Annotated in this window: 106 protein-coding genes and 3 rRNA genes (1 of these 109 only partly in view); 16 read left to right on the forward strand and 93 right to left on the reverse strand. The window is 67.2% G+C overall.

Going from position 1 to position 115343, the window contains the following annotated elements; genetic code table 11:
* Positions 1 to 41 precede the first annotated feature (41 nt).
* From FB464_RS07775 to infC, 42 genes are all read right to left on the reverse strand, one after another.
* Positions 42 to 521, reverse strand: a complete 480-nt coding sequence (locus FB464_RS07775) for an MOSC domain-containing protein (protein WP_342780667.1) — start codon at positions 519 to 521, stop codon at positions 42 to 44.
* A 126-nt stretch (positions 522 to 647) separates the two neighbouring features.
* On the reverse strand, positions 648 to 2186 hold the full coding sequence (der, locus tag FB464_RS07780; protein WP_116414365.1) for a ribosome biogenesis GTPase Der: 1539 nt from the start codon (positions 2184 to 2186) through the stop codon (positions 648 to 650).
* Positions 2164 to 2877: a (d)CMP kinase gene (gene cmk / locus FB464_RS07785; protein ID WP_116414364.1), complete on the reverse strand. Its 714-nt coding sequence runs from the start codon at positions 2875 to 2877 to the stop codon at positions 2164 to 2166. The genes der and cmk overlap by 23 nt, the downstream gene beginning before the upstream one ends.
* Positions 2874 to 3956 carry a prephenate dehydrogenase gene (locus FB464_RS07790; protein ID WP_116414363.1) on the reverse strand — a complete coding sequence of 361 codons (1083 nt, stop codon included), beginning with the start codon at positions 3954 to 3956 and terminating at the stop codon, positions 2874 to 2876. The genes cmk and FB464_RS07790 overlap by 4 nt, the downstream gene beginning before the upstream one ends.
* Positions 3949 to 4764, reverse strand: coding sequence for a pseudouridine synthase (locus FB464_RS07795; protein WP_116414362.1), 816 nt, complete (start codon positions 4762 to 4764; stop codon positions 3949 to 3951). The genes FB464_RS07790 and FB464_RS07795 overlap by 8 nt, the downstream gene beginning before the upstream one ends.
* Positions 4748 to 5401, reverse strand: coding sequence for an SMC-Scp complex subunit ScpB (scpB, locus tag FB464_RS07800; RefSeq protein ID WP_116414361.1), 654 nt, complete (start codon positions 5399 to 5401; stop codon positions 4748 to 4750). The genes FB464_RS07795 and scpB overlap by 17 nt, the downstream gene beginning before the upstream one ends.
* Positions 5391 to 6212: a segregation and condensation protein A gene (locus tag FB464_RS07805; RefSeq protein WP_116416526.1), complete on the reverse strand. Its 822-nt coding sequence runs from the start codon at positions 6210 to 6212 to the stop codon at positions 5391 to 5393. The genes scpB and FB464_RS07805 overlap by 11 nt, the downstream gene beginning before the upstream one ends.
* Before the next feature lie 7 nt (positions 6213 to 6219).
* On the reverse strand, positions 6220 to 7128 hold the full coding sequence (locus FB464_RS07810; RefSeq protein WP_116414360.1) for a ParA family protein: 909 nt from the start codon (positions 7126 to 7128) through the stop codon (positions 6220 to 6222).
* Positions 7129 to 7248: 120 nt separating this feature from the next.
* A complete protein-coding gene (xerD, locus tag FB464_RS07815) occupies positions 7249 to 8175 on the reverse strand; it encodes a site-specific tyrosine recombinase XerD (RefSeq protein WP_246092968.1) in 927 nt (308 codons plus the stop codon).
* Positions 8176 to 8193: 18 nt separating this feature from the next.
* Positions 8194 to 8841 (reverse strand): NUDIX domain-containing protein, encoded by a 648-nt coding sequence (locus FB464_RS07820; RefSeq protein ID WP_116414358.1) that lies wholly within the window; start codon positions 8839 to 8841, stop codon positions 8194 to 8196.
* A gap of 11 nt (positions 8842 to 8852) precedes the next feature.
* Positions 8853 to 10586, reverse strand: a complete 1734-nt coding sequence (locus FB464_RS07825; RefSeq protein WP_170152033.1) for a CTP synthase — start codon at positions 10584 to 10586, stop codon at positions 8853 to 8855.
* A 12-nt stretch (positions 10587 to 10598) separates the two neighbouring features.
* The gene (recN, locus tag FB464_RS07830) at positions 10599 to 12344 is read right to left on the reverse strand and encodes a DNA repair protein RecN (protein WP_246092969.1); all 1746 of its coding nucleotides are present in this window, start codon (positions 12342 to 12344) and stop codon (positions 10599 to 10601) included.
* The gene (locus FB464_RS07835; RefSeq protein WP_425472443.1) at positions 12337 to 13188 is read right to left on the reverse strand and encodes an NAD kinase; all 852 of its coding nucleotides are present in this window, start codon (positions 13186 to 13188) and stop codon (positions 12337 to 12339) included. The genes recN and FB464_RS07835 overlap by 8 nt, the downstream gene beginning before the upstream one ends.
* A gap of 62 nt (positions 13189 to 13250) precedes the next feature.
* Complete coding sequence (locus FB464_RS07840) at positions 13251 to 14072, reverse strand: TlyA family RNA methyltransferase (protein WP_116416523.1); 822 nt, start codon at positions 14070 to 14072, stop codon at positions 13251 to 13253.
* A 46-nt stretch (positions 14073 to 14118) separates the two neighbouring features.
* Positions 14119 to 14292, reverse strand: coding sequence for a hypothetical protein (locus FB464_RS19775; RefSeq protein ID WP_170151885.1), 174 nt, complete (start codon positions 14290 to 14292; stop codon positions 14119 to 14121).
* A gap of 21 nt (positions 14293 to 14313) precedes the next feature.
* Entirely contained in the window at positions 14314 to 15336 is a 1023-nt protein-coding gene (locus tag FB464_RS07845; protein ID WP_116414356.1) for an HAD-IIA family hydrolase, read from the reverse strand.
* Entirely contained in the window at positions 15308 to 16363 is a 1056-nt protein-coding gene (locus tag FB464_RS07850) for a tetratricopeptide repeat protein (protein ID WP_246092972.1), read from the reverse strand. Before FB464_RS07850 ends, FB464_RS07845 begins: the two co-directional genes overlap by 29 nt.
* Positions 16364 to 16473: 110 nt before the next feature.
* Positions 16474 to 16995: a hypothetical protein gene (locus tag FB464_RS07855; protein ID WP_116414355.1), complete on the reverse strand. Its 522-nt coding sequence runs from the start codon at positions 16993 to 16995 to the stop codon at positions 16474 to 16476.
* Positions 16996 to 17120: 125 nt separating this feature from the next.
* Complete coding sequence (locus FB464_RS07860) at positions 17121 to 17765, reverse strand: hypothetical protein (RefSeq protein ID WP_142206651.1); 645 nt, start codon at positions 17763 to 17765, stop codon at positions 17121 to 17123.
* A gap of 79 nt (positions 17766 to 17844) precedes the next feature.
* Positions 17845 to 17961 (reverse strand): 5S ribosomal RNA (rrf, locus tag FB464_RS07865).
* A 181-nt stretch (positions 17962 to 18142) separates the two neighbouring features.
* A 23S ribosomal RNA gene (locus tag FB464_RS07870) occupies positions 18143 to 21264 on the reverse strand.
* Between the two features lie 467 nt (positions 21265 to 21731).
* Positions 21732 to 23257 (reverse strand): 16S ribosomal RNA (locus FB464_RS07875).
* The 16S, 23S and 5S rRNA genes sit together here, the layout of an rRNA operon.
* Before the next feature lie 488 nt (positions 23258 to 23745).
* Positions 23746 to 25053 carry a tyrosine--tRNA ligase gene (gene tyrS, locus FB464_RS07880; protein WP_116414353.1) on the reverse strand — a complete coding sequence of 436 codons (1308 nt, stop codon included), beginning with the start codon at positions 25051 to 25053 and terminating at the stop codon, positions 23746 to 23748.
* An 81-nt stretch (positions 25054 to 25134) separates the two neighbouring features.
* Entirely contained in the window at positions 25135 to 25776 is a 642-nt protein-coding gene (locus FB464_RS07885; RefSeq protein WP_116414352.1) for a DNA-3-methyladenine glycosylase, read from the reverse strand.
* 50 nt (positions 25777 to 25826) lie between these two features.
* On the reverse strand, positions 25827 to 26057 hold the full coding sequence (locus FB464_RS07890) for a hypothetical protein (protein WP_116414351.1): 231 nt from the start codon (positions 26055 to 26057) through the stop codon (positions 25827 to 25829).
* Positions 26054 to 27550, reverse strand: coding sequence for an argininosuccinate lyase (argH, locus tag FB464_RS07895; RefSeq protein WP_246092973.1), 1497 nt, complete (start codon positions 27548 to 27550; stop codon positions 26054 to 26056). Before argH ends, FB464_RS07890 begins: the two co-directional genes overlap by 4 nt.
* Positions 27551 to 27554: 4 nt before the next feature.
* Positions 27555 to 28769, reverse strand: a complete 1215-nt coding sequence (locus tag FB464_RS07900) for an argininosuccinate synthase (RefSeq protein WP_116414350.1) — start codon at positions 28767 to 28769, stop codon at positions 27555 to 27557.
* A gap of 85 nt (positions 28770 to 28854) precedes the next feature.
* Complete coding sequence (argF, locus tag FB464_RS07905; RefSeq protein WP_116414349.1) at positions 28855 to 29778, reverse strand: ornithine carbamoyltransferase; 924 nt, start codon at positions 29776 to 29778, stop codon at positions 28855 to 28857.
* Entirely contained in the window at positions 29775 to 31106 is a 1332-nt protein-coding gene (locus FB464_RS07910; RefSeq protein WP_116414348.1) for an acetylornithine transaminase, read from the reverse strand. Before FB464_RS07910 ends, argF begins: the two co-directional genes overlap by 4 nt.
* Positions 31103 to 32077, reverse strand: a complete 975-nt coding sequence (gene argB / locus FB464_RS07915) for an acetylglutamate kinase (protein WP_116414347.1) — start codon at positions 32075 to 32077, stop codon at positions 31103 to 31105. The genes FB464_RS07910 and argB overlap by 4 nt, the downstream gene beginning before the upstream one ends.
* Complete coding sequence (gene argJ, locus FB464_RS07920; RefSeq protein ID WP_116414346.1) at positions 32077 to 33234, reverse strand: bifunctional glutamate N-acetyltransferase/amino-acid acetyltransferase ArgJ; 1158 nt, start codon at positions 33232 to 33234, stop codon at positions 32077 to 32079. Before argJ ends, argB begins: the two co-directional genes overlap by 1 nt.
* A 58-nt stretch (positions 33235 to 33292) precedes the next feature.
* Positions 33293 to 34339, reverse strand: coding sequence for an N-acetyl-gamma-glutamyl-phosphate reductase (argC, locus tag FB464_RS07925; RefSeq protein WP_116414345.1), 1047 nt, complete (start codon positions 34337 to 34339; stop codon positions 33293 to 33295).
* Positions 34340 to 34360: 21 nt separating this feature from the next.
* Entirely contained in the window at positions 34361 to 36901 is a 2541-nt protein-coding gene (gene pheT, locus FB464_RS07930; protein ID WP_116414344.1) for a phenylalanine--tRNA ligase subunit beta, read from the reverse strand.
* Positions 36902 to 36903: 2 nt separating this feature from the next.
* Positions 36904 to 37950 carry a phenylalanine--tRNA ligase subunit alpha gene (gene pheS / locus FB464_RS07935; RefSeq protein ID WP_116414343.1) on the reverse strand — a complete coding sequence of 349 codons (1047 nt, stop codon included), beginning with the start codon at positions 37948 to 37950 and terminating at the stop codon, positions 36904 to 36906.
* A 15-nt stretch (positions 37951 to 37965) separates the two neighbouring features.
* Complete coding sequence (locus tag FB464_RS07940) at positions 37966 to 38808, reverse strand: amino acid ABC transporter permease (protein WP_116414342.1); 843 nt, start codon at positions 38806 to 38808, stop codon at positions 37966 to 37968.
* Positions 38805 to 39449 (reverse strand): amino acid ABC transporter permease, encoded by a 645-nt coding sequence (locus FB464_RS07945; RefSeq protein WP_116414341.1) that lies wholly within the window; start codon positions 39447 to 39449, stop codon positions 38805 to 38807. The genes FB464_RS07940 and FB464_RS07945 overlap by 4 nt, the downstream gene beginning before the upstream one ends.
* A 30-nt stretch (positions 39450 to 39479) precedes the next feature.
* Positions 39480 to 40388 (reverse strand): glutamate ABC transporter substrate-binding protein, encoded by a 909-nt coding sequence (locus tag FB464_RS07950; protein ID WP_116414340.1) that lies wholly within the window; start codon positions 40386 to 40388, stop codon positions 39480 to 39482.
* 23 nt (positions 40389 to 40411) lie between these two features.
* On the reverse strand, positions 40412 to 41161 hold the full coding sequence (locus FB464_RS07955) for an amino acid ABC transporter ATP-binding protein (protein WP_116414339.1): 750 nt from the start codon (positions 41159 to 41161) through the stop codon (positions 40412 to 40414).
* 154 nt (positions 41162 to 41315) lie between these two features.
* Positions 41316 to 42116: a TrmH family RNA methyltransferase gene (locus FB464_RS07960; RefSeq protein ID WP_116414338.1), complete on the reverse strand. Its 801-nt coding sequence runs from the start codon at positions 42114 to 42116 to the stop codon at positions 41316 to 41318.
* A gap of 28 nt (positions 42117 to 42144) precedes the next feature.
* Positions 42145 to 42537: a 50S ribosomal protein L20 gene (gene rplT, locus FB464_RS07965; RefSeq protein ID WP_104243255.1), complete on the reverse strand. Its 393-nt coding sequence runs from the start codon at positions 42535 to 42537 to the stop codon at positions 42145 to 42147.
* 30 nt (positions 42538 to 42567) lie between these two features.
* The gene (rpmI, locus tag FB464_RS07970; protein WP_116414337.1) at positions 42568 to 42762 is read right to left on the reverse strand and encodes a 50S ribosomal protein L35; all 195 of its coding nucleotides are present in this window, start codon (positions 42760 to 42762) and stop codon (positions 42568 to 42570) included.
* A gap of 27 nt (positions 42763 to 42789) precedes the next feature.
* Positions 42790 to 43440, reverse strand: coding sequence for a translation initiation factor IF-3 (infC, locus tag FB464_RS07975; protein WP_116416521.1), 651 nt, complete (start codon positions 43438 to 43440; stop codon positions 42790 to 42792).
* A gap of 302 nt (positions 43441 to 43742) precedes the next feature.
* On the opposite strand from infC, the gene FB464_RS07980 reads away from it, so the two are divergent.
* Together FB464_RS07980 and FB464_RS07985 are read left to right on the forward strand one after the other, a co-directional pair.
* Positions 43743 to 44066 (forward strand): DUF1844 domain-containing protein, encoded by a 324-nt coding sequence (locus FB464_RS07980; RefSeq protein ID WP_116414336.1) that lies wholly within the window; start codon positions 43743 to 43745, stop codon positions 44064 to 44066.
* 5 nt (positions 44067 to 44071) lie between these two features.
* Positions 44072 to 45616: a cryptochrome/photolyase family protein gene (locus FB464_RS07985; RefSeq protein ID WP_246092974.1), complete on the forward strand. Its 1545-nt coding sequence runs from the start codon at positions 44072 to 44074 to the stop codon at positions 45614 to 45616.
* A 23-nt stretch (positions 45617 to 45639) separates the two neighbouring features.
* Here the strand turns inward: FB464_RS07985 and FB464_RS07990 are convergent, their stop codons facing one another.
* From FB464_RS07990 to FB464_RS08015, 6 genes are all read right to left on the reverse strand, one after another.
* Positions 45640 to 46452 (reverse strand): SseB family protein, encoded by an 813-nt coding sequence (locus tag FB464_RS07990; RefSeq protein ID WP_246092975.1) that lies wholly within the window; start codon positions 46450 to 46452, stop codon positions 45640 to 45642.
* Positions 46449 to 47189 carry a bifunctional 1-(5-phosphoribosyl)-5-((5-phosphoribosylamino)methylideneamino)imidazole-4-carboxamide isomerase/phosphoribosylanthranilate isomerase PriA gene (priA, locus tag FB464_RS07995; protein WP_116414335.1) on the reverse strand — a complete coding sequence of 247 codons (741 nt, stop codon included), beginning with the start codon at positions 47187 to 47189 and terminating at the stop codon, positions 46449 to 46451. Before priA ends, FB464_RS07990 begins: the two co-directional genes overlap by 4 nt.
* A 134-nt stretch (positions 47190 to 47323) precedes the next feature.
* Positions 47324 to 47956: an imidazole glycerol phosphate synthase subunit HisH gene (gene hisH, locus FB464_RS08000; RefSeq protein WP_116414334.1), complete on the reverse strand. Its 633-nt coding sequence runs from the start codon at positions 47954 to 47956 to the stop codon at positions 47324 to 47326.
* Positions 47953 to 48561: an imidazoleglycerol-phosphate dehydratase HisB gene (hisB, locus tag FB464_RS08005; protein ID WP_116414333.1), complete on the reverse strand. Its 609-nt coding sequence runs from the start codon at positions 48559 to 48561 to the stop codon at positions 47953 to 47955. Before hisB ends, hisH begins: the two co-directional genes overlap by 4 nt.
* A gap of 10 nt (positions 48562 to 48571) precedes the next feature.
* Positions 48572 to 49693, reverse strand: coding sequence for a histidinol-phosphate transaminase (locus tag FB464_RS08010; protein WP_116414332.1), 1122 nt, complete (start codon positions 49691 to 49693; stop codon positions 48572 to 48574).
* Between the two features lie 62 nt (positions 49694 to 49755).
* Positions 49756 to 50106: a LysM peptidoglycan-binding domain-containing protein gene (locus FB464_RS08015; protein ID WP_116414331.1), complete on the reverse strand. Its 351-nt coding sequence runs from the start codon at positions 50104 to 50106 to the stop codon at positions 49756 to 49758.
* Between the two features lie 323 nt (positions 50107 to 50429).
* Between FB464_RS08015 and lexA the strand changes: the two genes are divergently transcribed.
* The gene (lexA, locus tag FB464_RS08020) at positions 50430 to 51110 is read left to right on the forward strand and encodes a transcriptional repressor LexA (protein ID WP_116282541.1); all 681 of its coding nucleotides are present in this window, start codon (positions 50430 to 50432) and stop codon (positions 51108 to 51110) included.
* A 149-nt stretch (positions 51111 to 51259) separates the two neighbouring features.
* Here lexA and hflX read toward each other — a convergent pair whose 3' ends face one another.
* Positions 51260 to 52834: a GTPase HflX gene (gene hflX, locus FB464_RS08025; protein WP_116414330.1), complete on the reverse strand. Its 1575-nt coding sequence runs from the start codon at positions 52832 to 52834 to the stop codon at positions 51260 to 51262.
* A 46-nt stretch (positions 52835 to 52880) separates the two neighbouring features.
* Between hflX and FB464_RS08030 the strand changes: the two genes are divergently transcribed.
* A complete protein-coding gene (locus FB464_RS08030) occupies positions 52881 to 53492 on the forward strand; it encodes a class I SAM-dependent methyltransferase (protein ID WP_116414329.1) in 612 nt (203 codons plus the stop codon).
* A 25-nt stretch (positions 53493 to 53517) separates the two neighbouring features.
* On the opposite strand, the gene dapF is transcribed toward FB464_RS08030, so the two are convergent.
* The 24 genes from dapF to hrcA form a co-directional block, all read right to left on the reverse strand.
* The gene (gene dapF, locus FB464_RS08035) at positions 53518 to 54399 is read right to left on the reverse strand and encodes a diaminopimelate epimerase (protein ID WP_116414328.1); all 882 of its coding nucleotides are present in this window, start codon (positions 54397 to 54399) and stop codon (positions 53518 to 53520) included.
* Between the two features lie 40 nt (positions 54400 to 54439).
* Positions 54440 to 55372 (reverse strand): tRNA (adenosine(37)-N6)-dimethylallyltransferase MiaA, encoded by a 933-nt coding sequence (gene miaA, locus FB464_RS08040; RefSeq protein ID WP_116414327.1) that lies wholly within the window; start codon positions 55370 to 55372, stop codon positions 54440 to 54442.
* Positions 55373 to 55383: 11 nt separating this feature from the next.
* Entirely contained in the window at positions 55384 to 56988 is a 1605-nt protein-coding gene (miaB, locus tag FB464_RS08045; RefSeq protein WP_116414326.1) for a tRNA (N6-isopentenyl adenosine(37)-C2)-methylthiotransferase MiaB, read from the reverse strand.
* Positions 56989 to 57068: 80 nt separating this feature from the next.
* Entirely contained in the window at positions 57069 to 57752 is a 684-nt protein-coding gene (locus FB464_RS08050; protein WP_116414325.1) for a regulatory protein RecX, read from the reverse strand.
* Between the two features lie 80 nt (positions 57753 to 57832).
* On the reverse strand, positions 57833 to 58957 hold the full coding sequence (gene recA, locus FB464_RS08055) for a recombinase RecA (protein WP_116414324.1): 1125 nt from the start codon (positions 58955 to 58957) through the stop codon (positions 57833 to 57835).
* A gap of 316 nt (positions 58958 to 59273) precedes the next feature.
* The gene (locus FB464_RS08060) at positions 59274 to 59498 is read right to left on the reverse strand and encodes a DUF3046 domain-containing protein (protein ID WP_116414323.1); all 225 of its coding nucleotides are present in this window, start codon (positions 59496 to 59498) and stop codon (positions 59274 to 59276) included.
* A gap of 3 nt (positions 59499 to 59501) precedes the next feature.
* Complete coding sequence (locus FB464_RS08065; protein ID WP_116414322.1) at positions 59502 to 59810, reverse strand: helix-turn-helix domain-containing protein; 309 nt, start codon at positions 59808 to 59810, stop codon at positions 59502 to 59504.
* A 132-nt stretch (positions 59811 to 59942) separates the two neighbouring features.
* The gene (locus tag FB464_RS08070) at positions 59943 to 60473 is read right to left on the reverse strand and encodes a CinA family protein (protein WP_342780668.1); all 531 of its coding nucleotides are present in this window, start codon (positions 60471 to 60473) and stop codon (positions 59943 to 59945) included.
* Positions 60470 to 61090: a CDP-diacylglycerol--glycerol-3-phosphate 3-phosphatidyltransferase gene (gene pgsA, locus FB464_RS08075; protein WP_116414321.1), complete on the reverse strand. Its 621-nt coding sequence runs from the start codon at positions 61088 to 61090 to the stop codon at positions 60470 to 60472. Before pgsA ends, FB464_RS08070 begins: the two co-directional genes overlap by 4 nt.
* Positions 61091 to 61094: 4 nt before the next feature.
* Entirely contained in the window at positions 61095 to 64133 is a 3039-nt protein-coding gene (locus FB464_RS08080) for an FtsK/SpoIIIE family DNA translocase (RefSeq protein WP_116414320.1), read from the reverse strand.
* Positions 64134 to 64395: 262 nt separating this feature from the next.
* Positions 64396 to 64887, reverse strand: a complete 492-nt coding sequence (locus FB464_RS08085) for a hypothetical protein (RefSeq protein WP_142206652.1) — start codon at positions 64885 to 64887, stop codon at positions 64396 to 64398.
* Between the two features lie 427 nt (positions 64888 to 65314).
* Positions 65315 to 65824, reverse strand: a complete 510-nt coding sequence (locus FB464_RS08090) for a hypothetical protein (protein WP_116414318.1) — start codon at positions 65822 to 65824, stop codon at positions 65315 to 65317.
* Positions 65825 to 66140: 316 nt separating this feature from the next.
* Positions 66141 to 66620, reverse strand: coding sequence for a hypothetical protein (locus FB464_RS08095; RefSeq protein WP_116414316.1), 480 nt, complete (start codon positions 66618 to 66620; stop codon positions 66141 to 66143).
* A 247-nt stretch (positions 66621 to 66867) separates the two neighbouring features.
* Positions 66868 to 67428, reverse strand: a complete 561-nt coding sequence (locus tag FB464_RS08100; protein WP_116414315.1) for a hypothetical protein — start codon at positions 67426 to 67428, stop codon at positions 66868 to 66870.
* A gap of 182 nt (positions 67429 to 67610) precedes the next feature.
* A complete protein-coding gene (locus tag FB464_RS08105; RefSeq protein ID WP_116414314.1) occupies positions 67611 to 69287 on the reverse strand; it encodes a ribonuclease J in 1677 nt (558 codons plus the stop codon).
* 44 nt (positions 69288 to 69331) lie between these two features.
* On the reverse strand, positions 69332 to 70315 hold the full coding sequence (gene dapA, locus FB464_RS08110; RefSeq protein WP_116414313.1) for a 4-hydroxy-tetrahydrodipicolinate synthase: 984 nt from the start codon (positions 70313 to 70315) through the stop codon (positions 69332 to 69334).
* Between the two features lie 46 nt (positions 70316 to 70361).
* Entirely contained in the window at positions 70362 to 71276 is a 915-nt protein-coding gene (gene era / locus FB464_RS08115; RefSeq protein ID WP_116414312.1) for a GTPase Era, read from the reverse strand.
* Positions 71273 to 72583 carry a hemolysin family protein gene (locus tag FB464_RS08120; RefSeq protein ID WP_116414311.1) on the reverse strand — a complete coding sequence of 437 codons (1311 nt, stop codon included), beginning with the start codon at positions 72581 to 72583 and terminating at the stop codon, positions 71273 to 71275. Before FB464_RS08120 ends, era begins: the two co-directional genes overlap by 4 nt.
* Positions 72580 to 73047 carry an rRNA maturation RNase YbeY gene (gene ybeY / locus FB464_RS08125; protein WP_116414310.1) on the reverse strand — a complete coding sequence of 156 codons (468 nt, stop codon included), beginning with the start codon at positions 73045 to 73047 and terminating at the stop codon, positions 72580 to 72582. The genes FB464_RS08120 and ybeY overlap by 4 nt, the downstream gene beginning before the upstream one ends.
* Complete coding sequence (locus FB464_RS08130) at positions 73044 to 74006, reverse strand: PhoH family protein (RefSeq protein WP_246093172.1); 963 nt, start codon at positions 74004 to 74006, stop codon at positions 73044 to 73046. The genes ybeY and FB464_RS08130 overlap by 4 nt, the downstream gene beginning before the upstream one ends.
* Before the next feature lie 46 nt (positions 74007 to 74052).
* Positions 74053 to 74412, reverse strand: coding sequence for an HIT domain-containing protein (locus tag FB464_RS08135; RefSeq protein ID WP_116416517.1), 360 nt, complete (start codon positions 74410 to 74412; stop codon positions 74053 to 74055).
* Positions 74413 to 74536: 124 nt separating this feature from the next.
* Positions 74537 to 75286, reverse strand: a complete 750-nt coding sequence (locus FB464_RS08140) for a 16S rRNA (uracil(1498)-N(3))-methyltransferase (protein ID WP_116414308.1) — start codon at positions 75284 to 75286, stop codon at positions 74537 to 74539.
* 14 nt (positions 75287 to 75300) lie between these two features.
* The gene (gene dnaJ / locus FB464_RS08145; protein ID WP_116414307.1) at positions 75301 to 76419 is read right to left on the reverse strand and encodes a molecular chaperone DnaJ; all 1119 of its coding nucleotides are present in this window, start codon (positions 76417 to 76419) and stop codon (positions 75301 to 75303) included.
* 58 nt (positions 76420 to 76477) lie between these two features.
* Positions 76478 to 77500, reverse strand: a complete 1023-nt coding sequence (gene hrcA, locus FB464_RS08150; RefSeq protein WP_116414306.1) for a heat-inducible transcriptional repressor HrcA — start codon at positions 77498 to 77500, stop codon at positions 76478 to 76480.
* A gap of 171 nt (positions 77501 to 77671) precedes the next feature.
* On the opposite strand from hrcA, the gene FB464_RS08155 reads away from it, so the two are divergent.
* Both FB464_RS08155 and FB464_RS08160 read left to right on the forward strand, forming a co-directional pair.
* Positions 77672 to 78076, forward strand: a complete 405-nt coding sequence (locus tag FB464_RS08155) for a DUF4870 domain-containing protein (RefSeq protein WP_116414305.1) — start codon at positions 77672 to 77674, stop codon at positions 78074 to 78076.
* Between the two features lie 53 nt (positions 78077 to 78129).
* On the forward strand, positions 78130 to 78531 hold the full coding sequence (locus FB464_RS08160; protein ID WP_342780670.1) for a DUF4870 domain-containing protein: 402 nt from the start codon (positions 78130 to 78132) through the stop codon (positions 78529 to 78531).
* Positions 78532 to 78570: 39 nt separating this feature from the next.
* Here FB464_RS08160 and FB464_RS08165 read toward each other — a convergent pair whose 3' ends face one another.
* Genes FB464_RS08165 through lepA form a run of 3 tightly spaced genes read right to left on the reverse strand, consistent with a single transcriptional unit; the run spans position 78571 to position 82390 of the window.
* On the reverse strand, positions 78571 to 79851 hold the full coding sequence (locus tag FB464_RS08165; RefSeq protein WP_116414304.1) for a coproporphyrinogen-III oxidase family protein: 1281 nt from the start codon (positions 79849 to 79851) through the stop codon (positions 78571 to 78573).
* A 9-nt stretch (positions 79852 to 79860) separates the two neighbouring features.
* Positions 79861 to 80529 (reverse strand): DUF1990 domain-containing protein, encoded by a 669-nt coding sequence (locus FB464_RS08170; protein ID WP_116414303.1) that lies wholly within the window; start codon positions 80527 to 80529, stop codon positions 79861 to 79863.
* Between the two features lie 10 nt (positions 80530 to 80539).
* Positions 80540 to 82390 (reverse strand): translation elongation factor 4, encoded by a 1851-nt coding sequence (lepA, locus tag FB464_RS08175; protein WP_116414302.1) that lies wholly within the window; start codon positions 82388 to 82390, stop codon positions 80540 to 80542.
* A gap of 153 nt (positions 82391 to 82543) precedes the next feature.
* On the opposite strand from lepA, the gene FB464_RS08180 reads away from it, so the two are divergent.
* Entirely contained in the window at positions 82544 to 83455 is a 912-nt protein-coding gene (locus FB464_RS08180; RefSeq protein WP_116414301.1) for an NAD-dependent epimerase/dehydratase family protein, read from the forward strand.
* Here the strand turns inward: FB464_RS08180 and FB464_RS08185 are convergent.
* On the reverse strand, positions 83443 to 84606 hold the full coding sequence (locus tag FB464_RS08185) for a pyridoxal phosphate-dependent aminotransferase (protein WP_116414300.1): 1164 nt from the start codon (positions 84604 to 84606) through the stop codon (positions 83443 to 83445). The genes FB464_RS08180 and FB464_RS08185 overlap by 13 nt on opposite strands.
* 187 nt (positions 84607 to 84793) lie before the next feature.
* Between FB464_RS08185 and rpsT the strand changes: the two genes are divergently transcribed.
* Positions 84794 to 85057: a 30S ribosomal protein S20 gene (gene rpsT / locus FB464_RS08190; RefSeq protein ID WP_116414299.1), complete on the forward strand. Its 264-nt coding sequence runs from the start codon at positions 84794 to 84796 to the stop codon at positions 85055 to 85057.
* A gap of 160 nt (positions 85058 to 85217) precedes the next feature.
* On the opposite strand, the gene holA is transcribed toward rpsT, so the two are convergent.
* From holA to leuS, 4 genes are all read right to left on the reverse strand, one after another.
* Entirely contained in the window at positions 85218 to 86285 is a 1068-nt protein-coding gene (gene holA / locus FB464_RS08195) for a DNA polymerase III subunit delta (protein ID WP_116416516.1), read from the reverse strand.
* Positions 86286 to 86301: 16 nt separating this feature from the next.
* The gene (locus FB464_RS08200) at positions 86302 to 88974 is read right to left on the reverse strand and encodes a ComEC/Rec2 family competence protein (RefSeq protein WP_116414298.1); all 2673 of its coding nucleotides are present in this window, start codon (positions 88972 to 88974) and stop codon (positions 86302 to 86304) included.
* Complete coding sequence (locus tag FB464_RS08205) at positions 88971 to 89783, reverse strand: helix-hairpin-helix domain-containing protein (protein ID WP_246092976.1); 813 nt, start codon at positions 89781 to 89783, stop codon at positions 88971 to 88973. The genes FB464_RS08200 and FB464_RS08205 overlap by 4 nt, the downstream gene beginning before the upstream one ends.
* A 108-nt stretch (positions 89784 to 89891) precedes the next feature.
* Positions 89892 to 92507, reverse strand: a complete 2616-nt coding sequence (gene leuS / locus FB464_RS08210) for a leucine--tRNA ligase (protein WP_116416515.1) — start codon at positions 92505 to 92507, stop codon at positions 89892 to 89894.
* 153 nt (positions 92508 to 92660) lie between these two features.
* Between leuS and FB464_RS08215 the strand changes: the two genes are divergently transcribed.
* Positions 92661 to 93584: an aminotransferase class IV gene (locus tag FB464_RS08215; protein WP_116414296.1), complete on the forward strand. Its 924-nt coding sequence runs from the start codon at positions 92661 to 92663 to the stop codon at positions 93582 to 93584.
* A gap of 477 nt (positions 93585 to 94061) precedes the next feature.
* Here FB464_RS08215 and FB464_RS20195 read toward each other — a convergent pair whose 3' ends face one another.
* Genes FB464_RS20195 through FB464_RS08235 form a run of 4 tightly spaced genes read right to left on the reverse strand, consistent with a single transcriptional unit; the run spans position 94062 to position 100290 of the window.
* Entirely contained in the window at positions 94062 to 96044 is a 1983-nt protein-coding gene (locus FB464_RS20195; RefSeq protein ID WP_116414295.1) for an amino acid ABC transporter ATP-binding/permease protein, read from the reverse strand.
* Positions 96044 to 97807: a thiol reductant ABC exporter subunit CydD gene (gene cydD / locus FB464_RS08225; RefSeq protein ID WP_116414294.1), complete on the reverse strand. Its 1764-nt coding sequence runs from the start codon at positions 97805 to 97807 to the stop codon at positions 96044 to 96046. Before cydD ends, FB464_RS20195 begins: the two co-directional genes overlap by 1 nt.
* A complete protein-coding gene (gene cydB / locus FB464_RS08230) occupies positions 97804 to 98862 on the reverse strand; it encodes a cytochrome d ubiquinol oxidase subunit II (RefSeq protein ID WP_116414293.1) in 1059 nt (352 codons plus the stop codon). The genes cydD and cydB overlap by 4 nt, the downstream gene beginning before the upstream one ends.
* A 15-nt stretch (positions 98863 to 98877) precedes the next feature.
* Positions 98878 to 100290, reverse strand: a complete 1413-nt coding sequence (locus FB464_RS08235; RefSeq protein ID WP_116414292.1) for a cytochrome ubiquinol oxidase subunit I — start codon at positions 100288 to 100290, stop codon at positions 98878 to 98880.
* Positions 100291 to 100402: 112 nt separating this feature from the next.
* Here FB464_RS08235 and FB464_RS08240 point away from each other — a divergent pair, with 112 nt between their 5' ends.
* Together FB464_RS08240 and FB464_RS08245 are read left to right on the forward strand one after the other, a co-directional pair.
* Positions 100403 to 100822 (forward strand): BlaI/MecI/CopY family transcriptional regulator, encoded by a 420-nt coding sequence (locus tag FB464_RS08240; protein ID WP_116414291.1) that lies wholly within the window; start codon positions 100403 to 100405, stop codon positions 100820 to 100822.
* 25 nt (positions 100823 to 100847) lie between these two features.
* Positions 100848 to 101867, forward strand: a complete 1020-nt coding sequence (locus FB464_RS08245) for a M56 family metallopeptidase (protein ID WP_116414290.1) — start codon at positions 100848 to 100850, stop codon at positions 101865 to 101867.
* 83 nt (positions 101868 to 101950) lie between these two features.
* Here FB464_RS08245 and FB464_RS08250 read toward each other — a convergent pair whose 3' ends face one another.
* From FB464_RS08250 to FB464_RS08270, 5 genes are all read right to left on the reverse strand, one after another.
* Complete coding sequence (locus FB464_RS08250; protein ID WP_116414289.1) at positions 101951 to 102883, reverse strand: ABC transporter substrate-binding protein; 933 nt, start codon at positions 102881 to 102883, stop codon at positions 101951 to 101953.
* Position 102884: 1 nt separating this feature from the next.
* Positions 102885 to 103622, reverse strand: a complete 738-nt coding sequence (locus tag FB464_RS08255; RefSeq protein WP_116414288.1) for an ABC transporter permease — start codon at positions 103620 to 103622, stop codon at positions 102885 to 102887.
* Positions 103623 to 103626: 4 nt separating this feature from the next.
* The gene (locus FB464_RS08260) at positions 103627 to 104361 is read right to left on the reverse strand and encodes an ABC transporter permease (protein WP_116414287.1); all 735 of its coding nucleotides are present in this window, start codon (positions 104359 to 104361) and stop codon (positions 103627 to 103629) included.
* 61 nt (positions 104362 to 104422) lie between these two features.
* Positions 104423 to 105235 carry an ABC transporter ATP-binding protein gene (locus FB464_RS08265; RefSeq protein ID WP_116414286.1) on the reverse strand — a complete coding sequence of 271 codons (813 nt, stop codon included), beginning with the start codon at positions 105233 to 105235 and terminating at the stop codon, positions 104423 to 104425.
* Between the two features lie 158 nt (positions 105236 to 105393).
* Positions 105394 to 106050 carry a TetR family transcriptional regulator gene (locus FB464_RS08270; RefSeq protein WP_246092977.1) on the reverse strand — a complete coding sequence of 219 codons (657 nt, stop codon included), beginning with the start codon at positions 106048 to 106050 and terminating at the stop codon, positions 105394 to 105396.
* A gap of 242 nt (positions 106051 to 106292) precedes the next feature.
* Between FB464_RS08270 and FB464_RS08275 the strand changes: the two genes are divergently transcribed.
* A complete protein-coding gene (locus tag FB464_RS08275) occupies positions 106293 to 107309 on the forward strand; it encodes an App1 family protein phosphatidate phosphatase (RefSeq protein ID WP_425472444.1) in 1017 nt (338 codons plus the stop codon).
* Between the two features lie 15 nt (positions 107310 to 107324).
* Complete coding sequence (locus FB464_RS08280) at positions 107325 to 108407, forward strand: winged helix DNA-binding domain-containing protein (protein ID WP_211327342.1); 1083 nt, start codon at positions 107325 to 107327, stop codon at positions 108405 to 108407.
* A gap of 63 nt (positions 108408 to 108470) precedes the next feature.
* On the opposite strand, the gene FB464_RS08285 is transcribed toward FB464_RS08280, so the two are convergent.
* Entirely contained in the window at positions 108471 to 109025 is a 555-nt protein-coding gene (locus FB464_RS08285; RefSeq protein ID WP_116414285.1) for a YceI family protein, read from the reverse strand.
* A 131-nt stretch (positions 109026 to 109156) separates the two neighbouring features.
* On the opposite strand from FB464_RS08285, the gene FB464_RS08290 reads away from it, so the two are divergent.
* Both FB464_RS08290 and FB464_RS08295 read left to right on the forward strand, forming a co-directional pair.
* Positions 109157 to 109789: a mycothiol-dependent nitroreductase Rv2466c family protein gene (locus FB464_RS08290; protein WP_425472405.1), complete on the forward strand. Its 633-nt coding sequence runs from the start codon at positions 109157 to 109159 to the stop codon at positions 109787 to 109789.
* A 51-nt stretch (positions 109790 to 109840) separates the two neighbouring features.
* Positions 109841 to 111100: an aggregation-promoting factor C-terminal-like domain-containing protein gene (locus FB464_RS08295; RefSeq protein ID WP_246092979.1), complete on the forward strand. Its 1260-nt coding sequence runs from the start codon at positions 109841 to 109843 to the stop codon at positions 111098 to 111100.
* A 12-nt stretch (positions 111101 to 111112) separates the two neighbouring features.
* Here FB464_RS08295 and FB464_RS08300 read toward each other — a convergent pair whose 3' ends face one another.
* Positions 111113 to 111946 (reverse strand): polysaccharide deacetylase family protein, encoded by an 834-nt coding sequence (locus FB464_RS08300; RefSeq protein WP_116414284.1) that lies wholly within the window; start codon positions 111944 to 111946, stop codon positions 111113 to 111115.
* Between the two features lie 29 nt (positions 111947 to 111975).
* Here FB464_RS08300 and FB464_RS08305 point away from each other — a divergent pair, with 29 nt between their 5' ends.
* A complete protein-coding gene (locus tag FB464_RS08305; protein ID WP_116414283.1) occupies positions 111976 to 112872 on the forward strand; it encodes a UbiA family prenyltransferase in 897 nt (298 codons plus the stop codon).
* Positions 112873 to 112971: 99 nt separating this feature from the next.
* On the opposite strand, the gene FB464_RS08310 is transcribed toward FB464_RS08305, so the two are convergent.
* Positions 112972 to 115343: the 3' portion of a DEAD/DEAH box helicase gene (locus FB464_RS08310; RefSeq protein WP_116414282.1), read on the reverse strand. The gene runs 328 nt beyond the window's last position; the window shows 2372 of its 2700 coding nt (coding positions 329-2700); its start codon lies off the right edge, out of view — the gene reads right to left on this strand; it ends in the stop codon at positions 112972 to 112974.

Genomic DNA, 115343 nt, shown 5'->3' on the forward strand with positions numbered 1-115343 from the left:
TGGTCGGGGCATCCCCTGCCGCCGCCACGACCTCGATCACATCACCGGCCTCGATCGTGCCCGGCGTCACCACGGAGGTACGCGCCGGGTCGCCCGGCGGCGGTGAAGCGCTTCACCCAGCCCCGTTCATCCGCTCCCCCGACCCAGCGGGCGAAGGTCTGGCAGGGCGTCCGTGGCATGCTGACCTCGACGACGACCTTGGCACCGATTCGCCATCGGGAGCCGATCGGCGCGTTCGACACGTCGACTCCGGATACGCGGAGGTTCTCGCCGAACCAGCCTGGCGGCAGCGTCCGGCCGAGCTGCGATTCCCAGTACGCGGCATCGTCGGACGAGTACACGTAGAGCGCCTTGTCTTCGCCGCCGTGGTGCTTCCGATCGGCTTGCGCGTCAGCGTACAACCCGAGCGGACGCACCTTCACGGGCCCCCCGACCGGCCGCTTGTCGATAGCGGTCACGCCGACCGTGCCCGGATCCGCCCGCAACCCATGCACCACGCACGCCGCCACCAACACGCCCACAGAAGCCTCCCGAACTCTCCCGGCCACCCTACCAACCCCCAAACGCCAATCGAGTGGGCGGTTTGGGCCCCGAATCGTAGATTTTGGGGCCCAAACTGCCCACTCGATTGAGAGAGGGGGGGTGGGTCAGCGCTTGCGCTTCTCGCGCACCCGCATGTTGACGTTCACGGGGCTGCCCTCGAAGCCCCAGATCTCGCGAAGGCGACGGGTGATGTAGCGGCGGTAGCCAGGGTCGAGGAACCCGGTCGTGAAGAGCACGAAGGTCGGCGGGCGCGAAGACGCCTGGGTGCCGAACAGGATGCGCGGCTGCTTGCCGCCGCGAACGGGGTGAGGATGCTCGGCCGTGAGCTCGGCGAGGAACGCGTTGAACTTTCCGGTCGGAATCCGCGTGTCCCACGACTCGAGTGCCAGCTCCAAGGCCGGAACCAGCTTCTCCATGTGCCGCCCGGTCTTCGCCGAGATGTTCACGCGCGGCGCCCACGACACGTGTGCGAGATCCTGTTCGATCTCGCGTTCGAGGTATCGGCGGCGTTCGTCGTCGAGCAGGTCCCACTTGTTGAAGGCGAGCACCAGCGCGCGGCCCGATTCGAGCACGAGGTCGATGATGCGAACATCCTGCTCGCTCACCGGCTGCGACACATCGATCATGACGACGGCGACTTCGGCCTTCTCGAGGGCAGCCGAGGTGCGGAGCGACGCGTAGAAGTCGGCGCCCTGCTGCAGGTGAACCCGGCGACGGATGCCCGCGGTGTCGACGAAGCGCCAGATCTTGCCAGCGATCTCGACCTGCTCGTCGACGGGGTCGCGGGTGGTGCCCGCGAGTTCGTTCACAACGACCCGTTCCTCGCCTGCGGCGCGGTTCAGGAGAGACGACTTGCCGACGTTCGGACGGCCGAGGATGGCGACGCGGCGCGGCCCGCCGACCTCCTGCTTGGCGACGGCCGAGACCTCGGGCAGGACCTTCATGATCTGGTCGAGCAGGTCGGCGACGCCGCGGCCGTGGAGGGCCGAGACGGGGTACGGGTTGCCGAGGCCGAGCGACCAGAGGGAGGCCGCGTTCGGCTCCTGGCGCACGTCGTCGATCTTGTTCGCTGCGACGAAGACGGGGCGCTTGGTCTTCCGGAGCATGCGCACGACGTGCTCGTCTGTCGCGGTCGGCCCGACGTTGGCGTCGACGACGAAGAGCACGGCGTCGGCCAGGTCGATGGCGATCTCGGCCTGGGCGGCGACCGAGGCGTCGATTCCCCGGGCATCCGGTTCCCAGCCGCCGGTGTCGACGATGGTGAAGTGGCGCCCGGCCCACTCGGCCTTGTAGTTGACGCGGTCGCGCGTCACACCGGGGGTGTCTTCAACGACTGCCTCACGGCGACCGATGATGCGGTTGACGAGCGCCGACTTGCCGACGTTCGGGCGGCCGACGATCGCCAGCACGGGCAGGGCCGGCAGGTAGGTGATCGCGTCGGGGTCGTCGCTGGCGGCCTCGAGGATGGCGAGGTCGTCGTCGCCGAGGTCGTAGTCGGCGAGGCCGCTCCGCAGGGCATCCGCTCGCCGGGTGACGAGGTCTTCGTCGAGGTCGCTGAGGCGCTCGACGACCGCGCTCGAGACCTCGGGGTACTCGTCGTACTCGCCGTCGGTGTCTTTGTCAGCGCTGTGTATATTGACCATCTGAAGCCTTCGTTCGTGCAAGAGTGACAACTTCAACCACCGCTTGCACGGTCTGGCCGAAGTCGAGTTCGGTGGAGTCGACGGTGGTGACCCCGTCTGCGGCATTCATGAAGTCGACGACCCGGGAGTCGGCCCGGTCACGAGATCTCAGCTGTTCGCCGACAACGGCGGCCGTCGATCCGACAATTTCTGCTGAACGCCTCTTCATTCTAGCGTCTTCTGACGCCGTGAGCAGGATCCGGCTGGTCGCATCGGGTGCGACGACCGTTGTGATGTCCCGTCCCTCGACCACGATGCCGGGCCGCGGAGTCGAAGCGATGGTGCGCCGGAACAGCGCGGTGAGGTGTGAACGCACCTCGGGCAGCCGCGCCACCAGCCGCACCTCGCTCGTCACCCACGGCTCCCGGATGGCGATCGTCACGTCGTCGGGCCCGACCTTCACGAAGTAATGGTCGGGGTCGGTGCCGATGGCGAAGTCGAACTCGGGCAGCGAAGCCACGACGACCTCGGGGTTCTCGGCGTCGAGGCCGCGGTCGAGCAGCATCCACGCGAGCGCGCGATAGGCGGCCCCGGTGTCGAGGTACGCGAAGCCGAGTTCCCGCGCGGCGCCCTTGCTCACGCTCGACTTTCCGCTGCCGGCCGGCCCGTCGATCGCCACGACGATCTTCTCTGTCACGTCAGTCCCGTTCATCCTGCAATCCGCCAACCACGTTCGCCCAGCCACTCTGTCAGCCCGGCGAGCGCCTCCGGCAGCACCGCGATCTCCGCGAGCCCGATCTCGGCCCCCGGCGAGTGCTCCAGCCGGAGGTCTTCGAGGTTCACCCCGGCCGCACCGATGTCGGACACCAGTCGTGCGAGTTCACCCGGCCGGTCATCCACCATCACCACCAGCTGCGCATACCGGCGGTCCTGTCCGTGCTTGCCGGGGATCCGCGCCACCCCGACGTTGCCGCCGAGCAGTTCTTCAGCGAGCCTGCGCCGCGCTCCTACAGCCTCGGGCGCGTCGAGCGTCTCGATGACACGGTCGAGATCCGACCGGAACGACTTCAGGATGCCCACCACAGGCCCCGCGTTCGCCCCGAGGATCTGCACCCAGAGCCCCGGATCGCTCGCCGCAACCCGTGTCACATCGCGGAGCCCCTGCCCGGCGAGGTTCACCGCGACACCCGGAGCGTCGGTCAGCCGCCGGGCCATCAGCGTCGACACGACCTGCGGAACGTGCGACACCAGCGCCACACTCGCGTCGTGCGCTTCAGGGGTCATCTCGACGAGCGAAGCCCCGAGGTCGAGGATGAGGTCGTCGATGACCCCGCCCCGCTGGTACGAGATGCCGTCGTGCGCCGCGACGACCCAGGGCCGCCCGAGAAACAGGTCCGCGCGCCCCTGCAGCGGCCCGCCCCGCTCGCGCCCGGCCATCGGGTGGGTGCCGATGTAGCGCGACACGTCGGCTCCGGATGCCCGGAGTTCGTGCAGCACGCTGAGCTTCACACTCGCGACATCCGTCACGGTCGCGTGCGGGAAGGCCTCGAGTTCGGCAGCGACGACGTGCGCGGTGACATCGGGCGGAACGCAGACGACGATGAGGGTGGGGTGGTCATCCGGAGCCGCGGGGCGCCCCGCGCCATAGTCGACCGCGATGCTGATGTGGGTGGGCGAGGCGTCGGCCACGATCACGTCGACGCCGCGGGCGCGGAGGCCGAGCCCGATGCTGGTGCCGAGCAGGCCCGCACCGACGATCCGCACCGAGCCGGTCAGCCGGCTCTCAACCACGGTCGGCCGCGCCCTTCGAGCCGGCCGGGCCGGACGCGGCAGCGCCCTTCGCCTCGCGCGACAGCGTCAGCAGTGCCCCGAGCTCCTCGCGTGTGAGGTCGCGCAGCTCCCCCGCCTTCAGCGACCCGAGGTGCAGCGGGCCGAACTGCCGCCGCACGAGCTCGATCACCGGGTGGCCGACCTCTTCGAGCATCCGCCGGACGATGCGGTTGCGCCCCGAGTGCAGCGTCACTTCGACGAGGCTGGAGGAGTTCGACGAGTCGAGCAGGCGAGCCTTGTCGGCGACGATCGGGCCGTCGTCGAGGTCGACGCCCTTCGTCAGCTTCGCGATGGTCTGCGGCGCGACGCGCCCCTCGACCTGCGCGATGTACGTCTTCATGACCCCGAACGACGGGTGTGCGAGCACGTGTGCGAGTTCGCCGTCATTGGTCAGGATGAGCAGCCCGCTCGTCTCGGCGTCGAGCCGGCCCACATTGAAGAGCCGCTCCTCGTACTGCGAGGTGAAGCGGGAGAGGTCGGGCCGGCCGTGCTGGTCGGAGAGCGACGAGACGATGCCCACGGGCTTGTTCAGCAGCACGTAGCGCTTCGTCGTGTCGAGCTGGACGGCCGTGTTGTCGACGGCGACCTTGTCGGTGTCGGGATGGATCCGACGCCCGAGTTCCCGCACGACCTCGCCGTTCACCCGCACGCGACCGGCCGTGATGAGCTCCTCGGAGACCCGCCGCGATGCCACGCCGGCGGCGGCGAGCACCTTCTGCAGGCGAACACCGTCGGGAGCCGGGCGCTCGGATTCACTGGAACTGGTCATCGAAACCTTCCGCACCATCGGCGAGGAGTGGTGAGATCTTGGGGAGCTCGTCAAGCGTGTTGATGCCGAGCTGGGTCAGAAGCACGTCTGTCGTTCCATAGTAAATGGCGCCCGTCTCACCGTCGGTCGAGACCTCGGTGATGAGGCCGCGCCCGAGCAGCGTGCGCACGACCGAGTCGACGTTCACGGCGCGGATCGACGCGATCGCACTCCGCGTGATGGGCTGCTTGTAGGCGATCACCGAGAGCGTCTCGAGGGCCGCCTGGGAGAGTTTCGACGGGTTCTCGGTCACGACGAAGTCGCGAACGACCTGGTCGTACTCGCGCCGCACATAGAGCCGCCAACCGCCGGCGACCTCCCGCAATTCGAACCCGCGGCGGATGCCGCCGTTCGCCCCGTTGTAGTCGGCAACCAGCCGCTCGATGGTCTGCCTGACGGCGGCAACCGGCCGCGCGAGGGCTGTGGCGAGGGTCATCAGGCTCTGCGGCTCGTCGGCGACGGTCAGGATCGCTTCGAGCGCGCGTTCGAGGTCGAGTGGATGATCATCCGGAGCCTGCTCGGAAGGCACCGCGGGCACGGTGACGGCTTCGGGTACCTCGGCAGCGACGGCGTCGGCGGGCACGGTCTCAGTTGTCATAGTCGGCCCCCAGGTTGGAGAGGTTCTCCTCCGACCAGCTCTCGGCCGTCCAGCGGATGGTGAGTTCGCCGAGCGGCTCCAGCTGCTCGAACGCGATCGCGGCATGCCGGTAGAGCTCCAGCACAGCGAGGAACCGTGCCACGACGATCCCCTTCTCGAGGATTCCCTCGATCAGCCGCCGGAACGACACCGGCTCCCCCGACCGCAGCGCCGTCACGACGTGGGCCGCCTGCTCCCGGATGCTCACCAGCGGTGCGTGCAGGTGCTCGAGCCCCACCACCGGAACCTCGCGCGGCGTCAGCGCGAATACTGCGAGCGCCGCGAAGTCGTCGGGGCTCAGCGACCAGACGAGCTCAGGCGTCTGCTGCCGGAACCTCTCCTCCAACCGCACGACGCGAGCATGGCGCCGCCCCTCCTCGTCGAGGTGCGAGGCGAACCACTGCGACACCTGTTTGAAGGCCCGGTACTGCAGCAGCCTCGCGAACAGCAGGTCGCGGGCCTCGAGCAGGGCCACATCTTCGGCGTCGACGAGCTCACCCTGTGGCAGCAGCCCGACGATCTTCAGGTCGAGCAGGGTCGCCGCCACGACGAGGAACTCGGATGCCCGTTCGAGCTCCTCCTCGGAATCGAGGTTCCGCAGATAGCTCAGAAACTCGTCGGTGACCGCACTCAGGGCGATCTCGGTGATGTCGACCTCGTGCTTCGAGATCAGCGAGAGCAACAGGTCGAACGGCCCCTCGAAGTTCGCCAGACTGAGCGAGAACCCGGGAGCAGCGGGCGCGACATCTCGAGCCCCACCCTCAGCAACCAGTACGGCCCTAGGCGACCGCGCCACGGAAGACCAGTTCTCGGGCCAGCTGGCGGTAGGCGTTCGCCGCCGGGTGATCGGGGGCGAACTGGGTGATCGGGGTGCCGGAGACGCTCGCGTCGGGGAACTTGATGGTTCGCCCGATCACGGTCTCGAGCACCTCGGGCCCGAACGCGTCGACCACGCGCTGCATGACCTCACGTGAGTGCAGGGTGCGCGAGTCGTACATCGTGGCGAGGATGCCGTCGAGCTTGATGGCCGGGTTCAGCCGGTCTTTCACCTTCTCGATGGTCTCGACGAGCAGTGCGACGCCGCGGAGAGCGAAGAACTCGCATTCGAGAGGGATCAGCACGCCGTGGCTCGCGGTCAGCGCGTTCACGGTCAGCAGGCCGAGCGACGGCTGGCAGTCGATCAGGATGACGTCGTACTCGTCGCTGACCTTCCGCAGCACCCGCGCGAGGATCGTCTCGCGGGCGACCTCGCTGATGAGGTGTACCTCGGCGGCCGACAGGTCGATGTTCGCCGGGATGATGTCGAAGTTCGGCACACTGGTGTGCCTGATCACGTTGTGGGGGTCTTTCTCGGTGCCGAGCAGCAGGTCGTAGATCGTCAGGCTGTCGTGGGTGTCGACGCCGAGACCGGCCGAGAGCGCGCCCTGCGGGTCGAAGTCGATGGCGAGAACGCGCCGGCCGTCATCCGCCAGCGTGGCGCCGAGGTTCACGGTGGTCGTGGTCTTGCCGACGCCACCCTTCTGGTTGCAGAGCGAGATGATGCGGGCGGGCCCGTGGCTCTTCAAGGGGGCGGGCTGCGGGAAGACCCGCAGCGGCCGGCCTGTGGGGCCGAGAACGGGCGCCTCAAGGCCCGGAAGCTCAGACGCACCCTGTTTCTCGAGTGCACTGGCGTTCTTCTTGGCCGTCACAGGCGGTGCTCCTCACGTACCCCGACCTCTCCCAGGGCGGTGCCACGATTCTACTCGCGCGCACCGTCGCAACCTGCGAAGCGCGCCGTGCGCCGTGCCAGCTCCGCGGGAGACGAGCCGTCAGCGCGCCCGCGGATGCGCCGTCTGGTACATGTCCCGCAGCGTGTCGGCTGTCACCTGCGTGTATATCTGCGTCGTCGTCACCGACGCGTGCCCGAGCAGGTCCTGCACGACCCGCACATCCGCCCCGCCCGTGATCAGGTGCGTCGCGAACGAGTGGCGGAACGTGTGAGGCGAGATGTGCGTCTCGAGCCCCGCGCGCTTCGCCGCCGACTGGATGACCAGCCACGCCCCCTGGCGACTCAGCCGGTCCCCGCGGAGCCCGAGGAACAGTGCTGGGGTCGCCTTCCCGCGCGCGGAGAACAGCGGACGGACCCGCACCAGGTACGTATCGAGCGCTGCTCGCGCGAAACTCCCCACCGGCACGATCCGCTGCTTGCTGCCCTTGCCGACGACGCGCACGAAGTCGTCGTCGCTCCCCACATCGTCGACGTTCAGCGCCACGACTTCCGAGACCCGCGCACCCGTCGCGTAGAGCAGCTCCAGCAGGGCGCGGTCGCGGAGCGCGATCGGATCGTCGCCTCCCGTGGACTCCAGCAGCGTCGTCATCTGGGCCATCGTGATCGCTTTCGGCAGACGCATCCCGAGCTTCGGCGGCCTGACCTCCCGCGCAGCATCCGTCGCTGTCGTGCCCTCCTCGGCCAAGAACCGGTGCAGCCCCCGCACCGACGACACGATCCGGGCCACGGATGTCGCGGCCAGCGGTTTGGCCGTGACACCCGCCTCGGGCAGCGTCTCGAGCTGCCGCGTGAAAGCGCCGATCTGCGTCTCGCTGATCTCTTCAGGGCGCTGGATGCCCGCAGCCGCCAGCCACGCCGCATACCGTCCGAGGTCCCGCCGGTAGGCGGCGAGCGTGTTCGCGGAGAGCCCCCGCTCGATCGTCACGTGGCGGAGGTAGCCGTCGATCACCTCGTCGAGCGTGGCCACGGGCAGATCGTCCAGCCGTCAGGAGGCGTTCGGGTGCAGCCGGGACCACTCCGGCCACGGCGCATCGGCCGCGCCGAGCGAGGCCCAGCCGCGCGAACGGCTCGCCGCGAGCGCGAGCGACGCGATCACGAGGTTGGGATTCTGCAGCTCACGACGGAGCACGGCATCCACCACCTCGTCGAGGTCGACCCAGCGCACCTCGATGTCGGCCTCCTCGTCTTCCCGCTCGAACGCGTCGGCGGTCGGCCGCACGTCACGCGCCAGGTAGATGCGGATCAGTTCGTTGTTGCCGCCGGGCGTGGTCGCGTAGTCGGTGAGCACGTTCCAGCGGTCTGCCTCGAGGTCCGCCTCTTCGGCGAGCTCGCGCTTGGCCGCCGCTAGGAAGTCCTCGCCCGAGATGTCCAGGAGGCCGGCCGGGATCTCCCACTCGCGAGCACGGATCGGGTGCCGGTACTGCTTGATCAGCAGCAGGCGGTCGTTCTCGTCGAGGGCGACGATCGCGACGGCACCGGTGTGGTCGACGAACTCCCGGACGGTGTCGGCACCGTTGTAGACGAACGTCTCCCGCCGCACATCCCAGATCTTGCCGTCGAAGACGACCTCGCTCGAGGTGATCCGCTGGTCGTCGGGCTCATCGCGGAGCGGCGACGGGATGCTCTCGGTCACAACGGGCCTTCCTAGGCGTCGGTCGGGAACAGGCGGGTCGCCTCCTGGCGCTCGAGCGCGGCAGAGATGAGCCCGTCGAACAGCGGGTGCGCGCGGTTCGGGCGCGACCGGAGCTCCGGGTGCGCCTGGGTGCCCACATAGTACGGGTGTGCATCCTTCGGCAACTCGACGAACTCGACGAGGTGGTCGTCGGGCGAGGTGCCCGAGAACCAGAGACCGGCGTCGGCGATCTGGCCGCGGTAGTGGTTGTTTACCTCGTAGCGGTGGCGGTGGCGCTCTTCGATGGTCGGTGCGCTGTAGAGCGACTCGACGAGCGAGCCCGGGGCGAGCTTCGCCTCATAGAGACCGAGGCGCATGGTTCCGCCGAGGTCGCCGCCCGCAATGATGTCCACCTGCTCGGCCATCGTCGCGATCACCGGGAAGGGGGTCTCGGGATTGAACTCGCTCGACGACGCTTCACCCAGGCCGACGACGTTCCGCGCGTACTCGATGACCATGCACTGGAGGCCGAGGCAGAGGCCGAGTGTCGGAATGCCGTTCTCGCGGGCGAAACGCAGCGCACCGAGCTTGCCTTCGATGCCGCGAACCCCGAAACCGCCGGGCACGCAGATGCCGTCGAGGTCGCCGAGCTCCTTCGCCGCCTTCTCGGGCGTCTCGCACTCGTCGGAGGCGATCCACTTGAGGTTCACCTTGGTGCGGTGGGCGAAACCACCGGCCTTCAGCGCCTCGGTGACCGAGAGGTACGCGTCGGGCAGGTCGATGTACTTGCCGACCAGGCCGATCGTGACCTCGTGCTTCGGCTCGTGCACCGCCTCGAGCAGGCTCGACCATCCCGACCAGTCGACGTCGTTCGTCGTCAGGCCGAAGTGGTCGATGATGTAGGCGTCGAGCTTCTGGTCGTGCAGCATCGTCGGGATGTCGTAGATCGAGGGCACGTCGATCGCGTTCACGACCGCGTCTTCGTCGACGTCGCACATCAGCGCGATCTTGCGCTTGTTCGAGTCGGAGACGGGGCGGTCGCTCCGGAGCACCAGCGCGTCGGGCTGGATACCGATCGAGCGGAGAGCCGCGACGGAGTGCTGCGTGGGCTTGGTCTTCTGCTCGCCCGAGGCGTTCATGAAGGGCACCAGCGACACGTGCACGAAGAACACGTTGCTACGGCCGAGCTCGTGCCGCACCTGGCGCGCGGATTCGAGGAACGGCTGCGACTCGATGTCGCCGACGGTTCCACCGATCTCGGTGATGATCACGTCGGGCGCGTTCTCACCCTGCGCCTGCAGCCGCATCCGGCGCTTGATCTCGTCGGTGATGTGCGGAATGACCTGCACGGTGTCGCCGAGGTACTCACCCCGTCGCTCCTTGGCGATGACGGTCGAGTAGATCTGGCCGGTCGTCACGTTGGCGGCCTGGTTCAGGTTGATGTCGAGGAACCGCTCGTAGTGCCCGATGTCGAGGTCGGTCTCCGCGCCGTCGTCGGTCACGAAGACCTCGCCGTGCTGGAACGGGTTCATCGTTCCCGGGTCGACGTTCAGGTAGGGGTCGAGCTTCTGCATCACGACGTGGAGGCCACGCGCGGTGAGAAGGTTTCCGAGGCTGGCGGCGGTGAGCCCCTTACCCAGACTGGAGACGACACCACCGGTCACGAAAATGTGTTTCGTCAGTTTCGCCGGGCTTGTCACAGCTGGTACTGAAGCGTTCAACAGGGTGCCGTTTTGATCATCATCCACGGAGTTCCACTCTAACAGTACGGATGCCGGTCATCGGCCGTCGGCCGCCAGCTGGATCAGTTCGCGGGCGTGCGCGAGGCCGCTTTCGGAGTCCGGCAGCCCCGACAGCAGCCGCGCCATCTCTGCCACCCTGTGCTCGCCGGTCAGCTGTCGGACGCTCGACTCGGTGACCGCCCCGTCACTGTCCTTCACGACCGAGAGGTGGTTGGTGGCGAACGCGGCGACCTGCGCCAGATGGGTCACCACGATGACCTGCGATCCACGGGCCAGCTGGGCGAGTCGCCGGCCGATCTCGATCGCGGATGCTCCCCCGACGCCCGCGTCGACCTCGTCGAACACGAACGTGGGAACCGGATCCGTCGCCGCCAGCACCACCTCGATCGCGAGCATGATGCGGGAGAGCTCACCGCCCGACGCTCCCCGGCCGAGGGGCCTCGGTTCGGCTCCGGCATGGGACGCCAGCAGGAAGTGCACCGTGTCACGGCCGGTCGACGTGAGTTCGGTTCCCGGCAGAACCTCGACCACGAGCTGGGATCCGCCCATCGCGAGCGCAGCCAGTTCGTCGGACACGAGCGCGCTGAGACGACCCGCCGCCTCGGCACGCGCCTCGCTCACGTCGGCCGCGAGCGTCTCCGCGAGGCCCAAGGCGTCGGCGACGGCATCCGTGAGCTCCTCGATGCGGTCGGAGTCGTTGTCGAGCTCGATGAGCCGGGGGCCGGCGCCCTCGAAGAAGACGATCACGTCGTCGAGCGTCGGGCCGTACTTGCGGGCCAGCACCGACAGGGCGGCCCGGCGGTCCTGCACCTCGTCGAGCTCCGTTCCGCCGTCGGTGTCGAGTTCGGCGAGGTAGCTCGAGAGCTGCGTCGAGATCTCTGCGACGAGGAAGGATGCGCTGGCCAGCGATTCCACGATCGGCAGCAGCGCTGCGTCGTGCGCCTGCACCCGCTCGAGCTGCCGCAGCGCCGAATCGAGCAGTCCGACCGTGTCGGCGCGGCCGTCGAGTTCGTCGGAGGAGACCGCCTCCCGGGCGGATGCCGCCGCCAGCCGCAGGTCTTCGAGGTTGGTGAGCCGGCTCGCCCGTTCGGCGAGCGACTCCTCCTCGCCCGCGAGGGGCGCGAGGGCCTCGATCTCGGTGACCGCGATGCGGAGCGACTCGGCTTCGCGGATACGCACCTCCCGCTGGGTCACCAGCGTGTCGAGCTCCAGCCGCAGCGCCTGCCACGCGTGGAAGGCGTCTTCGTAGGCATCGAGCTGCTCCCGGAAAGGCCGCCCGGCGAACCGGTCTAGAGCGAGCCTCTGCTCGGTGGATGATCGGAGCCGCAGCTGGTCGGACTGACCGTGCACCACCACCAGGCTCTCGCCGAGCTCGCCCAGCACACCGACGGGGGCGCTCCGACCACCCACGATGGCGCGGCTGCGGCCCTCGCCGGAGACCGAACGGGAGAGGATCAGCTCGGCCAGGGTGCTGGAGTCGATCGCCTCAACCTCGCCACCAGCGTCGCGCACCCGGTCGGCAACGACACCCTCGGACGGAACCCGCCAGCGGCCCTCCACCCAGCTCTGCGCCCGGCCCACCCGCACCTGGCCGGCCACCGCGCGCTCGCCCATGAGCAGGCCGAGCGCCTGCACGACCATCGTCTTGCCCGCACCCGTCTCACCGGTCACGGCGGTGAACCCGGGGCCGAGCGGCAGCACGGCTTCGGCGATCACACCCAGGTCTCGGATGGTGATCTCGTCGATCACTCCCCCGGCAGGCTTCCCGCCGGTCTCACTCATGGCGCTCCACCGGCCCGCGCCAGCCCTCGACGGGCAGCGCGAACTTGCGCACCAACCGGTCGGAGAACGGCCCGTGGGTCAGACGCGCGAGGCGCACCGGCACGGCAGACTTCCGCGACTCTATGCGGGAACCGGGCGGCAGGTCGAAGCCGCGCCGCCCGTCGCACCAGAGCACGCCGGCACCCGGGGTGCGTTCGAGCATCTCGACGGCGAGCACCGAATCGGGGCCGATCACCAGGGCGCGCGAGAACAGCGCGTGCGGGCTCAGCGGCACGAACAGCAGCGCGTCGAGGCTCGGCCAGACGATCGGCCCACCGGCTGAGAACGCGTAGGCGGTGGATCCGGTCGGGGTCGCCATCACGACGCCGTCGCAGCCGAAGCTCGACAGCGGACGGGCATCCACCTCGATGACCACCTCGATCATCCGCTCCCGGCTCGCCTTCTCGACCGTCGCCTCGTTCAGGGCCCAGCCCTCGTAGACCACCTCCGAGCGGTGGGTCACGACGACGTCGAGCGTCATGCGCTCCTCCACCAGGTAGTCGCCGCCCAGCACGCGTTCCACCGACGCCCGGAGGTCTTCGCGCTCGCTCTCGGCGAGGAACCCGACATGCCCGAGGTTGACGCCGAGGAGCGGCACGGGGCAGCCGCGCACGATCTCCGCGGCACGCAGGATCGTGCCGTCGCCACCCAGCACGATCACCAGCTCGAGGTCGGTCGTCTGCACGTCGACGCCCAGGAGACCGATGATCGAGGGATCGGTCAGCCGGCCGGAGATGTCGTCGAGATCGCTCGGAGACAGCACCGGGGTGACCCCCGACGCTGCCAGCTGGTCGCAGACCTGCATGGCCGCATCGACCGAATCGCGGCGACCGGTGTGGAGCACGACGAGGAAATAGCGGGGTGTCGTCACGACGTCTGGGCTCCTGAAAGTGAAAGTGCGCGGTGCAACCATTCTGTCGGATTGGTTCCCGCCGCTCTGCTCAACCAGACGAGATACTCATGATTCCCGGCATTTCCGATGACTGGGGAGGAGATGATGCCGGCCGTGCCGAGACCGGCGTCGAAAGCCGCCCAGAGCACGCCGGTGATGGCGTCTGCGCGGAGCCCCGCGTTCCGCACGACACCCTCCCGGATGCCCGTCCTGCCCACCTCGAACTGCGGCTTGATGAGTAGCACGAAGTCCGCTTCTGGGGTTGCCAGGGCTACGAGCGCCGGCAGCGCCGTCACGAGGGAGATGAACGAGAGGTCAGCGACGACGAGCGCCGGAGCCTCCGTCACGCCGGACGCGGCGGCGAGCGACTCCGGAGTTCCGTAGCGGATGTTGTACCCCTCCACGACGCTCACCCGGGCATCCGACGCCACCACCGGCGACAACTGACCGTGGCCGACATCGACTGCAAGCACGCCCCGCGCACCCCGCTCGAGCAGCACCTGGCTGAAGCCACCCGTCGAGGCGCCCGCATCGAGCGCCAGCCGCCCGTCGACGACGACCCCGGCGAACGCATCGAGCGCAGCGACGAGCTTGCCGGCCCCGCGGCTCACGTAGTGGTCGCTACCCTCGACCCGCAGCTCCTGGCCGCCGAACACCTTCGCCGACGGCTTGACCACAACGACTCCGTCGACGCTCACGAACCCGTCGGCGATCAGCTGTGCAGCGTGGTTCCGCGACCGGGCGAGCCCCGTCGACGCCAGGGCGGAGTCGAGCCGGCTCCCCTCGGGGAAGCCCACGGCAAGCCCGTCGCCGTCGGCCAGCTCACCCAGAGGCCCGTCGCCGTCAGCCACGCGCACCGGGCGAGTCGCCGCCCTCGAGGCGGCTCCGCAACTCGTCGTGCAGCTGCACGTAGGTAACCGAGCGCGATTCGAGAGGCTGGTCTTCGATCACCCGGAGCCGCGTCAGAAGCTCGCCTTCGAGCGCCTCACCGCCGACGTCGCTGCTCTCGTCTGTCACCCCTTCAGGCTACCCGACGCCTCAGCTGTAGAGCTCAGGCGCGACCTGCAGCCCGTAGATGGGCCGACCGGATGCCCAGATCAGCGATGATCCTGCACGAAGTCTGTCGACAGCACTGTCACCCGACTTCACGACCTCGATCGCGTCACCCTTCAGTCGAACCACGGCGGAGTTCACGGTGGCTGTGTTGCCGTCCTTCGAGAACTCCGTCTCGGGGTACGGCTCGAACAACCCGCGGAGGTCGTCGAGGATGAACGTCGGCCGCGAATCCTTGTCGGCAGCGAGCAGTTGCTTCGGCCCGTCGATCCCGGTCAGCACGTGCACGGAGCGCATTCCGGCGCGGTTGGCCCCCACGATGTCCGTGTCGAGCCGGTCGCCGATGAACAGCGGAGTCTTCGCCCCGAAGCGTTCCACGGCAGCATCGAAGATCGCCTTCTCCGGCTTGCCGCCCACCACCGGCAGGATGCCGACGGCCGTGTGCACAGCGGAGACCAGCGTTCCGTTACCCGGCGCGATCCCGCCCTCGACCGGAATCGTCCAGTCGGTGTTGGTGGCCACCCACGGAATGCCGGTGTGCAGAGCGAAGCTCGCCTGCGCGAGATCGGTCCACGCCACCGTGGGCGCGAAGCCCTGGATGACCGCCGCCGGCTTGTCGGACGCCTGCCGAGTGACGTGGAAGCCTGCCTTCTCGACCTCGCTCGTCAGCCCCTCCCCGCCGACGACCAGGATCGTCGACCCCGCGGGCACCAGGCCGGCCAGCAGTAGCACGGCCGCCTGCGGGCTCGTCACCACGTCACGCGGCGCGACCTCGAGCCCGAAGCTCGTGAGGTGTTCAGCGACCTGGGCGTCAGTGCGCGAGGCGTTGTTCGTGATGTAGCCGACGGTCACACCTTCGCCCACAGCCCGGCCCAGGGCATCCACCGCGTACTCGATCGCGTTCCTGCCGGTGTAGACCACACCGTCGAGATCGGCGAGCAGAACGTCGACTCCGTCGAGGGGGGTGGATGTCACGGCCCTACTCCTTCGTGTCCTGAACAGGCTCACCGGCCGTGTCCTCCGTCGTCGTGTCGCCGGCCGCGCTCTCGTCGGCCGCGCTGTCGCTGGCCGCGCTGTCCTCCTCGGACCCGAGTTCCTCGAAGACCTCGATCAGGTCGTCGTCTTCGTCGGTGGATGCAGCGTAGAGCGCCGCCTCGGCACGATCAGCGTTCTCGCGCCACTCTGCCGCCTCGGCGTCCCGACCGAGATCGTCGAGCACCTCCGCGTACGCCCAGAACAGTTCCGGGCTGTAGGAGTAGGCGCGTTTCGCGTCGAGCTGCGGAATGTGGAGTTCGGCGAGAGCCGCCTCCGGCTGGCCCTGGTCGAGCCTCGCGCCGGACATGGCGATCGCCACGGCCACCTGTGTCGACGGGGTGAGGCTCTCCCGCGGCACGGAACGCCCGAGCTCGAGCGCCCGGTCGGGCCGGCCGAGCCCGCGCTCGCTGTCGACCATCAACGCGAGCTGCTCGTTGGAGCCCGAGATGCGCCGATAGGTGCGGAGTTCCCGGATGGCGAGGGCGTAGTCACCCGTCGCGTAGGCCGTGATGGCCAGCGTCTCACGCACCATCGCGATGCGACCCGCGCGGCGGGAGGCGGATGTCGCATGCTTGTGCGCCAGCTCGGGATCGCTCTCGATCAACCGGGCCACCATCACCAGGTGCTTTGCGACGCCGTCCGCGTTCTCCTTCGAGAGCGTCTTCAGCTCGTTGAACGCGCCCTTGTCGAGCTCCTTGACCGAGACGTCCTCCGGAATGTCAGGATCGTCGTGGTGCGGCCGGACCGCCCGCAACTCCCGCTGGCGGAGTTCCTCGGGCGTCAGGCCCTCGTCGCGATACCCGCCACGATTCGCTTTGTCGCGCGCACCGGGCGCAGCACTCCGCGCCGGCTTTCCATCCGTCGTCCAGAGCTTCTTCTCGCCGGACTTCTGCGGCGGCCGGGATCCTCTCGGCCGATCCGAACCGCCCCTCGGGCCGTCGGCGCGCGCTCCATCCTGTCGACGCCCGGGGCGTTTCTCCCTGTCTGGCGAATCGCTCATGACACTCCTGTCGTCTGGTGCGCGCTGTGTAGATGTGGGTCGAGTCTAGCGTTCTCACACCAGAAGCCCGGCCCGTGTCACGGGCCGGGCTTCTGACGTGCGTGGATGGATCAGGTCGCGGAGCAGAGGACGAGCGTCGAGGAGACCGACGCCGCAGCCTTGCCGCCCGTGGCCGCGTAGCCGGTCGGGATGCTGGCGACCGCGTTCAGTGTGAACGCGACTGTGATGGAGAGCGTGGTGCGGAACGCGAGGGTCGCGCCGGCAGCAAGTGCCGATGTCAGAGTGATCTGGCGGCTGGTGCCGCTCAGCACCGACACACTCGCCGTTCCGCCCGTCACACTGAACACACCGATGTTCGCGACGCCGGATCCGGTGATGACGACGGTTGTGCCCACAGGGAGCGGCTGAGCGGGACCGGCCGTGAGCGTGAAGCCCGGGCCGACAACGCCGAGTATGCCGCAGGTACCCGTGAGCTGGTAGGCGCCCAGATCGATGTCCCCCGACGCCGCTGCCATCGGTGCAGCAACGGCCAGTGCAATTACCGGCACGCTCCAGGCGGCCGTTCTGACCACCGTACGTCGTTCAATGAGCCTCTTCGCTCCGGTCGTCTCGATCTCATCGTCAGTCTTCATCGAATACCCCCTAGGTATGGATTCTGGATGGATCCATCTTTGGGTGGATTCAGCAGAGGGGGTCGTCCGCTCCCCCCAATGGTGTACCCATAAAAGGGGTGATACGAATGGCCGGAAGACTGGCCTCAGTACTGTTCGGGCCAGTCGAAGGGCTGGCTCGGTGAGGCCGCGGTGCCGGCAGGACTGACGACGATGTCGATGTCCATCTTGTTGGTGAACACGATGGCCGCCGGGTTACCGCTGTACGGCTGCTGGTTCACGAAGACCGAGAACGTTTCGCCGGCCGAGCTGGGGTACGCACCGATGCTTGTGTCGTCGAGGGCGACGTTCCACTCGGTGAAGAACTGCCCGAGCGTGAAGTCGGCCTGCACAGGCGACTCGACGTGGATGATCCCGGTCGTGTCATGCGTGTGCAGCGGTGACACTGAGCCGGACGGGTTGTCGATCCCGATCTCCGCGGGCACGACCTCGTCCTGTCCGTCGATCGTGATCGTCAGGTGGGCGTGCAGATGCAGTGCGGTGCCCTCCGTTCCGAGCATCCGGAGGCCTGCCGCAGCAGCGCGTTCGGTCGGGTCGCTGGGCCGGTCCCAGGGAGCTCCGGTCACAGCACCGACCGCCGTGGTCGCGGGGAGGAACGGGCTCTCGGCAGCAGCCGGCGCCGGTACATCCGCCGGCGCGCTCCGCACTGCCCCCAGCAGCGCCGTCGCGCACAGCACGACGACGCTCACTCCCGCGAGCACGCCTGCCTTGAACGCCTGCTTTTCTCTCATTCCCCCACCGTAGGTCGTACGGCTGGGCGTTAAAGCAGAACAGCCCGACCGGTGAGGGTCGGGCTGTTCTTCAATGTGGGTCCGGCGGTGTCCTACTCTCCCACAAGGTCTCCCTTGCAGTACCATCGGCGCTGAGAGTCTTAGCTTCCGGGTTCGGAATGTTGCCGGGCGTTTCCCTCTCGCTATGGCCGCCGAAACTCTAGGAACATACGGTGATGTTCTCAAGACTTTCGATGCTTCTAGCATCAGTGTTGAGTTGTGTCCCCCACGGGTGGGGGGTGTGTTGCCCCGACCGTATGTCGGGAACCACAGAGTGGACGCGATTGTCTTTGGTGCGCAGATCACTTTCAGCCACACCCGTTGCGGGGGTGGTGGTGTTTGTGAAGTTGTCGGCTTATTAGTACAGGTCAGCTCCACACCTCGTTAGTTGGTGCTTCCACATCCTGCCTATCAACCCAGTAGTCTCCTGGGAGCCTCTCACCACAAAGTGGTATGGAAATCTCATCTTGAAGCCGGCTTCCCGCTTAGATGCTTTCAGCGGTTATCCGTTCCGAACGTAGCTAATCAGCGGTGCACTTGGCAGTACAACTGACACACCAGAGGTTCGTCCATCCCGGTCCTCTCGTACTAGGGATAGCTCTCCTCAAATTTCCTGCGCGCGCAGAGGATAGGGACCGAACTGTCTCACGACGTTCTAAACCCAGCTCGCGTACCGCTTTAATGGGCGAACAGCCCAACCCTTGGGACCTACTCCAGCCCCAGGATGCGACGAGCCGACATCGAGGTGCCAAACCATGCCGTCGATATGGACTCTTGGGCAAGATCAGCCTGTTATCCCCGAGGTACCTTTTATCCGTTGAGCGACAGCGCTTCCACAAGCCACTGCCGGATCACTAGTCCCGACTTTCGTCCCTGCTCGACTTGTCAGTCTCACAGTCAAGCTCCCTTGTGCACTTACACTCGCCACCTGATTGCCAACCAGGTTGAGGGAACCTTTGGGCGCCTCCGTTACTCTTTAGGAGGCAACCGCCCCAGTTAAACTACCCACCATGCACTGTCCCAGAACCGGATTACGGTTCGTAGTTAGATATCCAGAGTGACCAGAGTGGTATTTCAACAATGACTCCACCAGCACTAGCGTGCCCGCTTCACAGTCTCCCACCTATCCTACACAAGCCACACCGAACACCAATACAAAGCTATAGTAAAGGTCACGGGGTCTTTCCGTCCTTCTGCGCGTAACGAGCATCTTTACTCGTAGTGCAATTTCGCCGAGTTCGCGGTTGAGACAGCTGGGAAGTCGTTACGCCATTCGTGCAGGTCGGAACTTACCCGACAAGGAATTTCGCTACCTTAGGATGGTTATAGTTACCACCGCCGTTTACTGGGGCTTAAATTCTGGGCTTCGCCTTGCGGCTAACTCTTCCTCTTAACCTTCCAGCACCGGGCAGGCGTCAGTCCGTATACATCGTCTTGCGACTTGGCACGGACCTGTGTTTTTAGTAAACAGTCGCTTCCCACTGGTCTCTGCGGCCCTGCACCGCTCCAGGAGTAAATCCCTTCACAGTTCGGGCCCCCCTTCTCCCGAAGTTACGGGGGCATTTTGCCGAGTTCCTTAACCACGATTCTCTCGATCTCCTTAGTATTCTCTACCTGATCACCTGAGTCGGTTTGGGGTACGGGCACATGGAACCTCGCGCCGATGCTTTTCTTGGCAGCAGACGATCACTGATTTCCCCACTGAAGGGTACCCATCGAGTCTCAGCCTTTAATGAGGGGCGGATTTGCCTACCCCTCGGCCTACATTCTTAGACCGGGACAACCATCGCCCGGCTCAGCTACGTTCCTGCGTCACACCTGTTAATACGCTAACCGCACCACCATAGGGTCACACGCTACGCCTGCACGCCTCACCCCGAAGGGATCGGTCTAACAGGTTTCAGATGTTTAGCATTAGTGGATTGGCTTGGACGGTTCTTCTGCGGTACGGGAATGTCAACCCGTTGTCCATCGACTACGCCTGTCGGCCTCGCCTTAGGTCCCGACTTACCCAGGGCGGATTAGCCTGGCCCTGGAAACCTTGATCTTTCGGAGGACGGGTTTCTCACCCGTCTTTCGCTACTCATGCCTGCATTCTCACTCGTGTGGCCTCCACGGCTGGTTTACACCGCCGCTTCGCTGGCCACACGACGCTCTCCTACCCATCCATACGGCTGGACCACAAAGGCCTGCCAAAAATATAAATGCCACAACTTCGGTGGCGTGCTTGAGCCCCGTTACATTGTCGGCGCGGAATCACTTGACCAGTGAGCTATTACGCACTCTTTCAAGGGTGGCTGCTTCTAAGCCAACCTCCTGGTTGTCTATGCAACTCCACATCCTTTCCCACTTAGCACGCGCTTAGGGACCTTAGATGGTGGTCTGGGTTGTTTCCCTCTCGACGATGAAGCTTATCCCCCACCGTCTCACTGCTGCGCTCTCACTTACCGGCATTCGGAGTTTGGCTAACGTCAGTAACCTTTTAGGGCCCATCGGCTATCCAGTAGCTCTACCTCCGGCAAGAAACACGCAACGCTGCACCTAAATGCATTTCGGAGAGAACCAGCTATCACGAAGTTTGATTGGCCTTTCACCCCTATCCACAGCTCATCCCCTCCATTTTCAACTGAAGTGGGTTCGGTCCTCCACGACGTCTTACCGTCGCTTCAACCTGGCCATGGATAGATCACTTCGCTTCGGGTCTAGAACCAGCGACTCATACGCTCTATTCGAACTCGCTTTCGCTACGCATTCCCCTCACGGGTTAAGCTCGCCACTGATCACTAACTCGCAGGCTCATTCTTCAAAAGGCACGCCGTCACACCAACAAAGGGCGCTCCGACGGCTTGTAAGCAAACGGTTTCAGGTACTATTTCACTCCCCTCCCGGGGTACTTTTCACCTTTCCCTCACGGTACTTGTTCACTATCGGTCATCTGGGAGTATTTAGGCTTATCAGGTGGTCCTGACAGATTCACGCGGGATTTCTCGGGCCCCGCGATACTTGGGATACTCTCCGAGCCATAACTACATTTCGACTACAGGGCTGGCACCTGCTACGGCTGGGCTTTCAATCCCATTCGTCTATATAGCGCTGTAACTCTCGCAGTACGGCAGTAACTGCTGGAAAGTCCCACAACCCCGAACATGCAACGCCTGCCGGCTATCACACATGAACGGTTTAGCCTGTTCCGGTTTCGCTCGCCACTACTCACGGAATCACTATTGTTTTCTCTTCCTGAGGGTACTGAGATGTTTCACTTCCCCTCGTTCCCTCTACCCGCCCTATATATTCAGGCGGGAGTCACCAGGTCACCCAAAGGGCCTGGCGGGGTTTCCCCATTCGGAGACCCTCGGATCACAGCTCTATTATCAGCTCCCCGAGGCTTATCGCAGATTTATACGTCCTTCTTCGGCTCCAGATGCCAAGGCATTCACCGTTTGCTCTTAAAAACTTCTCAAACAAAATTTGCACAACAAAGACCAATGTATGTCTGAAATAAATCAGACGAACATTGATTACCAGACAACAAAACCCCCACACCCCAAAAGGGTGCAAGTTCATTCGCGTCTGGAGATGCTCGCGTCCACTGTGTAGTTCTCAAAATACGGGCGGTACCCCAAACAATCCGAAACAAAGTCTCGAACCGAAATAAGGTCCAGAGTTCAACAGTCAACCCTCCCACCGTGAAACCACGACGAAAAGGCTGCCCGGTCCCTCAGGACCCAACAGCGTGCACAACACGGCCACTCGTTCCAACTGCGTTCCAAACCAGCCCCCGAAGGAACCCGTCGTACTAACAACCAGGCAAGCACTACGTGAATGTCAAATGTTCCACCCATGAGCGTCACCACCAGATAACTTCCGATGAAATGACTGTCACGGCGATTCCGCTGTATACAGACGGACCGTGAACGTGCTCCTTAGAAAGGAGGTGATCCAGCCGCACCTTCCGGTACGGCTACCTTGTTACGACTTAGTCCTAATCACCAATCCCACCTTAGACAGCTCCCTCCCGAAGGTTAGGCCACTGGCGTTGGGTGTTACCGACTTTCATGACTTGACGGGCGGTGTGTACAAGGCCCGGGAACGTATTCACCGCAGCGTTGCTGATCTGCGATTACTAGCGACTCCGACTTCATGAGGTCGAGTTGCAGACCTCAATCCGAACTGAGACCGGCTTTTTGGGATTCGCTCCACCTTACGGTATCGCAGCCCTTTGTACCGGCCATTGTAGCATGCGTGAAGCCCAAGACATAAGGGGCATGATGATTTGACGTCATCCCCACCTTCCTCCGAGTTGACCCCGGCAGTCTCCTATGAGTTCCCACCATAACGTGCTGGCAACATAGAACGAGGGTTGCGCTCGTTGCGGGACTTAACCCAACATCTCACGACACGAGCTGACGACAACCATGCACCACCTGTAAACGAGTGTCCAAAGAGTTGATCATTTCTGACCCGTTCTCGTTCATGTCAAGCCTTGGTAAGGTTCTTCGCGTTGCATCGAATTAATCCGCATGCTCCGCCGCTTGTGCGGGCCCCCGTCAATTCCTTTGAGTTTTAGCCTTGCGGCCGTACTCCCCAGGCGGGGAACTTAATGCGTTAGCTGCGACACAGAAACCGTGGAATGGTCCCTACATCTAGTTCCCAACGTTTACGGCATGGACTACCAGGGTATCTAATCCTGTTCGCTCCCCATGCTTTCGCTCCTCAGCGTCAGTTACGGCCCAGAGATCTGCCTTCGCCATCGGTGTTCCTCCTGATATCTGCGCATTCCACCGCTACACCAGGAATTCCAATCTCCCCTACCGCACTCTAGTCTGCCCGTACCCACTGCAGGCTGGAGGTTGAGCCTCCAGATTTCACAGCAGACGCGACAAACCGCCTACGAGCTCTTTACGCCCAATAATTCCGGACAACGCTTGCACCCTACGTATTACCGCGGCTGCTGGCACGTAGTTAGCCGGTGCTTTTTCTGCAAGTACCGTCAAACCGAAGTTCTTCTTCCTTACTAAAAGAGGTTTACAACCCGAAGGCCGTCATCCCTCACGCGGCGTTGCTGCATCAGGCTTTCGCCCATTGTGCAATATTCCCCACTGCTGCCTCCCGTAGGAGTCTGGGCCGTGTCTCAGTCCCAGTGTGGCCGGTCACCCTCTCAGGCCGGCTACCCGTCGTAGGCTTGGTGAGCCATTACCTCACCAACAACCTGATAGGCCGCGAGTCCATCCTTGACCAAAAAATCTTTCCACAACCAGAACAGGCGTTCAGTCGTCATATCCGGTATTAGACGTCGTTTCCAACGCTTATCCCAGAGTCAAGGGCAGGTTACTCACGTGTTACTCACCCGTTCGCCACTAATCCAAGATGCAAGCACCTCTTCATCGTTCGACTTGCATGTGTTAAGCACGCCGCCAGCGTTCGTCCTGAGCCAGGATCAAACTCTCCGTAAATGCTTACGCGCCAACCAACAAACGGGAATCGAATGCTAATTGACAAGTTTGATGCTGACAGAACAAATCATTACTGACTTGCTTGTCCGTGAACCCCTCCAAAGAGAAGCCCACTAATTTCATTTCCCAAAGGAACCCGGACCACCAAAAGTGGCCACGGGGATTTGGCATTTGACAATGTGCACGCTGTTGAGTTCTCAAAGATCGGACGCTCCGTTCCGGCGGTTCCATCTCGAAGATGGAGGCCCGAACAGGCAACTCGACTACTATATATCTACATCCGGCCAGCTGTGCCCAAACTCAAGAGTTGAACCGGACGAATCCGCTTCACTTCGAGGTTTTCACTGCTGGGGATGGCCCCGCTTGAGGCCGGTAAGCTCTTCCGCTTTCCGAACCTTTGGGGTGACAAGAAGAAACATTACGGGCACGTTTCGCATCTGGCAAATGGACTGCGCAGCCCGGGCGTGTCGCCCCGGAAACATGCGGATCTAGCCGATCAGCACGCCCGCTGCGGTCTTCTTGCCGCGGCGAAGAACCACGATGCCGCCGGCCAGTGCCAGGGATTCCACCGTTGCCGAGTCATCAGAGACCTTCGCGTTGTTCGCGTAGATCCCCCCCTGCGCCAGAGCCCGCCGCGCTTCCCCGACCGACGAGCAGAGCCCACTCTCAACCAGAGCCTGAAGAACGGGGGTTCCCCCGGGGAGGGTCACCGTGGTCAACTCCCCCAGCGCCTGACGGAGGGTCGCCTCGTCGAGATCGGCCAGGTCGCCCTGGCCGAAGAGCGCCGCCGCGGCCGCGACAGCGGCATCCCGTGCAGCCGGACCGTGCACCAGCGACGTGACCTCATTGGCGAGAGTGCGTTGAGCCTCCCGGCGGAAGGGCTCGTCCGCCACCGCGCCGGCGAGACGGTCGAGCTCCTCCCGGCTGAGGAACGTGAAGATCCTGAGGCGCTCGATCACGTCGGCATCGTCGGTGTTCAGCCAGAACTGGTAGAAGGCGTAGGGCGAGGTGAGCCGGTCATCCAACCAGACGGCATTGCCCTCGCTCTTCCCGAACTTTGTGCCGTCGGAGTTCGTGATGAGCGGTGTGCCGATCGCATGCACGGAGGTCTGCTCCGCGCGGCGGATCAGGTCGGTGCCGCTGGTGAGGTTGCCCCACTGGTCACTCCCCCCGGTCTGCAGCACACAGCCGTACGTGCGGTAGAGCTCGAGGTAGTCGAGCCCCTGCAGGATCTGGTAGCTGAACTCGGTGTAACTGATGCCTGCATCGGAGTTCAGTCGCGCACTCACCGCATCCTTCTTCAGCATCGTGCCGACGCGGAAGTACTTGCCGATGTCCCGGAGGAAGTCGATGGCGCTGAGCGGGGCTGTCCAGTCGAGGTTGTTCACCAGCCGGGCCGGGTTCTCCCCCTCGAAACTCAGGAACCGGGAGATCTGCGCCTGCAGGTACCCGACCCACTCGGCCACGGTGTCGCGAGCGGTGAGTGTGCGCTCAGCGGTCGGCCGCGGATCCCCGATCAGGCCGGTCGACCCGCCGACGAGAGCGAGCGGATTGTGCCCGGCGAGCTGGAGACGGCGCATCGTGAGCAACTGCACGAGATTGCCGAGGTGGAGGCTCGGTGCAGTGGGGTCGAATCCGCAGTAGAACGTGATCGGTTCGCCGGCGAGCAGGTCGCGCAGTTCCGTCTCATCCGTCGAGACGTGCACCAGGCCCCGCCATTTCAGTTCGTCCCACACGGAGTCGAAGGTCGGGTCGTTGGTCTGGGCGGACAGCGCCACGGGCACAGGTGAAGACACGCCCCCCAGAGTATCAGCGGGGGTGAGCGCACCAGCGGGGGTGAGCGCACCAGCGGGGGTGAGCGTACCAGCGGGGGGGCGTCAGCCGGCCTCGAACGCGGCGAGTTTCGGGTGGCGCCGGTAGGGCGAGACGGTCGGATCGCCGGGGACGAAGAAACGCCACGGGTACGCCGAAGTTCCGCCGGGGCCGCCGAGTCCGGTGCGCGGGCTCATCTCGGCGGGCGACGGATGTTCGGGCATCCGCAGCTCGTAAGGGTGCACGGTGAGGTCTGCTCCCCCGTCGGCGAGCGGGATGCCGAGAGCGACGACGAGCCGGGCGGGCCCGCGGGCGAGATCACGGCGGCTGACGGATGCTCCGCGGCGATGCTGCGCGAGGTCCAGGCCTTCGACGATCTCGCCCGCTCGCAGCAGCACCCCGCTGGCGGTTCCCTCCGGGGAGCAGACGATGTTCGAGCAGGTGTGCATGCCGTAGGTGAAGTACGTGTACAGGTGCAGGGGTTCGCCGAACATGACCTGGTTGGATTTCGTCCTGCCGCGGAACGAGTGCGACCCCGGGTCATCACCCACGCCGAGGTAGGCCTCGACCTCGGTGATCCGGAGCGAGACCCGACCCTCCGCGGTCGTGTGCGTGAAGATGCTGCCGAGCAGCAGGGGCGCCACCTCGACCGAGGGGCGGACGAAGAGCCCGCGATCGGCGGCAGCCAGGGGAGAACCGGGTGGCATGGCGATCGGGGTGCCGGGTTCGGTGCGTCGGCCGGGTGGAGTTGGTGCGCTCAGAACAGCGGAATGCCGAGCGAGACCGTCAGGATCAGGGCGGTGGCGACAATCGCCGCCGCGACCGCGACGATGATCCAGAAGACGAACGGCTTCAACGGTCTACGCCACCACGGCGTCTTGTACCGCGGGTCGTGGCGGATGTCCTGGTCGGGCTTCGCGGCCCTGTCTGGCTTCGCGGCCCTGCTGGGCTTCGCGGGCTTGCCGGCGGGGTCGTTGCTGAGCGTCACGGTGTTCCCTTGGGATGGTAGATCAGCGGTTCGGCCAGGCTGGCCTCGGGGGTGGCGTCGAGAGGATCCACCGTGATGGCATCGCGGAGGATGCGTACCCGTTCCGTGAGTTGGCCGAGCTGCTCGGCCACGCGAACCCCCGCCGTGCCGCCGGCCCCGGTGCGGCTCGCAATCGATCCTTCGACGGTGACGACGGTGCGGACATCCGGAGCCAGGTGTGGGGACACGGCGATGAGCTGCTCGTCGGTGGGCTCGTGCAGTTCGAGCCCGTTCGTCTCGCAGAACCGCACCAGGTCGCCGCTGATCTCGTGGGCATCGCGGAAGGCGACACCCTGCTTCACCAGCCACTCGGCGACATCCGTGGCGAGCGAGAAGCCCTGCGGGGCGAGATCAGCCAGCCTGCCGGTGTTGAAGGTGAGCGACGCGACCATGCCGGTGAAGGCCGGCAGCAACACCTCGAGCTGTTCGACGGTGTCGAACACCGGCTCCTTGTCTTCCTGCAGGTCGCGGTTGTAGGCGAGCGGCAGCCCCTTGAGGGTGGCGAGCAGGCCGGTGAGGTTGCCGATCAGCCGGCCCGACTTGCCCCGGGCGAGTTCGGCGATGTCGGGATTCTTCTTCTGCGGCATGATCGACGAGCCGGTGGAGTAGCTGTCGTGGAGCCTGACGAACCCGAACTCGCGGGTGGCCCAGACGATGATCTCCTCGGCGAACCGGGAGAGGTTGATGCCGATCAGGCTGGTGACGAAGGCGAACTCGGCGACCACGTCACGGCTCGCCGTTGCGTCGATCGAGTTCGGCATGGGGCCGCCGGCGAGGCCGAGCTCGCGGGCGACGAGCGCCGGGTCGAGCCCGAGCGAGCTGCCGGCGAGCGCACCCGCACCGTACGGCGACTCGGATGCCCGCACCGTCCAGTCGCGGAGGCGCTCGAGATCGCGCACCAACGGCCAGGCATGCGCGAGCAGGTGATGCGAGAGCAGAACGGGCTGCGCGTGCTGCAGGTGCGTGCGGCCCGGCATCGGTGCATCCGGGTGGGCCGACGCCTGCGAGGCGATCGCGTCGATGAGCTGGATGACGAGGCGGTCGATCGAGCGAGAATGGTCGAGCAGGTAGAGCCTGACGAGGGTGGCGATCTGGTCGTTCCGGCTGCGGCCGGCACGGAGCTTGCCGCCGAGCTCGGCACCGGCGAAGACGATCAGGCCGCGTTCGAGCGCGGAGTGCACGTCTTCGTCACCCTCTTCGGCCGTGAACTCCCCCGACTCGATGGCGCCCCGGAGCCGGTCGAAGGCAACCGACATCGCGTCGAGTTCAGCCGCGGTCAGGTACCCGGCTGCGGCGAGAGCCTTCGCGTGGGCCCTGGACCCGGCGATGTCGTAGGGCCAGAGCTGCCAGTCGAACTGCGTCGACTTGCTGAGTGCGAGGAGCTCGGGTGAGGGGCCGCTGGCGAAGCGGCCGCCCCAGAGGGCGCCCGCTTCACCTGCTCGATTCTCGGCCACAGGACTACGCTTCGATCGATCCGCCGGCAGCGTGGTCGCGGCGGGCCGAGATCTTCGACGGCAGGGACCAGATCTCGATGAACCCCTTCGCCTGCGACTGGTCGAACGTGTCGCCGGTGTCGTACGTGGCCAGGTCGAAGTCGTAGAGGCTCTGCTCGCTCTTCCGGCCGGTGACCGTGGCCTTGCCGGCGTGGAGCTCGAGGCGCACCTCGCCGGAGACGTAGCGCTGCGTGTCGTCAATGAAGACATCGAGCGAACGCTTGAGACCGGAGAACCAGAGTCCGTCGTAGACGAGCTCCGACCACTTCGACTCGACTCCGCGCTTGTAGCGGGCGAGGTCGCGCTCGATGGTGAGGTTCTCGAGCTCCTCGTGGGCGGCGATGAGGGTGAGCCCCGCCGGAGACTCGTAGACCTCACGGCTCTTGATGCCGACGAGACGGTCTTCGACGATGTCGATGCGGCCGATGCCCTGGTCGCCGGCGAGCCTGTTGAGCTGCACGACGGCCTCGAGCGGAGTGACGGGCTTGCCGTCGATGGCGGTCGGGATGCCCTCCGTGAACGTGATCGTCACCTCGGTCGCCTCGCGCGGGATGGCCGGATCCTGGCTGTAGGTGTAGAGGTCTTCGATCGGGGCGTTCCACGGGTCTTCGAGGAAGCCAGTCTCGACGGCGCGGCCCCAGACATTCTGGTCGATCGAGTACGGGCTCTTCTTCGACTGCACGATGGGCAGGTTGTGCTCTGCCGCGTAGACGATCGCCTTGTCGCGGGTGAGGGCGAAGTCGCGCACGGGAGCCAACGAGATGAGGTCCGGAGCGAGGGCCGCGACGGCTGCCTCGAAGCGCACCTGGTCGTTGCCCTTGCCCGTGCATCCGTGGGCCACGCTGTCGGCACCGAGCGCGATCGCGGTCGAAGCGAGGTGCTTGGCGATGAGCGGGCGGCTGAGTGCGCTGACGAGTGGGTAGCGCTTCTGGTAGAGCGCGTTCGCCTTCAGGGCCGGCATGAGGTAGTCGTTCGCGAACTCGTCGCGGGCGTCGATGACGACGGCCTCGACGGCGCCGCAGTCGAGTGCGCGCTGGCGGATGACCTCCATGTCCTCACCCTCCTGGCCGACATCGATCGCCAGGGCGACGACGTCTTTGCCGGTGGCGTCTTTCAGCCAACCGATGCCGACCGAGGTGTCGAGACCCCCCGAGTATGCGAGCACAACACGTTCCGCCACTTTTACTCCCTTATGGTGTTCTGAACTTCAAGCTTAGGGTGCGCGGGCCCGACGGCTCGCGCGGTTCCGGCTGTCTGCCGCGGCCCTACTGCTGGCGCAGCAGCCAGACGAGCAGGGCCTTCTGGGCGTGCAGGCGGTTCTCCGCCTCATCCCAGATGACGCTCTGCGGGCCATCGATCACGTCGGCGCTCACCTCGTAGCCGCGATCCGCCGGCAGGCAGTGCAGGAAGAGGGCGTCGCCCTTGGCGTGGGCCATCAGCGCGGCATCGACCTGGTAGCCGCCGAACGTCTTGACCCGTGCGGCCTTCTCGTCTTCCTTGCCCATCGAGACCCAGGTGTCGGTGACGACGATGTCGACGCCTGCCACGGCCTCGACCGGGTCGGTGAAGACGCTGGCGGAGCCGCCGGTGCGTGCGGCGATGGCCTGGGCATCCAGAACCACCTGCGCGTCGGGCGCGTACTCGGCGGGCGCGGCGATCCGCACGTGCATACCCGCCGTGGCACAGGCGAGCAGGTAGGACTGGCCCATGTTGCTCGCCCCGTCACCGAGGAAGGTGACGGTCAACCCGGCGAGCTCGCCGCGGTGCTCTCGGATGGTGAGCAGATCGGCGAGCAGCTGGCAGGGGTGGAACTCGTCGCTCAGCGCGTTGACGACCGGAACGGTCGTGCCGAGCGCCATCTCTTCGAGGCCGGTTTGCGCGTAGGTGCGCCAGACGATGGCCGCGACCTGGCGTTCAAGAACGCGCGCGGTGTCGGAGGCGGTCTCTTTGCCGCTCAGCTGGCTGTTCGCCGTGCTGATGATGAGCGGACTGCCGCCGAGATCGGCGATTCCGACCGCGAACGAGACGCGGGTGCGGGTCGACGACTTGTCGAAGATCACGGCGACCGTCTGGGGTCCCGCGAGCGGTTTCGCCTGGAACCGGTCGCGCTTCAGCTCCGCGGCGAGGTCGAGGATCTCGGCCTGCTCGGCGGGCGACAGGTCGTCATCACGGAGGAAGTGGCGGGTCATGAGGCGCTTTCTGCGTCGGGGGTGGTGGGCGCGGGGGCCGGGGCATCGGCGGTGGCCGGCGCATCGGCGGCGGCCGGAGCATCGGCGGCGGCCGCCGCATCGGGTGCGGCCGGCGCGGGAGCAGGAACGACAGGGTAGCCGACCGCAGCCAGCGCGGCCGTGAAGCGGGTGACGAACGCGTCGACCTCGAGGTCGCGGATGATCAGGGGCGGAGCCATCCGGATGCTCGACTCGTTCGCTGCGTTGATGATGAGTCCGGCATCCATCGCCGCTGCGGAGAGCTTCAGGGCGATCGGCTCGGTCAGGCCGAGACCGATGAGCAGCCCCTGCCCGCGGATCTCACCGATCAGCGGCGAGTTGAGAGCCGCGATACGGTCGCGCAGCTGGACGCCGCGGCGTTCGGCGTTGCCGACCAGGTCGCGCTCCTCGATCTCACCCAGCACCGCATTCGCTGCCGCCGTGGCGAGCGGGTTGCCCCCGAAGGTGCTGCCGTGCATCCCGCGCTGGAACAGGTCGGAGGCCCAGCCGAACGTCACGAGGGAACCGATCGGAACGCCGCCCGCCATGCCCTTCGCGATGGTGACGGCGTCGGGCAGGATGCCCGCATATTCGTAGTTGAACCAGCGGCCGGTGCGGCCGACACCGGTCTGGATCTCGTCGAGGATCAGCAGCACGCCGTGCTGTTCGGTCAGTGCGCGCGCCCGCGCCAGGTAGCCCTCGGGCAGGTTGATCACCCCGGCCTCGCCCTTGATCGGCTCGAGGAACAGGGCCGAGACCGTGTCGTCGATGCTCGCTTCGAGCGCTTCGATCGTGGAGTCGATGTGCACGACGCCGCTCGGCATCGGCTCGAACGGAGACTGCATATCGGGTTTGCCGGTGAGCGCCAGCGCACCCATCGTGCGCCCGTGGAAGGAGTTCTTGAGAGCGACGATCTTCGAGCGCCCGCCGGCCCTGTTCAGGCGGGCGAGCTTGAAGGCCGCCTCGTTCGCCTCCGCCCCGGAGTTGCAGAAGTAGACGCGGCCCGCGGGGCCCGCACCGGTGAGGCGCTTCAGGCGCTCGGCGAGCTCGAGCTGGGGGCGGGTGGAGAAGTAGTTCGAGACGTGCGCGAGAGTGCTCACCTGGCGGGTCAGCGCGTCGACGAGCACCGGATGCGCGTGGCCGAGCGAGTTGACCGCGATACCGGCGAGGAAGTCGAGGTACTCCTTCTCGTTCTCGTCCCAGACGAAGGCGCCGCGCCCGTGGGTGAGGAGGGCGAGCGGCTGGCCCATCGTTCGCATGAGGGACTCGTTGAAGTTGTCGACCCAGCTGGTGGTGGTTTCGATGCTCACTGGCTTCGGTTCTCCTCTTCTGGTTCTGTGGCGGCGCCATCAGTGGCGGCCCGGTCGGCTGCCGCGATCTCCGCGCGGGCGACCTCGGTGCCGATCCCGCTCTGGGTGAAGACCTCGAGCAGGATCGAGTGCGGGATGCGGCCGTCGATGATCGCCGCCTTCGCAACACCACCGTCGACCGCTTCGAGACACGCGGCCATCTTCGGGATCATGCCCGATTCGAGCGACGGCAGAAGCGCCCGGAGCTCCTCGGCCTCGATCACCGGCACCAGCGAATCGCGGTTCGGCCAGTCGGAGTACAGTCCTGCGACGTCGGTGAGGATGACGAGCTTCGCGGCGCCGAGGGCGACGGCCAGCGCGGCCGCAGCGGCATCGGCGTTGATGTTCAGCACCTGGCCTGGCTCGTTGCGGTCGGGCGCGATCGAGGAGATGACCGGGATGCGGCCGGCTGCGAGCTGCTCGAGCACCGTGCCGGGATTCACCCCGACCACGTCACCGACAAGCCCGAGGTCGACGAGTTCGCCGTCGACCTCGATGGTGCGTCTCTCACCCTCGAACAGGCCCGCGTCTTCGCCCGACATCGCGGAGGCCAGCGGGCCGTGCTCGTTGATGTGGCTCACGATGTCGCGACTGATCTGTCCGGTGAGCACCATCCGCACGACATCCATCGCCTCGGGGCTCGTCACCCGGTAACCGCCACGGAATTCGCTCTCGATACCGAGGCGGTCGAGCATCCGGGAGATCTGGGGGCCGCCGCCGTGCACGACGACAGGACGGATGCCCGCATACCGGAGGTACACGATGTCTTCGGCGAACGTGCGCTGCAGTTCTGGATCGACCATCGCGTTGCCGCCGAACTTGATCACCATGATCTGGCCGTGGAAGGTCTTCAGCCACGGCAGCGATTCGATCAGGGTGCCGGCCTTGATGGCGGCGAGGTCGTGGTCTTCGGCCAGGGTCATGTCTGCCATCAGCTCGCGTACGCGCTGTTCTCGTGCACGTAGTCGTGCGTGAGGTCGTTGGTGTAGATCGACGCCGTCTCAGCCCCGACGTGCAGGTCGATGAGCACACTGACGGCGCGCGGTGCGAGGTCGATGAGGTCACGGTCTTCGAACGGCTCGCCCGCCCGGCAGATCTTGACGCCGTTGATGGTCACATCGATGTTGTACGGGTCGAACTCGGCATCCGTGGTGCCGACGGCAGCGAGCACCCGGCCCCAGTTCGGGTCGTTCCCAAAGATCGCCGCCTTGAACAGGTTGCTGCGGGAGACGGCGCGCGAGACGGTCACCGCTTCGTCTTCGCTGGCGGCGTTCGTCGTGGTGATGGTGATGTCGTGGCTGGCACCTTCGGCGTCGCCCTGGAGCAGCAACGCGAGATCGTGGCAGACGGCCGTCAGGCCTGCGGTGAAGTCGGCCAGATCGGGGACGGTTCCGGATGCTCCGCTGGCCAGCAGCGTCACGGTGTCGTTCGTCGACATGCAGCCATCGGAGTCGACCCTGTCGAAAGTCACCCGGGTCGCGGCGCGGAGGGCGCTGTCGAGGGACTCGGCCGGCAGGTCGGCGTCGGTGGTGATGACCACGAGCATGGTGGCGAGCCCGGGGGCGAGCATCCCGGCTCCCTTCGCCATGCCACCGATCGAATAGCCGGCGCCTTCGAAGACCGCCTCCTTCGACCGGGTGTCGGTGGTCATGATGGCGAGTGCGGCGTCGGTTCCGCCGTCGGAGGAGAGCGCCTCGGCCACGACCGGCACTCCCCCGACCACCCTGTCGCGGAACAGCTGGTCGCCGGTGCCGATGAGCCCCGTGGAACACACGACCACGTCGCCGGCCGACACCGAGAGCGCCTCGGCGACAGCCTCCGCCGTGGCGTGCGTGGTCTGGAACCCGAATGCCCCCGTGTAGCAGTTCGCACCGCCCGAGTTCAGGATGACCGCGGCCACGCGCCCGTCTTCGATGACCTTCTCGCTCCAGAGCACCGGGTTCGCCTTGCACCGGTTCGACGTGAAGACCGCCGCCGCGGCGTTGCTCGGACCGCGGTTGACGACGAGGGCGAGGTCGAGGCCGCCGGAGGACTTCAGACCCCGTGCGACTCCGGCCGCTTCGAATCCGGCGGGTGCGGTGACGCTCACGAGTGTGCTCCTGGGTTTTCGGGAAGGTCGAACGAAAGGATGGTGGCGGGGCCGAGGCTCACGGAGCGACCCCGTCGATCGGCAGGCCGAGCGTCTCCGGCAGGCCGAGCGCGATGTTCGCGGACTGGATGGCCGCCCCCGCCGTGCCCTTCACGAGATTGTCGATCGCGGTGACGGTGACCACCCGGTCGGCCGCCTCGTCGACGGCGACCCCGATCAGGGCGGTGTTGGCGCCGAGGACGTCGGAGAGGGAGGGAAGCTGGCCCTCCGGCAGCACGTGCACGAACGGTTCGTCGGCGTAGGCGTTCACCCAGGCCGACCGCACGTCATGCGCGCTGATTCCGGCGGCCAGCCGCGCCGTCGACGTGGCGAGGATGCCGCGGGCACTCGGGATGAGCACCGGCGTGAACGAGACGCTGACCCTCGCGCCCGCGGAGAGACTGAGGTTCTGCACGATCTCCGGGTTGTGACGGTGGGCGCCCGCGATGCCGTAGGCGCTGGCGGAACCCAGCACCTCGCTCGCCAGAAGGTTGGTGCGGAGGCTCTTGCCTGCGCCCGACGGGCCGACAGCGAGCACCGCGACGAGGTCGACCGGCTGGATGACCCCGGCCCGGAGCCCGGGAGCCAGGGCGAGGCTGATCGCGGTGACGTTGCACCCGGGAACCGCGATGCGCTTCACGCCGGGGAGATTCGAGCGCTGCTGCCGGTGGTCGCCGATCAGCAGTTCGGGCAGGCCGTAGGGCCAGGCCCCGTAGAACTCGCCGCCGTAGAACTTCGCCCAGTCGGCCTCGTCGGTCAGCCGGTGGTCGGCACCGCAGTCGACGACAAGGGTGTTCTCGTCAAGCGTCTCGGTGATCGCACCCGACTTGCCGTGCGGCAGGGCGAGGAAGACGATGTCGTGACCGTCCAGGGCCTCCGTCGTGGTGGGGCTGAGCACCATTCCGGCGTAGGAACGCAGGTGCGGATGCACCGCGAGCAGGGGCTGGCCCGCGTTGTTGTTCGCCGTGACGGTTCGCACCTCGAACTCCGGGTGACCCGCCAGCAGGCGCAGCAGTTCGCCGCCCGCATACCCGCTCGCTCCTGCTACCGCCACCGAAAAAGACATACGTCAAATGTAGTCCCCCCGTCACTCGCGGACGGTCGCCCCGAACCGGCGCGAGGCCTCGGCCGCGCCCGCGATCCGCGCTTCACTGGCCTCGGCGGCCGTGAGCGTGCGATCGTTCGCCCGGAACCGCAGCGCGAACGTCAGCGACTTCGAGCCCTCCTCGATCCCGCTTCCGCGATAGTCGTCGACGAGGTGGATGCTCTCCAGCAGTTCCCCGGCCCCGGCCGTCAGAGCGTCGAGCACGTCGCCTGCGGCCACGGAGTCGGCCACGACCAACGACACGTCCTGCGTCGCGGCCGGATACCCGGCCAGCGGGGACGCCTGCACGCTCCGCGCGGCAAGATCCATGAGCACGGAGAGGTCGAGCTCCGCCACCGCGACCACCCGCGGGAGATCGAGCTCCAGAGCGAGCGCCGGCAGCAGTTCGCCGACGTACCCGACGCTCACGGCATCGGTGCCTGCGCCGACCGGCACCAGCACCTCCGCCGTGCGGCCCGGGTGCAGCGCCTTGTGCGAGCCCTGGCGCACCGTGATCGGCACGTCGAGCGCTGACGCGAGCAGTCTCACCGTGTCCAGTGCATCCGCGACGCCGAACGGCACCGCCGGTTGCCCGGGCTGCTTCTGCACCGCACTGCCGAGGAACAGCAGCCCGACATGCCAGGGCTGCGGCGGGATGCTCGCGTCGAGGGCATCCAGAACCTCCGCGGACGGCAGTGACGCACCGAGCGGCACCTCGACGACACCGTAGTCGGCGCCGGCAACGGGCTGGAAGACCGCGCCGATCTCGTAGACCGACAGGTCGGTGAGACCGCGAGAGAGGTTCCGCCGGGCGATGTCGATGAGCCCGGGAAGAAGGGTGGTGCGAAGCAGCGGAACCTCGGCGTCGAGCGGATTCGCCAGCTTGACGGCCGGCGCGACAGTGTCGTCCGCCGAGCCGAACGTGCGGTTGGACGCCTCGGAGAGGAACGGATATGCCAACACCTCCGTCGACCCGCTCGCCGCGAGCGTCTCCGCGGCGAGTCGACGCAACTGCTGCTCGCGGGTGAGGCCACGGCCGGGCGGGGCCGTCGGAAGAACCGAGGGGATGCGCGAATAGCCGACGATGCGCGCGACCTCCTCCGCCAGGGTCGACTTGTGGGTGAGGTCGGGTCGCCAGGACGGCGGCGAGACCAGCAGCCCGTCGTGCGCGTACTCGAGCGTCGCGCCGATCTCGATCAGCGACGAGGTGATCTCGTCGTCGGTGTAGTCCACGCCGACGAGCCCGGAGATGTAGCGGTCGGGCAGGAAGATCGGGGCGAGCTGGTCGTGAGCGTGATACCCGGATCCGGTGCCGTCCGCTCGCGCACCGCCGAGCTCCTCGAGCAGCTGTACTGCACGCGCGGCGGCCGCGACAGCGACCTCGGGATCGACCCCGCGCTCGAAGCGCTTCGACGCCTCACTGGGCAGCTTGTGCCGCCGGGCCGTGCGCGCAACGGTCACCGGGTCGAAGTTCGCGGCTTCGATCAGCACGGCGGATGTCGCGTCGGAGATCTCTGTCGAGAAGCCGCCCATCACGCCGGCGAGCCCGATTGCCCCGCTGTCGTCGGCGATCACGAGGTCTTCGGGATCGAGCGTGCGGACCTGGCCGTCGAGGGTCTTCAGCGTCTCACCGGCCGCAGCCCGGCGCACGACGATCCCGCCGCGCAGCAGGTCGAAGTCGTAGCCGTGCAGGGGCTGTCCGAGCTCGAGCATGACGTAGTTCGTGATGTCGACGACGAGGGAGATCGAGCGGATGCCCGCGAGCTTCAGGCGCGCGATCATCCACGCCGGCGTCGGAGCGGCCGGGTCGATGCCCCTGACCACGCGCGTGACGAAGACGGTCGCGCCGACCCGGCCGCGGATCGGCGCATCGTCGGAGATCGCGACGCTGACGCCGTCGGCCGGTTCGCTGGCGGGCAGCACCGCCGCGGGATCGCGGAAGGCGGCTCCCGTGGCGTGGGCGTACTCGCGGGCGATACCGCGGATCGAGAAGGCGTAGCCGCGATCCGGTGTCACGTTCACCTCGACGGCGGCGTCGGTCAGGCCGAGCAGTTCGAGAGCGTCTGTGCCGACGGCCGGGTCGAGCCCGAGGCTGCTGAGGCGCAGAATCCCGTCGTGCTCGTCACCGAGCCCGAGTTCACGCGTCGACGCGATCATGCCGTCGGAGACGTGACCGTACGTCTTGCGGGCCGCGATCGCGAAGTTGCCGGGCAGCACGGCACCGGGCAGGGTCACGACGACCTTGTCGCCGGGGAAGAAGTTGCCGGCGCCGCAGACGATGCCGCGAACATCCGCTCCCCCGTCGGCGGCAACCTGGCCGGGCGGTGCGACACGCACGGAACACCAGCGGATCGTCTTGCCGTTCGTCTGGGGTTCCTCGCTGAATTCGAGCACCTCGCCGACGACCACCGGGCCGTCGATGTCGAACTGGTGGGAGCCCTCCTCCTCGAGGCCGACGCTCACCAGGGCGGCGTGCACCTCGTCGATGGTGGTGCCGGCGGGCAGGTCGACGTACTCGGCGAGCCAACTCAAAGGAATACGCATGACTAGACCACCATTCCGAACTGCTGGCTGAACCGCACGTCGCCTTCGACCATGTCGCGCATGTCATTGAGGTTGTTGCGGAACTGCAGGGTGCGCTCGATTCCGATACCGAAGGCGAACCCCGAGTAGACATCCGGATCGATTCCCGCGGAGAGAAGCACGTTCGGGTTGACCATGCCGCAGCCGCCCCACTCGACCCAGCGCGCACCGCCCTTGGCGTTCGGCTGCCAGACGTCCATCTCGGCGCTCGGCTCGGTGAAGGGGAAGTAGTTGGGGCGGAGGCGGATCTTCGCCTCGTCGCCGAACATCTTGCGCGCGAAGAACTCGAGGGTGCCCCGCAGGTGCGCCATGGTCAGCCCCTTGTCGACGGCGATGCCCTCGACCTGGCTGAAGACGGGCGTGTGCGTCGCGTCGAGTTCGTCGGTGCGGTACGTGCGGCCCGGCGCGATGACATAGACCGGCAGCTCGCGGCTGAGCAGCGACCGGATCTGCACCGGCGACGTGTGCGTGCGGAGCAGCAGGTGCGATGAGACAGGGTCGACGAAGAACGTGTCCTGCATGGCGCGGGCCGGATGATCGGGATCGAAGTTCAGCGCGTCGAAATTGAACCACTCGTTCTCGAGCTCGGGCCCCTCGGCGATCTCCCAGCCCATCCCGACGAAGATGTCGCCGATCTTCTCCTGCAGGAGCGAGAGCGGATGGCGGGCACCGAGGTGCTTCCTGACCGGCAGGGCCGTCACGTCGAGCGCCTCTGCCGCGAGTTGCGCCTCGTTCTCGAGGGCCACGACGTCGGACTCCTTCGCGGCGAGTGCCTGGTTGACCCGCGCGCGAGCCTGCCCGACGAGCTTTCCCGCCGAGGCCTTCTGGTCGTTCGGCAGGCTGCGGAGCTGGCCGTTCAGGCGGGCGAGCAGTGATGACTCCCCCGCGTGCGCGGAGCGGGCCGCCTTGAATGTGGCGGTGTCGCTCACCGCCTGGATTGCTGCAAGCGCAGCCTCGACGGCCGCGGCCACGGACTCTTCGGAGAGGACAGGAACTTCGGGATCAGACACGGGACACAAGTTTAGCTAGGTCAGCGTCGTGCTCATCGATCCATCGGGCATGGCGACTGCTGTGCGGACCGTGCCACCCCGGCGTTTCGCCAACTGCCGCGCGATCGTCGAGATCGTGAGGTTGATCGCCAGGTACATGCCGAGCATCACCAGGAAGATCGAGAAGAAGTACTGCTGGCGGCCGACGAACTCGGCGAGCAGCTCTCCTTCACGGATGAGCGCGACCTGCCCGACGATGTACCCGAGGGCTGTGTCCTTCAGCAGGACCACGATCTGCGCCACGATGATCGGCAGCATGTTGCGGAACGCCTGAGGGAATTCGATCTGGAGCCGAGCCTGCAATGGCCGCAGACCGATCGCCAGGCCGGCTTCGCGCTGGCCCTTCGGCAGCGCGACGACACCCGACCGCAGCGCCTCGCCGATGATCGCGCCGTTGTAGACCGCGAGCGCACTGACCACGGCCCAGAACGGGCTGATGCCCGGGAACGCCAGCAGGATGAAGAGCATCATCAGCAGCACGGGCATGCCGCGGAAGAACTCGAGCACGATCGTCGTCGGGATACGGATGGCGCGGTGCGACGACATCCGGAGCAGAGCGAAGACCATACCGAGCAGCAGGGCGAGCACGGTCGCGACAAGTGCTGACTGCAGCACGACGACGAGACCGCGGAGCAGGGCCGCCCAGACCAATGGGTCGTTGAAGATGTCCCAGCGGGTGGGATCCCACATCCCCTTCTGCCAGAGCGTCAGGCCGGTGTAGACGACGACCGCGACGACGACGAGACCGGTGATCCACGAGATCACCCTCGCCCGCACCTTCGCCTTCGGGCCGGGCACGTCGTAGAGAACACTGGTCATCGCTTGATCACCACCCGTCGCTCGAGGAAGTCGGCCAGCTGGCCGAGGGGAATCGTGATGAGCAGGTAGAAGGCGGCCACACCGACGAGCACGAGGATGACCTGGTCACCGTTCTCGTTCACCAGCCGGCGGCCCGAGTTGAAGAGTTCGAAGATGAAGAAACCGCCCGCGATCGAGGTGTTCTTGGTCAGTGCGATCATGACGTTGATGATCGGCGGAACCACGCTCCGAACGGCCTGCGGCAGAACGACGAGAGTCACCGTCTGCCCGAAGGTCATTCCGATGCTGCGGGCCGCCTCCGCCTGGCCCACCGGCACCCCGTTGATGCCCGAACGGATCGCCTCGGCGAAGAACGGTGCGGTATAGAGGGTCAGCGCGAGCACGGCCGAGAACATGAACGGCAGGATGACGCCGAGGATCGGCAGCACGACGAAGCAGAAGATGAAGACGAGAACCAGGGGCGTGTTGCGGAGGATCTCGGTGTAGACGGTCGCCGTTGCGCGGAGGCTCCCGATCGGCGAGATGCGCATCGCCGCTATCACAGCACCGAGCGGCAGAGCGAACAGCGTCGTGAGCAGCAGCAGCGCGAGAGTCTGGAGGAAGGCCTCGAGGTACAGCGGCAGATTGTCGAAGATGACCACGGGGCCTCCCTTCAGGGTTAGGAGGTCAGATCAGTACTGGTCGATGGTGGGCGGCGTCGGCACCGGGAGCACCTTGCCCGCCGTCTGCTCGAACAACCGTGCCCACGTGCCGTCGTCGAAGGCAGCCTGCAGGGTCTCGTTGACGAACGTGCGCATGGCCGTGTCGTCCTTGGTGAGGCCGATGCCGTAGGGCTCCTGGGTGAACGTGTCCCCGACCAGCTTGAAGACGCCCGGGTTCGAGTCGACGAAGCCCGACAGGATGACGTTGTCGGTGGTCATCGCGACGACCTGGCCGTTCTTCAACGGGTCGAGGCACTTGCTGTAGACGTCGGTCGGCTGCAGCACCGCTCCGTACTTCTCGACGATGTTCGACGCCGGGGTGGATCCCTCGACAGAACAGACCGCCTTGCCTGCGAGGTCTTCGGGCTTCGTGATCTCGGAGTTGCCCTCGAGCACGAGGATGCTCTGGCCTGCCACGAAGTAGGGGCCGGCGAAGTCGACGACCTGCTTGCGCTTGTCGTTGATCGTGTACGTGGCGATGACCGCGTCGACCTGCCCGCTCTGCAGGAACGGTTCGCGGTTGGCCGAGACCGTCTCGGTCCACTCGATCTTGTCGAACGGGATGCCGAGCTTGGCCGCCACGAGCGACCCGATGGCGGCATCGAAGCCGACGGGCTTGCCGTCGAGACCGCGGAGGCCGAACAGCGGCTGGTCGAACTTGGTGCCGATCTTCATGGTGCCGGCCTCGGCCAGTTTCGCCATAGTGGTTCCGGCCTCGAACGACGGGCTCTCGGCGACCTGGAGGTCGTAGGGCCCGGCACCGGCGGCCGAAGTGGAGGTGCTGCCGCCGCTGGTGGCACTGCCGGGGGCGCCGCAGGCGGTGAGGGCGACGGCGACGGCGGCTGCGGCCGTGCCGATCAGGATCTTTCGGAGTTTCATGGGTCTTCTTTCCTCTTCTGTGGTTAGTGGGTCAGGATCTTGGAGAGGAAATCTTTGGCACGATCGCTCTTGGGGTGGTCGAAGAACTCCGCCGGGGTGGTGTCTTCGACGATGCGGCCGTCTGCCATGAACACGACGCGGTCGGCGGCCTTCCGGGCGAAACCCATCTCGTGGGTCACGACGATCATCGTCATGCCCTCTTTGGCGAGGCCGACCATCACGTCGAGCACCTCGTTGATCATCTCCGGGTCGAGCGCCGAGGTGGGCTCGTCGAACAGCATCACTGTCGGCTGCATCGCGAGGGCTCGGGCGATGGCCACGCGTTGCTGCTGGCCGCCCGAGAGCTGGGCCGGCATCTTCTTGGCCTGGTTCGCGACCCCGACGCGTTCGAGCAACTCCATGGCCCGGGCATCCGCTTCGGCCCTGGACTTCTTCGACACCTTGATCGGACCGAGCGTCACGTTCTGCAGGATCGTCTTGTGGGCGAAGAGGTTGAAGGACTGGAAGACCATGCCGACGTTGGCCCGCAGCTTCGCGAGGGCGGCGCCTTCGCTCGGCAGCGCCTGCCCGTCGATCGAGATCGTGCCGTCGTCGATCGTCTCGAGCCTGTTGATCGCACGGCAGAGGGTCGATTTACCCGATCCACTCGGCCCGATCACCACGACGACCTCACCTTTGGCGATCGTCAGGGTGATGTCGTTCAGAACGTGCAGATCGCCATAGTGCTTGTTGACGTGGTCGAGAACGACGAGGGGTGTGCCGGGTGCGTCCATGGCCCCCACACAACCACACCCGCACGGGGGGTCACGAATCGAGCGGTCAAAAGTTACCCACCCGTAACATGGGAAACTGCTGAAGCCGGATACACATTTGCCTGAGAATTACCACAGACAACGGGCATCCGTAGCGCTGCACGCCCTCCGATCGTCAACTGTGTTGGGCGAAAGCACTCTCGTAGAGACAGACGGATGCCGCGGTGGCGAGGTTCATCGACTCGGCGCGGCCGTAGATCGGCACGGAGACCGCACGATCCGCAAGTTTGAGATCGTCATCGGTGAGCCCGCGGGCCTCGTTGCCGAAGAGCCAGGCAGTCGGCGCCTTCAGGAGGCCGGACGAGCGGACCTCGAGCAGGTCGTCGCCCTTGATGTCGGCCGCGAGGATCTGCAGGCCCGCCTCGACGGCACGGAGCTTCACATCGGCAAGCGTCGCCTCGACCGCAACGGGCAGGTGGAACAGCGAGCCGGTCGTCGACCGCACCACCTTGGGGTTGTAGAGGTCGACCGATCGCCCGGTGAGGATCACCGCGTCTGCTCCGGCAGCATCGGCGGCACGGATGATCGTGCCGGCGTTGCCCGGGTCGCGCACCTCTTCGAGGATGGCGATCAGGCGGGGGCCGGCGGCGAAGATGTCTTTGACGGCGGTGGGGAACTGGTGGCACACGGCGATGAAGCCCTGCGGGGTCACGGTGTCGCTCATGACCTCGAGCACCTGCTCGGAGACGAACTCGACGTCGACGCCGGCATCCACTGCGGTCTGGGCGATGTCGGTGTATCTCTCGAGTGCCGTCGGGGTGGCGTAGAGCTCCACGACGAGCTGGGGACTGAAGAGCAGCGCTTCGGCTACCGCCTGCGGCCCCTCCAAGAGAAAGAGCCCGGTCTCAGACCGGGCTCCCTTCTTGGCAAGTTTGGCGACGGCCCGAACACGCGGTGAACGCGGGTTATCGAGCATGTGCCAAGTCAAGCAGATCTTTGTGCTACTACGCTGCTGCGTCGACCTTCGGGGCTGACGTGTCGGCGGGCAGTGCAGCCTTCGCGCTCTCGACCAGGGCCGCGAACGTGGCGGGCTCGGTGACGGCGAGGTCGGCGAGGATGCGACGGTCGACCTCGATGCCGGCCAGGTTCAGTCCCTGGATGAGGCGGTTGTAGGTGAGGCCGTTCAGGCGGGCAGCGGCGTTGATGCGCTGGATCCAGAGGCGACGGAAGTCGCCCTTGCGCGCACGGCGGTCGCGGTACGAGTAGACGAGGGAGTGGGTGACCTGCTCCTTGGCCTTGCGGTAGAGGCGCGAACGCTGGCCGCGGTAGCCCTCTGCGCGCTCGAGAATTACACGACGCTTCTTGTGGGCGTTGACCGCCCTCTTTACTCTTGCCATTTTCTTCTAATCCTTTTTCGTCGTCGTGATCTAGAGGCCGAGGAGCTTCTTGATGACCTTGGCGTCCTGCGGGGCGAGCACCTGGTCGGTGTTGAGGCGGCGCTTGCGCTGGCCCGACTTCACTTCCAGGTTGTGCCGCATGCCGGCCTGCTGCTTCATCAGCTTTCCGGTGCCAGTGACCTTGAAACGCTTCTTGGCCCCGGAATGGGTCTTCATCTTCGGCATTGTTGTCTCCTCGTGGGTTTTCGGTAGTTATTCGGCTGCGGCGGGTGACGCCGCGGCAGGTGCCTCGGCGGTCGCGTCGGCAGGTGCCTCGGCGGACGCTTCGGCAGGTGCCTCGCGCGGTGTCTTCGCTGCAGCTCGTTGAGCGTTGGCCTCGGCTTTGGCCTCTGACTTGTTCTTCAGGGGACCCACCACCATGACCATGTTGCGACCGTCGATGGTCGGGCTCGATTCGACAGAACCGAACTCCGAAACGTCTTCGGCAAATCTCTGGAGAAGGCGCACGCCCTGGTCGGGGCGGGACTGCTCGCGGCCACGGAAAAGGATCATCGCTTTCACCTTGTCACCGGCCTTGAGGAAGCCTTCAGCGCGCTTCCGCTTCGTCTCGTAGTCGTGCACATCGATCTTCAGGCGGAAACGGACCTCTTTGAGGATCGTGTTCGCCTGGTTGCGCCTGGCCTCTTTCGCCTTCTGCGCAGCTTCGTACTTGAACTTCCCGTAGTCCATGATCTTGGCGACGGGCGGCTTGGAGTTGGGGGCCACCTCGACCAGGTCAAGGTCTGCCTCTTGCGCGAGTCTGAGGGCCACGTCGATGCTGACGACGCCAACCTGCTCACCGGCCGGACCCACGAGGCGAACCTCGGGTACTCGTATACGGTCGTTTGTACGGGGATCGCTGATGCGTTGCTCCTTTGATTCTGCGTGGGTGTCGGCCGGGCCACCGGCATGAACCGGAGCACGCAAAAGTCGAACGTCACCACGCAAAACAGGAATTCGGGTCATTCCGACCCGACCTGCCACAAACGCACCGCACCCTGTCTACCCGCATCATCTGCATGACGCCGGCGGAGTGCAATCAACCCGATAACCTATTAAGCGGTCATGCGGGTGGGAGATTCTCCACTTTCGATCTGACACCTATCGGTGCCAGAGCCGCCCAGAAGTCTAGCAGAGACTCGGCCACAATCAAAGAACGGATTCCCATGAGCGACGAAGCGCGCGACATCGCCGATGTGCAGGCCGTCGAGGTCATCACGACCACGGCTGTGCACCTGATGAGCGCAGCCGCGGTGAAGGTCGGCCTCGCCGATGACCCCGACAGCCAGCTGGACCTCGACGAGGCGCGCAAGCTGATCATCGCACTGGCCGGGCTCGTCACGGCCGGTGCACCCGAGATCGGCGACATGCACGCACGGTCACTCCGCGACGGCCTCCGCTCGCTGCAGCTCGCGTTCCGGGAGGCGTCGCCGTTCCCGGATGCCATCGGTCAAGGGCCTGGCGAGAAGCTGACCGGGCCCGTTAACTAGGGAGCATGACCCAGGGCACCGGCGACATGATGGGCGGCCCCGACGACGGCGGCCCCGGCACGGTCTCCGACGACGGCGGCCCCGACCGCGTGCGCTGGATCTTCGCCGGCCAGCTCGGCTCGCTCTTCGACGACGGCGGCGGGCGCATGCTCCTGATCGAAGCGCGTTCGGTGTTCGGGCGCCGCCCGATGCACAGGGCCAAGGCGCACCTGCTGCTGTCGGGCATCCGGCACCGGGCAGCCGAACTCGGTGACCGCGTGGAGTTCCACCAGGTCGACACCTACAGTGCCGTCGTGGACGGTCGTGACGATCTCGACGTGATCGATCCGACCTCCTACAGTGCGCGCCGGTACGTCAGGCGGCTCGGTGCACGCGTCCTGCCCAGCCGCGGTTTCGTGACGAGCGAGTCGGACTTCGCGCTCTGGGCGGGCAGTCGGGGCGGCAAGCGGCTGCTGCTCGAGGACTTCTACCGGTCGGTGCGGCAACGCACGGGCATCCTGATGGAGGGCGAGACGCCGGCCGGCGGGCAGTGGAACTACGACGTCTCGAACCGGGAACGGCCGCCGAGGGGTGCCGTGACGCTCGGCCTGCCCGATCCGTGGTGGCCCGAGGAGGACGAGATCGACGCCGGCGTGCGCGAAGACCTCGACCGCTGGCAGGCCGACGGGCTAGTGCAGCTGGTGGGTCTGGATGCCCCGCGGCGCTTCGCCGTCACCGAACGTGAGGCGAACCTCGCCCTCGACAGCTTCATCGAAAGTCGGTTGAACGATTTCGGCCCGTTCGAGGATGCGACTCTCACGAACGACTGGACCATGGCGCACTCACTCCTGAGCGCTCCCCTCAACCTCGGGCTGCTCGACCCCCTCGCCGTCGTGACACGGGTCGCCGACGAATACGAGGCCGGCCGGGCGCCGCTCGCCTCGGTGGAGGGTTTCGTGCGGCAGGTGATGGGCTGGCGCGACTACGTCTGGCACCTCTACTGGCACCTCGGCGAGGACTACCGGGGGTCGCACAATGCGCTCGGCGCGAAAGAAACTCTCCCCCGCGAGTTCACCGAACTCGACGCCACCACCATCACCGCGAACTGCCTGCACCACAGCATCGACGGGCTGCGGCAGCACGGCTGGGCTCACCACATCCAGCGCCTGATGGTGATCGGCAACTGGGCGCTGCAGCGCGGCTACGACCCTGTCGCGCTGAACGACTGGTTCACCGACATGTTCGTCGACGGCACACCGTGGGTGATGCCGGCCAACGTGATCGGCATGTCCCAACACGCGGACGGCGGCATCGTCGCGACGAAACCGTACTCGTCGGGCGGCGCGTACATCAACACGATGACCGACTACTGCGGCGGGTGCCGGTACAACCCGCGCGTGCGGCTGGGGCCGGATGCCTGCCCATTCACCGCCGGATACTGGGCGTTCCTCGACCGAACCGAGCCCGTGCTGGCCCCGAACTTCCGCATGAAGCAGCCGCTCGCCGGGCTCCGGCGCCTCGCGGACCGCGGCGCGGTCGTCGCGCAGGAGCGGGAACGCGAGGGGCTGTAGAGGCCTCCGGCACGGCTCGCGGGTCAGGAACCCTGGAGCAGCTTCAGCGACATCGAGTCGACCGCGCCCGCGATGACCTCGCTCTCGGCCCAGCGCTGCTGGAGGGCCGCGAGGAGCGCTGCGAGCCGGTCGCGGTCGAGTCCCGGCACGAGAGTGAGTTCGACGATCACCTCGGTGCCGACGAGCCGCGCTGAGGGGTCACCCGCGCGCAGGCGAATGCTCTGGATGTCGCGTTCCCCCGCCGCGGAGCCGGCGAACGCCCGGGCGACCGCCGTGTCCCCGAGCGGGGAGACCCACGGCGTCGCCTGGGCGATCGCCCAGACGGCAGGGCGGCGGAGCGCGAACTCGGTGGGCGAGGTCGGGTCGAGGATGATCAGGTCGGTGCTCTCGCCCGCAGCCGCCAGGGCAACCCGACGCGCGGGAGTCGGAATGGGGCGGGCCTTCGGGTTCCAGCGGGCCATCGCCTCAGTGGAGGTGAAGGCGGGCTGCACTGCACGGCCGTCCGGTGCCGTGACCGTGACAATCGAGAGCTCCTGGGTCTTGTCGACCGTACGCCCGTGATCGTCGACGCCCGTCTCGCCGGCGTGGGCGAGCAGTGGAACGAGGAGCCGGACGTCGCGCACGGCATCGACGACCGCAGTCTGGGCGGCGAGGAGGTCGGCAATCGACCCGGCTGTCGGCTGCGAGGCCACCAGCTCATGGAACCGGTTCAGCGCCGCCACGAGCAGCTCCGGCGCCGCTCCGTCGTCGCCGGCGAAGGTGGTGGGGTGGGCATCGAAAGTGCGGCCCGCCCACGGCTGGCCGGCCGAGTCGGCGGGGGTCAGAGCATCCGTCACTCGGAGGCGACCGCCAGCGCCTCGACCAGGGTGAATGCGCCGGCGTAGAGTGCGCGCCCGACGATCGCCCCTTCCAGGCCTGCGGGCACGAGGGCGCGGAGTTCGATGAGGTCGTCGAGGCTCGAGATGCCGCCTGAAGCGACCACGGGCTTGTCGGTGCGCTCCATCACCTGGCGGAGCAGGTCGACGTTCGGGCCCTTGAGCGTTCCGTCTTTCGTGACGTCGGTGACGACGTAGCGCGCGCATCCCGCGTCTTCGAGCCGCGCCAGGACCTCCCAGAGGTCTCCCCCGTCTTCGGTCCAACCGCGGGCCGCGAGCGTGGTGCCGCGGACATCCAGCCCGACGGCGATCGCGTCACCGTGGCGGGCAATTGCCTTCGCCGCCCATTCGGGGTTCTCCAGCGCAGCGGTGCCGAGGTTGATGCGGGTGGCGCCGCTCGCGAGGGCGTTCTCGAGGGAGGCGTCATCGCGGATGCCGCCCGAGAGCTCGATCTTGATGTTCTTCGCCTCGGCGATCACCCGGCGGATGACGTCGACGTTGCTGCCCCGCCCGAAAGCGGCGTCGAGGTCGACGAGATGGATCCATTCGGCGCCCTGGGCGACCCAGTCTGCTGCGGCGTCGGCCGGGTCGCCGTGGTTCGTCTCGGTGCCGACCTGGCCCTGGGTCAGCCGCACCGCCTGCCCGTTCGATATGTCGACGGCGGGAAGGAGTTCGAGCGCGGGGCCGTTCTCGGTCATCAATGTCCTCTGGATCTTCAGTCTGCGGTAGTGGGTCTCGATCGAAACCCCGAAAACTGTCGGTAAGTCACCTTCAGAGCGACAATTTTCGGGGTTTCGATCGGGCGATGGGGGTGGGTGGGGGGTGCGAGGGGCTAGAGGGTGGTCAGCCAGTTTTCGAGGAGGTGCATACCGGCGTCGCCGGACTTCTCGGGGTGGAACTGGGTCGCAGAAAGGGGGCCGTTCTCGACGGCAGCGATGAATGCGCCGCCATGGTCGGCCCAGGTGACGGAGGCAGCCGGCAGGGGCGGTTGCACCTCGAGCTCCCAGCGCTGGGCGGCATAGGAGTGCACGAAGTAGAAGCGCTCGTCGGAGATACCCGCGAAGAGGCGCGACGACTCCGGTGCCCGAACGGTGTTCCAGCCCATGTGCGGCAGCACATCCGCCGCCAGCTCCTCGACCGTACCGGGCCACTCACCGAGACCCTCGCTGTCGACACCACGCTCGATTCCGCGGGAGAAGAGCACCTGCATGCCGACGCAGATGCCGAGCACGGGGCGGCCGCCAGCGAGGCGCTTGTCGATCAGGTCGCCACCGCGCACCGCCTCGAGGGCGGAGATCACGGCACTGAAGGCGCCGACGCCGGGCACGAGCAGCCCGTCGGCCTCAGCGACAGCGCGGCGGTCGGCGGTGAGCTCGACGGACGCCCCGACCTTCTCGAGCGCTTTGACGGCGGAGTGCACATTGCCACTGCCGTAGTCGAGAACCACGACCCGCTTGGTCGTCACAGGGCACCCTTGGTGGAAGGAATGCCGGAGACCGACGGATCGAGCTGCTTCGCGAACCGGAAAGCCCGCGCGAACGCCTTGAACTCCGCCTCCGCGATGTGGTGCGGGTCGCGGCCGCCGAGCACGGTGAGGTGCACGGTCAGGCCGGCGTGGAACGTGATCGCCTCGAAGACGTGGCGCACCATCGAGCCGGTGAAGTGGCCACCGATGAGGTGGAACTCGAAGCCCGCCGGCTCACCGGTGTGCACGAGGAAGGGGCGGCCCGAGATGTCGACCACGGCCTGCACGAGGGCCTCGTCGAGCGGAACAAGAGCGTCACCGAACCGGGAGATGCCACTTTTGTCTCCGAGGGCCTGGCGGATGGCCTGGCCGAGCACGATCCCGATGTCTTCGACCGTGTGGTGCACGTCGATGTCGGTGTCACCCGTGGCCTTCACCGTGAGGTCGGTCAGCGAGTGCTTGGCGAAAGCCGTGAGCATGTGGTTGTAGAACGGCACGCTGGTGTCGATGTTCGACACACCCGTTCCGTCGAGGTCCAGCGAGAGCTCGATGCTCGATTCGCTGGTCTCGCGGGTGAGGTGGGCGGTGCGCGGTTCGGTCGACATGACAAAAAGTCTACCGGGGGGTGATCTCGTCCATCGCCTCGAGGAATGCGGTGGTCTCCGACTCCGTACCCGCACTCACCCGCAGGTGGTTCGGGATACCCAGGTCGCGGATGATGATCTCCCGCTCGAGGAGCTGCTCGAACATCCGGTGCGGGTCGGGGACACCACCGAAGAGGATGAAGTTCGAGGTGCTCTCGTACGGGCTGTACCCGAGCTCGGCCAGTCGGCGGGCCATGCGATCGCGCTGGCCCTTGATGTCGTCGACCATGGCGAGCATCTCGGGTGCGTGGGCGAGTGCAGCCGTGGCTGCGGCCTGGGTGAGGGCCGAGAGGTGGTACGGCAAGCGCACGAGACGGAGGGCGTCACTGATGGCGGGGTCGGCAGCGAGGTAGCCGAGCCGCGCGCCGGCGAAGGCGAAAGCCTTGCTCATGGTGCGGGAGACGATGAGGCGCGGCCTGCCTTCGAGGAGCGAGAGAGCGGTCGGTTCGCCGGAAGGGCCGAATTCGGCGTACGCCTCGTCGACGACGACGATCTTGTCTGTCGCGTCGTAGGCGGCAGCGATCGTCTCCAGAGAAAGGGGTGTGCCTGTGGGGTTGTTCGGTGCGCAGAAGAAGACGAGGTCGGGGTTGGTGCGCTGGACCCAGTCGACGGCTGTCTGCGGCGAGATCTCGAAGTTCTCGTCGCGCACGCCGGGGATCCACTCGGTACCGGTGCCCGCCGCGATGATCGGGTGCATGGAATATGTGGGAGGGAAGCCGAGCACGGAACGCCCGGGCCCACCGAAGGCCTGAAGGATCTGCTGCAGGATCTCGTTCGAACCGTTCGCCGCCCAGATGTTGTCACGGGTCAGCTCGGCGACCGGCAGGCCCGCGGCAGCTGACTCTTCGACGAGAGCGGCGTTCAGGTAGGCCGCCAGGCTGTCGCGGAGTTTCAAGAACTCGCGGTCGGGATAGCGGTTGACCGTGCGCAGCTCCAGTGCCACCGACTCGATGATCGAGCGGGCTACGTCTTCGGGTATGGGATGCGTGTTCTCGTTGACGTTCAGCGCCACCCGCACCTTGAGTTCGGGTGCACCGTAGGGCTTCAGCCCCCGGAGGTCGTCACGGATGGGCAGATCGGCTAGTGAACTCACCCGCCCGAGTTTACCGGCTGCGAGCGGAACGGCCGCGACCGCGGGTCAGTGCTGGTGGTGGGTCAGTGCTCGTACTTGATCGGCACCGCGAGCCGCTGGCCCGGCTGCACCTCGGAGCTCGGAAGCTGGTTCAGGCTGACGAGGTCGGCGATGACGTCGCGGGTGTCGGCAGACGAGTCGAGCTGGGAGGCCACCGACCAGAGGCTCTGGCCCGACTGCACCGTGACATAGCTGAACTCCACAGGCGCCTGCTGGGCCGTGGCGATTGCAGAGCCTCCGCCGAGGAGGGCGAAGGCTCCGATCGCGGCGACCAGCGGAAGCGCGGCGATCGTGGTCAGCACGACGCGCCCGCGCCGGGTGAGCCGAAGGCGCAGCCGAGGGGCGGGGGTGCCGGTGATGTGAAGTGCAGTCATGATGATCTCCTGGATCTTCTGCCTGGGGAGGCATTCATACTGGTGCAGGATTCGTATGCGGCACTCGGCCGGGAGTGCCGCATACGAAGCTGTGTTCCGAATATATCTTCGAACGTTCGAACAATCAAGCAATATCTGGTATCGAATACCGCGACACACTCGAACAGGTGTTTGGAATGCGCGCGGTGTTCGATACAGTTTCGATTGTCTGGTCAGCGTGCGACCAGCACTGTGAACTGAACCAGCACCCACCGACACTGGCCAGCTGACTGCATTCAACAGCCAGCCACTGACACTGGGTCTCCAACAGGAATGAGAACCCGATGGCGAGCGAACGCCTCCCCGCGGAACGCGGCGGTACCCGGCGGCGCAAGTCGCTGAGCGACAAGCAGCTGGCCATCCTCGAAGTGATCTCCGAGGCTGTGAGCACGCAGGGCTACCCGCCGAGCATGCGCGAGATCGGCGACGCCGTCGGCCTCGCCTCCCTGTCGAGCGTCACCCATCAGCTCAACCAGCTCGAGCTGAGCGGGTACCTCCGCCGCGACCCGAACCGTCCCCGGGCGCTGGAGGTTCTGATCGACATCCCGAAGAGCGACAGCGTGAACTCCGACTCCCCGACACCGCACGGCGATGTCGCCCTGGTGCCGCTCGTCGGGCGCATCGCGGCGGGCATCCCGATCACCGCCGAACAGCAGGTGGAGGAGATCTTCCCCCTCCCGCGTCAACTGGTCGGCAAGGGTGAGCTCTTCATGCTGAAGGTCGTCGGAGAGTCGATGATCGACGCCGCGATCTGCGACGGCGACTGGGTGGTGGTGCGCACGCAGGCCACCGCCGAGAACGGCGACATCGTTGCCGCGATGCTCGACGAGGAGGCCACTGTCAAGGTGTTCCGCCAGCGCGACGGCCACACCTGGCTGCTCCCCCGCAACACCAACTTCGAGCCGATCCTGGGCGACTACGCCACGGTGCTCGGCAAGGTCGTGGCCGTACTCCGCTCGGTGTGAATGATCCGCCCGATGGGCGGCACCGTACGACCACCACCACCACGACCACCCCCACCACCACCACCACCACCAGTGCAGCACCGCATGCGAGAGGCGCCGACCCGGAAGGGGTTCGGCGCCTCTTTTGCGTGCGGGAGCGTGGGCCGGGGCTACAGCGTGCTGTACTCCAGCAACTGCGACTGGGTCTCAGGCGTCACGAGCGCGCGAACGTGCGTGCCGCCCTCCTCGTAGTCGGTGCTCAGCACGGTACTGTGCTCGTGCAGCTGCGACACGAGGTCGCCGCGGTCGTAGGGAACGAGCACATCGACCTCGATCGACGGGGTGGGGAGCATCCGGTCGAGCAGCTGCAACAGCTCCTCGATGCCTTCGCCCGTTCGAGCTGACACGAAGATGGAGTGCGGCTCGAGGCCCCGCAGCACGATGCGGTCGCTCTCGGAGACGAGGTCGCTCTTGTTGAAGACCACGACCTCCGGGATGTCGCGGGCACCCGCCTCGCCGATCACATCGCGAACCGTGGCCAACTGACTCGCCGGGTCGGGGTGCGAGCCGTCGACGACGTGCACGATGACATCCGCGTCGCCGACCTCTTCGAGGGTGGAGCGGAACGCCTCCACGAGCTGCGTCGGCAGGCTCCGCACGAACCCGACGGTGTCGACGAAGGTGAACTCGCGGCCATCCGTCGTCTGGGTGCGGCGAACGGTCGCGTCGAGCGTTGCGAACAGCGCATTCTCGACAAGAAGCCCGGCGCCCGTGATGCGGTTCAGCAGCGACGACTTGCCCGCGTTGGTGTAGCCCGCGATCGCGACCGACGGCACCGTGTTGCGTTTGCGGTTCGCCCGCTTCGCCTCACGGGCCGGCTTCATCGCCGCGATCTGCTTGCGGAGCCGCGCCATGCGGGTGTGGATGCGGCGTCGGTCGAGCTCGATCTTCGTCTCACCCGGCCCACGCGATCCCATACCGGCGCCGGCACCACCCACCTGGCCACCGGCCTGGCGGGACATCGAGTCGCCCCAGCCTCGGAGGCGGGGAAGGAGGTACTCGAGCTGGGCCAGTTCGACCTGCGCCTTGCCCTCCCGGCTCTTCGCGTGCTGGCTGAAGATGTCGAGGATCACCGCGGTGCGGTCGATGACCTTCACCTTCACGATGTCTTCGAGCGCACGACGCTGGCTCGGGGCGAGCTCGCTGTCGGCGATGACCGTGTCGGCGCCGAGAGCCTTCACGACGCCGGCGAGCTCCTCGGCCTTGCCCTTGCCGAAGTAGGTGCTCGGGTCGGGGTTCGGTCGGCGCTGCAGGAGCCCGTCGAGCACCGCGGCACCCGCCGTCTCGGCGAGGGCTGCAAGTTCGTGCAGGGAGTTCTCTGCGTCGCCCAGCGTGCCCTGCGTGTAGACCCCGATCAGCACCACGTTCTCGAGCCGGAGCTGCCGGTACTCGACCTCGGTGACGTCTTCGAGCTCAGTGGAGAGACCGGCGACACGGCGGAGCGCCTGCCTGTCGGCGAGGTCGGCCTGGTCGCCGTCGTGGTTCTGGCCCGCCGGTCGACCGTCTGGCCGCTGCAGCGCCTGCGCACTCCCGGGTGAGAACAGGGCGTACCCGGATGATCGCGCCTCGGCGCGCGCCAGAACCCGGCCGACGGCATCCTGAGTCGCGGTCGTGTCAGCGGAACCGCCCTCGTTCTCGGCGGACAGCTCGGCTTCTTCGGTGAAAGATGAATCGTGTTCAGTCATTGGCTTCAAGGATAGACCTCTCGTTTGCTACATTCCCTCTATGGCTATGGACAATGGGCACTACTTCTCAGCAAGCCCATCGACGGAACTCCGGCTGAAGGAGATTCCGGTCAGCCTGGCCGGTCGCGACTTCCTCGCCACGACCGCCGGCGGTGTGTTCAGCCCCAATCAGGTGGATGCCGGAACCCAGGTTCTGCTGGCGAACACACCGGCACCGCCTCCCGGCGGCAACCTTCTCGACATCGGCTGCGGCTGGGGCCCGATCTCGCTGGCTCTCGCTCTGTTGTCACCCCACGCCACCGTGTGGGCTGTTGACGTCAACGAGCGTGCTCTCGATCTCGTGAGGGCCAACGCTGCCAAGCTGGGCCTCGACAATGTCAACGCCGTGCTGCCCGACGATGTTCCCGACGATCTGCGTTTCATGACGATCTGGTCGAATCCGCCCATCCGGGTCGGCAAAAACGAACTGCACCGACTCCTGCTGCGCTGGCTTCCGCGGCTCGACCCCGGTTCCGATGCCTGGCTCGTCGTGCAGCGGAACCTCGGCTCGGATTCGCTGCACCGGTGGCTGGAAGATGCCCTGCCGCCCGCCTTCCAGGTGACTCGTGCCGCCACGAACAAGGGCTACCGGGTGCTGCGGGCACGACTGCACGAGTGAAGCGCGTGCGGCGCGTGATGCGCCGTCAGTTCAGCGTGACGTCACCCTCGTAGACGAGCTCCGCCGGCCCGGACAGCGACACGTGCTCGCCGTCCTCGGTCGCGAACATGCGCACGCCCACTGCGCCACCAGGCACCTCGACGCGCCACTGGTTCGGCGCCCCCGCGCCCGCCCAGTGACGGATGGCCAGGGCCGCAGCGACCGCGCCGGTGCCGCAGGAGAGGGTCTCCCCGCTGCCCCGTTCGTGCACGCGCATCCGGATGTGCCCGACGCCGTTCCGCACGAGCGGTTCGAGGGGGACGACGAATTCGACGTTCGCCCCGTCGACCGGGGCGGGTTCGAGGTGCGGGATGAAGGTCAGGTCGGCCGATTCCAGCTCCTCGTCGTCGGCCAGGGCGACGACGACGTGCGGGTTGCCCACGTTGATGCCGAGGCCGGGCCGCGCGACCTGCAGGTTCTTCGCCCGCACCAGCGGTTCTCCGCCGTCGAGCCGCCAGCGACCGAGATCCGCCTGGAACCCGGCGAGGTTGCGCTGCACATCGATCACACCGGCCCGGGTGCCGACCACTAGCGTCTCGCCCGGCCCCAGGGTCGCCAGGCCGTTGTCGAGCAGGTACTTCGAGAAGACGCGGATGCCGTTGCCGCACATCTCCGCCTGTGAGCCGTCGGCGTTGTGGTAGTCCATGAACCACTCGGCGGCGTCATCCTGCTCGAGCGAGCCTGCCCCGTCGGCGATCTTCGAGGATCGCACGGCACGGATCAGGCCGTCGGCACCGATGCCGAAGTGCCGGTCGCAGAGGGTCGCGATCTGGGCGGGCGTGAGCTCGATCTCCCCGTCGGGGTCGGAGAACAGAACGAAGTCGTTTCCCGTGCCCTGGCCTTTGGTGAAGTGCAGATCGATGCCCATGACACCAGCCTAGAGGCTCCCGCTCAGGGCCTGTGCGAGCTCAGCCGGCCGGTGTCCAGATGCTCGCCAGAACGCCGTCGACGAGTGCCTCGTCGTCGGCCTCGAACCAGCGCGCGTCGCGGTAGCGCTTGAACCAGCTCACCTGGCGCCGGGCATACCGCCGGGTCAGTGCCTGCGCCTCGGCGATCGCGGCCTCGCCTGTGGCAGTTCCGTGCAGTTCGGCGAGGGCCTGCGCGTAGCCGATGGCCCGCCGTGCCGTGCTGCCGTCTTCGAGGCCCAGCGGCACCAGGGCTTCGACCTCCGCGAGGAGTCCCTCCCGCCACATCCGTTCGACCCGCCGGTCGAGACGTTCGACGAGCAGCTCCCGCGGGTGCCGGAGCGCGACGACGACCGTGTCACGCCACCAGACGGGCTCGTCGGGCAGCTGTCCCGTCACCGGCCTGCCCGTCAGCTCGATCACTTCGAGCGCCCGGACGACCCGCCTGGCGTTGTGCTGGCCGATGGATGTCGCAGCCTCCGCATCGGCCGCCTTCAGCCGCTGCCACAGCACCCCGAGACCACTCTGCTCGAGCTCTGCCTCCAGTCGCGCCCTGACCGCCTCGTCACGCACGGGGAACTGGAAGTCGTAGATCACCGAGGAGACGTAGAGACCGGAGCCGCCGACCAGGATCGGGACGGAACCTCTCGCCCGGATGTCGTCGATCGCCGCCCGCGCATCGCGCTGGTACTCAGCGACGGAGCCGTCTTCTGTCACGTCGAGCACGTCGAGCAGGTGGTGCGGGATGCCCCGCCTCTCCTCGGGCGTCAGTTTCGCTGTGCCGATGTCCATGCCGCGGTACAGCTGCATCGCATCGGCGTTGACGATCTCCGCGGGATGCCCGCTCGCGATCAGGCTCTCAGCAAGGCCGAGCGAGAGTTCGGACTTGCCGGTGCCGGTCGCCCCGACCACCGCCACCAGCTCGGGGAGGTACACGTGCCCCGGTCTCAGCGCAGGTCGTCGGCGAGATCGTAGATCGGGCTGGTCGCCACCCGGAGGCCGGGGAGGCCGAGGGAGACGCGGCCCTTGGCAGCGCCGCCGACGGCCGCGCCGTGCGAACGGGCACCGTCGCCCGTGGCGGGAACGGCGCACGAGTCGGACTGGTCCCGTTCCCAGGCGTCGCCGGCGCGGGTGCGGCGCACCTCGAGCGGGGCGCCGTCCACAGAGTCAGCGATCAGGTAGTACGGCTTCGCGCCGGTGACCTCGACAGTGACGACATCACCGGGACGCGGCACCGCCGACCCATCGGGCACGTCGAAGTGCACGAGCCGGCTGTCTTCGGCGCGCCCGCTCATCCGCTGGGTGTCGGAGTCCTTGCGGCCCTCGGCGGCGACAAGGAGCTCGACGCGTCGACCGACGACCTTCTCGTTCTCCTCCCAGGCGATCCTGTCCTGCAACGCCGTCAGGCGCTCATACCGCTCCTGCACGATCTCCTTCGGAACCTGGTCGGACATGGTCGCCGCCGGCGTACCCGGCCTGATGGAGTACTGGAAGGTGAAGGCCGTTGCGAAACGCGCCTGCTCGACGACCCGGAGCGTGTCCTGGAAGTCCTCCTCGGTCTCGCCGGGGAACCCGACGATGATGTCGGTACTGATCGCTGCGTGCGGCATCCGTGCCCGCACGCGGTCGAGGATGCCGAGGAACTTCTCGGAGCGGTACGAGCGCTTCATCGCCTTCAGGATGCGGTCGGATCCGGACTGGAGCGGCATGTGCAGCTGCGGCATCACGGCTGGCGTCTCAGCCATGGCGTCGATCACGTCGTCGGTGAAGGCGGCCGGGTGCGGACTGGTGAAGCGGATCCGTTCGAGCCCGGGGATCGTGCCCGCTGCGCGGAGCAGTTTGCCGAAGGCCTGCCGGTCGCCGAACTCGACACCGTAGGAATTGACGTTCTGGCCGAGGAGAGTGACCTCGATGGCCCCGTCGTCGACGAGAGACTGGATCTCCCGCAGCACCTCGCCCGGCCGGCGGTCCTTCTCCTTGCCGCGGAGGGACGGCACGATGCAGAACGTGCAGGTGTTGTTGCAGCCGACGGAGATGGAGACCCAGCCGCTGTAGCTGGAGTCGCGCTTCGTCGGAAGCGTCGAGGGGAATGTCTCGAGCGAATCGAGGATCTCGATCTGCGCTTCGTCGTTGTGCCGGGCCCGCTCCAGGAGGCTCGGCAGCGCCCCCATGTTGTGGGTGCCGAAGACGACGTCGACCCATGGGGCCTTCGACAGGATGACCGACTTGTCCTTCTGGGCGAGGCAGCCACCGACGGCGATCTGCATGCCCTCGTGACGTTTCTTGACAGAGGCGAGGAAGCCGAGGTTGCCGTAGAGCTTGTTGTCGGCGTTCTCGCGCACGGCGCAGGTGTTGATGACGACGACATCAGGATCGCCCGACTGGTCGCGAACGTACCCTGCCGCCTCCAGCGAACCGCTCAGACGTTCGGAGTCGTGCACGTTCATCTGGCAGCCGTAGGTGCGGACCTCATAGGTGCGGGCCCGCCCCGACTCACCCGCTGCGGCAGCGGAGGGCAGGATGATCGTCGGGGCTTCGCTCACGCTACTCATAGTGACCCCAGTCTACGTTCGGGCTGCCGATCGCATCCTCCGCACCCTCCGCACGCCCGTCGAGGGCGGACAGCGGACGGTCAGCGGAACCTCACCCCGCGCGCCTGCGGGGTGAGGGCCGCACTGACAGCGGTGCGGATGATCGTCGACGGGTATCCCTTGCGCATCAGGAATGACGTCAGCCGTCTCTCTGCCGTGGCGGCGTCGAGCCGCGCGAGGGACGGTGCGCGCTTCTCAGCGAGCTCGGTCGCACGTTGCAGTTCGTCGTCGTCGTCGAGCGCCTCGAGTGCAGCGGAGATGATCTCCTGCTGGATGTGCCTCGCCGACAGCTCCGCCTTGATCTGCGACCGACCGAAGCCCTTCCGCCGGTGGAGTGACTCCACCAGGTTCTCGGCGAGGTCGTAATCGTCGATGTAACGGTTGCTGCGGTACCGCTCCAGGAACAGCTCGAGCTCGTGTTCCTCGACACCGTTGGTGGTGAGCAGCCGGCTCACCTCCCACTCGGAGAGACCCTTGCGGGCCAGGGCACGCACGACGATGTTCTCGAGGAACGCCGCGCGCTCCCCCTCGCTCATCGGCTCCTCGTCGTCGTCTTCCGGCTCCTCGACGAAGACGGGCGTGCGACCCGGGCGGCGACCCGGGGTGGCAGGAGGCTCAGCTGGAGCCTCTACGGACTCCTCCTCCGACCACCACACGGTGGGAAGCGCCTTCGCCGGTGATTCGACGACCGCTGGCGCGACGACGGACGAGTCTGCACTCGTCACCCCGGCACCTTCGGGGGACGGCGCCGCCGCCTCAGCAGGCGGCACCACCCCAGGCAGGTACGTGACTCTGGCGACCACGACTAGGCGCTCTTGCGCGCAGCAGCCGTCTTCACGGGCGCAGCCTCGACGGACGCAGCACCCGCACCTGCAACGGCACCCGCGGCACCCTTCGCATCGGCGGCAGGCACAGCCTTCGGCGCGTTCGGGTCTGCAAGCAGCCCGAGCTTGATCTTGATCTTATTCTCGATCTCAAGAGCCACATCCGGGTTCTCTTTGAGGAAGCGGCGCGAGTTCTCCTTGCCCTGGCCGAGCTGGTCGCCGTCGTAGGTGTACCAGGCGCCGGACTTGCGCACGATCTCGTGCTCGACACCGAAGTCGATCAGGCTGCCCTCCCGCGAGATGCCGATGCCGTAGATGATGTCGAACTCGGCCTGCTTGAAGGGCGGTGCCATCTTGTTCTTGACGACCTTGACGCGGGTGCGGTTACCGACGGCCTCCGTGCCCTCCTTCAGCGTCTCGATGCGACGGATGTCGAGGCGGATCGAGGCGTAGAACTTGAGCGCCTTACCACCGGCCGTGGTCTCGGGGCTGCCGAAGAAGACCCCGATCTTCTCGCGGAGCTGGTTGATGAAGATCATGGTGGTGTTCGTCTGGTTCAGGCCACCGGTCAGCTTGCGGAGCGCCTGCGACATGAGCCGGGCCTGGAGACCCACATGGGAGTCACCCATCTCGCCCTCGATCTCCGCCCGTGGCACGAGTGCGGCCACGGAGTCGATGACGATCAGGTCGATCGAGCCCGAGCGGACGAGCATGTCGGCGATCTCGAGCGCCTGCTCCCCCGTGTCAGGCTGGGAGACGAGCAGGGCATCGATGTCCACGCCGAGCTTCTTCGCGTATTCGGGGTCGAGCGCGTGCTCGGCGTCGATGAACGCGGCGATACCGCCGTCGCGCTGTGCGTTGGCGATGGCGTGGAGGGTCAGTGTGGTCTTACCCGACGACTCCGGACCGTAGATCTCGACGATGCGGCCACGCGGAAGACCACCGATGCCGAGTGCGACATCGAGCGCGATCGAGCCCGTGGGGATCACCTCGACAGGTGCACGGTCATCGCTGCCGAGGCGCATGACAGAGCCTTTGCCGAACTGGCGGTCGATCTGGGCGAGGGCGGTTTCGAGAGCTTTCTCACGAGTTGCGTCTGAGGGCATGTGCTGTCTCCTTGAATCAGGTGCTCGCCCGACCCGGATAATTGTTCTTCCGGATCTGCGCCGCGTACGGTGCGCCTATAGGCTGTCGCGCCCTTTGCTCCGACGCCCCTCTCGGGCGACTCGCTCAGGCTGACGACAAGGCATATCAGCAGGTGTTGCTTACCTCGACCACGTTACGGAGACCCACCGACACTGTCGGGAGCGGGCATCCAATCTGTGGAGAAAGGCCGAGAAACGTCTGCTGTGAAGGAGACTACGCGCTTCGAACACATCTTCGATAAATCCGTGCGGCGTGTTGCGCCATTCGAACACAGTTCTAGGAACGGGGCTGCGGGAGACCGACGCCGTACCAACGACTCTGGGGAACGTCGGCGGCGCGGCAGAGCGCAAGCCACACCTCACGGGCATCCTCACCCGCGCTGATCGCCTGCTCTGCCGTGCGGCCGTCGAATTCGGCCAGAACGAGATCGCCGGTCACCACCCGGCCGTAGCCGGCACCGAACTCGTCGAGCACGGCCTGCCGGAATTCACTGACGCGCACCGCTTAGCGGGCCGCCAGGGACGCATCGAAACCCGCAACGAACTCGTCGGGCACAGTGTCGGGGATCGTGTCGATTCCCTCGATCACGGCAAGGCGATCGCCCACTTCACGCATGATCACGGAGATCGGGGTGTCGAGGGCTTCGGCCACCGAAGCGAGAATCTCGCTCGATGCCTCTTTCTGCCCACGCTCGACCTCACTGAGGTAACCGAGCGCGACACTGGCCTTGCTCGCGACCTGACGAAGGGTTCTGCCCTTCTGAAGACGGAAGTCCCGCAGCACGTCGCCGATTTCTTGACGAACCAAAATCATCGGAGCCTCCTTAGCTTTCCTGTCCAGTCGATATCGCGTACCACAAACTCTAAACGACCCAGACTGGACTTTCGTCGTTAATGACAACAGGTGTAACGAGATCGAAACGTGAGTCATTCCCGCGTGACCGGCTCAGAGCTGTGCGCTCAGGATCCGCACGGCCTCGCCGACCGTCGCCGCGCGGATCTGGCCGCGGTCTCCGTCGAGGTGCAGCGCGAAGCTGCGGGTGCGCCCGGCCAGGGAGATCCCAATGAACACGGTGCCTTCAGGGTGTCCGTCCTGGGGACCCGGGCCTGCGACCCCCGTCGTGGAGATGCCGATCGATGCCGGTGAGCCGTCGACGGCGAGCGCATGCCGAACGCCCTCGGCCATCTGTTCGGCGACCTCCGGGTGCACGGGGCCGTGTTTTCGGAGCAGCTCGCCGTCCACTCCGAGCACGGAGGCCTTGACAGCCGTGTTGTAGGCGACTACTCCGCCGTACACGACGTTCGAGGCACCGGCCGGGCGGATGAGTTCGGCGACCAGGAGACCCCCGGTGAGCGATTCCGCCACAGCGATCGTCTCGCCACGCTGGTGCAGGTCGGCCAGCAGTCGGGCGGTGAGATCGCCGCCCTCGTCCGTGTCGTCGGTGATTCCCCCGGACGCGGCACCGGAGCCGGTCACGCTGAAGTGTTTCCCGCCTTCGCGGCGCGGTTCAGCTTTCGGTCCTGGTAGAGGTAGTCGATGCCCGTGATCACCGTCAGCACGAAGGCGATCGACATGAAGACGATGTTCACCACGTTGATCCAGGAACCGACCACCTGTTCGAGGGGAAGCAGGGCGAGCGAGATCGCGATCGACTGGGCGAGCGTCTTCAGCTTGCCACCACGGGAAGCGGGGATGACCCGACGCTTGATCACGGCGAACCGGAAGACGGTGATGCCGACCTCGCGCACGAGGATGATGATCGTCACCCACCACGGCAGTTCGGCGAGGATCGACAGACCGACCAGCGCCGCGCCTGTCAGTACCTTGTCGGCGATCGGGTCGAGGATCTTGCCGAGATCGGTGACCTGGTTGTTCTTGCGGGCCAGGTGGCCGTCGATCCCGTCGGTCGCGATCGCCAGGATGAAGAGGATCGCAGCCAGGTAGCGCACCACCCCGTCGGAGCCGTTGTCGGCCAGAAGCATGATGAAGAAGACCGGCGCGAGCAGGATCCGGATGATCGTGATGGCGTTCGGCAGGTTCCAGTTGCTGGGCTTCGGCGCGGCCGCGGCCTGGGCTTCGGGCGTATTCGTCATGGTGCTACTCTCTGCCGGTGAGGCCCCACGCGTCTTCATCCGTGTCGCCCTCCACTTCAGGATAGCCGGGGCCCGGCTCCGCGAGAGGATCGCTGTAGTCCATCTGGTCGGTGCCGTAACCGGCCGCGGGCGACAGTCCGGCCGCGGGAGCGCCCTGCGACGGCTGTGACGGGCCAGCTGGCGATGAGGGTGCCGCAGCGGCATCCGACCCGCGGAGCATCGCCAGCACCTCAGGCAGCTGGTCGGCGGTCACCAACACATCGCGGGCCTTCGAACCCTCGGATGGGCCGACGATCTCGCGCGATTCGAGCAGGTCCATCAGGCGTCCGGCCTTCGCGAAGCCGACCTTCAGTTTGCGCTGCAGCATCGAGGTCGAACCGAACTGCGTGTTGACGACCAGCTCGGCCGCCTGCAGCAGCACTTCGAGGTCGTCACCGATGTCCGAGTCGATCTGCTTCGAGGCTGCGGCGGCCGTGACATCCTGCCGGTACTCCGGCCTCGCCTGGCGCGTGACGTGCTCGACGACCTTGGCGATCTCGGACTCGCTCACCCACGCACCCTGCACACGGATCGACTTCGAGGCGCCCATCGGGAGGAACAGGGCGTCGCCCTGCCCGATCAGTTTGTCGGCACCGGGCTGGTCAAGAATGACCCGCGAGTCGGTGACGCTCGTGACCGCGAACGCGAGGCGCGACGGCACGTTCGCCTTGATGAGGCCCGTGACGACGTCGACGCTCGGGCGCTGGGTGGCCAGCACGAGGTGGATTCCGGATGCCCGTGCCAGCTGGGTGATGCGCACGATCGAATCTTCGACGTCGCGGGGGGCGACCATCATGAGGTCGGCGAGCTCGTCGACGACGATCAGCAGGTACGGGTAGGGCTTCAGCACGCGGCTGCTGCCGGCGGGGAGCACGAGCTCCTTGTTGACGACGGCGCGGTTGAAGTCGTCGATGTGACGGAACCCGAAACTCTCGAGGTCGTCGTACCGCATGTCCATCTCCTTCACGACCCAGGCCAGCGCTTCGGCGGCCTTCTTCGGGTTCGTGATGATGGGCGTGATCAGGTGCGGAACACCCTGGTAGGCGGTGAGCTCGACACGCTTCGGGTCGATGAGCACCATCCGCACCTCGGCGGGCGTGGCGCGCATCAGGATGCTCGTGACCATGGAGTTCACGAAGCTCGACTTGCCCGAGCCCGTGGAACCGGCGACGAGGAGGTGGGGCATCTTCGCGAGGTTCGCGATGATGAACTTGCCCTCTACGTCTTTGCCGACGCCGATCGTCATGGGGTGCGTGTCGTTCGTCGCCTTGGCGGAACGGAGCACGTCGCCGAGCACCACGATCTCGCGGTCGGTGTTCGGGATCTCGATGCCGATCGCGCTCCGGCCCGGGATGGGCGACAGGATGCGCACCTCGTTGCTCGCGACCGCGTACGAGAGATTCTTGCTGAGCGCTGTGACGCGCTCGACCTTCACGCCCGGGCCGAGCTCGATCTCGTAGCGGGTGACGGTCGGGCCGCGCGAGAATCCGGTGACCTTCGCGTCGACCTGGAACTGCGACAGCACGTCGGTGAGCGCCCGGACGATGTCGTCGTTGGCCTGCGAACGGGCCTTCGAGGGTTCGCCGAGGGCCAGACTGCCGACCGGGGGCAGCGAGTAGTTCAGCGCTTCGAGTTCTTTGACTTCGGCGAGCGGGATGAACGTGTCGTCGGGCGACAAGCCCGGCAGGGCATCCGGAACCGCGGTCGCCGCCGTGGGGAACGGCTTCGTGGCGGGAACGGCGCCGGCTGCGGCTGCTCCAACGGCACCCGCGGCGCCAGAGGTCTCGCCGAAGAGCACGCCGGTGAAGGAGGCGCTGTCGCCGGCCGCGTCGTCGCGGATGCCCGTGGCAGACTTCGTGCCGGGGAGCACCTCGCCCGTGAAGCGCCTGACTGCCTGCTCGGCCGCCTCCATGTCGCCGAGCAGTGCGGCGTCGAAACCGCGGCTCTCGTCGATCGTGCGATCGATCACTTCTGTGGGCGGCGTGCGGTCTTCGACGTGGATCGGCGCGGGGCCGACCGCGGTGGTCGGGATGATCGGCGAATCGAAGGCCGGATCCTCCTCGCGCCCGCTCTTGTTTCGTCGCCACCAGGGCAGCGATTCGTCATTCACGTGGTCGAAGTCGAGTTCGAGGTCGCCGGTGTGCTCGACATTCCTGCCGCGACCCGCCCGCGGAACCTTCGGTTCGCGGTCCTCCCGCGACTCCGGAGCCTCGCCGAAAGCGGCACCGAACAGGTAGGCGTACAGCTCACGAGAACGCGAGGCCAGCTTGTTCGGCGGAGTCTTCGTGATGATGAAGAGCGAAAGCAGGAGCAGTGCGCAGACCACGATCGTCGCGCCGATGGGCGTGATGATGAGGATGAGCGGGGCGGCGATCACCCAGCCGAACACTCCGCCGGCTGTGGCGAGCGACTCCATGCCCTCCGCGGGGTACGGCTCGCCGCCGAAGATGTGGCAGAGGCCCGAGACCATGAGGAGCAGGATGCCGAGACCGATGCCGATGCGGCCGTTGTCGTTGACGGAATTCGGATGCCGGAACAACCAGATCGCAAGGAGAAGCATGACCACGGGCAGGGCGTAGGCCACCCGGCCGAAGAGGCCGCCGAACGTGTAGGCGTCGAGCAGGTTCGCCACGGGACTGGCGACGAGGAACCACTCGATCACGGCCCCCGCGACAGCGAGCAGGAACAGCAGGAACGGGAACCCGTCGCGGCGCTCCTCCTTGGCGAGCTTCTCGTGCCCGAAGGCGCGCGCCGCTCCCCCGACCAGGTGCGCGAGGCCCAGCCACATCGTGGTGAAGATGCCGGGGCCCTCGCTCTCGACAGGGAACTTCAGCGTCTTCTGCGTGGCGGTGGCCTGCTGTTTCGCCGGAGTCTTCGCGGGCGCGCGTCGCCCGCCGTTCGCGCCGCCGCCATTGCCGCCGCCGGCCGCGCCGGCACCGCTCGCGCCGCCTCGCCCGCCTGCCGCGCCGCGCGCGCGGGAGTTCGCCCTGGTACTCGTAGCCATGCGCTTACGCTACTGCGCGCCCCTGTCACTGCCCCCGCGGCGCACCGCGCGGCCCTGAACTTCGCTCATCGGAGCCGCCTCACAGCCGGCCCCGCAGACGCAACAGGCCCTGCATGCGCCGCCGGGCCGGTGCTGACCCCGCACGTGAGTACGAAAGCGGCGGCTGCCGTCCGCGCCATCCGCTCTGCTTGACAGGTGATTGAGGAGGAATAGTCTGACATCGGCGTCCTTCCCCGAGTTCTCCTAGAAAAGTCGTCGCCGCTCAGAGCCCGCCCAACCTGTTGTAGACCACGTTGTCGATTCCACTGACCCACACTTCAGTCTCTCCGGGGTTGTTCACCATCGTGACCGGGTTGAAGACCAGGGGATGCGCCTCATTGCTGACGTACCCGTCGACGAGGCAGCGATGTCCTACCTCGGTAAGCGGCAGTTCCACGGCGAAACGCAGAATGGTGGGACTAGACGTGCCCTGCAGCGGGGTATCGAAGAGTTGCCCGTCGTCGCAGGTGAGTCGGAGATGCACTGCGGCCGGGTCGAGTGTGGATCGGAGGTTCACGACACCCTGGACTGTCGGCCTGCGGGTGGTGTCAACGGGCTGCGGCACGGTGAAGAGGCTGACTCGCAGGGTGGTGCCTGTCGGGGGCGCTGGGTCTACGGCAGATGCCGTTGCGACACTGCCTCCCACCACCAGGGCTGTCGACACTGCCCCGACAACACCGAGTTTCAGCAGCATCTTGGATGATTTATTGAACATGTGATGGGTCCTCCCGTAGTTGTTCATAAGAGAGACGTCAAAAACGAGCATCCATTACGCGGATTCGACGGAGTTCTTTCGACAGAGACGCCGAGGGCCCGCTCGCACTACGCGAGCGGGCCAAGGGCGATGAGCAGACGAAAACTACGCCTCGATGTCGACCGGCACGATTGCAGATCATCCGGGCCGAGTAGTCGCTCAGCAAGAAGGATGAGCCGGCCCCGCTGATGAGCCCCTGTACGGGAACCAGATCCGCTCCCCCGTTCTGCGCCGGGGTCTGCACGACGAAGCGAACACTGCGCCCGCGATGCGGCGGTCGGTGGAGTGGGATCAAGGAGTCATGGGGGTCCTCTCGGTTGTCATACACGAGAGACGCCGAAGGCCCGCTCGCAGTACGCGAGCGGGCCGAACCCGGCACGGCGCCTTTCTACAGGCCGCCACTCGCACTCTTGACGATCGTCTTCGAAGCGAACTGGAGCCGGGGCTGGTCGCTCTCATCAGGCTTGTTCCACGGCTTCTCGAAAGTGAGCGCGCGACCTGTCGGTGCAACTCCGTGGATGACACAGGTATGACCTACTTCGGCAATCGGGATCGTGCCGTAGAACTGGGCACCGTCGAGGCGCCCATATCGAACATCACCCGGCCAGAACGACGTCCCCTCAACAAGCACAGTGGCGCCGTCGTCACACGTGAAATAGACGCCGTAAGCTGCGATATTGTCGGTGGTTGACGAAGCCTTGTATTCGCCCAGGAATTCGACCGACCTGGCCCCTGGAAGACTCCCAGAGGGGACGATGAACGACTGGTCGGAGCTCGTCGTCGCGGTCGGCGCGACGGGGCTGGCTGTAGCCGGTGTTGCACCCGCCAGGCCGAGCCCGATGGTTGCAGCGGCTACGCAGACGACGGCCGCGGTGGTCTTGATGGATCGGCGATTCATATCAGAACTTTCTGTAGGGATTGTGTGGTCTACAGGAAGAGAGCCCAGAAACACCGATCCATTACGACAGTTCTGCAGAAAACATTGCCCCGAACGCGCAAAGGGCCCGCCCGCACTACAAGCAGGCACGTGTGCCCCGCTTCGGTCAGCGGCGCGGCCGGTCCGGCGTGCGCCGCGGCGCCGCTGCCGAGGACCAGCGCCAGGAAGGCGGCGGCAGCAGTCAACATCTGGCTCGCGCAACGGACGGTTCGGCGATTGTTGTCTGGCATCGGGTCTCTGGCGCGTGACTGCTGGGGAACCGGGATCACGCCGGACGTCACAGGCCCCCACTGTGCGACGGAGTGACAATCGTTCCGTAGAGGTATGTAGTCTGCTTACCCGATCCGCCGCTCACGAACGGGGCGGTCCAGATCACTTTCCGGTCGTCATTCGTCACAGCCTCGAAGACGCACGTGTGGCCCACTTCGTCGAGCGCCAGGCGCGCTTCGAATTCGATCTGCCGGTCGTGCACGAGGAAGGGGTAGACCATGTAGCTCCGTCCTCCGAAGCACGCCAGCGAGAACGTGAAGTCCGATGTGCTGACGCCCGGCCTGCGGCCGAAGTCGAAAGATCCTTTGAGCCGTGCGAAATCGCGATCATCGGGGCCGGGGTCCGGAACGACGAACGTCGCGATCGACTCCGTTCCTGAGACGGGAGGGGCGTCTGGACCGGCAGACGCCGACAACGGAACTCCCGTCGCGACAATCACCAGCCCGAGGATTCCCGAGACGGACAATGACAGGGGCTTGCGGGACATGGCACATCCATTCTGAGGTGATGACTGAATCGTCGGTTACAGGAAGAGAGTCGACTTCGCCCCTTTCATTACGCGAGTTTTCTCCCAGCTACGCCAGCCCGCCCGACTTTCCGAGAATTGCTAACGGCTGTTCCCTTTCGCCGCGCGGAGGAATACCTCCGAACGCAAAGGGCCCGCCCCGCGCTAAGCGAAGCGGGCCCCCAGGGTCGGCAGTGGACAGCTCGGCGTTCTCAGCTGCAGCTCTTGCTCACAGCCCGCCCGTGCTGCTGACCGGTATAACGCCCGCACCGAAATCGAGGGCGCTGGTCATCACGTCGGAGTTCGTGCTCGCAAGATAGTCATCCAGTTTTGGAGCCCCGAAGACGAGCGAGCGTCCTGCGGGGGAAGTCCCGTGAATAGTGCAGATCTTCCCCTGCTCGGAAACAGGAATGGCCCCGCCGAACCACACACCATGAAGACCCTGAGTGTCGTAACTGACGCTCACAGGCACGACCAGTCCGTCATCACAGGTCATTGACACCCCGTAGGACCTGGAACTGTCCTCGGGGAGCCACAACAGGTTGACAATGCCGAATATCTTGAGCGGTTCGTCCGGATTGATGTAATCGCTGGGAACCACGAACGACTGGTTGGGCGAAGTGGTGACCGGCGGGGCCGTCGGTGCAGGCTCGGGGGCCTGGGGGCCCGGCTGGGGGAACGGCACGTGAACCGGGTGGGCAGAAGCCATCGATGCTCCCGAGAAGACGAGAGAGGCTGTCGCAGCGGCAATGAGACCCGCTGTCGCGAGCCGCCTGAATCTGTGGGTCATGGAAATTTCCTTCTGTTGATGTACAAAGGCGTGGTCATCAGAAGAGAGTCGAGAGAGCAGGATCCATTACGGCGGTCTTTCACACATTCTGCTCAGTCACATCGAACGGTCAGGTTCGAAATGCCTGAAGGCCCACTCGCGTGTGCGAGCGGGCCTTCAGCGACACCGAAACGAGAAGCGACCTACGCCTCGATGACGACCGGCACGATCATCGGGCGGCGACGGAGCGAGGTGTTGACCCAGCGGCCGGCCGTGCGACGCACGACCTGCTGCAGGGCGTGCGTGTCGCGGGTGCCGTTGCCGACGGCCTCGGCGAGGGCCGCAGCGATCTTCGGCTTGACCTTGTCGAAGACCGAGTCGTCTTCGGCGAATCCCTTGGCGTGGATCTCGGGACCGACCACGATGCGGCCGGTACCCGCCTCGATGACGACGATGACCGAGATGAAGCCCTCCTCGCTGAGCACGAGGCGGTCCTTCAGGTCGTCGTCTGTGACCTCGCCGACGGTCTGGCCGTCGACGTACACGAAGCCGAGGTCGTACTGGCCCACAACCGTCGCGATACCGTCGCGCAGGTCGACGACGGTGCCGTCGTCGGCGAGGATTGTGTTGCGCGCCGGGACGCCGGTCTCGATGGCGAGCTGGGCGTTCGCCACGAGGTGACGGTACTCACCGTGCACCGGCATCACGTTCTTCGGCTTCAGGATGTTGTAGCAGTACAGCAGCTCACCGGCCGCGGCGTGACCGGAGACGTGCACCTTGGCGTTGCCCTTGTGCACGACGGTCGCACCGAGCTTGGTCAGGCCGTTGATCACGCGGTAAACCGCGTTCTCGTTGCCGGGGATGAGCGAGGAGGCGAGGATGACCGTGTCACCCGGCCCGACCTCGATCTGGTGTTCGAGGTTGGCCATGCGCGAGAGCACGGCCATCGGCTCACCCTGCGAACCGGTCGACATGTAGACGATCTTGTCGTCGGGGATGTCGTTCGCCTTCTTGAAGTCGACGAGCACGCCGTCAGGGACCTTGAGGTAGCCGAGTTCTTCGGCGATGCCCATGTTCCGCACCATGGAGCGGCCGAGCAACGCCACGCGGCGCCCATTGGCGTGTGCGGCATCCAGAACCTGCTGCACGCGGTGCACGTGCGACGAGAAGCTCGCGACGATGACCCGGCGCGGCGCCTTCGCGATGACGCTTTCGAGCACGGGGCCGATGGTGCGCTCCGAGGGCGTGAAGCCGGGTACGTCGGCGTTGGTCGAGTCGACGAGGAACAGGTCGACGCCGGCCTCGCCGAGCCGCGCGAAGGCACGGAGGTCGGTGATGCGGTTGTCGAGCGGGAGCTGGTCCATCTTGAAGTCGCCGGTGTGCAGCACGACTCCGGCCACCGTCTTGATGGCGACGGCCAGGGCATCCGGGATCGAGTGGTTCACGGCCACGAATTCGAGTTCGAAGGGCCCCATCTTCTCGATCTGGCCCTCTTCGACCTGGAAGGTGTACGGCTTGATGCGGTGCTCTTTGAGCTTCGCCTCGACGAGGGCGAGCGTCAGGCCCGATCCGATCAGGGGGATGTCGTTCTTGAGGCGCAGCAGGTAGGGAACCGCTCCGATGTGGTCTTCGTGACCGTGGGTGAGCACGATGCCGACCACGTCGTGCAGGCGGTTCTTGACGAGCGAGAAGTCGGGCAGGATCAGGTCGACGCCGGGCTGGGTCTCTTCGGGGAAGAGCACTCCGCAGTCGACGATCAGCAGCTTGCCGTTGATCTCGAAGACGGTCATGTTGCGGCCGATCTCGCCGAGGCCGCCGATCGGGATGACCCGCAGGGTGTCCTTCTCAAGGGGACGGGGTTCGTATGACGTGTTGGGCATATGCCCTCCTAAAGTGTGTGTTGAGTTGTGAGAAGCGCCGCGTTCTAGCGGGTCGTGCCAGGAATCTTGGGCAGCGCGCCACCGGCGGCTGCGTTTCTGTCGGGTCGGAAGTTGGTGAAGCTGACCCCGGGGATGCTCCGCACGAGGTCGATCTCGTCTTCGATCTTCGCGGCCTCCCACTCTTCGGGGCCGACGAGCGGGAGCCGCACGCGCGGGCTCGAGATGCGGCCGAGGCCGTGCAGGATGTACTTCACCGCGACCGTGCCGGGCACGTGCGTCATCGTCGCCCGTACGAGCGGCTCGAGCGCCTGGTGCATCTTCGTGGCCGTGGTGAGGTCGCCCGCGTTCACGGCATCGATCATGATGCGGTACGGCCGGGCCGCGATGTTGTTGGTCACGCCGATGAGGCCCGTCGCGCCGATCGAGAGCGCAGGCAGCACGTTGGAGTCGTCGCCCGAAAAGTACATCAGGTCGGTCTGGTTCAACACCCGGCTGACCTCGCTGAAGTCGCCCTTCGCGTCTTTGATGGCAAGGATGTTGGGGTGCTTCGCCGCGCGCAGGATGGTGTCGTACGTGATGGGGATGCCCGTACGCCCGGGGATGTCGTACAGGATGACCGGCAGATCGGTCGCGTCCGCGATCATCCGGAAGTGCGTCAGCACACCTGCAGGGGTGGGCTTGTTATAGTACGGAGTGACGACGAGGTTGCCGTCGGCGCCGGCCTTCTCGCTCTGTTTGGCGAGCTGCATGGCGTGCGCGGTCTCGTTCGAGCCACCGCCTGTGATGATCTTGGCGCGGCCGTCGGCCACCGACTTGCCGACCTCGACGAGCCGGACCTTCTCAGCGTCGGTGAGGGTGGATGTCTCACCCGTCGTGCCCGTGACGACGATGCCGTCGGCACCATCGGTGATCACGGTGTCGATGTGCTTCTCGACGCTGGCCCAGTCGACTTCGCCGTCGGCGGTGAACGGGGTGACCAGGGCGACGAGCACCTGGCCGAACGGGTTCTCGGGGTTCGTTGCAGCCACGCTTACAGGTTAGCGGTCAATGCGGGCGTGTCGCGTCGCAGGGACCTCAGAAGCCGAGCCTGCCCAGCTGTTTGGCATCCCGCTGCCATTCTTTGGCGACCTTGACGCGGATGCTGAGGAACACCTGCTTGCCGACGAGCGGCTCGATGGAGGCCCGGGCCCGCGCCCCGACCTCACCGAGGCGGCCTCCCGACTTGCCGATGATGATGCCCTTCTGGCTGTCGCGCTCGACGAACAGGTTCGCGTAGATCTCCACGAGGTCGCGGTCGTCCCGCTCGATCATGTCGTCGATGGTCACCGCGATGGAGTGCGGGAGTTCATCCTGCACCCCTTCGAGCGCCGCCTCGCGGATCAGCTCGGAGATGCGCGCCTCGAGGCCTTCGTCGGTGGTCTGGTCGTCGGGGTAGAGCTTCTCTGAGCGGGGCAGGAGTTTGATCAGCTCGGCGGTGAGAATGTCGAGCTGCAGGTTGCTGGTCGCGGAGATCGGGATGATCGCCTCCCACGGGCGGAGCTCCGAGATCGCCAGCAGCTGTTCGGCGACGGCGGGGCGGGAGGCCGCGTCGATCTTGGTGACGATCGCGACCTTCTTGGCCTTCGGAAAAGCGTCGAGCTGCTCGTTGATGAACCGGTCGCCCGGCCCCAGCTTCTCGTCGGCCGGGACGCAGAACCCGATCACGTCGACGTCGCCGAGCGTCGACTGCACGACAGCGTTCAACCGCTCGCCGAGGAGGGTGCGCGGGCGGTGCATACCGGGGGTGTCGACGAGGATGAGCTGGCCGTCGGGCCGGTGCACCACGCCACGGATGGCGCGGCGGGTCGTCTGCGGCTTCGACGAGGTGATGGCGATCTTCTCGCCGACGAGGGCGTTGGTCAGTGTCGACTTGCCGACGTTCGGCCTGCCGACGAAGGAGATGAACCCTGCGCGGAAGTCGGGGTCGGTGACGATGTCGGAGCCGATCATCGGGGGTCCTTTTCGATGGGGGTGAGCGAGGGAGAGGAGGGGGCTTCGGCATCGCGGCTGACCAGCACGGTGCTGATGCGCCGGCGTCGGTCGGTGCGTTCCGCGGTGAGGGTGAGGCCGGCGACGTGGGCGACGGAGCCCGGAACCGGAAGTCGGCCGAGGGCCTTGCCGAGCAGCCCGCCGACGGAGTCGACGTCGTCGTCGTCGAGTTCGAGGCCGAAGAGTTCGCCGAGTTCGTCGACAGCCAGCCGGGCGCTGACCCGGTACTCGCCGAACGCGAGCTCCTCGACTTCGACGTTCTCCCGGTCGTACTCGTCGGAGATGTCGCCGACGAGCTCTTCGATGAGGTCTTCCATGGTGACGAGACCGGCGATCCCGCCGTACTCGTCGACCACCATGGCGAGGTGGTTCGATTCGAGCTGCATCTGGCGGAGCGTGTCGTCGACCTTCTTCGACTCCGGAATGAACAGGGCCGGCCGCGCGAGGCTGTCGGCGGTGACGATGTCAACCTGCTTCGGCTTCTCGTATGTGAGCCGCGCGGCATCGCGGAGGTAGAGCACGCCGATGATCTCGTCGACGCTGCCCTGCACCACGGGCATCCGGCTGACCCCCCGGCTGAGGAAGAGGCCCATGCTCTGGCCCACGGAGGCATCGTGCTCGACGGTCACCATGTCGGTGCGTGGCAGCATCACCTCACGCACCACTGTGTCGTTGAACTCGATGATCGAGTGGATGAGCTCCCGGTCGTCTTCCTCGAGGACGTCGAGCTCGGTGGCCTCATCGACCATGCTGAGCAACTGCTCCTCCGATGAGAACGAGGCGGAGCGCACCCGGCCGGGTGTCACCCGGTTGCCGATGAGCACCAGGGCGTTCGCCACCGGGCCGAGCAGCACCCGCAGGAAGTGCACCGGCAGGGCGCTGACCACGAGCACTCCCCGTGCGTGCACCCGGCCGACGCTCCGCGGGCTCGATCCGACGAGCACGAACGACACGCCGGTCATGATGAGGATGGCGAGCAACAGCGCGACCCAGATCTGTTCGAAGGTCGCTGAGAGAGCGATCGTCACCAGCACGGCAGCGGATGTCTCGGCCACGACCCGCACGAAGTTGACGACGTTGATGTGCGCGCCGGTGTCTTCGGCGATCGCCCGGATCGACCGTTTCGACCGGGCGCGTTCCGCGAGGTCGAGGATGTCTGCGCGCGAGAGCGAGGCCATCGCCGAGTCTGCCGACGCGAAGAAGCCGCCGAGGGCGACCAGCACCAGCGCGATCGCGATGAACGGGCCGACAGAGGGGAGAGTGGTCATGTGCGGCGGCGGCGCTCCTTCATGGCGAATCCGACGAGGATGTCGCCCTGGATTCCGAACATCTCTTTCTCTTCGTCAGGTTCTGCGTGGTCGAAACCGAGCAGGTGGAGGATGCCGTGGGTCGTCAGCAGCAGCAGCTCTTCGAGGGTCGAGTGGCCGGCGGTCTGCGCCTGGCCCTCGGCGACCTGCGGGCAGAGCACGACGTCGCCGAGAAGACCGGCCGGGGTCGGTGCCTCTTCGGTGCCGGGACGCAGTTCGTCCATCGGGAAGCTGAGCACGTCGGTGGGGCCGGGTTCGTCCATCCACTGCACGTGCAACTGTTCCATCGCGGCCTCGTCGACCAACACGATCGCCAGCTCGGCGTCGGGATGCACGTGCATCTGCTCGAGCGCGTACGACGACAACCGCAACAACGCGTTCTCGTCGACCGGGATCGACGACTCGTTGTTCACTTCGATGCTCATGCGCGTTCTCCTCGCCGGGCTGCGGCGCTGTCTCGTTTGGCCAACTGGATCTGGTCGTACTTGGTGTAGGCGTCGACGATCTGGCCCACCAGGGTGTGCCGCACGACGTCTTCACTGGTCAGCGTAGCGAAGTGGATGTCCTCGATCCCGTCGAGCACGCCGCGGACGACCTGCAGGCCACTCGTTCCGAGGGGCAGGTCGATCTGCGTGATGTCGCCGGTCACGACCATCCGTGAACCGAAACCGAGCCGGGTGAGGAACATCTTCATCTGCTCGGGCGTCGTGTTCTGTGCCTCGTCGAGCACGATGAACGAGTCGTTGAGCGTTCGGCCCCGCATGTAGGCGAGCGGAGCGACCTCGATGGTGCCCGTCGCCATCAGCTTCGGCACGATCTCGGGGTCCAGCATTTCGTTCAGCGCGTCGAAGAGCGGCCGGAGGTACGGGTCGATCTTGTCGGTCAGGGAGCCGGGCAGGTAGCCGAGCCGTTCGCCGGCCTCGACCGCCGGTCGGGTCAGGATGATGCGGTTGACCTCTTTGCGCTGCAGCGCCTGCACGGCCTTGGCCATCGCCAGATAGGTCTTGCCCGTTCCCGCCGGGCCGATACCGAAGACGATCGTGTTCTCGTCGATCGCGTCGACGTACTTCTTCTGGCCGAGCGTCTTCGCGCGCACCGTCTTGCCTCGGCTGGAGACGATGGGCTCGCCGAGCGCCGCCGACGGCGACATCGAGCTGCCCGCATCGAGCATGCGCGCCGAGGCCGTGACCTCGATCTCGGTGAGCTCCTCGTTGCCGTTCCGCACCATCTCGACGAGTTCGTCGACGAGCCGGCGAGCCGCTTCGACGTCGGTGTTCGGCCCCTGCAGGGTGATCTGGTTGCCCCGCACATGGATGCTCACGGCCGGGTACTGCTTCTCGACCAGGGTGACCAACCGGTCTTGGGGGCCGAGCAGGCGCACCATCGCCAGGCCGTCGACCTGGATGACGGCATCGGAGGTGGTGGTGTTCTCAGAACGTGGCAAGTGAACCTTCCTGGAGATCGCCCGACAGAACGTGGGCATGGACGTGGAAAACGGTCTGGCCGGCTCCGGCGCCGGTGTTGAAGATGAGGCGGAAGTCACCGTCGGAGTGCTCGGCGGCCAGCTGGTTCGCAACCTCCACGACCTCTGCGAGGAGACCCGGGTCGCCCGCTGCCAGCTCGACGACGTTCGCGTACTGCTCGGTCTTCGGCACGACGAGCAGGTGCACCGGTGCCTTCGGAGCGATGTCGGTGAAGGCGATGACACGGTCGGTCTCGGCGACGATGGTGGCGGGGATCTCCCTCCGCACGATGCGGGTGAAGATCGACGGCTCTGGGGTCTCTGGCATGCTCACATCTTAAGCCGGGCCACTGACAACGGGCCGGGCCTTCTGCTGTGGGCGTAGCGCGGATCGCGCGGCCGGGGCGGGCGGCGCGGTCGGGCAGCCGACACGGTCGTGGCAGCCGGCGCGGTCAGCTCCAGGTGCCGAGCCTCACGTTCAGCACCGCGATCGCGACCGGGCCTGCTGTCGAGGTGCGGAGGATGCCCGTGCCGAGCTTCACCCGCACAGCCCCCGCCGCCTCGAGGGCATCGAGTTCGCCCGGGGCGATGCCGCCCTCCGGTCCGACGACGAGCACGATGTCGCTGCCGCCTACGTCGTCGCCCAGGTCGGCCGCGGTGAGCGACAGCTCTGCGGTCGGGTCGAGCACGAGCATCCGGGAGCCCGAAGCCAGCGACGCGAGCTCTTTCGTCGACAGCAGGTCGCCGACCTCGGGCACCCAGGCCTGGATCGACTGCTTGGTCGCCTCGCGCACGATGGCGCGCCAGCGGTCGAGGCCCTTGGCGATCTTCGGTCCGACCCAGCGCGACACCGAGCGCTCGGCAGCCCACGGCGAGACGACGGCCACACCCAGTTCCGTCGCGGCCTGCACCGCCAGCTCGTCCCGGTCGCCCTTCGCGAGCGCCTGCACGAGGTGGATGCGGTGCGGCGTCGGTGAGACGACCTCGACCTCGGTGACGGCGATGCTGAGAACCGAGCTCGACACCGCGATGACCGGACCGCTCACGACGAGGCCCCGGCCGTCTCCGATCGACGTCGCCTCGCCGACCCGGATGCGGTTCACCGTCACGGCGTGCTTCTGCTCCTCGCCGTGCAGCGACACGACGTCGCGCACCTCGTGCGGGATCGACGCCAGATCTTCACGGATGAACAGGGAACTCATCGACCGGTCGCCGCTCAGGCGTTCATGAAGCGGTCGCGGAGCTTCGAGAAGAGTCCCTGCTGGAACTGCCCGAGCGACGGCGCCGGGTACTTGTGCGCCGAAGCGAGCTGCTTCATGAGCTCCTTCTGCTTGTGGTCGAGCTTCGTGGGAGTGACGACCTGCACTCCGATCTTCAGGTCGCCCCGGCCGCCGCCCCGCAGCTTCGTCACGCCGCGCGACTTGACCGTCAGCACCTCCGAGCTCTGGATGCCCGGCCGCAGTTCGACCTCGACGTCGCCGTCGAGCGCTTTCAGCGTGGTCGTCGTGCCGAGCACCGCGTCCCACATCTGCACTTCGAGGGTGCAGAGCAGATCGTCGCCGTTGCGGCTGAAGATGTCGTGGTGACGCACCTTGACCTCGAGGTAGAGGTCGCCCTGCGGCCCGCCGGCGGGTCCCACCTCGCCCTGGGAGGGCATCTGCAGGCGGAGGCCGGTGTCGACGCCCGCGGGGATGTCGACGGGAATGGTGCGGCGGGCGCGCACGCGGCCCTGGCCCTGGCAGGTGACGCAGGGGGCCGGGATGATCGTGCCATACCCACGGCAGGTGCCGCAGGGCGAGCTCGTCATCACGTTGCCGAGCAGCGAACGCACGGTGCGGGAGATCTGGCCCGTTCCGTGGCAGATGTCGCACGTCACCTCATGCGTGCCCGGCTGGGCGCAGGAACCCTGGCAGGTCTCGCAGAGGATCGCGGTGTCGACCTCGAGGTCGCGGTGGGTGCCGAAGATGACCTCGCTGAGGTCGACCTCGACGCGGAGCAGGGCGTCCTGCCCGCGTTCGGCACGCGAGCGGGGGCCGCGCTGGCCGCCCTGCTGCCCGCCGAAGAAGGTCTCGAAGATGTCGCCGAAACCGCCGAAACCCTGGGCTCCGCCGCCACCGCCGCCGAAACCGGCCTGCGGTCCGCGATCGTAGCTCTGGCGCTGCCCGGGATCGCTCAGCACGTCATAGGCGTGGGTCACTGCCTTGAAGCGCTCCTCAGCATCCGGAGCAGAGTTCACGTCAGGGTGCAGTTCGCGGGCGAGCCGACGGTAGGCCTTCTTGATCTCGTCGGGGGTCGCGGTGCGTTCGACACCGAGAACGTCGTAGTGGTCAGCCACGAAGGGCTTCTCCTTTGTTTGGTGAGTGAAGGGGAAAGTGTGGAGGAATATTCCGGGGCTAGTTCTCGCCCAGGGTCTTCGAGAGGTAGCGGGCGACCGCGCGGACGGCCTGGATGTTCGTGGAATAGTCCATGCGGGTCGGTCCGAGTACGCCGAGCCTCGCCAGCGCGGTGCCGGCCCCGCTGTAGCCGCTCGCGAGCACCGAGGTCTCGGCCAGGCCGAACGGCGCGTTCTCGCGACCGATCCGCACCGACATCCCGTGCTGGTCGGCCTGCATCTCGCTGAACAGCCGAAGCAGCACGACCTGCTCCTCGACGGCCTCGAGCACCGGGAGGATGCTGCCGGCGAAGTCACCCTCGGTGCGGACGAGATTCGCTGCCCCGGCGATGATGAGCTTCTCCTGCCGGTTCGCTGTGACCTGCTCGATGAGCGCCCTGCTGACCGCGGCGACGGAAGCCCGCCGGTCGTGGCTGAACTGGTCGCTGAGCTCGGCGAGGCGCGCGGCCGCGGCATCGAGGCCGAGGCCCGAAGCCGAGGCGTTGGCCTTCGTGCGGAGATCGGCCAGGAACGCGTCGTCGATGTCGGCGGGCACCTCGACGATGCGCTGCTCGACGTGGCCCGTGTCGGTGATGACGACGGTCAGCATGCGAAGGGGTGCCAGGGCGACGACCTCGATGTGGCGCACCTTCGCGGTGGAGAGCGACGGGTACTGCACCATCGCGACCTGCTGGGTGAGCTGGGAGAGCAGGCGCACCGTTCGCGCGAGCACGTCGTCGAGGTCGACGGATGACCCGAGGAACGTCTCGATGGCCTGCCGTTGCGCAGCGGTGAGCGGCTTCAGCTCGGAGAGATGGTCGACGAAGAGCCGGTAGCCCTTGTCCGTGGGGATGCGGCCCGAAGAGGTGTGCGGAGCCGTGATGAGCTCCTCCTCCTCGAGGAGGGCCATGTCGTTCCGGATGGTCGCGGCCGAGACGCCGAAGGAATGCCTGTCGACGATGGACTTCGAGCCGACGGGTTCGCGGGACTCCACATAGTCGTGCACGATGACGCGCAGGACTTCGAGGCTGCGTTCGGAGACCATGACGCCCCACCTTCCTCGACCGGCTTAGCACTCCCGTGATCAGAGTGCCAATTATATAACGACGGATGCGCAAGGTCTGCCCCCGTCGACGACACGCTGAGCATAAATCATTGCCCCGGGCCGGTCACTGGCGCTATCTTGTGCTTATCTCTGCCCAGAAAGGAGACCCCGTTGTCCGATCCGACCGCTTCGCAACCCGCCCAGCCGCCCGCGGCTCCCCTCTCAGCCGAAGACGACAAGCTGTGGGCCAGTCTCTCCCACTTCGGCAACATCATTCCGCTGGTTCCCGCCCTGGTCATCCACCTCGTCTTCAAGGACCGCGGGCCCCGCGTGAGGCAGGAGAGCACGGAAGCCCTCAACTGGACGATCAACGTCACCGCGGCGATCGTCGTGCTGAACATCCTGTCGGCCATCCTCGGTTTCGTCCCGTTCGTGGGCTGGATCCTGGCCCTCCTGCTCGGCCTCGTGCTCTGGGCCGTCGTCATCGTCAACCTCGTCTTCGCAATCATCGGCGGCGTGCGGGTGAACGGCGGCGGCAGCTACCGCTACCCCGTCAACTACCGCTGGATCAAGTAACACCTCCCTTCCCGACGTCCCTCGATATCGTCATCCAACGAAAGGCCCCACCCATGAGCGACTACCCTCCCAAAGGCCCGCCCACTCCCCCGCCGGCCGCGCCCGGCTACCCCGCGGTGGCACCCATGCGCCCCGAAGACCAGCGCCTCTGGTCGACCCTCATCCACGTCGGCGGCATCATCTTCGGGTTCCTCCCGGCGCTGATCGGCTACCTGGTGCTGAAGGACCGGGGTGAGTTCATCCGCGAGCACACGAAGACGGCGCTCAACTTCCAACTGACGATCCTGATCGGCTACATCGTGGGTTACATTCTGACGATCGTGCTCATCGGCGCCGTCATCGTGCTCGCGGTCTGGATCATCAGCATCGTCTTCGCGATCATCGCCGCAATCGCCGCGAACAAGGGCGAGGGCTACACCTACCCGAAGTGGTGCGCGATCCAGTTCATCAAGTAGCGCCTGCCGAGCGCCCCGGTCATCGATCGGGGCGCCCGGTCAGGTGAGGCGGCGCACCACTGCGTCAGCCAGCAGCCGCCCCCGCAGGGTCAGTTCCACTGATCCGCGGAGGGCGGCTCTTCCGTCTATCAGGCCGTCGGCGATGAGACCAGCGATCTGCTGCCGGGCTTCTGCTGCCAGGGTCGCGATGGGGAGGCCGGATCGGATGCGCGCCAGCAGCAGCACGCGCTCGATCTCCCTCGACTCCCCGTCGGGCGTCTCGCGGCCCGCGGCGGGTGAGTGACCGGAGAGGATGCGTTCGGCATAGGCCGCCGGGTGCTTCACGTTCCACCAGCGGGTGCCGCCCACATGGCTGTGCGCGCCGGGACCGATGCCCCACCAGTCGTGACCCTGCCAGTAGGCGAGGTTGTGGCGGGAACGGAACTCGCTCGTCGGTGTGGCGGGGCCGGTGAGGGCGTCGGCGTTGGGCGTCGCGGGGGCAGCGGACGCTGAGCGCGCCCAGTTGCTCACCTCGTACCACTCGTAGCCGGCGCTGGAGAGCCGCGCATCCGCCAGCTCGTACATGTCGGCCTCGAGGTCGTCGTCGGGCACGGGGTACACGCCCGACCGGATCTGGCGGGCCAACTTGGTGCCCTGCTCCACGATGAGGGCGTAGGCAGAGAGGTGGTCGGGCTGCATCGCGAGGGCGGCATCGAGCGAGCGCTCCCAGTCGCCGAGCGACTCCCCCGGCGTGCCGTAGATGAGGTCGACGCTCACCTGGAGTCCGGCGTCCCGCGCCCACTGCACGACCTCCGGCACACGCTCAGGGTCGTGGGTGCGGTCGAGCGTCTTCAGAACGTGCGGTACTGCCGACTGCATGCCGAAACTCACGCGCGTGAAACCGGCCGCGGCGAGCTCGACGAGGTAGCGGGCATCCACCGAGTCGGGGTTCGCCTCTGTGGTGACCTCGGCGCCCAGCGCGAGACCCCACGCGTCGTCGACGGAGCGCAGCATCTGGACGAGCTGCGCGCTCGGCAGCAGGGTGGGCGTTCCGCCGCCGAAGAAGACGGTCGAGACGGGGCGCTCGTCGATGCCCGAGCGCGTGAGCACGTCGGCCGCGAGACCGACCTCGAGCACCGCCTGGCCGGCGTAGTCCACCTGCTTGACTCCGCGCAGTTCGCTCGATGTGTAGGTGTTGAAATCGCAGTAGCCGCAGCGCACGCGGCAGAACGGCACGTGCAGGTAGACGCCGAAGGGATGCCCGTGGCTCAGCTCTGCGGCGGACCCGGGCAGCAGCCCGTCGAGCGGCGCGGGGTCGCCGAGCGGGAGGGCGCTACCCACGGGGGCCCGTCACGACGTGCGGGCCGGCAGCAGGGCGCGGAGGTACTGCCTGGTCGCCTTGCGCTGCTGCCAGCGTACGAACGGTGTGCCGAGCCGGTAGAGCAGCGTGCTGGGACGCGAGAAGCTCCGGATGACCACCCAGACCGACCCGTCGTCGTGCTGTTCGACCATGAAGCTCTCTTCGCCGATCTGCGGATGCCCGGGAAGGGTGCCGTACGCGAAACCGACCCGGTGGGCATCCGTCGTCACGGACACGACCCGGACCGGGGCCGTGAACTTCACCCCGAACACGTGCACGACTAGTTCGGCGGTGACGCCGGGTGCCACGTGCGGCGTGCCGTCTTCCGTGTAGACGTGACCCTCGTCGAGCTGGCGCGGGGCGATCGGCTGGCCGGCGGAGTCGTAGACGAGACCCGGATAGTCGGTCTCGCTCGACACGGGCAGCTCGATGTTCTCGACCGTCATGCCGCTGCCGCGCTGGATGCCCCAGGTGAGGATCGACTCCGCCGCGGCCTCGAACCGGTCGTCGCCCGAGCCGAGCCGCGCTTTTGCCTCGAAGGGCTTGAAGCCCTTGGGCGGGTAGTACATCAGGTCGTCGGCCTGGCTCGCCCCGATGGCGGCGTAGGTCAGGGACTGCCCGCTGTGGGTGGCGCGGGTGCGGCGCTCCTCGGTCGACATGGTTCGGCCTCTACTTCTTGTCTTTCGTCTCGGTCTCGCCGCTGAGGGCAGCGATGAACGCCTCCTGCGGAACCTCGACGCGGCCCACCATCTTCATGCGCTTCTTGCCCTCCTTCTGCTTCTCGAGCAGCTTGCGCTTGCGGGTGATGTCACCGCCGTAGCACTTGGCCAGAACGTCTTTGCGGATGGCGCTGATCGACTCGCGAGCGATGATGCGCGCACCGATGGCTGCCTGGATCGGAACCTCGAACTGCTGCCGCGGAATCAGCTTCTTCAGCCGCTCGGTCATCAGCACGCCGTAGGCGTAGGCCTTGTCTTTGTGCACGATGGCGCTGAAGGCGTCGACCGCCTCGCCCTGCAGCAGGATGTCGACCTTCACGAGGTCGGCCTCCTGCTCGCCGATGGGCTCGTAGTCGAGGCTCGCGTAGCCCTGCGTTCGGCTCTTGAGGTGGTCGAAGAAGTCGAAGACGATCTCGCCGAGGGGCATGTGGTAGTGGAGTTCGACGCGGTCGGTTCCGACGTACTCCATGCCGTCGAGGCTGCCGCGGCGGCCCTGGCAGAGTTCCATGATCGTGCCGACGTAGTCTTTCGGCGCGAGGATCGACGCCTTGACCATCGGCTCGCTGACGCTCTTGATCTTGCCGCCCGGGAACTCGCTCGGATTCGTGACGGTGACCGTCTTCTTGTCGTCGGTGGTCACCTCGTAGATGACGCTCGGTGCGGTGGCGATGAGGTCGAGGTTGAACTCCCGTTCGAGGCGCTCGGTGATGATCTCGAGATGCAGGAGGCCGAGGAACCCGCAGCGGAAGCCGAAGCCGAGTGCCACGGAGGTCTCGGGCTCGTAGACCAACGCCGCATCGCTGAGCTTCAGCTTGTCGAGGGCCTCGCGGAGGATCGGGTAGTCCGATCCGTCGATCGGGTAGAGCCCCGAGAACACCATCGGCTTCGGCTCGGAGTAGCCCTTCAGCGCGACCGTCGCCGGGCGGAGGTGCGTCGTGACGGTGTCGCCGACCTTCGAGAGCCGCACATCTTTCACGCCCGTGATGAGGTACCCGACCTCACCGACCGCCAGCCCCTTGCTGGGCGTCGGCTCCGGCGAGCTCACGCCGATCTCCAGCACCTCGTGCGTGGATTTGGTACTCATCATCATGATCTTCTCGCGCGGCGTGAGCCTGCCGTCGATCATGCGCACGTAGGTGATCACTCCGCGGTAGGCGTCGTAGACCGAGTCGAAGATCATCGCGCGCGGGGGTGCGTCGATGTCCCCGACGGGTGCCGGGATGCTCTGCACCACCAGGTCGAGCAGCTCCTCGACCCCCATGCCGGTCTTGCCGCTGACGCGCAGCACGTCTTCGGCCCGGCCGCCGATGAGGCCGGCGAGCTCCTCGGCGTACTTGTCGGGGTCTGCGGCGGGCAGGTCGATCTTGTTCAGGACCGGGATGATCGTCAGGTCGTTGTCGAGCGCGAGGTAGAGGTTGGCGAGGGTCTGCGCCTCGATGCCCTGTGCGGCATCCACCAGCAGGATCGCGCCCTCGCAGGCCGCCAGCGACCGGCTGACCTCGTAGGTGAAGTCGACGTGGCCAGGGGTGTCGATCATGTTGAGCGCGTAGGTCTGGCCGTTCTGGGACCACGGCATGCGCACGGCCTGGCTCTTGATGGTGATGCCGCGCTCACGCTCGATGTCCATGCGGTCGAGGTATTGGGCTCGCATGTCGCGGTCGCTGACCACACCGGTGATCTGCAGCATGCGGTCGGCCAGGGTCGACTTGCCGTGGTCGATGTGCGCGATGATGCAGAAGTTGCGGATGAACGCGGGGTCGGTCGACGCCGGCTGGAGTTCCTGTAGTGCTCTGGGGCTCACGCGTTCCTCAAGATTTTTCGGCGATGCTGCTGCGGGTGGTGCTGTCGATGTGCTCACAGAAGTTTACGAGACAGATGCACCCGGCGGTTCCCGGCCCCCAAACCTGTGGAGAGCTGACGGGAATCTCTGGGCTGTGGAGGAGTTGAAAGAGGTATGAGTATCTTTCTGACCGGTGCGACCGGTTTCGTAGGTTCAGCAGTTCTCCGCCAGCTCCTGGCCCAGGGACGAGAGGTGACAGCCCTCGTCCGCTCGGGCGAGAAGGCCGCCACGGTGAGCGAGCTCGGGGCGAAGGCCGTGGTCGGCGACATCACCGACACACAGTTGCTCGAAGAGCAGGCGCTCCTGAGCGACGGGGTCATCCACCTCGCCTCCCCCGGCGACGAGACGAGCGCGGCCGTCGACGACGCACTCGTCACCGCCGTCTTCGCCGGCCTCGAAGGCAGCGACAAGCCGTACGTGCACACCGGCGGCGTCTGGGTTCTCGGCAACGGCGCCGAACTGACCGAGTCCACGCCCCAGGATCCGCCGGCGATCACTGCGTGGCGCGGAGCCGTCGAGCAGCGGGTGCTCGGCGCCGAAGGGGTCAGGACGACCCTGATCATGCCCGGCATCGTGTACGGCTACGGCCAGGGCATCCCGAACATGGTGGTGCACGCACCGCGCACGACCGTCGTCTCCGGCGAGACGGGTGCGGCAGGTGAGTCGTCGCTGAAACTGATCGGCAGCGGCGACCAGCACTGGAGCACGGTGTTCGTCGACGACCTCGCCGAGCTCTACATCCTGGCGTTCGACAAGGCCGCGGCCGGCAGTGTGTACCTCGGCGTCGGCGGGGAGAACCCGACCGTTCGCCAGCTGGGTGAGGCGGCTGCCACCGCCGCCGGTCTCGAAGGCCGCGTGTCGCCGTCGACGGACGAGGAGACGTTCGAGATGCTCGGCAAGCCGTTCGCCGAAGCTCTGCTGCTCGACCAGCAGGCCACCGGATCGGCCGCGCGGAGCGACCTCGGCTGGGAGCCGAAGGGGCCTTCGCTCCTCGACGAGCTGAGCACCGGCTCCTACGCGGGCTGACCCGCCGAGCGCGGCGGCGTCGGAAGGCGCCGGATGCCCGTCTCGATGTCGTGCGGGGAGGCGGCCACGCACAGGCGGATCCAGCCCTCGCCGTGACGCCCGAACGCACTGCCCGGGGCCACTGCCACGCGCTGCTCGAGCAGGAAACGTTCCGCCCATTCGGCGACGTCACCCTTCGTCGCATACGAGACATCCACCCACAGATAGAAGGCACCGGACGGCTCGAGATACCGGATCCCGAGCTCGTCGAGCAGGCGCGTGGCGACGCCGAGGTTCTCCCGGTAGTGGGCGGCCGCGGCGGCGACATGTTCCTGCGGGCCGGTGATCGCCGCAACAGCCGCCCGCTGGGTGGGTGTGTTGATGCAACTGATCATCGCCTCCTGCGCCGACCGCATCAGGGCGGCCATGCCGGGCGGGGTCACGAGGTACCCGATCCGAGCTCCGGTCAGGGCGTAGGTCTTCGAGAGCGAGAAGACGGAGAAGACGCGGTCGTCAGTGTCGAGGGAGGCGACGCTCGTGTGCAGGGCACCGTAGGTGAAGCACTCGTAGACCTCGTCGCTCAGGATCCACAGGTCGTGCTTCTTCGCAAAGGCCAGCAGGTTCTCGATGACGTGCTTCGGAAAGATGGCGCCGAGCGGGTTGGACGGCGAGTTGATGATGATCATGCGCGTGCGGCCTGTCACCAGGCGTTCGAGCTCATCGAGGTCGGGGAGGAAGTCGTTGCTGAGCTTCAGGGTGTAGGGAACCGGCACGGCGGAGATCATCCGGGCGTTCATGGCGAAGGTCGAATATCCCGGATCAGGCAGCAGCACCTCGTCGCCCGGAGCGAGCGTGAGCGTCATCGCGAGGTAGAGCGCATGCATGCCGCCGTTCGTCACCCAGACCTGCTCGGTGTCGACGGTGATGTCGTTCTGCCGCTCCAGTTTGTCGACGATGGCCTGACGGAGCTCCGGAATGCCGCCGTTCGGGGTGTAGTCGGTGTCGTCGGCCCGCCAGGCGCTCTCGGCGACCTCGAGGATGTGCGGCGCGACGGCCACATCCGGCTCGCCGACCGCCAGGAACACGACGTCGTCGAGCGACTGGGCGAGTTCGAAGATGCGCCGGATGCCGGACGGGGGGACGGAGTCCATGTGGGCAGCAAGACTGGGCATACCCTCAACGGTAGTATGTTTGTCGTTCACGCCAGCTACTGGTAGCGTTGACCCTTGGCTTCCGTAGCCGCGCCCGAGGCGTTCCGACTCACTGACGTTTTATGGTCGTGATTCAAGTATTCGTCTGCGCGGGCTGCGATTCATCACATCAGAAATTTACAGACCAACAGATACAGAGGGTATTTCAGTGGCAAACATCAAGTCCCAGATCAAGCGAATCGGCACCAACGCCAAGGCTCACGAGCGCAACAAGGCCGTCAAGAGTGAGCTGAAGACGGCCATCCGCGCCGTCAAGTCGAGCGTTGCAGCCGGCGACAAGGAAAAGGCCGCCACGGCGCTGACCCTCGCGAGCAAGAAGCTCGACAAGGCCGCCAGCAAGGGCGTCATCCACAAGAACCAGGCTGCGAACCGCAAGTCGTCGATCAGCAAGTCGGTCGCCGCGCTGAGCTAATTTAGCTCCGCGCGCGCTTCTCGCGCTCCGCTGTACCAGCTTCGAAAAGCCCCGCCTCGGCGGGGCTTTTCTGCGCTCCGCGGCTGGCGATTCGCGAGGGCCGATCCTGGTCGACTCGGCGCACGCAGGAGAGCCGCAGAGGCGAGGCGGGAGGTGGGCGTCAGCGCTCGCCGCGCGAGGCGACGGTGGCGATCATCCGTTCGAGGGAGTAGACGGGGTCGCGGCTGCCGCCCTTGATGTTCTCGTCGGTCTCCGCCAGGATCTGGATGCTGCGGCCGAGGCCCTCTCCGGTCCAGCCCTGGAGGTCGCGGCGAGCGCGGTCGATCTGCCAGGGTGCGAGACCGAGTTGTCCGGCCAGCTGCCCGCCGGCACCCCGTGACCCGAGGACCTTCGCCATCGTGCGGAGCTTCATCGCGAAGGCGGCGACCATCGGCACCGGGTCGGCTCCGGTCGCGAGCGCGTGGCGCAGGAGCGTGAGCGCCTCCCCGTAGTGCCCCGCGATCGCGCTGTCGGCCACGGCGAAGGCGTTCGTCTCCACCCGCCCGGAGTAGTACTTCTCGACCGTGACCTCGGTGATCTCGTCGCTGGTGTCGGCGATGAGTTGGCCGCAGGCGCTCGACAGTTCGGCCAGATCGTCGGTGAACGCGGAGACCAGCGCCCGCACGGCGCTCGGTGTGACACGACGGCCCGCGGCCTTGAACTCCGCCACGGCGAAATCGTAACGCTCGGAATCCTTCTTCAGCTCGGCGCAGACCACCTCCACCACGTCGCCCGTGCTGGCGCGAACCGCGTCGAGCAGGCGTTTGCCGCGCACTCCCCCACCGTGCCGGAGCACGACCGTGGTGTCGTCGGCCGGGTACCCCAGGTACTCGATCGTCTCGGCGATGAACGCGTCGGTGCACTTCTCGACGGACGCCACCCTGATCATCCGCGGCTCGCCGAACAGCGAAGGGCTCGCCATGGTGAGCAGCTCCCCCGGCGCGTACCCGGAGGCGTCGATGTCGACGATCTCGAGGCTCGGGTCTTCAGCCTTCAGCAGCTCCCGGAGCTGGCGGATGGCGCGCTCGGCCAGGAAGGTCTCCGTGCCCGACACGAGCACCACGGAGGCTGGCCGGATCTGCTCCCAGGTCAGTTGCGGGATGACCGGCGCCGGCGCCTTCGTCGAGCCTCTGGCCGCACCGGATCCGCCCGCGCCTCCCCGCGCGGCTCCCGCACGCGACCCTCTCACAGCAGCCACAACACCCTCACTTCGGTCGAGCTTCAACCCTAGCCTGACCCTCCGACCACACGACGATCCCCTCAGGCGACGGGGCCAGCACGATCATCCCCAGCAGGTCTGTGCGGTAGGCGGCCGTGCCGGCCCGGGTGAGGATTCCGAGCAGCCGGTCGGTCGGATGCCCGTACCGGTTGTCCGCTCCGACGGAGACCAGGCCCACCTCCGCCGTGATCGCCTGGTAGAACGGCTCGCTCTGGTCGGCACTGCCGTGGTGGGCGACCTTCACGACGTCGACGTCGGGGAGCGCGTCCCCCGGGGAACCGGAGACGGCGCTCGCGTGCGCGAGGAGTCGCTGCGAGTCCTCGCCGAGATCCCCGAGAAAGAGAGAACTGATCGACCCGGAGAACTGTACGGTGACGCTCGCGTCGTTGCCGCGGAGAGCCGTGCCCGCCTCCGGCCACAGCACCTTCCAGCCGATGTCGCCGAGCGAACCGGTGTCGCCCCGTCGCGCCTGCCGCACGTCCGCTCCGGCCGCGGTGAGAGTCGTTGCCATCCGTTCGTCACGGGCATCCTCCGGCGGGCCCATCAGAACGGTGCCCACGCGCCCGACGACCGCGTCGAGGCCGCCGACGTGATCGAGGTCGTAGTGGGTGAGCACCAGCAGGTCGACGGCCTCGATGTGGAGCTCGTCGAGGCAGGCGTGCAGGAGGGTCGGGTCGGGGCCGACATCGACCAACGCGATGCGGTCGGGCTGGTCTGGCCCGGCCCCCGCACTTCGCACCACGACGGCGTCACCCTGGCCGATGTCGCAGGCCGCGATCTGCCAGTCGGCCGGCCACCCGATCGCCGGAAAAACGGTGCCCGAGAGCGTGGAGCCGAGGTAGACGGCGAGCGTGAGCAGCAGGACGCCGCCGGAGAGAAGGCGCACGGTGCGCCCGGCGTCACGCCGTCGCGGGCCGGGTGTCCGAGGTGGAGAGGGCAGCGGGAGCTGCGGGTGTGGCTGGGTCACCTGGGTTGGCGCGGCGTGCGGTCGGAGCAACAGCAGCACGAGGCCGGCGGCGCTGACGAGCACCACCAGCAGGATGCCCGCGACTCCTGCTGGCCAGGGCAGGGCGCTCCCCGGTGCTGTCGCGAAGAACCGGGCGACGCCGGCGATCCACGAGGCGGGCACCCAGGTGAGCCACGCGCCGACCGGAGCGAGGAACGGAACGGCAACTCCCCCGACGCACGACACGAGCCCGAGCACCGTGGCCACGGGAGCAGCGGGCTCAGCGAGCAGGTTGGCCGGCACGCTGTACGTGGAGATGGTCGGCGTGAGTAGCACGAGCACGGGCTGGCAGGCTAGCTGGGCCGCCAGGGGGACGGCGATGACGAGGGAGAGCCAGCCGGGCATCCACCTCGACAGGGACCCGTGCAGCGGCTTCGCGAGCACGAGGAGTCCGGCGGTGGCGAGCACCGAGAGCGCGAGGCCGTAGTTGCGGGCGAGCCACGGGTCGCAGGCGAGCAGGATGATCGTCGCGAGCCCGAGCGCGGGCAGACCCTTCGGCGGCCGACCCGAAGCGAGCGTGACCAGCACGATGGTCGCCATGACCGCAGCGCGAAGCACGCTCGACGAGGGAGTGACCAGCACGACGAACGCGGTCATGACGGTGAGCGACAGCACGATCCGGGCGCGACGGGAGAGCCCGGCCACTCCGCCGAGAAGCATGATGGCCGCCACGACGATGGCACAGTTCGCCCCCGAGACGGCGGTGAGATGGCTGAGTCCACTGCCTTTCATCTGAGCGTCGAGGTCGTCGCTGACGAGGTTGACGTCGCCGATGGCGAGACCGGGAACGAGTTGTCCGCCGTCGCCCGGCAGGCCGACGGCACTCTGCCGGAAGGAGGCGCGAAGCCCATTCGCCCAGCCCAGGTACCAGGGCGAGGGCTCGAGGAGGGTGGGTGACCTGTCGGTGTAGAGCAGGGCGACGACACTCTCGCCGGGGTCTGTCGGTCGAAGGCTGCCCGTCGCTTCGAGGTGTTCGCCGATCTCGTATTGGGGCGTGTCTGCTCCTGCACGGACGAACACCATCACGGGCATCTGCGCCTCAACCGAGGTCGATCCGGAGCGCACAGAGAGGGCGGTGGCGGTGAACCGGAGCTGCGTCTCGCTCGCCGCCTGCGGCGTGGGGTCGGAGGCGACCGGTGCGGAGGCCACGGTGAGCTGAACCGTGACCGTGTGCGCGAGCAGTGGCGCCAGCGCTACAGGATCGCGGTCGGGGAGCTGCGCGGCCACGGAGGTCGAGACGAGCCCGCCTGCGGCGAAGCAGAGAGCGGTCGCGGTCAGCAGCGTTCCAACCGCGGTCCGGAGCGGCCCCCGCCGTGTGGCGCCAGCTCGCACCGCCCGCCTCGATGGGCTCCGCCGTAGCGGGCCAACATCCAACTTGGCCCGCTCGATGCCTCGCGGAAGCGGGACAAACATAAGGACGATCACAATCAGGAGTACAGCTACGGATGCCGCAAAGAAGACAGATGCGCACCAGCCCGCGGCCTCGGCGAGCGCCGCGCGAGGCAGCCCGACCAGCAGCCCCGCCACCAGCCAGCAGCAGGCGGCCGGAACCACCAACCGCAGGTCGGACAGAGCCACCGTGGGAGCGTTGGCGGTGAAGGCCGGACGGGCCGGCTTCGCCGCAGGGGTGCCCTGGGATGCGGGCCGGGTCATGTCGTCACCAGCGGGGCCAGGGCCTCGAAGGTCTTGTCGCCGACACCGGACACGTTCTTCAGGTCGTCGACCTGCGTGAAACGGCCGTTCTCGGTGCGCCAGGCGATGATGCGCTGGGCCATGGCCGGTCCGACGTGCGGAAGAGTCTCCAGGGTGGCCTGGTCGGCGGTGTTCAGGTTGACGAGAGGGGGCGGCGGGCCGCCCACGCCACCCACTGCTCCGGCACCGCCCACGCCACCGGCGCCGCTCCCGCTGCCTCCGGCACCCGACCCGGGAGACCCCGGGGGCAGGGAAGCTCCCTGTTCCGGGATCACCAGCTGCTCCCCATCCGCCATCACGCGGGCGAGGTTCTGCCGGCCCTGGTCGGCTTTCTCGCTGAAACCCCCGGCAGCCGAGATCGCGTCGATCACCCGGTCACCGGAGTGGAGCTCGAAGAGCCCCGGATGCACGACCGCCCCCAGCACGTGCACGAGGATCAGCGTCTCCGACGAATGACCCACCGGGGCAGACGCCTCCGCCGAGGCGGGAGCGAGGGTGGCACCATGCGCGCCCGAGACCGTGGACCCAGACGGACCTCCCGCGCCAGAGGGCAGCGCGACCACCTCGGCCCGCCCGTGGCCAGCGAACATCGACACGAGGACGGCGCACACCAGGGCGACGATCACGAGCACCACGGCGGCGCCCACGCCGAGCCGGAGTCTCGAACGGGCGGCAGGCGGCTCCAGCTCAGGCTCCAGCTCAGAATCGCGCCCGGGCACCTCGATCTCCCACGGCAGCGGCACAGTCGCAGCCGCCCGCGCCGCAGGCACACCAGGCCTCTCAGACCTGCCACTCACACCGGGTACATCGCGCATGCACCGACCGTACGAAACAGAAAGGGCCGAGCATCCGCCCGGCCCCGAATCTGTGGAGAACTGCTACGAACGTGCCTTTGTGGCAATGTTGACGATCTTCGGCGCCCGCACGATCACGTTCACGACCTCGCGGTCACCGAGGAAGCGCACGACGGCCTCCGACGAGCGCGCCAGCTTCTCGAGCTCTTCGCTGGAGATCTTCGGTGAGACCTCGAGGCGGGCGCGCACCTTGCCGTCGACCTGCACGACGGCGGTGACCGACTCCTCGGTGAGGAGGGCCGGGTCGGCGCCCCGCCAACCGTACGCGGAGATCGAGGGCGGGTAACCGAGCCGCTCCCACATGTCTTCCGCGGTGTACGGCGCGAACAGCGAGAGTCCGAGCGCAATCGTCTCGACGGCCTCGCGCACGGCCGGATCCGCACCTCCCGGACCGCTGTCGACAGCCTTGCGGGCCGCGTTGGTCAGCTCCATGATGCGCGCGACGACGACGTTGAACTTGAACGCCTCGACAAGGCCGGGGGCCTCGGCGAGGAACCGGTGCGTGACACGGCGGAGCGCGACATCCCCGTCCCGCCAGTTCACCTCCGGTGCCGACGTGACGTCGCCCGAGAGCCGCCACGCGCGGGCCAGGAACTTCGCGGAACCGGAGGGCGACACATCCGCCCAGTCGATGTCGTCTTCGGGCGGACCCGCGAACGCCATCGTGAGGCGCACCGCGTCGACGCCGTGCTCGTCGAGCTGGTCGCTGAGGCGCACGATGTTGCCCTTCGACTTCGACATCGCAGACCCCTCCATCAGCACCATGCCCTGGTTGAGCAGGGCGCTGAAGGGCTCGGTGAACGAGACGTAGCCGAGGTCGAACAGCACCTTCGTGATGAATCGCGCATACAGCAGGTGCAGGATCGCGTGCGTCACACCGCCGACGTACTGGTCGACCGGGGCCCACTTGTCGACCTCGCGCGGGTCGAACGCCTTCGTGTCGTCGTTCGGCGAGAGGAAGCGCAGGAAGTACCACGAGCTGTCGACGAAGGTGTCCATCGTGTCTGCATCGCGGAGCGCGGGCGAGCCGTCGCGCGGGTCAGGCACGTTCACCCAGTCGGTCGCTGCACCGAGCGGCGAGGTGCCCTTCGGCTGCAGGTTCAGGCCCTCGGTCGGGGGCAGCAGCACGGGCAGCTGGTCTTCGGGCACGGGAATCTCCGCACCGTCGGCCCCATGGATGATCGGGATCGGCGTTCCCCAGTAGCGCTGGCGTGAGATCAGCCAGTCCCTGAGCCGGTAGTTCTTGGCCGCCCGACCCGATCCTTGAGCCTCCAGCTGCTCGATCACGCGGGTGATCGCCTTGTTCTTGCTCAATCCGTCGAGGTTCCCGGAGTTGATCAGGCGACCGTCGCCGGTCAGCGCCTTGCCGGTGGAAGCCGGGTCGAGCGGCGGCAGGTCATCCGGGAGCTCTCCGTCGACCAGCACGGGAATGGCGCCGGTGACGGGCTGGTTCGTGTCGAGCACGACGCGCACCGGCAGGCCGAACGCGCGGGCGAAGTCGAGGTCGCGCTGGTCGTGCGCCGGCACGGCCATGACCGCGCCGGTGCCGTAGTCGGCGAGCACGTAGTCGGCCGCCCAGACGGGCAGGCGCTCACCGTTGACGGGGTTGATCGCGTAGCGCTCCAGGAAGACGCCGGTTTTGGGGCGGTCGGTGGCCTGGCGTTCGAGCTCGGTGCTCTTCTGCACCTCGACCAGGTACTCCGCGAAACGCTGGCGCGCAGCATCCGGAACCGACTCGTCGGCGACGAGCTCGGCGGCCAGCTCGGACTCGGGGGCGACCACCATGAACGTGGCGCCGTGAAGCGTGTCGGGGCGTGTCGTGAAGACCGTCACCGGCGCCTGACGGCCCTCGATGGCGAAGTCGACGTCTGCACCGACGGAGCGGCCGATCCAGTTGCGCTGCATGGCGATGACCTTCGCAGGCCACGTGCCCTCGAGCTGCTTCAGGTCGTCGAGCAGGCGGTCGGCGTAGTCGGTGATCCTGAAGTACCACTGCGTGAGCTTCTTCTTCACGACGACGGCGCCCGAGCGTTCGGACGTTCCGTCGGGCAGAACCTGCTCGTTCGCCAGCACGGTCTGGTCCACCGGGTCCCAGTTGACCCAGCTCGACTTGCGGTACGCCAGGCCCTTCTCATACAGCTTCAGGAACAGCCACTGGTTCCACTTGTAGTACTCGGGGTCGCTGGTGTGCAGTTCCCGGCTCCAGTCGAACGAGCCCGCATAGCGCCGGAAGCTCGCCTTCTGCTGGTCGATGTTCGCGTACGTCCACTCGCGCGGGTCGATCTGGCGCTTGATGGCTGCGTTCTCGGCGGGCAGGCCGAACGAGTCCCAGCCGATCGGGTGCAGCACGTTGAAACCCTGGTGGCGCCAGTAGCGCGAGATCACGTCGCCGAGCGCGTACGCCTCGGCATGGCCCATGTGCAGGTCGCCGGAGGGGTACGGGAACATGTCGAGGATGTATTTGCGCGGGCGTTTGTCGTTCTCGAGATCGGTGCGGAACGGCTCCGACTCGTCCCAGACCGGCAGCCACTTGTTCTGGAGGGCCTCGAAGTCGTAGCGGGCGGAGTCGGGTGCTGCGCCGGTTGCGCCGGATTCTGCGCCGGTTGCGCCGGATGTTGCGTCGTCTTCGGCGCCGCGCACAGCGGAATCGCGTTCGATAGTCACGTGAGTCTCAATCGTCGGGGAACGACCGCACAGTGCGGCCTTGCGGGAGTCGGTTCGGGTGGTCGCGTCTCCAGCAGTCAATTGTACTGAACGTTGCCTGCGGCTCGCTGTTGCTAGCGTGAACTGATCATGACTACGTCTGCTGCCGCCGGTCCCGCCGGCTCTGCCGGTTCTCGTCGCTTCCTCTTCCGCGACGGGTCGTTGATCGCGGCTGCTCCGGTGATGGATGCCCGGCGGCACCTCGAGGTCGCAGACTCCTGGCTGGTCGACTCCGGACGGGTGCGGGCCGTCGATCTGCACCGGGAACGGTTCTTCGCCTCGGCAGCAGCAGCGGGATTCATGAACGAGACGCTGCTCGCGGCATTCTGGGACGCGGCGCTCGGGGCGATCCCGCCCGTGCACCGGTGGTTCCCGCGGGTGGAACTCAGCCGGATCGGCGGCGGCGTGCCCGCTGCGGGCGCGGGCGTGAGCGGCGCGAGCGGAGAGGGCGCGGTATCCGCGGGCGTGGCGCGCGGTTCCGGATCGGGCGCGGGCGCGGCGCGGTGGCAGCTGTCGCTGTTGATGCGGCTGGCTCCGCCGCTCACGGCCTCCGCCGTGCTGCGGACCTACGACGGGCCGGAGCCGCGGAGCATCCCGAGCCGGAAGGGCCCCGACCTCGCCACCCTCAACGCCCTGCGCGACGCCGCGCGCGCCGACGGCGTCGACGATCTCGTGCTGCTCGGGCCGGGCGGCGCGGTCGTCGACGGAACCACCACCGCGCTGCTCTGGTGGCGGGGCGACACGCTGTGCGCGCCGGCCGCCGACCTCGTGCGGGTGGACAGTGTCACCGCGAAATCCGTGCGCGTGCTGGCCGCGGCGCTCGGTGTCACCGTCTCGGAGGAGCGTGCCGCGCCCGCCGACCTCGCCGGCACAGAGGTCTGGGCCGTGAATGCGCTGCACGGGATCCGCGTGGTGACGGCGTGGCGCGGCGGGCCTGCGGTCGCGGCGGTTGCCGGTCGCGCGGCGCTCTGGCAGCGGCGGATCGGGGCGCTCGCGCGCCCCCTCGCGGGCTGACCCGCGCTGCCGCGCCGCTGCACCGGCCGCACCGCGTGCCGAACAGCCGGCCGCACTGCGCCGTCGGTCGCAGACCGGCGTGGTGGACTCGCGGAGCCGTCAGACGGACGAGGCTGAGGAAGCATGCCGCTCTCTGGCACGTCGCGCGGGCTGAGGTTCGCCCGTTCGTCGCGACCGGGTGGGATGGTGCGGAGGCTGAGCTCGCAGCGGCGCGGGTGACGTCGCGCTGCCGCCGAGTCACACGATCCGGGCCGTCTTCCCACCCGGGAGGAGCTGAGCCGATCCGAAGCGAATACGACGCCGGATCGGCTCAGCTCCTCCCGAATGGCTGGGGTGGAGGCGGGTGTCGGCGGCGGGGCGGAACAGGAGCCGGCGGCGGCGGGACGAGCGCGGCGGCGGCGGGGCGGCGTCAGCGGCGGGACGAGCGCGGCGGCGGGGCGGCGTCAGCGGCGGGACGAGCGCGGCGGCGGGGCGGCGTCAGCCGAGGCGGAGGCGCCGCGTCACGAGGTCGGGTGGGACATCCGTGTGCGAGATCAGCACGATGCTGCGTCCGGGGCCGGCGGCGGCTAGCAGGTCGCCAAGGAGGGCGTCGGCTCGGGCGGGATCGACGTTGGCGGTCGGCTCGTCGAGCACGACGACCGGAAAGTCGGCCAGAAGCACGCGCGCGAGCGCGATCCGCTGGGCCTCGCCGCCCGAGACGAGGGCACCGTGCTGGCCGAGCGCTGCGTCGAGTCCGCCACGGTCGACGGCCCAGGTGGTGAGCCCGACGCGGTCGAGCACGGTGAGGAGCTCATCGTCGGACGCCGCCTCCCTGGCGAACAGCAGGTTCTGCCGCAGGTTGGCGTCGAAGATGTACGGCGACTGCTCGCAGAGTCCGATCATCTGGCGCACGGCCTCGGGGGCGAGCGTGCGCACGTCGACCCCGTCGATCGTGAACGAGCCGCTGTGCTCGAGGAACCGCACGAGCACCGCGGCGAGCGTCGTCTTACCGCTGCCGCTCGGGCCCGTGACGAGCAGCCGCTCCCCCGGCCGGATCGTGACGCTCACGTCGCGGAGCGCCGCCGCCGCACCATCGGGAGCGGTAGCGGCGACTGTCGCAGACGGGGTGGCCGAAGTGGCCTGGGTGGCCTGGGTGGACTGGGTGGCTCGCGTGGACGGGGCAACGAGTTGCGGCCACCGCGCCGACACGCGGTCGAGTCGGATGACCGGCACGGCGCGCACGCCGCCCGCCGTGTCGCCCTCTGCACCGGTCGCGTCGGCACCTCGGGCGGAGGCGGGAAGCGAAGGCGCCGAGGTGGTGGCAGTGGAGGACCACTTCTCGGGAGCGGGAGGGGCGGCCCGGGGTACGGCACCGGGCAGGGCGGCCGGGGTCTCGGCGGCCGGCAGGGCGGCCGAGGTCTCGGCGGCCCGCAGGCCGTCACGGGGGGCGGCGGCCGGGAGCTCGGGCGGCAGGGCGTCGGGCAGGGCGGCCGCGACGCGGGCGGCGCTGGCGTGCACCTGGCGCCAGGCCCCCGCCGCGAGGGGGACGGCCGCGAAGACCTCGAACACCGCAATCGGCACCAGCGCGAGCACGGCGAGCACCGGGCCGGTGAGGACCGAGCCGGAGGTGCCGCTGAAGAGGCCGGAGGTATCCGCACCGGTGCTGCCCGCGATGACGGCGGCGCCGAGCGCGGGGATGCCCACGACGAGGGCCGCGACCGTGGCCAGGCCCGCGAGGAGGGAGACCACCGCGGCGGTGGCTCCGGCACCGGCGGCACGGCTGGTGGCCGACCGGGTGAGCCGCGCGTCGGTCTGTTCGAGGCGGGCGAGCCGGTCATCCACCGCCCCGAAGGCGACGAGCACGTCGAGGTTGCCGACCAGGTCGAGCGTTTCGTCGGTCAGACGGCCCCGGAGGGGTGCGAGCTCTCGTTCGGCAGATCCGGCGATCCGGGAGTTGACGAACGTGCCAGCCACCAGGGCCAGAAGGAGCGCGACGGCGAGCGTGATTCCGGCGGCAGGCAAGAGCAGCGAGACGCCGACCACCGCGAGCGCCGACACGAGCAGCGACGTCACCAGCGGCTGCACGACGCGGAGCGGGAGGTTCTGCAGCTCATCCACATCGCCCACCAGCCGCGCAAGCAGGTCGCCGCGGCGGGTGCCGGCGAGCCCGGCGGGGGCGAGCGGCACGATGCGCTCGTAGATCGCGACCCGCAGCGACGCCAGGGCGCGGAAGGCCGCACTGTGACCCGCGAGCCGGTCGAGGTAGCGGAAGGATGCCCGGGCCAGCGCGAATCCGCGGACACCCACGATCGCGATCGAGAGGTACAGGATCGGCGGCTGTTCGGCCGCGCGGGCGATCAGGTAGGCGGAGGTGCCGAGAAGCGCCACGGTGGAGAGGGCGCTCAGCAGCCCGAACACGAGCGCCGGGGCGAAGGCGCGCGGTGTGGGCTGCGCGAGCCTCAGAACGTCTGCGGTGCGCATCAGCGTGCCGCCCCGGTGAGCCGTGCGGAGGAGGCGTCGGCGGCGGAGGACGCGTCGGTGACGGTGGTGGCTGAGGTGGCGGGCTCGGTCGACGAGGTTCCGGTGTTGGACGCGGCAGCCGCCGCTGGCGCGGACAGCTCCAGCACGAGGTCGGCGGCGCGCCGGAACGCGGGCCGGTGCGACACCACGAGCACCGCGGCGCCCTCGCTGGCCGCGACCGAGCGGAGCGCCGCGATCAGCCGTTCCTCGGTCCCCGCGTCGAGCGCGGAGCTCGGCTCGTCGAGCAGCAGCACGCCGCAGCGGCGTTCGAGCAGTCGGTACAGGGCACGGGCGACTGCCACGCGCTGCGCCTGGCCGCCGGAGAGACCCGATCCGTTCACTCCGAGCACCAGGTCGGGGTCGACCTCGGCGGCGGCCGCGAGCGCGAGGGCCCGCGTCACGAGGGCGGGCGATGGATGCTCGCTCCCCAACGCGACGTTCGAGCCGACGGTGCCCGACAGGAGTCCGGGCCGCTGCCCCGCCCAGGCGATCGGGGCCGAGAGAACGGTGCCGGTGTGCGGCACGAACCCGAGCATCGCGGCGAGCACGCTCGACTTCCCCGCCCCACTCGGACCGGACAGCACCGTCAGCGTGCCGGGCCGGAGTTCCGCGGAGAAGTCGCGCACCGCGAACCGCTCCGCGCCCGGCTCGCCGTACCGCACCGAGACGCGCGCCAGCGAGGCGCCGACGAAGGCGCCGACCGGGGCATCGACGCGGGCGCCGACGCGCGTCGCCTCCGATCCCGCCCCGGCCCCCGCCCCGGCACCGGCACCCCCCGCCCCGATCACCTCGAACACCGCATCCGTCGCCGCCACCCCGTCGGCCGCCGCGTGGTAGGCCGCCCCGACCTGCCGGAGCGGCAGGAACGCCTCGGGCGCGAGCATCAGCACGAACAGTCCCACCCCGAGCCCGAGGTCCCCGCCCACCAACCGCAGCCCGACCGCCACGGCGACCAGCGCCACCGAGAGGCTGGCCGCCATCTCGAGCGCGAATCCGCTGAGGAACGACACCCTCAGCACCTTCATGGTGCTCGACCGGTACTCCTCGGTCACGAACCTGATGCGCGCGGCCTGCCGCTTCTCCCGCCCGAAGACCTTCAGCGTCGACAGCCCCTCGACCACGTCGAGGAACCCGGTCGACAGCGCCCCGAGCTTCTCCCACTGCTGTTTCTGCAGCGCCTCGGTCGCCCAGCCGATGAGGATCATGAACACCGGCACCAGCGGCAGCGTCACGAGCACGATGATCCCGCTGGTGACATCGGCGGCGAACAGCACGACCACCAGCACCGGGGTCGCGAGCGCCGTCAGGATCAGCTGCGGAAGGTATTTCGCGAAGTACGTGTCGAGGGCATCCAGACCCGTCGTCGTCATCGTGGTCACATCGACCGTGTTGCGGCCCGCCAGCCAGCCCGGCCCGAGCCTCACCAGCGACGACAGCACGCCGCGCCGGAGCTCGCTCTTCGCCGTCGCCGCCCCGCGCGCCGCGTTCCGTTCCATCAGCCAGACGAGCACCGAGCGCAGCAGCACGACGCCGACCAGCGCAGCGAGCGACGGCAGAAGCGCGCGAAGCCCGGCCCCAGCGATCGCCGCCACCACCAGCGACGACACCAGCCACGCGAACGCGATGATGCACGCGGTCTGGAGCACAGCGAGCACGGCTCCCAGCCCGAAGAACCGGCGGGCGGATGCGGCGTACCTCAGCAGCCGCGGGTCGACCGGTTTCACGCGCTGACCCTGCTCCCGCTGGCGGCCGGCCCTGACGGCTCCGGTTCCCCGGTGATGGATGCCCGGCTGACCCGCTTGCGGAACACCCAGTAGGTGAACGCCTGGTACCCGAGGATGAGCGGCACGAACGCCAGCGCCACCCAGCTCATCAGCGTGAGGGTGTACCCCGACGATGAGGCGTTCGCGATCGTCAGGCTGTTGGCGGGGTCGTTCGTCGCCGGCATGACGTCGGGCACGAGCGAGACGAACAGGCTGAGCACGGCGAACGCGATCGTCGCCGCGAGGAACGTGAACGACCAGCCCTCGGCCTTCCGCTGGTTCGCGAGCCAGCCGGCGACGAGCGTGACGGCTGCGACGGCAGACAGGATGCCCGACCACACCGACCCGAACGAGACCGTCGTCCAGACGAGGAACACGGCGGCGACCACGATGGTCAGCAGGCCCGAACGACCGGCCAGCTGCCGTGCGCGTTCCCGGATGTCTCCACTGGTCTTCAGCGAGACGAACACGACACCGTGCGTGAAGAACAGCAGCAGCGTGGTCAGCCCGCCGAGCACCGCATAGGGCGAGAACAGGTCGAACACGGTTCCGGTGTAGTTGAAGCCCGCGTCGAGCGGAACTCCGCGCACGACGTTCGCGAACACCAGGCCCCAGAGGAAGGCGGGCACGGCCGAGCCGATCACGATCATCCGGTCGAAGCGTCGCTTCCAGGCGATCTCGGGGCGCTGGTGACGGTACTCGAACGAGACCCCGCGGAGGATCAGCGCCAGCAGGATGACCAGGAAGACCAGGTAGAACCCGCTGAACAGGGTCGCGTACCACTCGGGGAACGCGGCGAACATGGCGGCGCCGGCGACGATCACCCAAGTCTCATTGAGGTCCCAGATGGGGCCGATGGTGTTGATCAGCACGCGGCGGTCGGTGTCGTTCGGGCCGCGAACGTCGCGGCCGAGGAAGGGGATCGACATGCCGACGCCGAAGTCGAAGCCGTCGAGCACGAAGTACCCGATGAAGAAGAAGGCCAGCAGGCCGAACCAGAGGGTGGGGAGATCCATGTCAGTTCACCGTTCCTAGTACACAGTCGCTTCGTGCTTCACTTCGCCGGTCTCAGCGTCGGGTTGCGGCGCCTGGTCCGGACCCTTCTGGATGGCCTTCTTGATCAGCCGGAACTCGACCACCGCGAGCGTGCCGTAGACCAGCGTGAACGCGATCAGCGAGATCAGCACCTCGAGACCGGTCGTGTTCGGCGACACCGCGTCCTGGGTCTTCAGCAGGCTGAAGACGATCCACGGCTGCCGGCCCATCTCGGTGAACACCCAGCCCACGATCATCGCGGCCAGCGGGAGCGGCATCGACCAGATGGCGACCTTCCAGATCCAGCGCTTCTTCGGCATCCGGCCCTTGCGGGTGAACCAGAGGCCGCCGACCGCGATCATGACGGCGAGCACGCCGAACGCGATCATGTAGCGGAACGCCCAATAGGTGACCCAGATGGTCGGCGTGTAGTCGCCGGGACCGTACAACTGGGTGTACTGCGCCTGCAGGTCGTTGATGCCCTCGACCGTGCCGTCGAACGTGTGCGTCGAGAGGAACGACAGCAGGTACGGGATCCGGATCGAGAACAGCTCGCTGACTCCGTCGGGCGTGCCCAGGGTGAAGATCGAGAACGAGGCGTTCGCGCCGGTGGAGGTGTTGTAGAGCGCCTCCGCCGCCGCCATCTTCATCGGCTGCGTCTGGACCATCGCGAGGCCCAGCTGGTCGCCGGAGAGGAAGGTCAACGTGCCCGCAATGACCATCATCCAGAGCCCGAACTTCAGGGCCGGGCGCATCGTGTCGAGGTGCTGGTTGCGGGAGAGGTGCCAGGCGGCGGCGCAGACGATCAGCGCTGCCGACACCATGAAGCACGCGAAGATCGTGTGCGGGAACGCCGCCAGGGCGACCTTGTTCGTCAGCAGGGCCCAGATGTCGGTGAGCTCGGCGCGACCCTTGGCCTCGTTGATCTGGTAGCCGACCGGGTTCTGCATGAACGAGTTCGCCGCGATGATGAAGTAGGCACTCAGGATGCTCGCCAGTGCGGTGACCCAGATGGTCGCGAGGTGGAGCTTCTTCGGCAGGCGGTCCCAACCGAAGATCCACAGGCCGATGAACGTCGCTTCGAGGAAGAACGCGAGCAGCCCTTCGAGGGCGAGCGGGGCGCCGAAGACGTCGCCGACGAAGCGGGAGTAGTCCGACCAGTTCATGCCGAACTGGAACTCCTGCACGATGCCGGTGACCGTGCCCATGGCGAAGTTGATCAGGAAGATCTTGCCGAAGAACTTCGTGATCTGGAGGTACTTCAGGTGACCCGTGCGCACCCAGGCGGTCTGGAAGATCGCGACTGTCAGGGCCAGTCCGATCGTGAGCGGCACGAACAGGAAGTGATAGATCGTGGTGAGCCCGAACTGCCAGCGGGAGAGCAGCAGCGGGTCGAGCAGGTCGTTCACGAGTCCTCCACGGGAATGTTCTACGGCTTGTAGAAATGCTTCTTCTACAGAGTGTAGAACTGTTTTTCTACCTCGCGTAGAACATGCAGGAAAAAGGCGCTAATCTAGTGCCATGGCAACACTTGGCGACCTCGAGCGCTCGATCATGGAGCGACTCTGGCAGAGCGACGCCCCGGTGTCGGCAGCCGAGCTCCGCGACGAACTCGCACACAAGACGAGCGCAGGCAAAGACCTCGCGCTCACCACGATGCTCACGGTGCTCTCCCGCCTCGAACGGAAGGGTTTTGTCGACCGCGACCGCAAGGTCCGTCCGCACCTCTACTTCGCCGTAACCAGCCGCGCCGACCACACCGCCGAGCTTCTGCAACAGGTGCTCGGCGCGGAGCCCGACCGCGAAGCCGCCCTCGCCCGGTTCGTCGGGCAGGTCAGCCCGCAGGAGGCCGACACGCTCCGCCAGCTGCTGGAGAAGCGCGCCGGTGCGGCTGCGACATCCACCGCCCCCGGCGGAACGACGCCCGCACAGGCCGACTGACAGCCCCGACGGCTACGCTGGGCGCGTGCTTTTCGCCTCCCTGACCCTTGCCGCGCTCGCGGTCATTCTGGCGTGGCCGGTTCCGGTGCTGCTCGCCCGGGCTCATTGGCCCACCCGGTCCCCGGGGGTCGCCCTGCTGCTCTGGCAGGCGATCGCCCTCTCCGGTGGTCTGTCGATGATCGGCTCGCTCGTCACGTTCGGGCTGATCCCGTTCAGCAGCGGTCTGTTCAGCGGGCTCTCAGACCTGCCCCCGCTCGCCTTCACCGGCACCCTGCCACCCGGCGCGGGCCTCATCCATCTCTTCGCGCTGTCGAGCGCGGCACTGCTGCTCGCCCACCTGCTGCTGAACCTGGCCGTCACCGTCACGCGCACCGAACGGCAACGGCGCCGGCACCGTTCCCTGGTCGACCTGCTGAGCACCCCCCTGCTCGGCCAGCCGGGCACGCTCATCCTCGAATCCCCCGCACCCGTCGCCTACTGCCTGCCCGGCGCGCGCACGGTCACCGTGCTCTCCGAAGGCCTCGTGTCGCTGCTCGATTCCGACCAGCTGGAGGCGGTGATCGCCCACGAACGGGCGCACCTCCGCCAGCAGCACCACGTTCTGCTCGTCGCGTTCGAGTCCTGGCGGAGCGCTCTGCCCTGGTTTCCCATCGCCACCCGGGCGCAGGTCGCCGTCTCGCTGCTCGTCGAGATGCTGGCCGATGACCAGAGCCGCCGACTGACCGACAACACGACCCTCGCCGAAGCCATCGCGCTGGTGGGGTCGGCGGAGACGCAGAACATCGTGAGGCGCGGCCCGGCGTCGGTGTCGGTCGTGGATGCACCGGCCTACGCCGTGCGCGCCGACAAAGTCGGCACGGCGACGGAGTTCGGCGAAGACGTGCAGCACGACGCCCGGTTCCGAACCTCCGTCGACCCCGTGGTCGTCAGGGTGCGACGGCTGCTGCACCCGCAGAGCCAGCTGTCGCTGCCGGCCCGCACGGGCATCTTGAGCCTCGCCGCCCTGCTTCTCGCCCTGCCGGCGGCGCTCCTCCTCACCGCCTAGAACGCAGACTCAGCGCCTGACGCAGAGAAAGCCGGCCGACGTTCCGAGAGGAACAGCCGGCCGGCTCTCGGTGGTACCAGCTGCTAGAACAGGTTCTTGCTGGCGAGCCACTCCTTGGCGATGTCCGCCGACGATTTCTTGTCGTTGACACTCTCGCCGTTCATTGAGACGAGGTCTGCCGTCGTGAGCGCGGCGTCCACCTTGTTGATCACGTCAGTGACGTCCGGGGTGGCCGCGTCCTTGTTGATCAGGGGCACGATGTTCGACGCGAGGAACAGGCTCTTCGGGTCGGTCAGCGTGACCAGGTCGTTCGCACCGATGCTCGGGTCGGCGCTGTAGATGTTCGCGACCTGGATGTCGTTGTCGAGCAGGGCCTTCAGCGTCAGCGGGCCGGCCGAGTCGTCGATCGGGGTGAAGCCGACCGTCACGTTGTAGGTGCTGAGCAGTCCGGGAGGGCCGTAGGGGCGGGTCGCGAGCTCAGCGTTGCCGCCGAGGGTCACGTTCGCGACCTTCGCGAGGTCGGCGATGCTCGTCACACCGTTGGCCTCGGAGAACGCCTTCGTGACGTTGTAGGAGTCCTGGTCAGCCGCCTCCGACTGGTCGAGGACCTCGAGGTTCGCCGGCACAGCGGTCTTCAGCGCGGCGTAGACGTCGGTGGCCGAGACGGCCGTCGTCGCCTTGTCGTAGAACTGCAGCAGGTTGCCCGAGTACTCGGGGAACAGGGTGACCTCACCGCTCGCCAGGGCCGGCAGGTAGGCGTCACGCTGGCCGATGTTGAACTTGCGGGTCACGGTCTGGCCATTGGCCTCGAGCGCCTGGGCGTAGATCTCGGCGATGATCTCGTTCGAGTAGTACGCCTGCGAACCGATGACGATGGTGCCCGCCGCGGCCGATCCGGTCGATGTGGAGCCCAGCGGGCTGCTGCTGCCCGATGAACACCCTGCCAGTGCGACTGCCGCACTGACCGCGATGACGCCGATGGCGGCGACACGGCCTTTCTTCAATGCTGTGAACATGCTATTTCCCTTCTTGGATGGGGGATCCCACCACCGCTCGCGGTCTGGCTGACCGTGAGCGGACATCTGTGACCTGGCCCGCGGTGACACCGCGTGGCACGAACAACCTCTGCAGCAGCGCAAAAATGCCCTCGAGCACCAGCGCCAGCGCCGTCACGACGATCGATGCGCCGATCAGCTCCGAATAGTCTCGGGTCTTGAGCCCCTCGTTGATGAAGACGCCGAGCGCACCCCCACTGGCGAAGTAGGCGAGCGTGGCGGTCGCGACGACCTGCAGCACACCCGATCGGATGCCGCCGATCAGCAGTGGCAGACCGAGCGGCAGTTCGACGTTGGTCAGCACCTGCCATTCGGTCATCCCCTGCGCGCGGGCCGCGTCGACCGTGCGCCTGTCGACGGCCTCGACGCCAGCGTAGGCACCCGAGAGGAGCGACGGGATGGCGAGGATGACGAACGTCAGCAGGGGCGCCTTGAACCCGATCCCGATGCCGAGCGCGAAGATGATCAGGAGGCCGAGGCTCGGGAGCGCGCGGAGGCCACCGGAGGAGAGCACCGCGATGTCGCGGCCCCGGCCGGTGTGCCCGATCCAGAGGCCGAGCGGAATGGCGATGATCGCAGCGATCGCGACGGCACCGAAGGTGTACGAGAGCTGCTCGGCGATGCGCACCCAGATGCCGCCGGGGCCGTTGAGGTGCGCGGGATCGAAGATCCAGGCGAAACCGTTCAGAAAGAGATCCATGTCGTCACCGCCCCGCCATCGAAGGATCGTTCACCGTGGGGCCGCCCGCAGACGGCCCGGCGATCGCGGTCTCGACGGTCTTCCGCCGGGCCCGCCTCGCCGTCGGGTCCGCTTTCGCCCAGGGCAGCAGGAGGCGACCGATGAGCACCAGCAGGAGGTCGAAGACCACGGCGATCACCAGCGTGGCCACGATTCCGCTCGCCACCTCTTCGATGATGTTCCGCTGCAGGCCGTTCAGGAACAGGTAGCCGAGACTCGACACCCCGATGACAGACCCGATGCTCACCAGGCTGACGGTGCTGACGGAGACCACGCGGAGCCCGGCGAGCAGCACGGGGCCGGCGAGCGGGAACTCCACCCGCCAGAAGCGCTGCCAGCCCGAGTAGCCCATGGCGGTGGCCGCCTGGCGGACTCCCGCGTCGACGGCGGCCAGTGCATCCGCCACGGAGCGCACCATCAGGGCGACGGCGTAGATCGTGAGGCCGACGACGACATTGACGGGGTCGAGGATGCCCGTGCCGAGGATGGCGGGAAGGGCGATGAACAGCGGCAGCGACGGCACCGTGTAGAGCAGCCCGCTGATCGTGAGCAGAACGCCGCGCGAGGCGTGGAAACGGTTGGCAACCCAGCCGATCGGTATCGAGATGAGGAATCCCACGATGATCGGGGGCACGGCCAGCGCGATGTGGTCGAGCGTGAGGCTCCAGATGAGCCCGAAGTTGTTGAAGACCCAGTTCATCGGCTCAGGGCCCTCTTCAGCGCTGCCCAGTTCTCGACGAGACCGTTCGTCGCCCGCGCACTCATGACTGAAGCACCCCGGTCGGGCGGCCGTCTTCGTCGATGACGACGTTGCGGCCATTCACGACCTCGACCCGGAGGGCGCGGCGGCCACGGTCGGCGCCGATGAAGGTGGCGACGAAGTCGTTTGCAGGCTTGGAGAGGATCTCGGCCGGGGTTCCGGCCTGCGCAATGCGGCCGCCCTTCTCGAGCAGCACGACCTGGTCGCCGAGGAGGAACGCCTCGTCGATGTCGTGGGTGACGAAGACGATCGTCTTGCCGAGGTCGCGCTGGATGCGGATGAGCTCCTGCTGCAGCTCGGAGCGCACGATCGGGTCGACGGCACCGAACGGTTCGTCCATCAGGAGGATGTTGGGGTCTGCCGCGAGCCCCCGGGCCACGCCGACGCGCTGCTGCTGGCCGCCCGAGAGCTGGCTCGGGTAACGCTCGGCCAGCGACCGGTCGAGCCCGACGGTGTCGAGCAGGGTCAGGGCAGCCTCCCGGGCCTCCGACTTCTTCACACCGTTCAGCACGGGCACCGTCGTGACGTTGTCGATCACCTTGCGGTGCGGCAGGAGCCCCGAGTTCTGCATGACGTAACCGATGCTGCGGCGTAACTTCACCGGGTTGAGGGCGTAGATGTCCTCGCCATCGATCTCGATCTCGCCGGAGGTCTTCTCGACCATCCGGTTGATCATGCGGAGGATCGTGGTCTTACCCGAACCCGACGAGCCGACGAGCACCGTCGTCTGCCGGGCCGGAATGACCAGGCTCAGCTCGTCGACCGCGACAGTGCCGTCAGGGAACTTCTTGGTAACCGTGCGGAATTCGATCACGCAGATCTCCAGTCGTCGGAAGGGTCACAGCACGAGCAGTGCGAACCGGTGCGCCAAGCCAAACATCATTCCGGGGAATTGGCAAAGCTGGCTACCGTGCTTGACACAGTGTTACGTGAGCCTCCGACATCCGGAGCGTGAGGTGCTCCGGGCTGCGGCTACTTCTTCGAGGCGGCCTCGAACGACGCGAGGTAGGACGAGACGATGGACCGGGCCTCATCGATGATGCGGGTGTCGCCGGCCTTCTCGCTCACGAACGCGCGCACCAGGAGGGCGTCGGTCATGTTGACGGTCATCTCGAGGTGCAGGGTCAGTTCGGGGCTCGAGTCGACCCCGAAGTCCTGGTCGATGATGGCGGCGAAGGCGTTCGCGATGCGCACGGAACGGATGGACGTGGGCTCGACCTCCGGGTAGGAGACGAGGTCGCCCAGGCGGATCGACGTGAAACCGACCTCTGTGCGGTGCATCTCGACCGAGGTGTCGAAGGCGATCAGCATCATGTCGATCCAGGTCTCCGGCTTGTCGCGGAGGATGTTCTCGCGCGTCTGGCGGAGGAACCTGTCCATGCTGCGGAGGCTCAGGGCCGAGAGCACAGCGATGCGGTCGGGGAAGTATCGGTAGACCGTGCCGATCGACGCGCCGGCGCGCTCGGCGACCATGGCCGTCGTCATGCGCTCGACACCGACCTCCTCGACGACTTCGGCGGCCGCGTCGACGAGGGCCGAGATGCGGGTGGAACTCCGCACCTGGACGGGCTCGTTCCGGACGTTGACCATCTCGAGCAGAGTTTCATCGATCAGTTTACTGAGTGACACTTTTCTGGCCGGCCCCTTCACTTTCGTGTTGCAAGTAAGTCTCATGTTACCCGCTGAGCCTGCGTGCCCAGTGACAAAGCAGGCCGATTCTTGAGAAGTTCTCCATCAATTGGCAGCATTCGTTCCTGAAAACCCGCCACCAGGTGACTTGGTGAGACGTCTGACAGACTGGGACGGTGGCAGACGAACCCGCACGCACCTCACCCTCTTCCCTCTCAGGAACCCGGGTGACCCCCGAGCGCATCCTGCACCGGGCCGCACGCATCGAAGACGCGCTGCACGAATTCCGGGAGAACCGTGCCCGGAAACGCGGCCACCAGACGACCGTCATCCCGTACAAGGGATACGGCTCGACCGAGTGGGTGCGCATCCTGAGCCGTGTGCTGCTGACCCGCGACCGGAAGCCCCACCGCCGCCTGCCGATCATCGGTCGGCGCGAGGAGATGGTGCGCGGCTGGCGGAGTTTCACCGCGGTTCCCATCAACGAGGTCGACGTGACCGTCACCGTCGGCGGGGTCGACCACCAGGTCAAGGCCGACCGCGGCGGCGTGGTCGATGCCGTCGTGCCCGCCTCGCTCGAGCCGGGCTGGCACACCATCACCCTGCGGGCCGAGGACTCGGAGCCCGTCGAATCCCAGGTGTTCATCATCTCGCCCGAAGCGACCTTCGGGGTGGTGTGCGACGTCGACGACACCGTGATGGTCACCGCGCTCCCCCGTCCCCTGCTCGCGGCGTGGAACACCTTCGTTCTCGACGAGCACGCGCGGATGCCCACCCCGGGCATGGCCGTACTGCTCGACCGGCTCGCCTCCGGGCATCCGGGATCCCCCACCATCTACCTCTCCACGGGAGCGTGGAACGTGGCGCCCACGCTCAGCCGGTTCCTGTCGCGGAACCTGTACCCCTCGGGGCCTCTGCTGCTCACCGACTGGGGGCCGACGCACGACCGGCTGTTCCGGAGCGGACGCGAGCACAAACGCGACAACCTGCACCGTCTCGCCGAGGAGTTCCCCACGATGCGGTGGCTGCTGGTCGGCGACGACGGGCAGCACGACGAGGAGATCTATGGCGAGTTCGAGGAACAGCACCCGGACAACGTCGCGGCCATCGCCATCCGGCAGCTCTCGCCGAGCGAAGCCGTGCTGGCCGGCGGCCGGTCGAAGGCCGAGTCGATGAGCGACAAGTCCGATGCCCTCTGGGTGTACTCCCCCGACGGCTCGGGCCTCGCGAAGCAGCTGCGGGCCGCCGACCTGCTCTGAGGGCGGCTGACAGCTGTGAAGACACGCGACGCGAACACCCTGGCCCGGCTGCGACTGGTGAGGCAGGGCATCCAGCCGGCCACTTCACCGGGCGTCGTCGACGTGGTGCGGCAGCTCGCCGCGATGCAGGCGCAGGATCTGCCCGGGGCGAAGTGGTCGGTCGCCCTCCGCTCCCCCGGCGCCACACTGGCCGGCGTCGACGCCGCCCTGAACAGCGGGCAGGTCGTGCGGTCGTGGCCGTTCCGCGGCACGCTGCATTTCGTCGCCGCCGAAGACCTCGAGTGGATGCTCGACCTCACCGCCGCGCGCACGGTGACCAGCGTCGGCGCACGCTTCCGACAGCTCGGGCTCGACAGTGCCACCCTCGAGAAGTCGAGGGCCGTCGCCACAGAGGCGCTCGAGGGCGGACGGGCACTGGCGCGTGACGCCCTGTTCACCTCGTTCCATGAGCACGGCATCGACACGGCCCAGAACCGGGGATCGAACATCCTCTGGTATCTCAGCCACACGAAGACCCTTTGCTTCGGGCCGATGATCGGCAACGCGCAGGCGCTCGTTCTGCTCGATGAGTGGATCGAGCATCCACGCCGCCTGGGTCACGACGACGGCGTGCGCGAACTCGTACGGCGCTACTTCACCAGCCACGGCCCCGCGTCGCTCCGCGATTTTCTCTGGTGGTCGAACCTGCTGAAGAGCGACGCGCAGGCCGGGCTCGACGCGGCGCGCCACGACCTAGAGTCGCTCACCGTCGACGGTGTCGAGTACTGGATGCCCGAGGGATCGCTCGCGGAGGCACCTGTGCGCCCGGCGGTACACCTGCTGCCGGGCTTCGATGAGTACCTGCTCGGCTACGCCGACCGCAGCGCCGTGCTCGCGGCGGAGTACTCCGAGCGGATCGTGCCGGGCGGAAACGGGATGTTCCTGCCCACCATCGTGGCCGGCGGCCGTGTCGTCGGGACGTGGTCGCGGAAGGCCGGCGCGTCGCGTGTCAGCGTGACGCCGTCGCCGTTCGAGCCGCTGAGCGTCGCGCAGTCCGCGGGCGTAGCCCGTGCGGCATCCCGTTACGCCGCGTACCTCGGCCTGCCGCTCGCCCCCTGACGACGAAGGCCGCCGGCTCTCCGTGAGGGAGCCGACGGCCGGGGGACGCGGTAGCGCTGCGGGCTACGCCTGGAGCGACGCCTGCAGGTCGATCGTGATGGTGACGTCGTCGCCGACGAGCACTCCGCCGGCCTCGAGCGGAGCGTTCCAGTTCACGCCGAAGTCGTTGCGGTTGATGACCGTCTTGGCGGTCAGGCCCAGCTTGTAGTTGCCGTAGAGGTCGTTGCCGAAGCCACCGAACTCGACGTCGAACGTGACCGGCTTGGTGACGCCCTTGATCGTGAGGTCGCCGGTGACCTTCAGGTCGTCCTTCTCGGCGACGACACTGTTCGAGACGAACGTGATGGTCGGGAACTCGGGGGCGTTGAAGAAGTCGTTCGTGCGGAGGTGACCGTCACGGTTGGCGTCACCGGTGTTGATGGACTCGACCTCGGCCGAGGCGGTGAGCTTGGTGTCGAGGGGGCTCTCGCCGGTCACGAAGGTGGCGTCGAACTTCTCGAACTTGCCCTTGACCTTGCTGATCAGCAGGTGGCGGACGCTGAACGCGACCTCGCTGTGCGAGGGGTCGATGGTCCAGGTGCCCGCTTTGTGGCCGGGGATCGTGTAGGTGTCAGTCATGGTTTCTTCCTTCTGAGCCGAATCGCGAAAACTTGTAAGTACAACAATAGCGACAACCCGTGAAAGAACAAGGGGGTGTCCATGCGAATGTATCGAATTGTCACATTGTCCTCCGAGAGTGGCAGAGTGTGATGATGGCTGAGCAAACAACACGTGTCGAGTTCTGGTTCGATCCCTCCTGCCCCTGGGCCTGGATGACATCGAGGTGGGTCGACGAAGTCGCCACGCACCGCGACCTCGACATCACCTGGCGCATCATGAGCCTCGCGATCCTGAACGAGAACAACGACGTGAGCGAGGCCTACAAGGCCTTCTTCCCGCGCGCCCTCCGCTACGCGCAGCTCGTCGCCGCGGTGAAGGAGTTGAAGGGGCAGGAGTTCGTCAAGCCGCTCTACGATGCTCTCGGCACCCGGATCCACCTCGGGCAGCGAACCGACGTCGACGCCGTGATCGCCGAGTCCCTCGAGGAGGCCGGCCTGCCCGCTGAACTCGCTGACGAGGCACCGGATGCCGCTGGCGGGGCACCGTTCCGTTTCGAGACCGAACTGCGGGCCTCCCACTCGAGCGGCATCGACCTCGTCGGGCAGGACGTCGGCACGCCCATCCTCTCGGTCGACGGGATCGCCTTCTTCGGGCCGGTCATCTCCCCTGCCCCGACCGGCGACGTGGCGCTGAAGCTGTGGGACGGCATCGTCGCCGCGGCGAGCTACGACGGCTTCTTCGAGCTCAAGCGGAGCCGCACGCGCGACCCGATCTTCAGCTGATCGGCAGCGTGGGCATCCCCGTTTTCACCCGGCTTCGCATAGCGTAGAACCATGAAACGATCGCTGCGCCTCGTCGTCGCCGCCGCCCTGGCGGTCTCGGCGGGTGTCGCGATGCCCGTCGCGGCCTCCGCATCGCCCGCCGAGAGCGGGTCAGTGAGCACCTCCGCAAGGTCCGCAGCGACGACGACAGCGACGGGTGCGGCGGCCACCCCGGGCATCCTCTCGCTGGCCGTGCATGCCGCCGCCGTACGCACGGACTACCCCAGCTGGGACGACGTCAACGCCGCGAAGCAGAACGAGGCGACGAAGGCCGCCGAGGTGCAGAACATCACCGGGCTGATCGGCGAACTCCAGCAGCAGGCGGCCGAGCTCGGCGACGTGGCGGTGCAGAAGGGCAACGAATACCTGAACGCGCAGGCCGCCCTGCAGTCCGCGACACAGACGGCAGACGACTCGCGCCAGCGCGCCGACGAGGCCACGGCGAAAGCCGCCTCGGCGAAGACGCAGTTCGCCCAGCTCACCGTCGAGCTGTATCGCTCGGGCGGCAACCAGACGGCGAACCTGTTTCTCAGCGGGTCGCAGGCCGGCACCCTGCTCGACCAGCTCGGCACGCTGAGCAAGCTCACCGAGCAGTCCGCCCGGCTCAGTTCCCTCGCGACCTCGACCCAGAACCTCGCAACCACCCTGAACTCGCAGGCGGCGATCGCCGAAGAGGCCCGCACCCAGCTGGCGGACGCCGCGCAGCAGGCCTCGGCCGACGCCCAGGCCGCCGAACAGGCTGCCGATGCCGAGGTCTCCGCCCAGCAGGCGCAGAGCGACATCCTCTTCGCCCAGCTCGCCAGCCTGAAGGACACCACCGCCGCGGTCGAGCAGAACTACCAGCTGGGCGTGCAAGCGGCGAAGGATGCCGCTGCCGCAGCGGCCGCGAAGGAGGAGGCCGCGAACCAGGGCGACGGCAACGGCAACGACAGCAGCGCTCCCCCGGCCGGCCTCGTCAGCGACCCCCAGGGCGCGAAGAACTATGCGCAGGCCCAGGTGAGTGCGCGCGGCTGGGGTTCCGACCAGTTCCAGTGCCTCGTGAACCTGTGGAACCGCGAATCGGGCTGGCGCCTGAACGCCTACAACGAGTCGAGCGGTGCGTACGGCATCCCGCAGTCGCTGCCGGGCAACAAGATGGCCTCGGCCGGGGCCGACTGGCGCACGAACGCCGCCACGCAGGTCAACTGGGGCCTAGCCTACATCTCCGGCCGATACGGCAACCCCTGCGGCGCGTGGGCGCACTCGCAGAACACGAACCCGCACTGGTACTGAGCGGCCCAGAACCTACGGCTTCAGGAAGACGTCGTCGAGCGTCACTGTCTGCAATCCTCTGCTCTGGATGATCTGCTGCAGTTCCGGGAAGACCTTCGTCACCGGGTCGTAGTTCAGGTGCCCGATGACGATGTGCTGCGGGAGGAACCACTCGTCCGCGAACCCGACGATCTGGTCGGGGGTGATGTGACTCGAGTCGGAGAGCGACCCGTACCAGAGCACCGGTGTCGTGTAGCCGATGCTCGCGGCGAGCCGGTCGGTGCGGTGGTTGCGGTACCCGTAGGGCGGGCGGTAGTACGGGCGCACATCCACGCCGTAGGTGTCTTCAAGGAAGTCGTGGTTCTTCTGCAACTGCTCGATGACCTCGTCGTCGGAGGCCTCGGTGAGGTCGACGTGGTTGAAGGTGTGGTTGCCGAGCTGGATCTGGCCGGAGGCCACGAGGGGGCGGAGCAGTTCGGCGTTCTCCGTCCAGCCCTCGCGGGAGCCGTTTGCGAAGAAAGTCAGCCGGGTGCCCGACGCCTGGGCGAACTCGACATAGCGGCGGATGACGTCGCTGTCGGAGCCGTCGTCGACCGTCCAGGCGAGGAGGTCGCCGGTGCCGGGGAGTTCGGTGAGGGCCCCGTCTGGCAGGGCGACCCTCTCGAGGTGCGGGCCGGTGGGGGTGGGTGTCGGGGTGGGAGTGGGCGTCGGGGTCGGTTTCGGCGTGAAGCTCGGCTTCGGAGTCGCGGTCGGTGTCGCGGAAGCGCCGGTCGACGGGCCGGCGGGAGGCGTCTGGCCGACCGCACAGGCTGTCAGCGTGGAAGCGACACCTGCTGCGGCTAGGGTGAGGAAGAGGCGACGCTGCACGCCTAAACCGTAGTGGCCCGGAGGGTTTGATGAGCAAGCTTCACGGCGACGACGCGTCCGATGACGCGAACGGGCCTTTCGACGGCCACGGAAGTCGCGGCAGGTCACCGATCGAGGCGCTCGTGGGCGCTTCGCACCCCGGACCGACCGTGGCCGTGACCGCCCTGGCGGTCATCCTCTCGATCGCGACCGGGCTGGAACTGCCGCGCATCATCGAGCTGGGACTCGCCGTGTTCGTCGGCCAGCTCGCCATCGGCTGGTCGAACGACTGGCTCGACGCCCGCCGCGATTCCGCCGTGGGCCGCACCGACAAGCCGATCGCGGCGGGTGAGATCTCGGCCCGCTCCGTGCGCACCGCGTTCATCGTGGCGGCGGTGGCGACCATCCCGCTCTCCTTCCTGCTCGGCGTCGATGCGGCCATCCCGCACCTCGTGCTCGTCGCGTCGGGGCTCGCCTACAACATCGGCGTGAAGAAGACCGCCTACTCGTGGCTGCCGTACATGCTGAGCTTCGGCCTGCTGCCGACCGTCGTGACGCTCGCCGGCCGCCCCCCGGCCGAGGCGGAGTGGTGGGTCATCGCGACCGGGGCGCTGCTGGGACTCGCCGCGCACCTCACCAACGTGCTGCCCGATCTCGACGCCGACCGGAAGACGGGCATCCGGGGCCTGCCGCACCGGCTCGGGCTCCGCCCCTCGGGGGTCGCGGCGTTCGTCTCGCTGCTCGTCGCGTCGCTGGCGATCCTGGTCGGGGCCGGCCCGCACATCGTGACGGTCGCCGGTCTCGTGCTGAGCGTCGCCGTGGCCGCGATCGGGATCCGGCTGGTGCTGACCCGACCGCCCGGCCGGCTGCTGTTCCAGCTGATCATCGTCGGCGCTCTCATCGACGTGCTGCTCCTCGCCCTGTCAGGCTCGCGCCTGAAGGTCTAGAGCATCGAGTCGGGAGTTCCGGTCGCTCTGCGGCTGGTTTTCCGACAGAAACCCCCGAGTCGATCTGGCGCGCGGCGGGGGCGGGGGGCGGATGTCGCGCTAGAGGCGGTTCACGCCGGTGACGTGGATGATCGCCACACCCTCCTCGGCCGACGCCGCCAGGTCGACCTCCGCGTCGATACCCCAGTCGTGGTCGCCCTCGGGGTCGTCGAAGGTCTGGCGCACGATCCACACATCGCGGCGCTCCTGGATCGTGATCAGGGAGGCGCTCCGCGCATCCGCGCCCACCCCGATGGTGTCGTACTCGCCGTAGTAGCCGTCGAGCCCCGTGGCCCAGGCGTCGCGGCTGAAGCCCAGCGGAGCATCCAGTTCGCCCAGATCGTCGACCTTGTCGAGCGCCGCCAGCTGCACTCGCTTGAACAGCTCGTTCCGCACGAGGATGCGGAAGGCACGCGGGTTCGACACCACGCTGTGCGGCGTCGGCGGCAGCACGGCGGTGACCCCCCGGCCCTGCGCCGCGATGTCGTCGGCCTCCCCCTGCACCTCGGCGGGGTTCGTGAGTTCCTCCCACTCGTCGAGCAGGCTCGAATCGACCTGGCGCACGAGCTCGCCGAGCCATTCGATGAGGTCGACGAGATCGTCGCTCTTCGCCTCATCGGGGATGGTCGACCGGGCGGCCTTGAAGGCATCCGAGAAGTACCGGAGCACCAGGCCTTCCGAACGGTTCAGCTTGTAGTAGCCGATGTAGTCGTTGAACGTCATCGCGCGCTCGTACATGTCACGCACGACGGTCTTCGGGCTCAGCTCGAAGTCCCCCACCCACGGCTGCGACGCCTTGTAGATCTCGAACGCGGCATCCAGCAGCTCCTCGAGCGGCTTCGGGTGGGTGATCTGTTCGAGCAGCTCCATGCGCTGGTCGTATTCGATGCCCTCGGCCTTCATCGCGGCAACGGCTTCACCCTTGGCCTGGAACTGCTGGGCACTGAGCACCGGCCGCGGATCGTCGAGCGTGGCCTCGACCACGGAGATCAGGTCGAGCGCGTAGGTCGGTGCGTCGAGGTTGATGAGCTCGAAAGCGGCGAGCGCGAACGGGGAGAGCGGCTGGTTGAGCGCGAAGTTCGGCTGCAGGTCGACGGTGAGGCGGATGGCCACCCGACCCTCCGCGTCAGGCGGCAGCTGCTCGACGATCTCGGCGGTGCGGAGGGTGCGGTAGATCGCGAGAGCCTGCCGTTCGAGCTCGAGCTGGCGGGCGCGGGGCTCGTGGTTGTCCTCGAGCAGGGCGCGCGTCGTGGCGAAGGCGTCGAAGAAGCCATCGGCGCTCGAGGTGGCTCCCGCACCGGATGTCGCGGCTGTTCCTCCCCCGCCGCGGCCACCCGCGCCGCCCGCACCGGGCCCGCGGCCACCCTCCGACCCGCGGCCGATGATGTTCAGCAGCATAGCGTGGTTGATCTGCATGCTGCTGGTCAGAGTTTCGGGCTCGGCGCCGATGAGCCGGTTGAAGCTGGGCTCGCCCCAGCTCACGAACCCCTCCGGCGCCCGCTTGCGGACGACCTTCTTCAGCTTTTTCGGGTCGTCGCCGGCCTTCGCGATGAGCCGCGCGTTCTCGGTCTCGTGCTCGGGTGCCTGGGCGACGACGGTTCCCGCAGTGTCGAACCCGGCGCGGCCCGCGCGACCCGCTATCTGGTGGAATTCGCGCGCGGTGAGCTGGCGCATCCGCACGCCGTCGAATTTCGTCAACGCCGTCAGCAGCACGGTGCGGATCGGCACGTTGATGCCGACGCCGAGCGTGTCGGTGCCGCAGATCACGCGGAGCAACCCGCGCTGGGCGAGCTGCTCGACGAGGCGCCGGTATTTCGGCAGCATCCCCGCGTGGTGCACGCCGATCCCGGCCCTGATCAGCCGTGACAGGGTGCGGCCGAAGTTCGTCGTGAAGCGGAAGTCGCCGATCGCATCGGCGATCTCGTCGCGCTGCTCCCGGCTGACGATACGGATGCTCGACAGCGCCTGCGCCCGTTCGAGGGCCGCGAGCTGGGAGAAGTGCACGATGTACACCGGGGCCTGGCCGGTCTTCAGCAGGTCTTCGACCGTCTCGTGCACCGGGGTCGTCGCGTAGTAGTAGTTGAGCGGAACCGGCCGCTCGACACCCGTCACGACGGCGGTCTCGCGGTTCGTGCGGCGCGTCAGGTCTTTCGTCAGCCACGTCACGTCGCCGAGCGTCGCCGACATCAGGATGAACTGCACCCGCGGCAGCGTCAGCAGCGGAACCTGCCACGCCCAGCCGCGCTCGGGGTCTGAGTAGAAGTGGAACTCGTCCATCACGACCTGGTCGACCGGAGCATCCGCACCGTGCCGAAGGGCGATGTTCGCGAGGATCTCAGCCGTACAGCAGATGATCGGAGCGTCGGCGTTGACGCTCGAATCCCCCGTCACCATGCCGACGTTGGCGGCCCCGAAGATCTCGACGAGGGCGA

This window comes from Subtercola boreus, assembly GCF_006716115.1.
Taxonomy (GTDB): Bacteria; Actinomycetota; Actinomycetes; order Actinomycetales; family Microbacteriaceae; genus Subtercola; species Subtercola boreus.

What these genes read in the sequence shown, in the direction of transcription:
- FB464_RS08180 (WP_116414301.1), top strand. Translation starts at nt 82,544, where the DNA reads ATGAGTATCTTTCTGACCGGTGCGACCGGTTTCGTAGGTTCAGCAGTT.
- FB464_RS08200 (WP_116414298.1), bottom strand. Translation starts at nt 88,974, where the DNA reads ATGACCCGGCCCGCATCCCAGGGCACCCCTGCGGCGAAGCCGGCCCGT.
- FB464_RS08285 (WP_116414285.1), bottom strand. Translation starts at nt 109,025, where the DNA reads ATGACTGACACCTACACGATCCCCGGCCACAAAGCGGGCACCTGGACC.
- FB464_RS08130 (WP_246093172.1), bottom strand. Translation starts at nt 74,006, where the DNA reads ATGGTGCGCCTGCTCGGCCCCCAAGACCGGTTGGTCACCCTGGTCGAG.
- argC (WP_116414345.1), bottom strand. Translation starts at nt 34,339, where the DNA reads ATGTCTTTTTCGGTGGCGGTAGCAGGAGCGAGCGGGTATGCGGGCGGC.
- FB464_RS08135 (WP_116416517.1), bottom strand. Translation starts at nt 74,412, where the DNA reads ATGCCAGAGACCCCAGAGCCGTCGATCTTCACCCGCATCGTGCGGAGG.
- argB (WP_116414347.1), bottom strand. Translation starts at nt 32,077, where the DNA reads ATGGCAGACATGACCCTGGCCGAAGACCACGACCTCGCCGCCATCAAG.
- priA (WP_116414335.1), bottom strand. Translation starts at nt 47,189, where the DNA reads ATGACCGAGAACGGCCCCGCGCTCGAACTCCTTCCCGCCGTCGACATA.
- scpB (WP_116414361.1), bottom strand. Translation starts at nt 5,401, where the DNA reads ATGACAACTGAGACCGTGCCCGCCGACGCCGTCGCTGCCGAGGTACCC.
- FB464_RS08065 (WP_116414322.1), bottom strand. Translation starts at nt 59,810, where the DNA reads ATGATTTTGGTTCGTCAAGAAATCGGCGACGTGCTGCGGGACTTCCGT.
- hrcA (WP_116414306.1), bottom strand. Translation starts at nt 77,500, where the DNA reads ATGGTCTCCGAACGCAGCCTCGAAGTCCTGCGCGTCATCGTGCACGAC.
- hisB (WP_116414333.1), bottom strand. Translation starts at nt 48,561, where the DNA reads ATGTCGACCGAACCGCGCACCGCCCACCTCACCCGCGAGACCAGCGAA.
- FB464_RS08305 (WP_116414283.1), top strand. Translation starts at nt 111,976, where the DNA reads ATGAGCAAGCTTCACGGCGACGACGCGTCCGATGACGCGAACGGGCCT.
- FB464_RS07960 (WP_116414338.1), bottom strand. Translation starts at nt 42,116, where the DNA reads ATGCTCGATAACCCGCGTTCACCGCGTGTTCGGGCCGTCGCCAAACTT.
- FB464_RS08255 (WP_116414288.1), bottom strand. Translation starts at nt 103,622, where the DNA reads ATGGATCTCTTTCTGAACGGTTTCGCCTGGATCTTCGATCCCGCGCAC.
- cydB (WP_116414293.1), bottom strand. Translation starts at nt 98,862, where the DNA reads ATGGATCTCCCCACCCTCTGGTTCGGCCTGCTGGCCTTCTTCTTCATC.
- lexA (WP_116282541.1), top strand. Translation starts at nt 50,430, where the DNA reads ATGGCGAGCGAACGCCTCCCCGCGGAACGCGGCGGTACCCGGCGGCGC.
- FB464_RS08090 (WP_116414318.1), bottom strand. Translation starts at nt 65,824, where the DNA reads ATGAATCGCCGATCCATCAAGACCACCGCGGCCGTCGTCTGCGTAGCC.
- miaB (WP_116414326.1), bottom strand. Translation starts at nt 56,988, where the DNA reads ATGAGTAGCGTGAGCGAAGCCCCGACGATCATCCTGCCCTCCGCTGCC.
- FB464_RS08215 (WP_116414296.1), top strand. Translation starts at nt 92,661, where the DNA reads ATGACTACGTCTGCTGCCGCCGGTCCCGCCGGCTCTGCCGGTTCTCGT.
- pheT (WP_116414344.1), bottom strand. Translation starts at nt 36,901, where the DNA reads ATGCGTATTCCTTTGAGTTGGCTCGCCGAGTACGTCGACCTGCCCGCC.
- FB464_RS07860 (WP_142206651.1), bottom strand. Translation starts at nt 17,765, where the DNA reads ATGAGAGAAAAGCAGGCGTTCAAGGCAGGCGTGCTCGCGGGAGTGAGC.
- FB464_RS08030 (WP_116414329.1), top strand. Translation starts at nt 52,881, where the DNA reads ATGGACAATGGGCACTACTTCTCAGCAAGCCCATCGACGGAACTCCGG.
- FB464_RS07885 (WP_116414352.1), bottom strand. Translation starts at nt 25,776, where the DNA reads ATGCCACCCGGTTCTCCCCTGGCTGCCGCCGATCGCGGGCTCTTCGTC.
- FB464_RS07980 (WP_116414336.1), top strand. Translation starts at nt 43,743, where the DNA reads ATGAGCGACGAAGCGCGCGACATCGCCGATGTGCAGGCCGTCGAGGTC.
- FB464_RS08185 (WP_116414300.1), bottom strand. Translation starts at nt 84,606, where the DNA reads ATGCCCAGTCTTGCTGCCCACATGGACTCCGTCCCCCCGTCCGGCATC.
- FB464_RS08100 (WP_116414315.1), bottom strand. Translation starts at nt 67,428, where the DNA reads ATGACCCACAGATTCAGGCGGCTCGCGACAGCGGGTCTCATTGCCGCT.
- FB464_RS08240 (WP_116414291.1), top strand. Translation starts at nt 100,403, where the DNA reads ATGGCAACACTTGGCGACCTCGAGCGCTCGATCATGGAGCGACTCTGG.
- FB464_RS07950 (WP_116414340.1), bottom strand. Translation starts at nt 40,388, where the DNA reads ATGAAACTCCGAAAGATCCTGATCGGCACGGCCGCAGCCGCCGTCGCC.
- FB464_RS07850 (WP_246092972.1), bottom strand. Translation starts at nt 16,363, where the DNA reads ATGAGCGATTCGCCAGACAGGGAGAAACGCCCCGGGCGTCGACAGGAT.
- FB464_RS07985 (WP_246092974.1), top strand. Translation starts at nt 44,072, where the DNA reads ATGACCCAGGGCACCGGCGACATGATGGGCGGCCCCGACGACGGCGGC.
- rplT (WP_104243255.1), bottom strand. Translation starts at nt 42,537, where the DNA reads ATGGCAAGAGTAAAGAGGGCGGTCAACGCCCACAAGAAGCGTCGTGTA.
- FB464_RS08250 (WP_116414289.1), bottom strand. Translation starts at nt 102,883, where the DNA reads ATGTTCACAGCATTGAAGAAAGGCCGTGTCGCCGCCATCGGCGTCATC.
- FB464_RS08105 (WP_116414314.1), bottom strand. Translation starts at nt 69,287, where the DNA reads ATGCCCAACACGTCATACGAACCCCGTCCCCTTGAGAAGGACACCCTG.
- FB464_RS08085 (WP_142206652.1), bottom strand. Translation starts at nt 64,887, where the DNA reads ATGTTCAATAAATCATCCAAGATGCTGCTGAAACTCGGTGTTGTCGGG.
- FB464_RS08260 (WP_116414287.1), bottom strand. Translation starts at nt 104,361, where the DNA reads ATGAACTGGGTCTTCAACAACTTCGGGCTCATCTGGAGCCTCACGCTC.
- FB464_RS08160 (WP_342780670.1), top strand. Translation starts at nt 78,130, where the DNA reads ATGAGCGACTACCCTCCCAAAGGCCCGCCCACTCCCCCGCCGGCCGCG.
- FB464_RS08290 (WP_425472405.1), top strand. Translation starts at nt 109,157, where the DNA reads ATGATGGCTGAGCAAACAACACGTGTCGAGTTCTGGTTCGATCCCTCC.
- FB464_RS08120 (WP_116414311.1), bottom strand. Translation starts at nt 72,583, where the DNA reads ATGACCACTCTCCCCTCTGTCGGCCCGTTCATCGCGATCGCGCTGGTG.
- FB464_RS07795 (WP_116414362.1), bottom strand. Translation starts at nt 4,764, where the DNA reads ATGACCAGTTCCAGTGAATCCGAGCGCCCGGCTCCCGACGGTGTTCGC.
- dapF (WP_116414328.1), bottom strand. Translation starts at nt 54,399, where the DNA reads ATGGGCATCGATCTGCACTTCACCAAAGGCCAGGGCACGGGAAACGAC.
- cmk (WP_116414364.1), bottom strand. Translation starts at nt 2,877, where the DNA reads ATGAACGGGACTGACGTGACAGAGAAGATCGTCGTGGCGATCGACGGG.
- rpmI (WP_116414337.1), bottom strand. Translation starts at nt 42,762, where the DNA reads ATGCCGAAGATGAAGACCCATTCCGGGGCCAAGAAGCGTTTCAAGGTC.
- ybeY (WP_116414310.1), bottom strand. Translation starts at nt 73,047, where the DNA reads ATGAGCATCGAAGTGAACAACGAGTCGTCGATCCCGGTCGACGAGAAC.
- pgsA (WP_116414321.1), bottom strand. Translation starts at nt 61,090, where the DNA reads ATGACGAATACGCCCGAAGCCCAGGCCGCGGCCGCGCCGAAGCCCAGC.
- FB464_RS07835 (WP_425472443.1), bottom strand. Translation starts at nt 13,188, where the DNA reads ATGCAGGTCTGCGACCAGCTGGCAGCGTCGGGGGTCACCCCGGTGCTG.
- argF (WP_116414349.1), bottom strand. Translation starts at nt 29,778, where the DNA reads ATGACCCGCCACTTCCTCCGTGATGACGACCTGTCGCCCGCCGAGCAG.
- FB464_RS20195 (WP_116414295.1), bottom strand. Translation starts at nt 96,044, where the DNA reads ATGCGCACCGCAGACGTTCTGAGGCTCGCGCAGCCCACACCGCGCGCC.
- FB464_RS07940 (WP_116414342.1), bottom strand. Translation starts at nt 38,808, where the DNA reads ATGACCAGTGTTCTCTACGACGTGCCCGGCCCGAAGGCGAAGGTGCGG.
- recN (WP_246092969.1), bottom strand. Translation starts at nt 12,344, where the DNA reads ATGAGTGAGACCGGCGGGAAGCCTGCCGGGGGAGTGATCGACGAGATC.
- era (WP_116414312.1), bottom strand. Translation starts at nt 71,276, where the DNA reads ATGATCGGCTCCGACATCGTCACCGACCCCGACTTCCGCGCAGGGTTC.
- FB464_RS08015 (WP_116414331.1), bottom strand. Translation starts at nt 50,106, where the DNA reads ATGACTGCACTTCACATCACCGGCACCCCCGCCCCTCGGCTGCGCCTT.
- FB464_RS08080 (WP_116414320.1), bottom strand. Translation starts at nt 64,133, where the DNA reads ATGGCTACGAGTACCAGGGCGAACTCCCGCGCGCGCGGCGCGGCAGGC.
- FB464_RS08140 (WP_116414308.1), bottom strand. Translation starts at nt 75,286, where the DNA reads ATGAGTTCCCTGTTCATCCGTGAAGATCTGGCGTCGATCCCGCACGAG.
- recA (WP_116414324.1), bottom strand. Translation starts at nt 58,957, where the DNA reads ATGCCCTCAGACGCAACTCGTGAGAAAGCTCTCGAAACCGCCCTCGCC.
- FB464_RS08095 (WP_116414316.1), bottom strand. Translation starts at nt 66,620, where the DNA reads ATGTCCCGCAAGCCCCTGTCATTGTCCGTCTCGGGAATCCTCGGGCTG.
- FB464_RS07955 (WP_116414339.1), bottom strand. Translation starts at nt 41,161, where the DNA reads ATGGACGCACCCGGCACACCCCTCGTCGTTCTCGACCACGTCAACAAG.
- hflX (WP_116414330.1), bottom strand. Translation starts at nt 52,834, where the DNA reads ATGACTGAACACGATTCATCTTTCACCGAAGAAGCCGAGCTGTCCGCC.
- der (WP_116414365.1), bottom strand. Translation starts at nt 2,186, where the DNA reads ATGGTCAATATACACAGCGCTGACAAAGACACCGACGGCGAGTACGAC.
- FB464_RS07855 (WP_116414355.1), bottom strand. Translation starts at nt 16,995, where the DNA reads ATGAAGACTGACGATGAGATCGAGACGACCGGAGCGAAGAGGCTCATT.
- FB464_RS08170 (WP_116414303.1), bottom strand. Translation starts at nt 80,529, where the DNA reads ATGTCGACCGAGGAGCGCCGCACCCGCGCCACCCACAGCGGGCAGTCC.
- FB464_RS08295 (WP_246092979.1), top strand. Translation starts at nt 109,841, where the DNA reads ATGAAACGATCGCTGCGCCTCGTCGTCGCCGCCGCCCTGGCGGTCTCG.